Source organism: Micromonospora kangleipakensis (assembly GCF_004217615.1).
GTDB classification, from domain to species: Bacteria; Actinomycetota; Actinomycetes; order Mycobacteriales; family Micromonosporaceae; genus Micromonospora; species Micromonospora kangleipakensis.
In genome coordinates this window covers 7154264-7267142 of record NZ_SHLD01000001.1, presented here as the reverse complement: position 1 = coordinate 7267142, position 112879 = coordinate 7154264, and the positions used below count along the sequence as shown (strand labels likewise).

Annotated in this window: 105 protein-coding genes, 4 pseudogenes and 1 riboswitch (1 of these 110 only partly in view); of the genes and pseudogenes, 71 read left to right on the top strand and 38 right to left on the bottom strand. The window is 73.8% G+C overall.

The annotated features are described in order from the left end of the window. The 15 genes and pseudogenes from rpsE to truA form a co-directional block, all read left to right on the top strand. Positions 1–497, top strand: a pseudogene (rpsE, locus tag EV384_RS34575) (30S ribosomal protein S5); the annotation flags it as partial. Then, positions 497–679 carry a 50S ribosomal protein L30 gene (gene rpmD / locus EV384_RS34570; protein ID WP_130340101.1) on the top strand — a complete coding sequence of 61 codons (183 nt, stop codon included), beginning with the start codon at positions 497–499 and terminating at the stop codon, positions 677–679. The pseudogene rpsE and the gene rpmD, both read left to right, overlap by 1 nt. After that, positions 679–1123 (top strand): annotated as a pseudogene (rplO, locus tag EV384_RS34565) (50S ribosomal protein L15). Before rpmD ends, rplO begins: the two are co-directional and overlap by 1 nt. 235 nt (positions 1124–1358) lie before the next feature. Continuing rightward, positions 1359–2687 (top strand): preprotein translocase subunit SecY, encoded by a 1329-nt coding sequence (gene secY / locus EV384_RS34560; RefSeq protein ID WP_130328938.1) that lies wholly within the window; start codon positions 1359–1361, stop codon positions 2685–2687. Continuing rightward, the gene (locus tag EV384_RS34555; RefSeq protein ID WP_089012511.1) at positions 2688–3341 is read left to right on the top strand and encodes an adenylate kinase; all 654 of its coding nucleotides are present in this window, start codon (positions 2688–2690) and stop codon (positions 3339–3341) included. Between the two features lie 91 nt (positions 3342–3432). Further along, positions 3433–4284, top strand: a complete 852-nt coding sequence (map, locus tag EV384_RS34550; RefSeq protein WP_130328937.1) for a type I methionyl aminopeptidase — start codon at positions 3433–3435, stop codon at positions 4282–4284. Between the two features lie 141 nt (positions 4285–4425). Beyond that, on the top strand, positions 4426–4980 hold the full coding sequence (locus tag EV384_RS34545; protein WP_242624415.1) for a DUF1707 SHOCT-like domain-containing protein: 555 nt from the start codon (positions 4426–4428) through the stop codon (positions 4978–4980). Between the two features lie 260 nt (positions 4981–5240). Continuing rightward, a complete protein-coding gene (gene infA / locus EV384_RS34540) occupies positions 5241–5462 on the top strand; it encodes a translation initiation factor IF-1 (protein WP_007073013.1) in 222 nt (73 codons plus the stop codon). Between the two features lie 94 nt (positions 5463–5556). Then, a complete protein-coding gene (gene rpmJ, locus EV384_RS34535; RefSeq protein WP_109801286.1) occupies positions 5557–5673 on the top strand; it encodes a 50S ribosomal protein L36 in 117 nt (38 codons plus the stop codon). Between the two features lie 261 nt (positions 5674–5934). Beyond that, a complete protein-coding gene (gene rpsM, locus EV384_RS34530) occupies positions 5935–6315 on the top strand; it encodes a 30S ribosomal protein S13 (RefSeq protein ID WP_130340099.1) in 381 nt (126 codons plus the stop codon). Positions 6316–6333: 18 nt separating this feature from the next. Then, the gene (rpsK, locus tag EV384_RS34525) at positions 6334–6741 is read left to right on the top strand and encodes a 30S ribosomal protein S11 (RefSeq protein WP_007073011.1); all 408 of its coding nucleotides are present in this window, start codon (positions 6334–6336) and stop codon (positions 6739–6741) included. 13 nt (positions 6742–6754) lie between these two features. Next, entirely contained in the window at positions 6755–7381 is a 627-nt protein-coding gene (rpsD, locus tag EV384_RS34520) for a 30S ribosomal protein S4 (protein ID WP_089018952.1), read from the top strand. A 96-nt stretch (positions 7382–7477) separates the two neighbouring features. Continuing rightward, positions 7478–8500, top strand: coding sequence for a DNA-directed RNA polymerase subunit alpha (locus EV384_RS34515; RefSeq protein WP_007073009.1), 1023 nt, complete (start codon positions 7478–7480; stop codon positions 8498–8500). 34 nt (positions 8501–8534) lie between these two features. After that, positions 8535–9092 carry a 50S ribosomal protein L17 gene (rplQ, locus tag EV384_RS34510; RefSeq protein ID WP_130340097.1) on the top strand — a complete coding sequence of 186 codons (558 nt, stop codon included), beginning with the start codon at positions 8535–8537 and terminating at the stop codon, positions 9090–9092. A 74-nt stretch (positions 9093–9166) separates the two neighbouring features. Continuing rightward, complete coding sequence (gene truA / locus EV384_RS34505; RefSeq protein ID WP_130340095.1) at positions 9167–10000, top strand: tRNA pseudouridine(38-40) synthase TruA; 834 nt, start codon at positions 9167–9169, stop codon at positions 9998–10000. 156 nt (positions 10001–10156) lie between these two features. Here truA and EV384_RS34500 read toward each other — a convergent pair whose 3' ends face one another. Beyond that, on the bottom strand, positions 10157–11344 hold the full coding sequence (locus tag EV384_RS34500; RefSeq protein WP_130340093.1) for a hypothetical protein: 1188 nt from the start codon (positions 11342–11344) through the stop codon (positions 10157–10159). A gap of 127 nt (positions 11345–11471) precedes the next feature. Between EV384_RS34500 and EV384_RS34495 the strand changes: the two genes are divergently transcribed. The 4 genes from EV384_RS34495 to EV384_RS34480 all read left to right on the top strand — a co-directional run bounded on the left by EV384_RS34495 (position 11472) and on the right by EV384_RS34480 (position 15799). Then, positions 11472–12077 (top strand): class I SAM-dependent methyltransferase, encoded by a 606-nt coding sequence (locus EV384_RS34495; RefSeq protein ID WP_130340091.1) that lies wholly within the window; start codon positions 11472–11474, stop codon positions 12075–12077. A 41-nt stretch (positions 12078–12118) separates the two neighbouring features. Next, entirely contained in the window at positions 12119–13798 is a 1680-nt protein-coding gene (locus EV384_RS34490) for an ABC-F family ATP-binding cassette domain-containing protein (protein WP_130340089.1), read from the top strand. Beyond that, the gene (locus EV384_RS34485; protein ID WP_130340087.1) at positions 13795–14592 is read left to right on the top strand and encodes a nucleotidyltransferase domain-containing protein; all 798 of its coding nucleotides are present in this window, start codon (positions 13795–13797) and stop codon (positions 14590–14592) included. The genes EV384_RS34490 and EV384_RS34485 overlap by 4 nt, the downstream gene beginning before the upstream one ends. 244 nt (positions 14593–14836) lie before the next feature. Then, on the top strand, positions 14837–15799 hold the full coding sequence (locus tag EV384_RS34480; protein WP_207232541.1) for an aldo/keto reductase: 963 nt from the start codon (positions 14837–14839) through the stop codon (positions 15797–15799). 777 nt (positions 15800–16576) lie between these two features. Here the strand turns inward: EV384_RS34480 and EV384_RS36640 are convergent. After that, on the bottom strand, positions 16577–17146 hold the full coding sequence (locus EV384_RS36640; protein WP_242624414.1) for an endonuclease domain-containing protein: 570 nt from the start codon (positions 17144–17146) through the stop codon (positions 16577–16579). 473 nt (positions 17147–17619) lie between these two features. Next, positions 17620–17728: riboswitch (TPP riboswitch) on the top strand. On the opposite strand from EV384_RS36640, the gene thiE reads away from it, so the two are divergent. From thiE to thiC, 7 genes are all read left to right on the top strand, one after another. Further along, positions 17723–18349 (top strand): thiamine phosphate synthase, encoded by a 627-nt coding sequence (thiE, locus tag EV384_RS34470; protein ID WP_130340085.1) that lies wholly within the window; start codon positions 17723–17725, stop codon positions 18347–18349. (Overlaps the previous riboswitch by 6 nt.) Next, positions 18343–19539: a glycine oxidase ThiO gene (gene thiO, locus EV384_RS34465; protein WP_130340083.1), complete on the top strand. Its 1197-nt coding sequence runs from the start codon at positions 18343–18345 to the stop codon at positions 19537–19539. The genes thiE and thiO overlap by 7 nt, the downstream gene beginning before the upstream one ends. Beyond that, positions 19530–19730 (top strand): sulfur carrier protein ThiS, encoded by a 201-nt coding sequence (gene thiS, locus EV384_RS34460; RefSeq protein WP_130340081.1) that lies wholly within the window; start codon positions 19530–19532, stop codon positions 19728–19730. Before thiO ends, thiS begins: the two co-directional genes overlap by 10 nt. Further along, on the top strand, positions 19727–20506 hold the full coding sequence (locus EV384_RS34455; RefSeq protein ID WP_130340080.1) for a thiazole synthase: 780 nt from the start codon (positions 19727–19729) through the stop codon (positions 20504–20506). Before thiS ends, EV384_RS34455 begins: the two co-directional genes overlap by 4 nt. A gap of 68 nt (positions 20507–20574) precedes the next feature. Beyond that, a complete protein-coding gene (locus EV384_RS34450) occupies positions 20575–21174 on the top strand; it encodes a thiamine phosphate synthase (protein WP_130340978.1) in 600 nt (199 codons plus the stop codon). Positions 21175–21179: 5 nt separating this feature from the next. After that, complete coding sequence (thiD, locus tag EV384_RS34445) at positions 21180–21968, top strand: bifunctional hydroxymethylpyrimidine kinase/phosphomethylpyrimidine kinase (protein WP_130340078.1); 789 nt, start codon at positions 21180–21182, stop codon at positions 21966–21968. A gap of 17 nt (positions 21969–21985) precedes the next feature. Then, positions 21986–23578 (top strand): phosphomethylpyrimidine synthase ThiC, encoded by a 1593-nt coding sequence (gene thiC / locus EV384_RS34440; RefSeq protein ID WP_130340076.1) that lies wholly within the window; start codon positions 21986–21988, stop codon positions 23576–23578. 50 nt (positions 23579–23628) lie between these two features. On the opposite strand, the gene EV384_RS34435 is transcribed toward thiC, so the two are convergent. The 4 genes from EV384_RS34435 to EV384_RS34420 form a co-directional block, all read right to left on the bottom strand. Next, on the bottom strand, positions 23629–26772 hold the full coding sequence (locus tag EV384_RS34435) for a hypothetical protein (protein WP_130340074.1): 3144 nt from the start codon (positions 26770–26772) through the stop codon (positions 23629–23631). 75 nt (positions 26773–26847) lie between these two features. Then, on the bottom strand, positions 26848–27156 hold the full coding sequence (locus EV384_RS34430) for a cupin domain-containing protein (protein ID WP_130340072.1): 309 nt from the start codon (positions 27154–27156) through the stop codon (positions 26848–26850). Next, on the bottom strand, positions 27153–28103 hold the full coding sequence (locus EV384_RS34425; protein ID WP_130340977.1) for an LLM class F420-dependent oxidoreductase: 951 nt from the start codon (positions 28101–28103) through the stop codon (positions 27153–27155). Before EV384_RS34425 ends, EV384_RS34430 begins: the two co-directional genes overlap by 4 nt. A gap of 2 nt (positions 28104–28105) precedes the next feature. After that, on the bottom strand, positions 28106–28945 hold the full coding sequence (locus EV384_RS34420; RefSeq protein WP_242624413.1) for an ABC transporter ATP-binding protein: 840 nt from the start codon (positions 28943–28945) through the stop codon (positions 28106–28108). A gap of 284 nt (positions 28946–29229) precedes the next feature. On the opposite strand from EV384_RS34420, the gene EV384_RS34415 reads away from it, so the two are divergent. After that, entirely contained in the window at positions 29230–30261 is a 1032-nt protein-coding gene (locus EV384_RS34415; protein WP_130340070.1) for an ABC transporter substrate-binding protein, read from the top strand. A gap of 135 nt (positions 30262–30396) precedes the next feature. Beyond that, positions 30397–31212 (top strand): ABC transporter permease, encoded by an 816-nt coding sequence (locus EV384_RS34410; RefSeq protein ID WP_130340976.1) that lies wholly within the window; start codon positions 30397–30399, stop codon positions 31210–31212. A gap of 63 nt (positions 31213–31275) precedes the next feature. Here EV384_RS34410 and EV384_RS34405 read toward each other — a convergent pair whose 3' ends face one another. Then, complete coding sequence (locus tag EV384_RS34405; RefSeq protein WP_130340068.1) at positions 31276–32457, bottom strand: ABC transporter substrate-binding protein; 1182 nt, start codon at positions 32455–32457, stop codon at positions 31276–31278. 445 nt (positions 32458–32902) lie between these two features. Between EV384_RS34405 and EV384_RS34400 the strand changes: the two genes are divergently transcribed. The 4 genes from EV384_RS34400 to EV384_RS34385 all read left to right on the top strand — a co-directional run bounded on the left by EV384_RS34400 (position 32903) and on the right by EV384_RS34385 (position 37432). After that, complete coding sequence (locus EV384_RS34400) at positions 32903–35995, top strand: sensor histidine kinase (RefSeq protein ID WP_130340066.1); 3093 nt, start codon at positions 32903–32905, stop codon at positions 35993–35995. Continuing rightward, on the top strand, positions 35992–36399 hold the full coding sequence (locus EV384_RS34395) for a roadblock/LC7 domain-containing protein (RefSeq protein ID WP_007465177.1): 408 nt from the start codon (positions 35992–35994) through the stop codon (positions 36397–36399). Before EV384_RS34400 ends, EV384_RS34395 begins: the two co-directional genes overlap by 4 nt. A 66-nt stretch (positions 36400–36465) precedes the next feature. Then, positions 36466–36828 (top strand): DUF742 domain-containing protein, encoded by a 363-nt coding sequence (locus EV384_RS34390; RefSeq protein ID WP_130340064.1) that lies wholly within the window; start codon positions 36466–36468, stop codon positions 36826–36828. Continuing rightward, positions 36809–37432 carry a GTP-binding protein gene (locus EV384_RS34385; RefSeq protein WP_130340062.1) on the top strand — a complete coding sequence of 208 codons (624 nt, stop codon included), beginning with the start codon at positions 36809–36811 and terminating at the stop codon, positions 37430–37432. The genes EV384_RS34390 and EV384_RS34385 overlap by 20 nt, the downstream gene beginning before the upstream one ends. 90 nt (positions 37433–37522) lie before the next feature. Here the strand turns inward: EV384_RS34385 and EV384_RS34380 are convergent, their stop codons facing one another. The 5 genes from EV384_RS34380 to EV384_RS34360 all read right to left on the bottom strand — a co-directional run bounded on the left by EV384_RS34380 (position 37523) and on the right by EV384_RS34360 (position 45226). Beyond that, complete coding sequence (locus tag EV384_RS34380) at positions 37523–38611, bottom strand: uroporphyrinogen-III synthase (protein ID WP_130340060.1); 1089 nt, start codon at positions 38609–38611, stop codon at positions 37523–37525. Further along, positions 38611–38958 (bottom strand): nitrite reductase small subunit NirD, encoded by a 348-nt coding sequence (gene nirD / locus EV384_RS34375; protein ID WP_130340058.1) that lies wholly within the window; start codon positions 38956–38958, stop codon positions 38611–38613. The genes EV384_RS34380 and nirD overlap by 1 nt, the downstream gene beginning before the upstream one ends. Before the next feature lie 76 nt (positions 38959–39034). Next, positions 39035–41566: a nitrite reductase large subunit NirB gene (gene nirB, locus EV384_RS34370; protein WP_130340056.1), complete on the bottom strand. Its 2532-nt coding sequence runs from the start codon at positions 41564–41566 to the stop codon at positions 39035–39037. A gap of 106 nt (positions 41567–41672) precedes the next feature. Continuing rightward, complete coding sequence (locus EV384_RS34365; RefSeq protein WP_130340054.1) at positions 41673–43115, bottom strand: FAD-dependent oxidoreductase; 1443 nt, start codon at positions 43113–43115, stop codon at positions 41673–41675. After that, positions 43112–45226: a molybdopterin oxidoreductase family protein gene (locus EV384_RS34360; RefSeq protein ID WP_130340052.1), complete on the bottom strand. Its 2115-nt coding sequence runs from the start codon at positions 45224–45226 to the stop codon at positions 43112–43114. Before EV384_RS34360 ends, EV384_RS34365 begins: the two co-directional genes overlap by 4 nt. A gap of 147 nt (positions 45227–45373) precedes the next feature. Between EV384_RS34360 and EV384_RS34355 the strand changes: the two genes are divergently transcribed. The 8 genes from EV384_RS34355 (at position 45374) to glmM (ending at position 51750) form a co-directional block, all read left to right on the top strand. After that, positions 45374–46069 (top strand): class I SAM-dependent methyltransferase, encoded by a 696-nt coding sequence (locus EV384_RS34355; protein WP_130340050.1) that lies wholly within the window; start codon positions 45374–45376, stop codon positions 46067–46069. A gap of 147 nt (positions 46070–46216) precedes the next feature. Further along, entirely contained in the window at positions 46217–46981 is a 765-nt protein-coding gene (locus EV384_RS34350) for an SDR family NAD(P)-dependent oxidoreductase (protein WP_130340048.1), read from the top strand. A gap of 141 nt (positions 46982–47122) precedes the next feature. Next, positions 47123–47380 (top strand): DUF6364 family protein, encoded by a 258-nt coding sequence (locus tag EV384_RS34345; protein WP_130340046.1) that lies wholly within the window; start codon positions 47123–47125, stop codon positions 47378–47380. Further along, positions 47370–47663, top strand: coding sequence for a hypothetical protein (locus EV384_RS34340; RefSeq protein ID WP_130340044.1), 294 nt, complete (start codon positions 47370–47372; stop codon positions 47661–47663). The genes EV384_RS34345 and EV384_RS34340 overlap by 11 nt, the downstream gene beginning before the upstream one ends. A gap of 124 nt (positions 47664–47787) precedes the next feature. Continuing rightward, positions 47788–49161: an MFS transporter gene (locus tag EV384_RS34335; RefSeq protein WP_242624412.1), complete on the top strand. Its 1374-nt coding sequence runs from the start codon at positions 47788–47790 to the stop codon at positions 49159–49161. A 192-nt stretch (positions 49162–49353) separates the two neighbouring features. Then, complete coding sequence (gene rplM / locus EV384_RS34330) at positions 49354–49797, top strand: 50S ribosomal protein L13 (protein ID WP_130340042.1); 444 nt, start codon at positions 49354–49356, stop codon at positions 49795–49797. 20 nt (positions 49798–49817) lie between these two features. After that, positions 49818–50282 (top strand): 30S ribosomal protein S9, encoded by a 465-nt coding sequence (rpsI, locus tag EV384_RS34325; RefSeq protein WP_130340040.1) that lies wholly within the window; start codon positions 49818–49820, stop codon positions 50280–50282. Between the two features lie 112 nt (positions 50283–50394). Continuing rightward, positions 50395–51750 (top strand): phosphoglucosamine mutase, encoded by a 1356-nt coding sequence (glmM, locus tag EV384_RS34320; RefSeq protein WP_130340038.1) that lies wholly within the window; start codon positions 50395–50397, stop codon positions 51748–51750. Between the two features lie 273 nt (positions 51751–52023). Here glmM and EV384_RS34315 read toward each other — a convergent pair whose 3' ends face one another. Genes EV384_RS34315 through EV384_RS34305 form a run of 3 tightly spaced genes read right to left on the bottom strand, consistent with a single transcriptional unit; the run spans position 52024 to position 55110 of the window. Continuing rightward, on the bottom strand, positions 52024–53133 hold the full coding sequence (locus EV384_RS34315) for a threonine aldolase family protein (protein ID WP_130340036.1): 1110 nt from the start codon (positions 53131–53133) through the stop codon (positions 52024–52026). Continuing rightward, positions 53130–54317: a pyridoxal phosphate-dependent aminotransferase gene (locus tag EV384_RS34310; protein WP_130340034.1), complete on the bottom strand. Its 1188-nt coding sequence runs from the start codon at positions 54315–54317 to the stop codon at positions 53130–53132. The genes EV384_RS34315 and EV384_RS34310 overlap by 4 nt, the downstream gene beginning before the upstream one ends. Before the next feature lie 43 nt (positions 54318–54360). Then, entirely contained in the window at positions 54361–55110 is a 750-nt protein-coding gene (locus tag EV384_RS34305; protein ID WP_165440136.1) for an MmpS family transport accessory protein, read from the bottom strand. Between the two features lie 320 nt (positions 55111–55430). Between EV384_RS34305 and glmS the strand changes: the two genes are divergently transcribed. Continuing rightward, a complete protein-coding gene (glmS, locus tag EV384_RS34300; protein WP_130340030.1) occupies positions 55431–57344 on the top strand; it encodes a glutamine--fructose-6-phosphate transaminase (isomerizing) in 1914 nt (637 codons plus the stop codon). A gap of 72 nt (positions 57345–57416) precedes the next feature. Here glmS and EV384_RS36975 read toward each other — a convergent pair whose 3' ends face one another. Next, complete coding sequence (locus tag EV384_RS36975) at positions 57417–59123, bottom strand: alpha/beta hydrolase (protein ID WP_278045664.1); 1707 nt, start codon at positions 59121–59123, stop codon at positions 57417–57419. Beyond that, positions 59120–59509 carry a type VII secretion target gene (locus EV384_RS34290; protein WP_242624411.1) on the bottom strand — a complete coding sequence of 130 codons (390 nt, stop codon included), beginning with the start codon at positions 59507–59509 and terminating at the stop codon, positions 59120–59122. The genes EV384_RS36975 and EV384_RS34290 overlap by 4 nt, the downstream gene beginning before the upstream one ends. 146 nt (positions 59510–59655) lie before the next feature. Here EV384_RS34290 and EV384_RS34285 point away from each other — a divergent pair, with 146 nt between their 5' ends. The 6 genes from EV384_RS34285 (at position 59656) to ung (ending at position 65301) form a co-directional block, all read left to right on the top strand. Further along, entirely contained in the window at positions 59656–60024 is a 369-nt protein-coding gene (locus tag EV384_RS34285; RefSeq protein WP_130340028.1) for a holo-ACP synthase, read from the top strand. 47 nt (positions 60025–60071) lie between these two features. Continuing rightward, positions 60072–61541: an NAD(P)H-hydrate dehydratase gene (locus EV384_RS34280; protein WP_130340026.1), complete on the top strand. Its 1470-nt coding sequence runs from the start codon at positions 60072–60074 to the stop codon at positions 61539–61541. An 81-nt stretch (positions 61542–61622) separates the two neighbouring features. Next, positions 61623–62741 (top strand): alanine racemase, encoded by a 1119-nt coding sequence (gene alr / locus EV384_RS34275; protein WP_130340024.1) that lies wholly within the window; start codon positions 61623–61625, stop codon positions 62739–62741. Positions 62742–62973: 232 nt separating this feature from the next. Continuing rightward, positions 62974–64065 (top strand): alpha/beta fold hydrolase, encoded by a 1092-nt coding sequence (locus EV384_RS34265; protein WP_130340022.1) that lies wholly within the window; start codon positions 62974–62976, stop codon positions 64063–64065. After that, positions 64062–64544, top strand: coding sequence for a tRNA (adenosine(37)-N6)-threonylcarbamoyltransferase complex ATPase subunit type 1 TsaE (gene tsaE, locus EV384_RS34260; protein WP_130340020.1), 483 nt, complete (start codon positions 64062–64064; stop codon positions 64542–64544). Before EV384_RS34265 ends, tsaE begins: the two co-directional genes overlap by 4 nt. 55 nt (positions 64545–64599) lie before the next feature. Next, positions 64600–65301, top strand: coding sequence for a uracil-DNA glycosylase (gene ung, locus EV384_RS34255; RefSeq protein WP_130340018.1), 702 nt, complete (start codon positions 64600–64602; stop codon positions 65299–65301). 30 nt (positions 65302–65331) lie between these two features. Here the strand turns inward: ung and EV384_RS34250 are convergent, their stop codons facing one another. Both EV384_RS34250 and EV384_RS36630 read right to left on the bottom strand, forming a co-directional pair. After that, positions 65332–65817 (bottom strand): hypothetical protein, encoded by a 486-nt coding sequence (locus EV384_RS34250; protein ID WP_242624410.1) that lies wholly within the window; start codon positions 65815–65817, stop codon positions 65332–65334. After that, positions 65790–66056, bottom strand: coding sequence for a helix-turn-helix domain-containing protein (locus EV384_RS36630; protein WP_242624409.1), 267 nt, complete (start codon positions 66054–66056; stop codon positions 65790–65792). The genes EV384_RS34250 and EV384_RS36630 overlap by 28 nt, the downstream gene beginning before the upstream one ends. Before the next feature lie 182 nt (positions 66057–66238). On the opposite strand from EV384_RS36630, the gene tsaB reads away from it, so the two are divergent. From tsaB to EV384_RS34230, 4 genes are read left to right on the top strand one after another with little or no spacing between them, the layout of a single operon-like run. Next, on the top strand, positions 66239–66916 hold the full coding sequence (gene tsaB / locus EV384_RS34245) for a tRNA (adenosine(37)-N6)-threonylcarbamoyltransferase complex dimerization subunit type 1 TsaB (RefSeq protein ID WP_130340016.1): 678 nt from the start codon (positions 66239–66241) through the stop codon (positions 66914–66916). 55 nt (positions 66917–66971) lie between these two features. Then, positions 66972–67424 carry a ribosomal protein S18-alanine N-acetyltransferase gene (gene rimI / locus EV384_RS34240; RefSeq protein ID WP_130340014.1) on the top strand — a complete coding sequence of 151 codons (453 nt, stop codon included), beginning with the start codon at positions 66972–66974 and terminating at the stop codon, positions 67422–67424. Positions 67425–67429: 5 nt separating this feature from the next. Then, a complete protein-coding gene (tsaD, locus tag EV384_RS34235) occupies positions 67430–68476 on the top strand; it encodes a tRNA (adenosine(37)-N6)-threonylcarbamoyltransferase complex transferase subunit TsaD (protein WP_130340012.1) in 1047 nt (348 codons plus the stop codon). 31 nt (positions 68477–68507) lie between these two features. After that, complete coding sequence (locus EV384_RS34230) at positions 68508–68762, top strand: hypothetical protein (protein WP_130340010.1); 255 nt, start codon at positions 68508–68510, stop codon at positions 68760–68762. Between the two features lie 29 nt (positions 68763–68791). Here the strand turns inward: EV384_RS34230 and EV384_RS34225 are convergent, their stop codons facing one another. Genes EV384_RS34225 through EV384_RS34210 form a run of 4 tightly spaced genes read right to left on the bottom strand, consistent with a single transcriptional unit; the run spans position 68792 to position 70862 of the window. After that, a complete protein-coding gene (locus EV384_RS34225) occupies positions 68792–69088 on the bottom strand; it encodes a hypothetical protein (RefSeq protein WP_130340008.1) in 297 nt (98 codons plus the stop codon). Between the two features lie 11 nt (positions 69089–69099). After that, positions 69100–70149 (bottom strand): toxin glutamine deamidase domain-containing protein, encoded by a 1050-nt coding sequence (locus tag EV384_RS34220; protein WP_130340006.1) that lies wholly within the window; start codon positions 70147–70149, stop codon positions 69100–69102. Positions 70150–70152: 3 nt separating this feature from the next. Continuing rightward, on the bottom strand, positions 70153–70467 hold the full coding sequence (locus tag EV384_RS34215) for a hypothetical protein (RefSeq protein WP_130340004.1): 315 nt from the start codon (positions 70465–70467) through the stop codon (positions 70153–70155). 8 nt (positions 70468–70475) lie between these two features. After that, entirely contained in the window at positions 70476–70862 is a 387-nt protein-coding gene (locus EV384_RS34210; RefSeq protein WP_165440135.1) for a YbaB/EbfC family nucleoid-associated protein, read from the bottom strand. A 189-nt stretch (positions 70863–71051) separates the two neighbouring features. Between EV384_RS34210 and EV384_RS34205 the strand changes: the two genes are divergently transcribed. Both EV384_RS34205 and EV384_RS34200 read left to right on the top strand, forming a co-directional pair. Next, positions 71052–72758, top strand: coding sequence for an ABC transporter ATP-binding protein (locus tag EV384_RS34205; protein ID WP_130340000.1), 1707 nt, complete (start codon positions 71052–71054; stop codon positions 72756–72758). Further along, a complete protein-coding gene (locus EV384_RS34200; RefSeq protein ID WP_130339998.1) occupies positions 72755–74503 on the top strand; it encodes an ABC transporter ATP-binding protein in 1749 nt (582 codons plus the stop codon). The genes EV384_RS34205 and EV384_RS34200 overlap by 4 nt, the downstream gene beginning before the upstream one ends. A 91-nt stretch (positions 74504–74594) precedes the next feature. Here the strand turns inward: EV384_RS34200 and EV384_RS34195 are convergent, their stop codons facing one another. The 7 genes from EV384_RS34195 to EV384_RS34165 form a co-directional block, all read right to left on the bottom strand. Next, a complete protein-coding gene (locus EV384_RS34195; RefSeq protein WP_130339996.1) occupies positions 74595–75332 on the bottom strand; it encodes a DUF4142 domain-containing protein in 738 nt (245 codons plus the stop codon). A 130-nt stretch (positions 75333–75462) separates the two neighbouring features. Beyond that, positions 75463–76641: an ROK family protein gene (locus EV384_RS34190; RefSeq protein WP_130339994.1), complete on the bottom strand. Its 1179-nt coding sequence runs from the start codon at positions 76639–76641 to the stop codon at positions 75463–75465. An 8-nt stretch (positions 76642–76649) separates the two neighbouring features. Then, entirely contained in the window at positions 76650–77912 is a 1263-nt protein-coding gene (locus EV384_RS34185) for a sugar ABC transporter permease (RefSeq protein WP_130339992.1), read from the bottom strand. Continuing rightward, entirely contained in the window at positions 77909–78715 is an 807-nt protein-coding gene (locus EV384_RS34180) for an ATP-binding cassette domain-containing protein (protein WP_130339990.1), read from the bottom strand. Before EV384_RS34180 ends, EV384_RS34185 begins: the two co-directional genes overlap by 4 nt. Before the next feature lie 135 nt (positions 78716–78850). Next, positions 78851–79942 carry a sugar ABC transporter substrate-binding protein gene (locus EV384_RS34175; RefSeq protein WP_130339988.1) on the bottom strand — a complete coding sequence of 364 codons (1092 nt, stop codon included), beginning with the start codon at positions 79940–79942 and terminating at the stop codon, positions 78851–78853. Positions 79943–80286: 344 nt separating this feature from the next. Then, positions 80287–80766, bottom strand: coding sequence for a Cys-tRNA(Pro) deacylase (gene ybaK, locus EV384_RS34170; protein WP_130339986.1), 480 nt, complete (start codon positions 80764–80766; stop codon positions 80287–80289). Positions 80767–80810: 44 nt separating this feature from the next. Then, positions 80811–81995, bottom strand: coding sequence for a THUMP-like domain-containing protein (locus EV384_RS34165; protein WP_130339984.1), 1185 nt, complete (start codon positions 81993–81995; stop codon positions 80811–80813). Between the two features lie 336 nt (positions 81996–82331). Here EV384_RS34165 and groES point away from each other — a divergent pair, with 336 nt between their 5' ends. The 3 genes from groES (at position 82332) to EV384_RS34150 (ending at position 86121) form a co-directional block, all read left to right on the top strand. After that, a complete protein-coding gene (gene groES, locus EV384_RS34160; RefSeq protein ID WP_109802944.1) occupies positions 82332–82646 on the top strand; it encodes a co-chaperone GroES in 315 nt (104 codons plus the stop codon). Positions 82647–82716: 70 nt separating this feature from the next. Continuing rightward, positions 82717–84363, top strand: coding sequence for a chaperonin GroEL (gene groL, locus EV384_RS34155; protein WP_130339982.1), 1647 nt, complete (start codon positions 82717–82719; stop codon positions 84361–84363). A 123-nt stretch (positions 84364–84486) separates the two neighbouring features. Beyond that, on the top strand, positions 84487–86121 hold the full coding sequence (locus EV384_RS34150; RefSeq protein ID WP_130339972.1) for a molybdopterin-dependent oxidoreductase: 1635 nt from the start codon (positions 84487–84489) through the stop codon (positions 86119–86121). A gap of 193 nt (positions 86122–86314) precedes the next feature. On the opposite strand, the gene EV384_RS34145 is transcribed toward EV384_RS34150, so the two are convergent. Beyond that, positions 86315–86698 carry a WhiB family transcriptional regulator gene (locus EV384_RS34145; protein WP_130339970.1) on the bottom strand — a complete coding sequence of 128 codons (384 nt, stop codon included), beginning with the start codon at positions 86696–86698 and terminating at the stop codon, positions 86315–86317. A gap of 254 nt (positions 86699–86952) precedes the next feature. Here EV384_RS34145 and EV384_RS34140 point away from each other — a divergent pair, with 254 nt between their 5' ends. Further along, positions 86953–87753, top strand: coding sequence for a response regulator transcription factor (locus EV384_RS34140; protein ID WP_130339968.1), 801 nt, complete (start codon positions 86953–86955; stop codon positions 87751–87753). Between the two features lie 37 nt (positions 87754–87790). Here the strand turns inward: EV384_RS34140 and EV384_RS34135 are convergent, their stop codons facing one another. Further along, entirely contained in the window at positions 87791–88201 is a 411-nt protein-coding gene (locus EV384_RS34135) for a DUF5319 domain-containing protein (protein WP_130339966.1), read from the bottom strand. A gap of 195 nt (positions 88202–88396) precedes the next feature. Between EV384_RS34135 and guaB the strand changes: the two genes are divergently transcribed. The 4 genes from guaB (at position 88397) to EV384_RS34115 (ending at position 94127) form a co-directional block, all read left to right on the top strand. Next, positions 88397–89959: an IMP dehydrogenase gene (gene guaB / locus EV384_RS34130; protein ID WP_130339964.1), complete on the top strand. Its 1563-nt coding sequence runs from the start codon at positions 88397–88399 to the stop codon at positions 89957–89959. A gap of 28 nt (positions 89960–89987) precedes the next feature. Next, on the top strand, positions 89988–91106 hold the full coding sequence (locus EV384_RS34125; RefSeq protein WP_130339962.1) for a GuaB3 family IMP dehydrogenase-related protein: 1119 nt from the start codon (positions 89988–89990) through the stop codon (positions 91104–91106). Between the two features lie 119 nt (positions 91107–91225). Further along, positions 91226–92575: a M1 family metallopeptidase gene (locus tag EV384_RS34120; protein ID WP_130340972.1), complete on the top strand. Its 1350-nt coding sequence runs from the start codon at positions 91226–91228 to the stop codon at positions 92573–92575. Positions 92576–92669: 94 nt separating this feature from the next. Next, positions 92670–94127, top strand: a complete 1458-nt coding sequence (locus tag EV384_RS34115) for a M1 family metallopeptidase (protein ID WP_130340971.1) — start codon at positions 92670–92672, stop codon at positions 94125–94127. Between the two features lies 1 nt (position 94128). Here the strand turns inward: EV384_RS34115 and EV384_RS34110 are convergent, their stop codons facing one another. Continuing rightward, on the bottom strand, positions 94129–95256 hold the full coding sequence (locus tag EV384_RS34110; protein ID WP_130339960.1) for an LCP family protein: 1128 nt from the start codon (positions 95254–95256) through the stop codon (positions 94129–94131). Between the two features lie 143 nt (positions 95257–95399). On the opposite strand from EV384_RS34110, the gene EV384_RS34105 reads away from it, so the two are divergent. Together EV384_RS34105 and guaA are read left to right on the top strand one after the other, a co-directional pair. Next, complete coding sequence (locus tag EV384_RS34105; protein WP_130339958.1) at positions 95400–97097, top strand: FAD-dependent oxidoreductase; 1698 nt, start codon at positions 95400–95402, stop codon at positions 97095–97097. 86 nt (positions 97098–97183) lie between these two features. Beyond that, the gene (guaA, locus tag EV384_RS34100) at positions 97184–98740 is read left to right on the top strand and encodes a glutamine-hydrolyzing GMP synthase (protein WP_130339956.1); all 1557 of its coding nucleotides are present in this window, start codon (positions 97184–97186) and stop codon (positions 98738–98740) included. A 112-nt stretch (positions 98741–98852) separates the two neighbouring features. Here guaA and EV384_RS34095 read toward each other — a convergent pair. After that, positions 98853–99131 (bottom strand): annotated as a pseudogene (locus EV384_RS34095) (PspC domain-containing protein); the annotation flags it as partial. 144 nt (positions 99132–99275) lie between these two features. Here EV384_RS34095 and EV384_RS34090 point away from each other — a divergent pair. The 3 genes from EV384_RS34090 to EV384_RS34080 all read left to right on the top strand — a co-directional run bounded on the left by EV384_RS34090 (position 99276) and on the right by EV384_RS34080 (position 102554). Next, complete coding sequence (locus EV384_RS34090) at positions 99276–100223, top strand: NUDIX hydrolase (protein ID WP_130339952.1); 948 nt, start codon at positions 99276–99278, stop codon at positions 100221–100223. 167 nt (positions 100224–100390) lie between these two features. Next, entirely contained in the window at positions 100391–101290 is a 900-nt protein-coding gene (locus EV384_RS34085) for an NUDIX domain-containing protein (protein WP_130339950.1), read from the top strand. 346 nt (positions 101291–101636) lie between these two features. Further along, positions 101637–102554, top strand: coding sequence for a CDP-alcohol phosphatidyltransferase family protein (locus EV384_RS34080; RefSeq protein WP_130339948.1), 918 nt, complete (start codon positions 101637–101639; stop codon positions 102552–102554). Between the two features lie 57 nt (positions 102555–102611). On the opposite strand, the gene EV384_RS34075 is transcribed toward EV384_RS34080, so the two are convergent. The 3 genes and pseudogenes from EV384_RS34075 to EV384_RS34065 all read right to left on the bottom strand — a co-directional run bounded on the left by EV384_RS34075 (position 102612) and on the right by EV384_RS34065 (position 106483). Then, on the bottom strand, positions 102612–103859 hold the full coding sequence (locus EV384_RS34075; RefSeq protein ID WP_130339946.1) for a phosphatidylserine decarboxylase: 1248 nt from the start codon (positions 103857–103859) through the stop codon (positions 102612–102614). A 576-nt stretch (positions 103860–104435) separates the two neighbouring features. Next, positions 104436–104693, bottom strand: a pseudogene (locus tag EV384_RS34070) (hypothetical protein); the annotation flags it as partial. Continuing rightward, positions 104690–106483, bottom strand: coding sequence for a PspC domain-containing protein (locus tag EV384_RS34065; protein ID WP_130339944.1), 1794 nt, complete (start codon positions 106481–106483; stop codon positions 104690–104692). The pseudogene EV384_RS34070 and the gene EV384_RS34065, both read right to left, overlap by 4 nt. 150 nt (positions 106484–106633) lie before the next feature. Here EV384_RS34065 and EV384_RS34060 point away from each other — a divergent pair, with 150 nt between their 5' ends. Together EV384_RS34060 and EV384_RS34055 are read left to right on the top strand one after the other, a co-directional pair. Then, positions 106634–107914 carry an ATP-binding protein gene (locus EV384_RS34060; protein WP_130339942.1) on the top strand — a complete coding sequence of 427 codons (1281 nt, stop codon included), beginning with the start codon at positions 106634–106636 and terminating at the stop codon, positions 107912–107914. A gap of 2 nt (positions 107915–107916) precedes the next feature. Next, the gene (locus EV384_RS34055) at positions 107917–108597 is read left to right on the top strand and encodes a response regulator (protein WP_130339940.1); all 681 of its coding nucleotides are present in this window, start codon (positions 107917–107919) and stop codon (positions 108595–108597) included. Positions 108598–108621: 24 nt separating this feature from the next. Here the strand turns inward: EV384_RS34055 and EV384_RS34050 are convergent, their stop codons facing one another. Next, positions 108622–109356, bottom strand: a complete 735-nt coding sequence (locus tag EV384_RS34050) for a PIG-L deacetylase family protein (protein ID WP_207232539.1) — start codon at positions 109354–109356, stop codon at positions 108622–108624. Between the two features lie 432 nt (positions 109357–109788). On the opposite strand from EV384_RS34050, the gene EV384_RS34045 reads away from it, so the two are divergent. The 3 genes from EV384_RS34045 to EV384_RS34035 form a co-directional block, all read left to right on the top strand. Beyond that, the gene (locus EV384_RS34045; protein ID WP_130339938.1) at positions 109789–111429 is read left to right on the top strand and encodes a peptide ABC transporter substrate-binding protein; all 1641 of its coding nucleotides are present in this window, start codon (positions 109789–109791) and stop codon (positions 111427–111429) included. A 184-nt stretch (positions 111430–111613) separates the two neighbouring features. Beyond that, a complete protein-coding gene (locus EV384_RS34040) occupies positions 111614–112540 on the top strand; it encodes an ABC transporter permease (protein WP_130339936.1) in 927 nt (308 codons plus the stop codon). Beyond that, positions 112533–112879 carry the beginning of an ABC transporter permease gene (locus EV384_RS34035; protein ID WP_130339934.1) on the top strand. Its footprint extends 631 nt past the window's final position, so only the first 347 of its 978 coding nucleotides appear in the window; it begins with the start codon at positions 112533–112535; the stop codon falls past the right edge of the window. The genes EV384_RS34040 and EV384_RS34035 overlap by 8 nt, the downstream gene beginning before the upstream one ends.

Here is a 112879-nt window from a genome sequence, read left to right as displayed (position 1 = left end):
CGTCGCGATCAACCGCGTCGCCAAGGTCGTGAAGGGTGGTCGTCGCTTCAGCTTCACCGCCCTGGTGATCGTGGGCGACGGCGACGGCACCGTCGGTGTGGGCTACGGAAGGCCAAGGAGGTGCCCGCGGCGATCGCCAAGGGTGTCGAGGAGGCCAAGAAAGCACTTCTTCAATGGGCCGCGGATCGGCCAGTCGATCCCGCACCCGGTGCAGGGCGAGGACGCGGCCGGTGTGGTGCTGGCTCAAGACGGCCTCGGCCGGTACGGGCGTCATCGCCGTGGTCCGGTGCGTGCCGTGCTGGAGTGCGCGGGCATCCACGACGTGCTCTCCAAGAGGCCTCGGCTCGTCCAACCCGATCAACATCGTGCACGCCACGGTGGCGGCCCTGAAGGGGCTCGAGTCCCCGGAGCAGGTCCGCGGGGCCCGTCGTGGTCTGCCGGTCGAGGACGTCGCGCCGGCCGCCATGCTGGCGTCGCGGGCGGGGGTGGCGCGCTGATGGCACGTCTCAAGGTCACCCAGCTCCGGTCCGAGATCGGGACCAGCGGCAACCAGCGTGAGTCGCTGCGGTCGCTCGGTCTCAAGCGGATCAACGACGTGGTGGTCAAGGAGGACCGGCCCGAGATCCGCGGCATGATCTTCACGGTCAACCACCTCGTGAAGGTCGAGGAGGTCGAGTAATGACGATCAAGGTTCACCACCTGCGCCCGGCCCCGGGTGCCAAGACCGCGAAGACCCGCGTGGGTCGCGGTGAGGGCTCCAAGGGCAAGACCGCCGGTCGCGGTACCAAGGGTTCGAAGGCCCGGAAGAACATCTCGGCGGCGTTCGAGGGTGGGCAGATGCCTATCCACATGCGCCTGCCGAAGCTGAAGGGCTTCAAGAACAAGTTCAAGGTCGTCTTCCAGGTGGTCAACCTGGACCGGCTCGCCGAGCTCTTCCCGAACGGCGGCGAGATCGGCCCGGTCGAGCTGGTCGAGGCCGGCGCGGTCCGCAAGGGCCAGCCGGTCAAGGTCCTCGGCACCGGCGACCTCGGTGGGGTGGCCCTCCAGGTGTCGGCGCACGCGTTTCAGCGCGTCGGCCAAGGAGAAGATCACCGCCGCCGGTGGCTCGGTCACCGAGCTGTAAGGCAGAGGTACCCGTGGCGCCCGCTCAGTTGTCCAAGACTGGGCGGGCGCCATGGTCTACCCGGCCAGTGTGCGCCGGGTAACATCGGATTCGGTTTATGTAGCCGGGCACATCTGCCCGGACCGGGAGCGGGCTGTTAGAGTCCCATCCCAGCTATGGATATCGGGCGCTCGCCCGGCACCCACCCCGCCCCGCCAGGGATCACCGGCGGCCCGCCTCGCGCAGGAGGAAGAAGTTGCTGTCCGCCTTTCTCAGTGCGTTCCGTACGCCTGACCTGCGCAAGAAGCTGCTGTTCACAGTAGGCATCATCGCGGTCTACCGGCTCGGCGCAACGCTGCCCAGCCCAGGTGTCTCGTACGGCAACGTGCAGAAGTGTCTCGACACCATCCAGGGCAGTGGCACCGGCGTGCTGAACCTGCTGGACCTGTTCTCCGGTGGCGCGCTGCTGCAGCTCTCGGTCTTCGCGCTGGGCATCATGCCGTACATCACCGCGTCGATCATCCTGCAGCTGCTGACGGTGGTCATCCCGCGGCTGGAGCAGCTCCGCAAGGAGGGCCAGGCCGGCCAGGCGAAGATCACCCAGTACACCCGCTACCTGACGCTGGGCCTGGGCATCCTCCAGTCCTCGGCGTTCGTGGCGCTGGCGCGCTCCGGGCAGCTGTTCCAGAACCGCTGCGACCAGTTCCCGATCGTCCCCAAGGGCACCGGGATCCCGGACTGGCTGACCCTGACCATCCTGGTCATGACGATGACCGCCGGCACCGGCGTGGTGATGTGGCTCGGTGAGCTGATCACCGACCGGGGCGTCGGCAACGGCATGTCCGTCCTGATCTTCACCTCGATCGCGGCCCGGCTGCCCAGCGAGGGCTGGAAGATCAAGACCACCAAGGGCTGGGGGATGTTCGCCCTGGTGATCGTGCTGGTCCTGCTGGTCATCACCGCGGTCACCTTCATCGAGCAGGCGCAGCGCCGAATCCCGGTGCAGTACGCCAAGCGCATGATCGGCCGGCGGATGTACGGCGGCACCTCCACCTACATCCCGCTCAAGGTGAACCAGGCCGGTGTCATCCCGGTCATCTTCGCCTCGTCGCTGCTCTACCTGCCGCAGCTCGCGCTCCAGTTCTTCGACCAGACCAACCCGGGCAAGACCCAGGCCTGGTTCCAGAACCACATCGTGAAGGCGAGCGCGCCGGAGCACATCGCGATCTACTTCCTGCTGATCATCTTCTTCACGTACTTCTACGTGTCCATCACGTTCAACCCGACCGAGGTCGCGGACAACATGAAGAAGTACGGCGGCTTCGTGCCGGGCATCCGCCCCGGCAAGCCGACCGCCGAGTACCTCGACTTCATCCTCAGCCGGATCACCCTGCCGGGCGCGCTCTACCTGGGCGTCATCGCGATCCTGCCGAACTTCTTCTTCATCTGGCTGGACAGCCAGCAGTTCCAGAACTTCCCGTTCGGCGGCACCGCTGTGCTCATCATGGTCGGCGTCGGTCTGGAGACCGTGAAGCAGATCGAGAGCCAACTCATGCAGCGGAACTACGAAGGGTTCCTGCGGTAGATGCGACTCGTTCTGGTTGGCCCGCCGGGCGCGGGCAAGGGCACACAGGCGGAGTTCATCGCCGCCCACCTCTCGGTGCCGAAGATCTCGACCGGTGACATCTTCCGGGCCAACGTCTCGCAGGGCACGCCCCTGGGAGTCGAGGCCAAGCGGTACATGGATGCCGGCAAGCTGGTCCCGGACGAGGTCACCATCAACATGGTGCGGGACCGGCTCGCCGAGCCGGACGCCGCCGAGGGCTTCCTGCTCGACGGCTTCCCGCGGACCACGCCGCAGGCCGCCGCGCTGGACAAGCTCCTCGCCGACCTCGGCACCGCGCTGGACCTGGTGCTCGAGCTGGTCGTCGACGACGACGAGGTGATCCGGCGGCTCTCCGGCCGGCGGACCTGCCGGGGCTGCGGCAAGATCTGGCACGTCGAGTTCGATGCGACCACCCGCGAAGGCGTCTGCGACCGCTGCGGCGCCGAGCTGTTCCAGCGCGACGACGACAAGCCGGAGACGATCGCCGCCCGCCTCCGGGAGTACGCGGAGAAGACCGCGCCGCTGGTCGACTACTACGGCGCACAGGGCAAGCTCGTCGGCATCGACGCGACCGGGCCGGTGGAGGACGTCACCGTCCGCGCCATAGACGCCCTGCGCTCGTACGGCGGCTGACGTCCCGCCGGGTCTCCGGCGGATAGAGTGCGAACAGCGGGGTACGTCCGACGTGCCCCGCTGTTCCGCGCGACGAAAGGTAACGGCTCCGATGCGTCGTCCCCAGCTGGACATCCAGCTGAAGACTCCCGACCAGATCGAGAAGATGCGGGCCGCCGGTCTGGTGGTCGCCCGTGCGCTGCGTCTGATGCGGGAGGCGGTGGCGCCCGGGGTCAGCACCGCCGACCTCGACGCGATCGCCGAGTCGACCATCCGCGAGGCCGGTGCGATCCCGTCGTTCAAGGGCTACCACGGCTTCCCGGCGTCCATCTGCTCCTCGGTCAACGAGCAGGTCGTGCACGCGATCCCGTCGTCCCAGCAGGTGCTCCGCGAGGGGGACCTGATCTCGATCGACTGCGGCGCCGTGCTGAACGGCTGGCACGGGGACGCCGCCATCACCGTCGGGGTCGGCGAGGTCGACCCGGCCCTGCTGAAGATGGCCGCGGTCGCCGAGGACGCGATGTGGGCCGGGATCGCCGCCGCCGCCCGGGGTGCGGCGAGCGGCAAGGGGCGGCTCACCGACATCTCCCACGCGGTGGAGACCGCGGTCCGCAAGGGCGGCCGGTACGGCATCGTCGACGGGTACGGCGGGCACGGCATCGGCACCGAGATGCACCAGGATCCGCACGTGCTCAACCACGGGCGGCCGGGCAAGGGCCCGCGCCTGGTCCCCGGGCTGGCGCTGGCGATCGAGCCGATGATCACCATGGGCTCGCCGCGCACGGTGGAGCTGACCGACGGCTGGACCGTGGTGACCCGGGACCGGTCGATGGCGGCGCACGTCGAGCACTCGATGGCGCTGCTGGACGACGGCGTCTGGGTGCTGACCGCCGAGGACGGCGGTCGCGCTCGCCTCGGTGACCTGGTGACCGCCCGCCAGTCGGCCGACTCCCCGGCCCGCTGACGGCCGATCCCCTTCGGGCCCCTGCTGCTGCCGGCGGCTGGGGCGACAGGCTCCCGGCCGCTTCGTCCGCGCTGTCCGGATCCGGCTGCGGCCGCTGCGGCCCGCTGGGGTTGGTGGCGGAGCGGTGGCATGCTTGCCGGCATGGACGGGCGGGACGGCATGCGGGCGGCCGACGCGGACCGGCAGGAGGCGGCGGAGCGGCTCCGGGTCGCGCTCGAAGAGGGCCGGATCGACCTCTACGAGTACGACGAGCGGCTGCAACGGACCTACGGCGCGAAGACGTACGGGGAACTGGGCCAAGTCCTGGCCGACCTCCCCGGACCGGCGCCGCTGGAGCGCTCGGGGCTGGCTCCGCGCCAGCCGGGCCCGGCCGACGTCGCCGCGCCCGTGCCGCCGGCGGCCGCCCCGGCGCCGGCGTCCGGTCCGGTGCCGTCCGGCGTCCGGGGCAACTGGCTGCTCGAGGTGTGGATGCCCTGGCTGCGGGTCGCGGTGATCCTGAACGCGATCTGGCTGCTCTCCGCCGTCGGCGCCGGGGAGCTGATCTTCTACTGGCCGCTCTGGGTGCTCGGACCGTGGGGCGCGGTGCTGCTGATGCGGACTGCGGGCGGGCTGGCGGGTGGTGAGCCTCGCCACCGGGACGACCGGCGGGAGCGCCGCCGGGGCCGCCGACAGGCCCGGCGGGCGGGGGAGCGGTAGCGTCATCGCCCGTCCCGGCGCGGATGCGCCCGGGGTGTCCGTTTTCCCCGGGCGGGTGACGTGCGGGCCGGCCGGTTTGGCGACGGCCCGCAGGCGGGCGTACACTTTCAGATCGGCGCACAGCGTCCACTCCGGCATGCCCACCCTGCGCTTCGGTGGGAGTCGGAGCCGCGGCTGGCTCGGGCCCGGCGATTCTCGTCGGAGCCCGTGTAAGACGTTGTGGGCCGTCCGGAGTAACCGACGTCAGGACAGCGGAGGACATGCCGAAAAAAGACGGAGCCATTGAGATCGAGGGTCGGGTCATCGAGCCCCTGCCGAACGCCATGTTCCGGGTGGAGCTCGCGAACGGTCACAAGGTGCTGGCTCACATCAGCGGCAAGATGCGGCAGCACTACATCCGCATCCTGCCGGAGGACCGGGTCGTCGTCGAACTCTCGCCGTACGACCTGACCCGCGGGCGCATCGTCTACCGCTACAAGTAAAGCCTGACGGCGGCCGGGTCGTCCCCGTGTCCGTCTTCGACGTCCGGCGTCGCGCGTCGTCGCGCCTCCGGGCCAGATGGGAAGTAAGGCAACCGTGAAGGTCAAGCCGAGCGTCAAGAGGATCTGCAACAACTGCCGGATCATCCGGCGGCACGGCCGGGTCATGGTCATCTGCTCTTCTGACCCGCGCCACAAGCAGCGCCAGGGCTGAACCAGTCCCACCGGTCGTGACGGCCGGTCGGATCGGTCCGGACCGCAGATCCAGACAGCACATCACCAGCTCGTTCCAGCCGCGAGCGGTACGCAGCGCGTACTGAATCGTGGTTGACCCCCGGTCGGAGGCCGGGGCCCGCTCGGGCAGCGACCGATCCCGGTCGCCGGCGCTGATCGCGCCGGAAGGACAGGGACGGTCGGTAGCGGGATGGGACGGGTCCACACCTCCGCCACAACATCACGAGGAGTACGCCCGCACATGGCACGTCTAGTCGGCGTGGACCTCCCCCGCGAGAAGCGGATGGAGATCGCGCTCACCTACATCTTCGGGGTCGGTCGCACCCGCGCCCTGGAGACACTCGCTGCTACCGGCATCTCGCCGGACAAGCGCGCTCGGGACCTCACGGATGAGGAGCTGGTCCAGCTCCGCAACCACATCGAGGGCAACTACAAGGTAGAAGGCGACCTGCGCCGCGAGGTCGCCGCTGACATCCGCCGCAAGGTCGAGATCGGCTGCTACGCCGGCATCCGGCACCGCCGGGGCCTGCCCGTGCGTGGCCAGCGGACCAAGACCAACGCGCGGACCCGGAAGGGCCCGAAGCGGACCGTCGCCGGCAAGAAGAAGCCCGGCAAGAAGTAACTAGGAGCGCACAGACTTATGCCACCGAAGGCTCGTGCCGGAGCCGCTGTCAAGAAGGTCCGGCGCAAGGAACGCAAGAACGTCGCCCACGGGCAGGCGCACATCAAGAGCACCTTCAACAACACCATCGTGTCCATCACGGACCCGACCGGTGCGGTCATCTCCTGGGCCTCCGCGGGCCAGGTTGGCTTCAAGGGCTCGCGCAAGTCGACCCCGTTCGCCGCGCAGCTGGCCGCCGAGGCCGCCGCGCGTCGGGCGATGGAGCACGGCATGCGCAAGGTCGACGTGTTCGTCAAGGGCCCCGGCTCCGGCCGGGAGACCGCTATCCGTTCGCTGCAGGCCGTCGGGCTGGAGGTCGGGCAGATCTCCGACGTCACCCCGCAGCCGCACAACGGGTGCCGTCCGCCGAAGCGTCGTCGGGTCTGAGAGGTAGAGAGAGATGGCTCGTTACACCGGTGCTGACTGCCGCCGTTGCCGGCGGGAGAAGATGAAGCTGTTCCTCAAGGGCAGCAAGTGCGATGGCCCGAAGTGCCCGTTCGAGTCCCGGCCGTTCCCGCCCGGGCAGCACGGCCGCGGCCGCACCAAGGAGACGGAGTACCTGCTCCAGCTCCGTGAGAAGCAGAAGGCCCGCCGCGTCTACGGCGTGCTGGAGAAGCAGTTCCGCGGTTACTACGAGGAGGCCGTGGGCAAGCAGGCCAAGACCGGTGAGGTCCTCCTGCAGATCCTCGAGTCGCGGCTGGACAACGTCGTTTACCGGGCTGGCTACGCGCACTCGCGTGACATGGCCCGCCAGCTGGTCAAGCACGGCCACTTCACGGTGAACGGCAAGAAGGTCGACATCCCGTCGTACCGCGTCAAGGAGCACGACATCATCGAGGTCCGGGGGAAGAGCAAGGAGCTGACCCCGTTCATCGTTGCGCAGGCTCAGGCGGGTTCGCGGGCGGTGCCGGCCTGGCTCGAGGCCATCCCCAGCCAGATGAAGATCCTGGTGCACTCGCTCCCGGCCCGGCAGGTCATCGACACGCAGGTCCAGGAGCAGCTGATCGTCGAGCTCTACTCCAAGTAAGGGCTCGTTGCGGTGGCCCGCCCCCCGGGGCGGGCCACCGGAACAGTTTGTGTCGTGGGCGTCAAATAGCGGGCGTCCCGGAAGAGAAGAGAAGAAATGCTCATCAGCCAGCGACCGTCTCTCTCCGAAGAGTCGATCAACGAGACCCGCTCCCGGTTCACCATCGAGCCGCTGGAGCCGGGCTTCGGCTACACCCTGGGCAACTCGCTGCGTCGTACGCTGCTGTCGTCCATCCCGGGCGCGGCCGTCACCTCGATCAAGATCGACGGTGTGCTGCACGAGTTCACCACGATCCCCGGTGTCAAGGAGGACGTGGTCGAGCTCGTCATGAACATCAAGGAGCTCTGCGTCAGCTCCGAGCACGACGAGCCGGTCAGCATGTACCTGCGCAAGCAGGGCCCGGGCGACGTGACCGCCGGTGACATCCAGCCCCCGGCCGGTGTCTCGGTGCACAACCCGGACCTGAAGCTCGCCACCCTGAACGGCAAGGGCCGGCTCGACATGGAGCTGACCGTCGAGCGGGGCCGGGGCTACGTCACGGCCGCGCAGAACAAGCAGGCGGGCGCCGAGATCGGCCGGATCCCGGTCGACTCGATCTACTCGCCGGTGCTCAAGGTGACGTACCGCGTCGAGGCGACCCGCGTCGAGCAGCGGACCGACTTCGACCGGCTGATCATCGACGTCGAGACCAAGCCGTCGATGGGCCCGCGTACCGCGCTGGCCTCGGCCGGCTCGACGCTGGTGGAGCTCTTCGGCCTGGCCCGGGAGCTGGACGAGACCGCCGAGGGCATCGACATCGGGCCGTCCCCGCAGGACGCCCAGCTGGCGGCGGACCTGGCCCTGCCGATCGAGGAGCTGGACCTCACCGTCCGCTCCTACAACTGCCTCAAGCGCGAGGGCATCAACTCCGTTGGTGAGCTCATCGGGCGTACCGAGGCCGACCTCCTCGACATCCGGAATTTCGGTCAGAAGTCGATCGACGAGGTCAAGATGAAGCTCGCCGGGATGGGTCTCGGGCTGAAGGACTCGGCTCCGAACTTCGACCCGGCGCACGTCGTGGACGCCTTCGGCGAGGCCGACTACGACACCGACGACTACCGCGAGACCGAGCAGCTCTAGTCCGCGCTGCCGCCACACCTGAGGAGCACCAAGCATGCCCACGCCCACCAAGGGCCCCCGCCTCGGCGGCAGCCCCGCGCACGAGCGGCTGATGCTGGCCAACCTGGCCACCGCGCTGTTCCAGCACGGCAAGATCCAGACCACCGAGACGAAGGCCCGGCGGCTGCGTCCGCTGGCCGAGCAGCTCATCACCAAGGCCAAGCGTGGCGACCTCGCGTCCCGTCGGCGGGTGGCGGGTGTCGTCAAGGACAAGGACGTGGTCTACGCCCTGTTCGACCAGATCGCGCCCCGGTACGCCAACCGCAACGGTGGCTACACCCGGATCGTGAAGACCGGTCCGCGCAAGGGTGACGCCGCTCCGATGGCGATCATCGAGCTGGTCGAGGAGCTGCAGGTCGCCGAGCCGAAGGCGAACAAGAAGACCGCCGCTCGCAAGGCCGCCCAGCAGGACAAGGTCGAGGCGCTCGCCCCGGCCGAGGAGACCCCGGAGTCGACCCCGGTCGACCAGGACTCCGAGGCGCCGGTGTCGGCGTCCGGTGACACCGACGCCGCCCGCGAGGACAGCGACGAGGCCACCGAGAACAAGGCCTGAGCACAGGCAGCATCGTCGGGCCCGGCATCCCTTCCTGGGGTGCCGGGCCCGACGCCGTGAACGGGAGGTACGAGGTGGACGAGCGGACCCGGCTACGGCTGGACGTCTCGTACGACGGCACCGACTTCTCCGGCTGGGCCGCCCAGCCCGCCCGGCGTACGGTCGCCGGGGTGCTCGTCGAGGCGCTGGACCTGGTGCTCGGCGCGGGCACCGCGACCGGGCTGACCGTGGCAGGCCGGACCGACGCCGGCGTGCACGCCACCGGGCAGGTCTGCCACCTGGACCTGCCGACCGAGGTCTGGCTGGAGCACGAGGGGCGGCTGCTGCGCCGGCTGGCCCGGCTGCTCCCCGGCGACGTGCGGGTCCGGGCGATGACCGAGGTCCCCGCCGACTTCGACGCCCGCTTCTCGGCGACCTTCCGCCGCTACGAGTACCGGGTCACCGACGCCCCCTGGGGTGCCGAGCCGCTGCGCCGGCGCGACACCCTGGCCTGGCCCAAGCCGCTCGACCTGGCCGCGTTGAACACCGCCGCGGCCGGCCTCGTCGGGGAGCACGACTTCGCCGCGTACTGCCGGCGCAAGGAGAACGCCACCACACTGCGCGAGGTGACCCGGCTGGACTGGCGGCGCGACCCGGACGGCATCCTGGTCGCCACCGTCCAGGCCGACGCTTTCTGCCAGGCGATGGTGCGCAGCCTGGTCGGCGCGATGCTGGTGGCCGGGGACGGCCGCCGGCCGGTCGAGTGGCCGGCGAGCCTGCTCACCCGCCGGGAACGCTCCAGTGAGGTCACCGTCGCGGCGGCGCACGGGCTGACCCTGGTCGCGGTCGGCTATCCCGCCGACCCGGCCGAGTACGCCCGCCGCGCCGACCTGACCCGCCGGCTCCGGGTGCCGGTCGTCGAGGGCTGACGCCGCAGGCCACACCGGTGGTCGGGGTGGACCCCGACCGCACGCCGGTGCCCGGCAGCGGTTACGGGGGAGCGGCCCTGGCCCAGGGCGGCGAAAGGCCCGCCGTCCCGGGCGCCGGAGATCGCCGGCGGGGACGGCGGGCCGCCGTGTCGCTGGTCAGTTGCCGGACGGCCCGACCCGGTCGCCGCGGGTGCCCTCCTGGCCGGCGGTGCCGTCCGTCGGGGCGTCGGTGGGCTGGCTGGCCACGCCGGCGTTCGCCCGCCGCTCCAGCACCCCGCGGCTGAGGTACACCTCGATCAGGTCGTACAGGATGTCGCGGACCTTGGCGTCGTTGGCGTTGATCCGCTGTCCGTCGGCCCGGGTCACCACGCAGTACGCGAGGTAGTGGCCGCGTACCTGCCAGCCGACCCGGGCGGCGGCGGTCTCCACGGCCCCGGTGTCGCCGCCGGCGGACATGCCCCGGAGGCGGCCCTGCCGCTCGTCGAGCATCTGCCGGATCCGGTCCCGGGCCCGCTGGGCGCTGGCCAGGTCGGTCAGGTTGAACAGCCCGGCGGTGACCAGGTGGACGCCGTCCGGGGAGCGGAGGGTGGCCCGGACCACCTGGTTGCAGCCGAGCCGGACCAGCAGGTCGGCGATCTCGCCGGTCGCCGCGACCGCGCAGTTGCCGCTGGAGTCCGTCTTGAGCACCGGGTAGGCCGGCTGGCCGTTGGTGACCACCAGCGTCTTGCCGGGGAAGACCTCCTTGGTGGTCAACGCCAGCTGGTCGGTGTCCCGGGAGTTGAGGTCGGGCCCGTCGTTCGGCGCGCCCGACTGCTCCGCCACGGGCTGGTCGGTCGGCGCGGCGCCCTGCGGCGTGCTGGCCCGCTCCTGGAGCAGGGCGGCGGCGGCCAGCCCGCAGAGGGCGAGCAGCACCAGGACGGCGGCGCCGCCGATCAGCACCCGCCAGGTCCGGCCGCCCCCGCGGTTGCGGTCGCCGCGACGGGACCGGGGCAGCTCCGGCGGCTGGCTCGGGTCGAAGACCTCGGTCGGCGGCATCGCGGGTGGCGGCACCGGGACGGTGGCCCGGGGGGTGGCCGGGTCGACCACCGGTTGCGCCGGGGCGACCGGGTGTCGGGCCGGGGCGACCGGGTGTCGGGCCGGGGCGACCGGGGGTCCAGCCGGGCTCGGACCGGCGTCGGTCGCCGGCCGGGTCGTCCGGGCCGGTGGCGGCAGCGACGGGGCGGGGAAGCGGGACGGGGACGGCCCGGCGGGCGGAGGCGCACCGACGCCGAGCACCGACAGGTTGGACCCGGGCTCCGGGTACTCCAGGAAGGCGTCCTCATCGGACTCGTACCGATACACCATGTGGCCCACAGTAGGACCGATTGTCCCTTTAGGGGGTAATATTGGGAAATTCCGGCGGAGGTGGCGTGTCTTGCTGTCCGTCACGCCCGTCGACCGGCCCCCGTCGGCCGGTGCGACAATGCCGGACGTGACCGGCGACCACTACTTCACCGCTGAACCCACGACCGCCGCCCAGCCGCGCGAGGTCGAGTTTTCCGTCGCCGGGCGCGACTTCACCCTCACCTCGGCCGGGGGCGTCTTCTCCGCGGACCGCCTCGACCCCGGCACCGCCGTGCTGTTGCGCAAGGCGGAGCTGCCGTCGCCCGGCACCGCCGGGCCGCTGCTCGACCTGGGCTGCGGGTTCGGCCCGATCAGCTGCGTGCTCGCCACCTGCGCGCCGGACGCCACCGTCTGGGCGGTCGACGTCAACGAGCGGGCCCGCGCCCTCACCGCCGCCAACGCCGCCCGGGTCGGCGCGGCCGACCGGGTGCGGGTGGCGGCCCCGGACGACGTACCGGCGGACCTCACCTTCGCCGAGCTCTGGTCCAACCCGCCCATCCGGATCGGCAAGGCCGAGCTGCACGAGCTGCTGCGCCGCTGGCTGCCCCGGCTCGCCCCGGACGGGGTCGCCTGGCTGGTCGTCGCCCGGCACCTCGGCGGCGACTCGCTGCACCGTTGGCTCGTCGAGCAGGGCTGGCAGGTGGAACGGCACGCCAGCCAGAAGGGCTACCGGGTGCTGCGGGTCACCCGGTAATCGAGTGTCGCCCGCCCCGGTCGCTCGGGCAGGATGCCGGCGTGGGATACGTGGACGTGGCAGCGGTGGGGCACATCCTGCCCGACGGTCGGGAACTCTTCGCCGACGTGTCGTTCCGGGTCGGTGAGGGCGCCAAGGTGGCCCTGGTCGGGCCGAACGGCGCCGGCAAGACGACCCTGCTGCGGATGGTCGCCGGTGACCTGCCGGTGAAGACCGGCGTGGTCGCCCGCTCCGGCGGCCTCGGCGTGATGCGGCAGTTCATCGGCATGATCGGGGACGACACCACGCTCGCCGACCTGGCCCTCTCGCTCGCCCTGCCGGCGCTGCGCGACGCCGGCCGCCGGCTCGTCGCCACCGAGGCGGCCATGCGGGACGCCGAGGTCCGCGGCAAGTACAGCACCGCCGCCGGCAAGGCCCAGCTCGCGTACGCGGACGCGCTCGCGGCCTGGGGCGAGGCCGGCGGGTACGACGCCGAGGTGCTCTTCGACACCGTCGCGACCATCGTGCTCGACCTGCCCTGGGACGCCGCCCGGGAGCGGCCCGTCCGGACCCTCTCCGGCGGCCAGCAGAAGCGCTTCGCCCTGGAGCTGCTGCTCCGCGGCACCGACGAGGTGCTGCTCCTCGACGAGCCGGACAACTTCCTCGACGTGCCCGGCAAACGGTGGCTGGAGGCGCGGCTGCGCGAGTCCGGCAAGTCGGTGCTCTACGTGTCGCACGACCGGGAGCTCCTCGCGCAGACCGCCGACCGGGTGGTCGCCGTCGAGGGCGGCAGCGCCTGGGTGCACCCGGGCGGCTTCGCGAGCTGGCACGAGGCGCGGGTCGCCCGGCACGCCCGCCTCGACGAGCTGCGCCGCCGCTGGGACGAGGAGCACCAGAAGCTCCGCGAGCTGATGCTGATGTACAAGCAGAAGGCCGCGTACAACGACGGGATGGCCTCGCGGTACCAGGCCGCGCAGACCCGGTTGCGCAAGTTCGAGGAGGCCGGGCCGCCGCCCGTACCGCCGAAGGACCAGGACATTCGGATGCGCCTCACCGGCGGGCGGACCGGCAAGCGCGCGGTCGTCGCCGAGCAGGTTGAGCTCGACGGCCTGACCTACCCCTTCGACCTGGAGATCTGGTACGGCGACCGGGTCGCGGTGCTCGGCGCCAACGGGACGGGGAAGTCCCACTTCCTCCGGCTGCTCGCCCGGGGCGGCACCGACCCGGAGCCGGCCAACACCCCGGTCGACGGGGCGGGCGCGCTCGCCCCCGTCACCCACGACGGCGTGGTGCGGCTCGGCGCCCGGGTCCGGCCCGGGCACTTCTCGCAGACCCACGACCGGCCCGAGCTGATGGCGAAGACGCTGGTCGACATCCTGTGGCGGGGCGACGAACACCGCGCCGGGATGGACCGGCACGCGGCGATGGCCGCGCTCAGCCGGTACGAGCTGGCCGGCCAGGGTGACCAGCGGTTCGGCACCCTCTCCGGAGGGCAGCAGGCGAGGTTCCTGGTGCTGCTGTTGGAGCTGTCCGGGGCGACCCTGTTGCTGCTCGACGAGCCGACGGACAACCTCGACCTGGCCTCCGCCGAGGCGTTGGAGGCGGGGCTGACCGCGTTCGAGGGGACCGTTATCGCGGTGACCCACGACCGGTGGTTCACCCGTTCCTTCGACCGCTTCGTGCTGTTCCGCGGCGACGGCGAGGTGGTGGAGGCGACGGAGCCGGTCTGGGACGTGAAGTGATCGACGACGGGCTGGTCGACCGGCTCCACGCGGTGGACGGGGTGGTGGCCGTGGCGCTCGGCGGCAGCCGCGCCCGCGGCGAGCACCGGCCCGACTCGGACTGGGACCTCGGCCTCTACTACCGGGGCGCGCTCGATGTGGCCGCGTTGCGGGAGGTGGCCGCCGTGGTCGCCGACGACGAGGTGGAGCTCACCGCGCCCGGCGGCTGGGGACCCTGGGTCGACGGCGGCGGGTGGTTGCGGATCGGTGGCGTCGCCGTCGACTGGATCTACCGCGACCTCGACCGGGTGCACCGGAGCTGGGCCGACTGCCGCGCCGGCCGCTACCAGGTCGGCGTGCAGGCCGGGCATCCGCTCGGCTTCTACTCCCACACGTACGCCGGGGAGGTGGCGCTCTGCCAGGTGCTCGGCGACCCGACCGGTGAGCTGACGGCGCTGCGGCAGGAGACCTCGTCGTACCCGCCCGCGCTGGCCGCCGCCCTGGTGGCCGGCGGGTGGGAGGCCGGGTTCCTGCTCGACGGCGCGGCGAAGGGCGCCGCCGCCGGCGACGCCGGATACGTGGCCGGCTGCCTGTTCCGGGTGGTCGGCGTGCTGGCCCAGGCGATGCACGGCCGGGCCGGGCGGTGGCTGGTCAACGAGAAGGGCATGATCGCCTCGGCGGGCCGGCTGCCCGGCGCGCCGCCCGACTTCGCGGCCCGGGCGCAGCGACTGCTCGGCAGCGTCGGGCAGACCCCGGCCGAGTTGTCCGCCACCATCGAGGCGGCCCGCCGGCTGGTCGCGGAGGCGCTGCGCTGACCGGTGCCACCTGGTCGGCCTCGGGTGGCGGCAGGGGTCGCGGGGTGATCGGGCTCTGCCGGTGAATGCTTCGCGGTCGCTATGAAGCTGATGTCGTGAACGAATCACCGTCGAGCCGTGGCTGCGACGCGCGGGCCGCCGGGGGCCGCCGGGGGCCGGCGGTCCGCGGTGCGTGGGACGGTCGGTCCGGCCCGGGACGTCCGCCGGCCGGCTCGCCCCGTGACGACAACCTGGCGGGCATAGGGTGGATCTCGTGACTGAGATGACCTACCGCCGGCTGGGCGACTCCGGGCTCGTAATGTCCGTGGTCGGCATCGGCTGCAACAACTTCGGCCGCAAGCTCGACCTCGACGGCACCCGGGCGGTGGTGGACGCCGCCCTCGACGCCGGCATCAACTTCTTCGACACCGCCGACATCTACGGCGAGCCGCAGGGCGGCTCCGAGGAACTGCTCGGCCAGGCGCTCAAGGGCCGCCGGGACGACGTCGTGGTCGCCACCAAGTTCGGCATGGACATGCACGGCCTCAACGGCCCGGACTTCGGCGCCCGCGGCGCCCGCCGCTACATCGCCCGCGCGGTCGAGGCGTCGCTGCGCCGGCTCGGCACCGACCACATCGACCTGTACCAGATGCACGAGCCCGACCCCGGCACCCCGATCGACGAGACCCTCGCCGCGCTGGACGACCTGGTGCGGGCCGGCAAGGTCCGCTACCTCGGCAACTCGAACTTCGCCGGCTGGCAGATCGCCGACGCCGACTGGACCGCCTCCTCCCAGGGGCGGACCCGCTTCATCAGCGCGCAGAACCACTACTCACTGCTGGAGCGGTCCGTCGAGGCCGAGGTGATCCCCGCGTGCGAGCGGTTCGGCCTCGGCATGCTGCCGTTCTTCCCGCTCGCCAACGGGCTGCTCACCGGCAAGTACAAGCGCGGCGAGGCGCCGCCCGCCGGCAGCCGGCTCTCCGGTGGCGGCCGGTACGCCGAGCGCCTAGCCGCCGCGGACTGGGACACCATCGAGGCGATCGAGGCGTACGCCGCGGAGCGCGGGATCACCATGCTCCAGGTGGCCATCGGCGGGCTGGCCGCCCGTCCCGCCGTGACCTCGGTGATCGCCGGCGCCACCACGCCCGAGCAGGTGCGCGCCAACGCCGAGGCGGGCACCTGGCAGCCGACCGACGAGGACCTGGACGCCCTCGACGCCATCCTCTGACAGCACACCCGCCCGCCACCCTGCCCGGACCAGCGCCCGGCCGCCCCACCCGTGGGCGACCGGCGCGCCGCACGCCGCCCGGGCACTGCATTATGCCCGCACTGCAACTGCACTGCACTGCACCGCACTGCACTGCACTGCACCGCGCCGCACTGCACCGCGCCGCACTGCACTGCACCGCGCCGCACTGCACTGCACCGCGCCGGGCCGGGCCGTGCGTAAGCGCCGTGTCGGGCCGTGCTCGGGCACCTGCACCTGCACCGGCCTTGCCCTGGGGTGCTGCACGGTGCCGTGCCCCTTGGGCATCCCATCGGGGCGTGCTTGGGCACCGCACCGGGCGTGGGTAGCGGGTTGAGTCGTCCGCTGCCTGAGATCGCCGTGGTTTGAGCCGTGAGTGGAACGTCACGGGTGTCACCGAGCGGTTTTGACACCCATGGCGTTCCACTGACGGGATGAGGCGTGGCAGATGCCGCCCTGCCTGGCGCGCGGGAATGGGTAGCGGCTCCCGCCCGCCCAGCCATGGGACGGACGTTGGCTGCGGGCGGCGGCGGGCTCGGTGGAACGTCATGGGTGTCACCGGGGCGGTTTTGACACCCATGGTGTTCCACTGACGGGTGACGGGTGACGGGTGACGGGTGACGGGTGACGGGTGACGGGTGACGGGTGACCGGCGACCGGTGACCGGCGACGGGTGCGGGGGTGGCATCGGGCGGGGCGGGTCCTCGCTGGCGCAGGTGTGCGGAGGCTCGGCGTCGGTGGGTCGAGCTCCGCGGGGTGTCAGTGGGGGCGCGCGACGGCGGTGGCCTGGCGCTCGCGGAGGGCGGCGGCCACCGCGGCGACGGTGTGCGCGGGGTGGCGCAGGACGTCGTCGGCGGTGAAGCGGAGGACGAGCCAGCCGGCCGCCCGTAGCGCGTTCAGGCGGGCCACGTCCCGGCGGAAGTGGGCGCGCTCGCGGTGGTGGTCGCCGTCGTACTCGACGGCCAGCCGGAGGGCCGGCCAGGCCAGGTCGACCCGCCCGACGAACCGCCCGCGCGGATCCAGCACGTCGTGCTGCGCGGCGACCGGACCCAGCCCGGCGTCCAGCAGGGGCAGGCGCAGCCTCGTCTCCATCGGCGACTCGCTCAGCGGCTCCGCGAGCGTCAGTACCTCGCGCAGCAGCGGCAGGCCCGGCCAGCCGGGGTGCGCTGTGGCGTACCGCCGGAGGGCGGGCAGGTTCACCACCCGGCGGTGCAGCAGCGCGTCGACGGCGACCAGCGCGTCGATGCGGGGCGCCTGCCGGCCGAGGTCGAAGGCGGTACGCAGCGCGGTGGTGACCGGCAGGCCGCCGAAGCTCGTCCGGTCGGTCACCGGGACGATCGACCGGACGAGGTGGACGCGGGGGTGTGGTCGCATCCGCGCGGCGCTGCGGCAGCAGCACGGTGACCGGTGCGTCGCGGGCGAGGAGGTCGGCGCCCCAGAGGTACGCGGCGCTGCGTCCGGCGATCGCCGCGTCCGACGGCAGGCGCAGCGCGACGGCGTCGCACCACATCCGGTGGTCGTCCGCGCGGTAGCCGTCGCGGTGCACGTAGACGTCGGGGAGCAGCCGCCGCCACGCCGGGCCGCGCACCATTGTCCAGGTCAGCAGTCCGTCGGCGACGGCCCGACTGCCGCGGAACGGCAGGAACGACAGCCGTCGTGGAACACGCGGCGGCGAAGGCATCCGGACAGCATGGCGTGAGCGGATCGTCACCCGCTGCCCCCGGCGTCGACATCGGACGGCCAGTGGGAAAAGCCGACCGCAGCCCTTGGCGGATCCGCCCATCCGTCGTACGGTAGGGCCGCAAGTGACCCACGGGAGCCCGGTGCACCGGGCTGAGAGGGGGGCTGAAGCCCCCGACCGTCGAACCTGATCCGGGTAATGCCGGCGCAGGGAGGAGCGTTGCCGTGCCGTCCCTGGGACGACTGCATCTGATCACCGACACCCGGCCGGGGCGGGACCCGCTCGCCGTGCTGCGCGCCGCCCTGCCGGTGGCCCGCGCCGAGCTGGTCGTCCAGGTCCGCGTCGAGGACGACGCCACCGACCGCCAGGCGTACGAGCTGGCCCGCCGGGTGGTCGCGCTCTGCCGGCGGTACGGGGCGACGTGCCTGGTCAACGACCGGCTGCACGTGGCGCTCGCGGTCGACGCCGCGGGCGGGCACGTCGGCGCGGAGGACCTGCCGGTGCGGGCGGCCCGCCGGGTGCTCGGCTCCGCCGCCGTGCTCGGGGCGACCGCGCGGGAGCCGGGGAGCGCCGCCGAGGCGGTCGCCGCCGGGGCCAGCTACCTGGGCGTCGGCCCCTGCCACCCGACCGGCACCAAGACCGGGCTGCCCGCGCCGATCGGCCCCGCCGGGGTGCGCGCGGTCGCCGAGGCGGTGGACGTGCCGGTGATCGCCATCGGCGGAGTGACCGCCGCGAGCGTGCCGGCGCTGCGGGCCGCCGGGGCGTACGGGGTGGCGGTGGTCGGGGCGCTCTCCGGGGCCGCGGATCCCGCCCGGGCCACCGCCGAGCTGCTCGGGGCGCTGAGGTGCTGACCCGACCGGACGTCGCCGTGGTGGGGGCGGGACCGGTCGGGCTGGCGATCGCCTGGCGCTGCGCGTCGCGCGGGCTGCGGGTGGTCGCGCACGATCCGGCGCCGGGTTCCGGGGCGTCGCACGTCGCGGCCGGGATGCTCGCGCCGGTCGCCGAGGCGTACTTCGGGGAGCACGAGCTGACCGGGCTGCTCGCCGAGTCCGCCGCCCGCTGGCCGGGCTTCGCCGCCGAGCTGGCCGAGGCCGCCGGCGCCGGATTCGGGTACCGGACCGAGGGGACGCTGGTGGTCGGGCTCACCGGCGACGACCTGGCCGAGGCGCGGCGGCTGTGGTCGTACCAGCAGGGGTTGGGGCTGCCGATCACGCCGCTGCGCCCGTCGGAGCTGCGGGAGCGCGAACCGGCGCTCGCGCCGCGGCTGCGCGGCGGCGCGGTCGCCCCCGGCGACCACCAGGTCGACCCGCGCCGGCTGGTCGGCGCGCTGCGGGCGGCGGCCGAGCGGGCCGGGGCGACGCTGCTGCCGGGCCGGGTCGCCCGGCTGTCCGACGTGGATGCGGGCGTCACCGTGGTGGCGGCCGGTTGCGGGGCGGCGGCGCTCACCGGGCTGCCGGTCCGGCCGGTGAAGGGGCAGGTGCTCCGGCTCCGCGCGCCCGGTCGCGGCGCGCCGGGCTTCCGGCACGTGATCCGGGGGTACGCGGACGGCGAGTCGGTCTACCTGGTGCCCCGGGACAGCGGCGAGGTGGTGGTCGGGGCGACCGTCGAGGAGCGCGCCGACACCGAGGTGACCGCGGGCGCGGTGCTGCGGCTGCTCCGCGCCGCCGTCGACCTGGTGCCCGAGCTGGCCGAGTACGACCTGGTCGAGGCGTCCGCCGGGCTGCGCCCCGGCACGCCGGACAACGCGCCGATCGTCGGGCCGTTGCCCGGCCGGCCCGGCGTGCTCGCCGCCACCGGGCACCACCGGCACGGCATCGTGCTCACCCCGGTCACCGCCGACCTGGTCACCGAACTGATCGTCACCGGCGAGGCGGACCCGCTGCTCACCCCCTTTCTGCCGGACCGGTTCGCCGCCGCCGACGTGCCGGTCGGCGCCGGCCGGGCCGCGACGGCGGCCGGTGCGATCACGCCCTCGGCGGCCGGCCGGGGCGTCGACCGGGACCGGACCGCATCCGCCATGGAGGAGGCGACGTGGAACTGATCGTCAACGGCGCCGGGCGCGACCTGCCCGGCGGGTCGACCGTGGCGGACCTGGTCCGCGCGGTCACCGACCAGCGGCGCGGGCTCGCGGTCGCGGTGAACGGCGAGGTGGTGCCGCGCGGCGGCTGGCCGGCGACCGTGCTGCGGGACGGCGACCGGGTCGAGGTGCTCAGCGCCGCCCAGGGCGGGTGAGCGCGGTGTCCTTCACGATCGGCGGCGCGACCTTCGGCTCGCGGCTCATCCTGGGCACCGGCGGCGCGGCCAACCTGCACGTGCTGGAGCAGGCGATCCGCGCCTCCGGCACCGAGCTGGTCACCCTGGCGCTGCGTCGCGTCGACACCGCGCCCGGCACCGGCGGCGGGCTGCTCGACCTGCTCGACCGGTGCGGGGTGAGGCTGCTGCCGAACACCGCCGGCTGCCACACCGCCACGGAGGCGGTGAAGGTGGCCCACCTGGCCCGGGAGGCGTTCGACACCGACTGGGTGAAGCTGGAGGTGATCGGCGACGAGCGCACCCTGCTGCCCGACGGGGTGGAGCTGCTGCGCGCCGCCGAGGAGCTGGTCGCCGACGGGTTCACCGTGTTGCCGTACACCTCGGACGACCCGATCCTGGCCCGGCGGCTCGCCGACGTGGGCTGCGCCGCGGTGATGCCGGCCGGCGCGCCGATCGGCTCCGGGCTGGGCGTCACGAACCCGCACCACATCCGACTGATCCGGCAGAGCGTGGCCGTGCCGGTGATCCTGGACGCCGGCATCGGCACCGCCTCCGACGCGGCGCTCGCCATGGAGCTGGGCTGCGACGCGGTGCTGCTGGCCAGCGCGGTCACCCGGGCCGCCGACCCGGTGGCGATGGCCACCGCGATGCGGTACGCCGTCGAGGCCGGCCACCTCGCCCACGACGCCGGCCGCATCCCCCGCCGCTTCCACGCTCTCCCCTCCACGCCCGACGAGGGAAGGCCCGAGCTGTGACCGCCTTCCTCGCCGGTGCGGTCACCGCTCGGGCCGCGCGGAACGACGGGTGCGGCGGTGCCGGGCGGGTGCCGTCGGGGCTCGTCGTGCTCACCGACCGGTGGCAGGCGCGGCGACCGCTGGCCCAGGTGGTCGCGGCGGCAATGGCCGGGGGAGTGCGCTGGGTGGTGCTGCGGGAGAAGGACCTGCCCCGCGCCGAACGCGCCGCCCTCGCCGCCGACCTGCGCCCGATCCTCGCCGAGGTCGGCGGCACCCTGATCGTCGCCGGCCCCGACCCCCTCGACGGTGACGCCGTGCACCTACCGTCGGCCGGTCCCTACCCGCCCCCGCGCCACGGGCTGGTCGGCCGCTCCTGCCACGACCGGGCGGAACTGTCCCGACTCACCACAGAGGACTACGCCACCGTCTCGCCCGTCTTCCCCACCAGGACCAAACCCGGCTACGGCCCACCCCTGCACCCCGACGGACTCCGCGAGCTGATCCAGGCCAGCCCCGTGCCGATCCTCGCCCTCGGCGGAGTGGAAACCCCGGTACAGGTGCACGCCTGCCTCGACGCGGGAGCCGTGGGAGTGGCTGTCCTCGGCGCGATCATGCGAGCGCAAGACCCCACCGAGGTAGCCAGGGCTTTGACGACGCCCTCACGCGCAACCACCGAGAAGCCCAGGTGAGGGACATGACCCCGACGACGGTGCTCACCATCGCCGGCTCCGACTCCGGCGGCGGCGCCGGGATCCAGGCCGACCTCAAGGTCTTCGCCGCCCTCGGCGCGTACGGCACGTGCGTCATCACCGCCGTCACCGCGCAGAACACCCGGGGCGTGGACGCCGTCCTGCCGCTGCCACCCCGGACGGTCACCGAGCAGCTCGACAGCGTGCTCGGCGACTTCGGCGTACGGGCGGTGAAGACCGGCATGCTCGGCACCCCGGCGGTCGCCGAGGTGGTGGCCGACGCGGCGCGGGCGGGGCGACTGCCGCGCCTGGTCGTCGACCCGGTGCTGGCCGCCACCAGTGGACACCGGCTCGGCGTGGTGGAGGCGGTCGAGCGGCTGCTGCCGTACGCGGAGGTGGCGACGCCGAACTGCGCGGAGGCCGCGGCCCTCACCGGACGCCCGGTGACCACGGTCGAGGAGATGGTCGCCGCCGCCGAGGCGCTCGCGGCCGGCGGCCCGGCGCACGTGGTGGTCACCGGCGGCGACGTGGACGCGGCCGGCGAGTCGGTCGACGTGCTGGTCGGCGGCGGCACGACCACGCTGCTGCGGGCGCCCCGCGTGGCCACCCGGCACAACCACGGCACCGGCTGTTCGTTCTCGGCGGCGATCACCGTCCGGCTGGCGGCGGGCGACCCGGTGCCGGTCGCGGTCGCCGCCGCCAAGGAGTACGTCACCCGCGCGCTGACCGGCGCGCGGGACTGGGAGCTGGGCGCGGGACGCGGCCCGCTGGACCACTTCGGCTGGTCCCGTTGACCATCAGGGAGGCTGTCATGCAGGCACGTCGCAAGGTCTACGTCGAGGGATCACGGCCGGACGTCCAGGTGCCGTTCGCCGAGGTGGAGCTGACCGGGGAGAACCCGCCGCTGCGGCTCTACGACACGTCCGGGCCGGGCTCCGACCCGGCCGTCGGGCTGCCGCCGCTGCGCGGCCCATGGATCGCCGAGCGCGGCGACGTGGCGCCGGTGCGCGGCGCGGGGACGCCGCTCGCCGGCGCGGACGGGAAGCGCCCTACCCAGCTCGCGTACGCGCGGGCCGGCGTGGTGACGCCGGAGATGGAGTTCGTGGCGGTCCGGGAGGGCGTCGCGCCGGAGTTCGTCCGGGACGAGATCGCCGCCGGGCGGGCGGTGCTGCCGCTCAACGTCAACCACCCCGAGTGCGAGCCGGCGATCATCGGCAAGGCGTTCCTGGTCAAGGTGAACGCCAACATCGGCACCTCGGCGGTCACCTCCTCGGTCGCCGAGGAGGTGGAGAAGCTGACCTGGGCCACCCGTTGGGGCGCCGACACGGTGATGGACCTCTCCACCGGCAAGCGGATCCACGAGACCCGCGAGGCGATCGTGCGGAACTCGCCGGTGCCGATCGGCACCGTGCCGATCTACCAGGCCCTGGAGAAGGTCGGCGGCGACCCGGTGAAGCTGAGCTGGGAGGTGTTCCGGGAGACCGTCGTCGAGCAGGCCGAGCAGGGCGTCGACTACATGACGGTGCACGCCGGGATGCTGCTGCCGTACGTGCCCCTCGCGGTGGACCGGGTCACCGGGATCGTCTCCCGGGGCGGCTCGATCATGGCGGCCTGGTGCCTGGCGCACCACGAGGAGAACTTCCTCTACACCAACTTCCGCGAGCTGTGCGAGATCCTCGCGCGGTACGACGTGACCTTTTCGCTCGGCGACGGGCTGCGGCCCGGCTCCATCGCCGACGCCAACGACGCGGCACAGTTCGCCGAGCTGCGCACCCTCGGCGAGCTGACCAGGATCGCCTGGGAGTACGACGTGCAGGTGATGATCGAGGGCCCGGGTCACGTGCCGATGCACAAGATCAAGGAGAACGTGGACCTCCAACAGGAGTGGTGCCACGAGGCCCCGTTCTACACCCTCGGCCCGCTGACCACCGACATCGCGCCCGCGTACGACCACATCACCTCGGCGATCGGCGCCGCGATGATCGGCATGTTCGGCACCGCGATGCTCTGCTACGTCACCCCGAAGGAGCACCTGGGGCTGCCGGACCGGGACGACGTGAAGGCGGGCGTGATCGCGTACAAGATCGCGGCGCACGCGGCCGACCTGGCCAAGGGCCACCCCGGGGCGCAGGCCTGGGACGACGCGCTGTCGAAGGCCCGGTTCGAGTTCCGCTGGGAGGACCAGTTCAACCTCTCGCTCGACCCGGAGACCGCGCGGTCGTACCACGACGCGACGCTCCCCGCGGAACCGGCGAAGACCGCGCACTTCTGCTCGATGTGCGGGCCGAAGTTCTGCTCCATGAAGATCACCCAGGAGCTGAAGGAGTACGCCGCCCGGGGCATGAAGGACAAGTCGGAGGAGTTCCTCTCCTCCGGCGGTCGGGTCTACCTGCCGCTCGCCTGAGGTCACGCCGGTCGGGCCGTCCCGTGTGGTCGGCCCGACCGGCGTACCGGTCAGTCCCGGTGGTGCCGGCCGGTACGCAGCGAACCGGAGTCGCTCTCCGCGGCTGGCCGGCCCAGTCCGCTGACCCAGTCGACGTACTCCTCGTCGTGCGCCGGCACCGGCTCCGACTCGCGGGTGTTCCGCTCCGTCGTGCGCTCCTCGCCGCCCTTCGCGCGGTTCCGGCGGAACAGGCCACGGCGGGGCCGGGACTTCCCGGCGCCGGCCTCCTCGCCTCCGCCGCCCGCAGCCGGGGACTGGTCGTCCGGCTCCCGCTCCGGGTCGTCGGCCTGGTGCGCGGGGACGGGCGAATCGGCCGGCGCCGACTCGACCGCGTTCGGCCCGACCGCGCGCCGCGCGTTCGCCAGGGCATCCCAACTCGCCGCCCCGTCCAGGTCGGGCAGCGCGCGGTGCCGGGGGCGCGGCGCCGGCTCGACCGGGGTGCCGTTCGCCTCGTCGTCGGCGGCGTCCGTCGTGGACCCGGTCGGCGCGGCGGCCTGCCGGGGAGTGGCCGGCCACACCGGCGCGGGCGCGATCGGCCAGGCCGGCCGCACGTCGCCGCGCCGATCCGCGTCCTCGAAGATCGGGATGCGGGGCCGCGGCGAGAAGCCATGTTCGGCCTCCGCCGGAGCGTCGTCGGGCGTCGCCGGCGACAGGTGCGCCGGGCCGGCGGGCGGCGAGGTCGGCACGCTCCCGCCGGATCGGCCGGTGCCCGTCGCGGACCCCGGCGCGCCGCCGGCCCAGCCGGTGGCACCGGACGGACCGGCGGTCTCGGCCCGGTCCGCGGCAGTGGCCTCGTCGTCAACGGTGGACCGCCCGGCGGTACGGGACTGTGCGGCGGCGGTGGCCTCCTTGCCGGTGGTGGACCGGCCGGCGGTACGGGGCTCTCCGGCGGTGGTGGCCTCCTTGCCGGCGGTGGACCGGCCGGGGGTACGGGGCTCTCCGGCGGCGGCGGCCGGGGGGAGATCGGTGGCGGACGTGGGGGTCGGCTCGGCCGACCCGCTGGCGGCCGCCCGCGCCTTGCGGGCCCGCTTCGGCCGGCCCGTCGACGGCGCCGGGGAGGCCGACCCGGAGCCGGCGGCCGAGCCGGACCGGGACGCCGGGGCGTCGGCCGCCATACCGGCCAGCCCGGTCAGGGCGGCGCCGTCCGGCGTCTCGGCTCCGCGTCGGGGCGCGTCGGTCTCCGGCGTGCGAGCCGACACCTCGACGTCGGGCGTGGCCGCTCCGCCCCTTCGGGTGGCGGCCGGCGCCGGGACGCCCGGGCCGGGAGCCGCGACGTCTGCCGTGGGCGTCGCCGTCCCGGCCGAGGGTGCGGTCGTCGTCGTTTTGGCCGGGGGTGCGGTCGTCGCCGTCCTGGCCGAGGGTGCGGGTGCCGCTGCCTGGGTCGACGGGGCGTTGGCCGCATGCCCGAACGTGGGTGCCGCTGCCTCGGTCCAGGCGGCGGGCGTCGCTGTCCCGGGCGTAGGTGTCGCCGGGGCGGGCGGCACGATCCCGGCTGCGGGTCGCGTCGCCTGCGGGGCGGATGTCCGGCCGGCGGCGACCACGTCGATGGCCGAGATGCGCCTCGCCGACGAGAGCGGGGTGGGCGCCGGCAGGCTCTGGGCCGGGTCGTCGGCGTCCCGTTCGATCACCGGACCGGCCCCGCCCGCCCCGATCACGGCCGGCGGGCCGACGGTGCGGTCGCGGGCCACGGCGCCGGGAGCCGGAGCGCCGGCCAGGCGGCCCGGGTCATCCTCGGCGGCGGGGACGGGAACCGAGGCCGCGAGGCCAGGGTCGTCGGCGGACAGCACGGACGGGGTCGCGAGGTCGCGGTCGTCGGCGGCGGAAACGGTAACCGGGGTCGTGAGGCCGCGGTCGTCGGCGGGTACCACGGGCGGGGTCGCGGGGCCGCGGTCGTCGGCCGGTACCAGCGACGGGGTCGCGAGGTCGCGGTCCTTGGTGGTGGCCGGGACGGGGGTGGTGGCCGGGCCCCGATCGTCGTCGGAACGGGCGGCCCGGCCGGTGGCCGGTCGGGCGAGGCCGGCGGGTGCCGGCGTCGGCGTGCCGCTCGGCGCCACCGGCCAGTCCCAGTGCGCGGGGATGGGTCGACCGGCGCCGGCCGGGGCGGTGTCCCGGGCGGCCGGATAGCGGTCGAGGTCGACGGTGCTGCCGCCCGCGGCCGTGGTCGGCGCTCCGGCGTGGCTCCGGTCGGCCGTGGCCGGGCCGTCCTCCGCCCGGTCCAGCGGAGCCCCCGCATAAGCGGGGGCGGGCCCGGTCGGGAGGGGCTGGAGGATGTCGGTCGGCTCGATGGCGCCGGTCGCCGGCACCCCCGCCGGCCGGCGCAGCACGGTGGCGGCCGTCGAGCCGAGCGCGCCGGCGGCGACCGCGATGAGCGCCCCGTAGTAGGGCGCGAGCTGGTACCGGTCGGCCGCGTCGCCCGGGCCGGCGGTCAGGTAGGCGAACGCCACCAGGGCCGGGCCGGCCGCGCCCGCGGCGCCGCCGACCAGCGGCGGGTGGCCGCGACGGCGGGCCAGCGCGCCGACCGCCGCGCCCGCGAGCAGGGCCACCGTTGGCAGCAGCAGCATGGCCAGGCGCTGGGCCGTCGCGGTGTCCAGCCACGACGGTTCCAGGACCCCGAGGCGTGCGGTGGCCAGCGGCCCGGTCGAGGCCAGCGCCGGCGCTACCGAGACCAGCGCGAGCAGCCAGAGGAGGCCGCCCGTCATCGCGATGTTCCAGCCCAGCGGCGGGTTCGGCAGTACGGCGAGCGCCGCCCCGGCGCCGACCACCGCGCCGAGGATGGCGCAGATGCCGACCGCCCAGACCGGATCGACCGTGCCGCCGAACTCGGCCGCGCGGGCGGGCTGCATGCACAAAGGCGCGACGACGATCGCGCCGAGCGCGGCGGCCCCGGCGACCGAGAACTGTTCGGTGGTGCCGCCCGGGACGCCGTCCCGGCGGGCGAGACGTTCGGTGCCGACGGCGCCGGCCACCGCGGCGACCGCCGCGAACCAGGCCACCCAGACGAGCTGGGCGGGCCACCGGTTGACGGAGCCGTCGGTGAACGCGCCGTTGAGGCGCACGATGCCGAACCCGTACGCGATGCCGAGCTGGCCGGCCCCGGCCAGCGCGCTCACCCCGAGCGCCGTGAGCAGCAGCCTGCCCCACGTCCGAAAGGCCATGTCGGGCACGTTACGGCCCGGTGCGCCCGATCGCCACCTTGACGCAGCTCGGCGCGGCGCGTACCTCCGGCGTGGCTACTTCAGCTCGACCAGGCGGGCCAGATAGGTCGTGTCCCCGACGTTGGTGAGCATGTGCACGGCGCCCGGGTCGCGGTAGACCACCCCGCCGGTCGGCTCGTCGGCGTCGATCCGGGTGCCGTCGACGGTCTGCACCACGTTCTTCGCTCCCTGGATCGCCACCACCAGGTACGGGTGATCGTGCCGGTGCAGCGGCTGCCGCTCGCCCGGCTCCAGCCGGATGTGCCAGACCCGCACCCGGTCGTTCTCGTAGACGATCTCCTGGCCCACCGGGCCGAGTTCGACGTCGTGGGCGAGTTCGGTCATCGGACTCCGTCCAGCTGCGGGAGCACGTCGGCGGCGATGAGCTCCAGGTGGTCGAGGTCGGCGAAGTCGATCAGCCGCAGGTGCACCCGGGTGGCGCCGATCGCGGCGAACTCGCCGAGCCGGTCGACCAGCTGCGCCGGGGAGCCGACCACCGGGTCCTCCGGCGGCAGGGCGCTCTTGACGTGCAGCGGCGCGGCCCGCCGCTGCGCCTCCGCGTCGGTCCGGCCGATCGCCACCACGACGCCGGCGGAGAGCACCAGCGGCGCCCGCCCGGACTCCGTACGGCCGGTGCGCTGGCACGCCTCGGCCACCCGCTCGTACGCGGCAGCCGTCTCGGCGACGCTCTTGAACGGCATGTTGAACTCGTCGGCGTACCGGGCGGCCAGCTCCGGGGTGCGCTTGGGGCCGCGGCCGCCGACGATCACCGGCGGGCCGGGCCGCTGCACCGGCTTGGGCAGCGCGGGCGCGTCCACCAGCCGGTAGTGGTCACCGGTGAAGCTGTACGTCTCGCCGGGCGGGGTGCGCCACAGCCCGGTGATGATCTCGAGCTGTTCGGCCAGCCGGTCGAACCGCTCGGCCACCGGGGGGAAGGGGATGCCGTACGAGAGGTGTTCCCGCTCGTACCAGCCGGCGCCGATGCCCAGCTCGACCCGGCCCCCGCTCATCTGGTCGACCTGGGCGACCATCACCGCGAGGGGCCCGGGGAGCCGGAAGGTGGCCGAGCTGACCAGCGTGCCGAGCCGGATCCGGGAGGTCTCCCGGGCCAGCCCGGCCAGGGTCAGCCAGGCGTCCGTGGGTCCGGGCAGGCCGGGGTCGTCGCCCATCGACTGGTAGTGGTCGGCGCGGAGGAAGCCCTCGAACCCGGCCGCCTCGACCAGCCGGGCGAACCGGAGCTGGTCGTCGTAGCTGGCCCCGCGGTGCGGTTCGGTGAAGACCGACACCCGCATGGTCACCGTCCTCCCGTGCCGGACTCCGCCGGCGTCTGCTGCGCCGGGTCGGCCGCCGCGTCTCCGGCCTGCGCCGGGACGACCGGGGCGTCCCGTTCCATCAACAGCTCGTGCAGGTCGGCGCTGACCTGGGCCACCTCGGCCAGGTGGGCGTTGCGACCGAGGGTGCGGGGCCGGGGGATGTCCACCTCGAGGATCTTGCGGATCCGACCGGGGCGGGGGCTGAGCACGACGACCCGGTCGGCGAGCAGCACCGCCTCGTCGATCGAGTGGGTGACGAAGACGATGGTCGCCTTCGTCTCCATGTGCACCCGCTGGAGTTCGCCGGAGAGCTCTTCCCGGGTGAGCGCGTCGAGCGCCGAGAAGGGCTCGTCCATCAGCATCACCCGCGGTTCGCCGATCAGCGACCGGCACAGCGAGACGCGCTGCTGCATGCCGCCGGAGAGTTCGTGTGGCAGGCGCTTCTCGAAGCCGCCGAGGCCGGCCAGGTCCAGCAGCTCCCGGGCCCGCTCGCGGTGCTTCGCCCGGCTCCAGCCGAAGATCTCGACCGGGAGCAGGACGTTGTCCAGCACCGAGCGCCAGGGCAGCAGGGCGGGCCGCTGGAACAGCATGGCGATGTCGCGGCGGGGCCGGGTGATCGGCGTGCCGGCCACGCTGATCTCGCCCTCGGTGACCGGCAGCAGCCCGGCGATCATGCGGAGCAGGGTGGACTTGCCGCAGCCGGAGCGGCCGAGGACGGCGACGAACTCGCCCTCCGCGACGTCGAGGTCGATGCCGCGCAGCGCCTCGACGCGACCTGAGCGGCCGTCGAAGGTGCGGGACACCGCGGACAGCTTGATCATCTCCGGCCGGCTCCCTCCCGCTCGACGATCACGAGTCCGGCAAGGGTAACCGGCCGCCGTCCCCATAGCACCGTCCGGAGTGGACGTCTGTCGGTTTCCGTCACGCAACTTCGTTTCCGTTCCGCAACCGATACGCGCGGTCTGGCGAAGCTGGCCTTCTCGTACGCTGTGCCCGCGAATAGTCCCCTCACGACGGTCCCGTCGGCCGCCCCTCCTGCCGGCACCGTCGGACCCACGACCCGTCCGGGTGAAGACGACCTGGTCGGAAAGGACATGGTGCACTGATGAGAAGGCTGACCCGTACGGTCGCCGCGGCCGCGCTGGCCACCGCCCTCGCCCTGGTCTCCGCCTGCAGCAGCGGCTCGGACAAGTCCGACGACGCCAAGAACGCGGGTGCCGTCGGGATCGAGAAGGTGACCTATCTCACTTCGTTCGGCAACTTCGGCCGTGACTCCTACGCCTGGGTGGCGAAGGAGAAGGGCTTCTTCAAGGACGCCGGCTTCGACGTGGAGATCAAGCCCGGCCAGGGCACCGGCTCCGTCATCCAGACCATCGTCGGCGGCCAGGCGGACTTCGGCCCGATCGACCTCACCGGTGGCATCCTCCAGCTCGGCAACGGCCAGGCCAAGGACTTCGTCGCGGTGGCGGCGATCCAGCAGCGCACCATGGCCGCCATCGTCTCGGTCGAGGGCAAGAACATCGCCACGCCGAAGGACCTGGAGGGCAAGAAGCTCGCCGACACCCCCAGCTCCGTCGTGCGCAACCTCTTCCCCACGTACGCCAAGCTGGCCGGCGTCGACGCCAGCAAGGTGACCTGGGTCAACGGTGAGCCGCAGACGCTGATGGGCACGCTCGCCTCCGGCTCGGTCGACGGCATCGGCCAGTTCGTGGTCGGTCAGCCGACCGTCGAGGCGGTGACCAAGAAGAAGCCGGTCGTGCTCCCGTACAGCAACGTCATGCAGGACCTCTACGGCAACGCGCTGATCACCTCGACGAAGATCGCCAAGGAGAAGCCGGAGATGGTCAAGCGCTTCACCGAGGCGCTGCTCAAGGGCCTGGAGTACGCCCTGGCCAACCCGGAGGAGGCGGCGAACATCCTGAAGAAGAACGTGGACGCCACCAACCCGGCCGCGGCCGCCGCCGAGCTGCAGCTGATGGCCGCGTACGTCCGGTCCAGCAACTCCGGCACCGCGCTGGGCACCCTGGACAGCGGCCGGGTCGCCAAGAGCATCGCCCTGCTGCAGGGCGCGGGCGCGCTCAAGCAGAATCTGACCCCCGACCAGATCATCGACTTCAACCTCGCGCCGAAGGCCTGACCGGTCGACTCGGACAACGGGGGTGCGGCCCGCCGGGGTTCCGGCGGGGCGCACCCCCCTTCGTGTGCCGGTCGTGAGGCCGGCGGAGCAGAGGAGGACACGTTGACGGAGTTGACCGGGGCCCGGGCTGGGACGCTGGCGCCGGACCAGTCCGCGCCGGAGCCGACCGGGTCGCGTCGGGGCGGCGTACGCCCGGCGACGGTGGGGCTGCCGGCGCTCGGGCTGCTGATCGCGGTGACGGTCTGGTGGACGGTGACGTCGGGCCTGCACCTGGTCCATCCGGCGTCCCTGCCGCCGCCGCAGCTGGTCTGGAACGCGCTGACCGGGACGAGCGACGTGCTGCTGCCGGCGCTGGGGATCACCATCGCGATGACCGTCCTCGGCTTCCTGCTCTCCTCGGTGGCCGGCGTGCTGATCGGCATGGCGCTGGCCGCCTCCCGGCGGGTGGAGCGGATGTGCGCGCCGCTGCTGGTGGCGATCAACGCGGTGCCGAAGATCGCGCTCGGCCCGCTGCTGGTGGTCTCGGTGGGCTGGGGTCAGAAGCCGATCCTGACCATGGTGTTCCTGCTCTGCTTCTTCCCGATCGTGCTCTCCACCGCGACCGGGCTGACCACCACCCCGGCCGACCTGGCCGAGCTGGCCCGGTCGCTGAACGCCTCCTGGTGGCAGTCGTTCCGCAAGGTGCGCTTCCCGGCCGCCCTGCCGCAGATCTTCGTCGGGCTGAAGGTGGCGATGCCGCTCGCCGCGATCGGCGCGGTGATCGGGGAGTTCTACTCGGACAAGCCGGGGCTGGGCTACCAGATCCTCCAGTACAACGGGATCGGGGACACCGCGACGGCCTGGGCGGCGATCGTGCTGATCGCGGTGATGAGCATCCTGCTCTACTCCGCCCTCGGCCTCGTCGAGCGCCTCGCCCTTCCCTGGGTGCGCGCCACCACCTCGTCCCGCTGACCGGGGAGATCCTGGCGGGAGGTGGCCCTTCCGGGACCGCTTCCCGCCAGGATCTCGACGAGCTCAGCCGGCCAGGCGCCAGCGGCCGCCGCGGGCGACCAGGGTCGTCAGCGCCTGAGGCATCAGGCCGGAGTGGTTGTCCGGGGTCATCCGGATCGGGCCGGAGAGGCCGTCCAGCTGCGACGTCTCCAGGACGTCGCGGAGGCCGTCCCGGTCCACCCGGCCGGGCTCCCCGCCGGCGCGCAGCTCGGCGTTCGCGATGAGCTGGACCGCGTCCGCGGCGAAGGACGAGAAGCCGTTGTACCCGCCGAAGCGCGCGGTGTAGTCCTGGAACCACTGGCGGCGGGCCGCCTTGGCCGGGGTGGTGGCGATGACGTCGTCGATCACCATGGTCTGGGTGAAGATCAGGGTCGCCTTCTCGGTGGTCCGCGCCGCGCCGCCGAGGAAGAGCTCGCCCGCGGCCGACGCGTCGAAGAAGAGCGACCCGACGAACTTGGCCTGCCGGGCGCTGGCGGCGGCGAGCGACGCCTGCTCCGGCGGCGTCCAGACGATCAGCGCCTGCGGCTCCGGCTCCACCAGCGCCGCGACCTGGTTGGTCACGTCGGTGTCGGTGGTGCGTACGGCCTCGGCGCGGAGCAGCCGGATGCCGGCCTTGGTGAATTCGCCGCGCAGCGCGGTCAGCCCCTCCTGCCCGTAGTTGTCGGCGCTGTGCAGCACGGCCACCTTGCGGATGTTGCGGCGGGTCAACTCGGTGGTGAGCGCGCCGGCGCTGTCGGCCGCGTTGGGGGCCAGCTTGAAGACGTACCGGCGCTGGGCGACCGGCTCGGTGACGGCGCCGGCGGCGGCGAGTGCGATCGTCGGAATGCGCTTCTCGCCGATCGTGCGTACGGCACCTACCGCGCATTCGTTGCAGCCGCCCATGATGATGGCGCTGACGTTGGAGTCGTTGCTGAAATCGTTGATGTTGCGCAAGGATTCGGCGGCGTCCGAGCGGTTGTCCTTCACCTTGAACTCGATCTTCCGGCCACCCAGCGCGCCGGAGGAGTTCAACTGCTCGATCTTCAGTTCCAGCGCCCGTTGGTACACCTTGCCAACCGGTGCCGAGGCGCCGGAGAGTTCGAGGTCCGCGGCGATGACGATCGGGCTGGTGTCCCGCTGCTCCTCGCCGAACTGGCAGCCGGTGAGCGTGGTGGCCAGCACGGCCGATGCGAGCGCCGCGATGCTCGCGGAGCGGATGGGGCTCAACTCAGTCCTCCAGGTGCGGCGCGGGCTATGCCCGATCACCGCCGCTTGTCCGTCCTCAGTGGAGAACGGGATTGGTCTGCCGTACGGTGTGCGCGAAGCCTGCAAAACCTTGCCAACGCGGGGCCCTGGGGTCAAGCGCGGAAGCCGGGAGCTGTTTCGGGACACTCATCTCACATGGTGGGGACATCGAATGTTTACCGTCGCTCACTTTGCAGCGTCCGCCGACCACTCAGGATGTACATGCCCTGTTCAGAGGGCTGGGGAAATGAAGGTAATAGTTGACCGGAGACCGGCTTGAGTGCCCGCCGACCGTTTCCTGCCTCACTGCGGCTTCCCAAACGGGATCTTCTCTGATGAAATCGCGGCCGTGCCGCGCGTGGCGCTGGCCGCTGCACCAGGCACGGGTCGGCGGGTCAGGCGTGGAAGAAACGACGGAGGCGATGTCGTGAGCACCGGACCTACGACCCTGCCCGAGAGCCCCGGTGCCGACCTGCGGAACCGGCGACGGCGGCTGCCCCGGCTGCGGGACGCGCGGATCCGCTCCAAGCTCGCCCTCATCCTGGTCGTCCCGGTCGCCGCTGTCATCGCACTGGCGACTGTCCGACTCGTCTCGGTCGGTGAGGGTGCCTACGACGCCACCCGGATCCGCTCCCTCACCGCGCTCTCGATCGACATCTCGGCGCTCGGCCAGGACCTGCACAAGGAGCGGATGGCCGCCGCCGTCTACCTGGCCGCGCCCGACCAGAAGCCGGACGACTACAACCTGCGGGTCCGCCGCACCGACGAGCGGGTCACGGCGTACCGGGAGGAGCGCGGCCAGCTCGGCGAGCTGCCGGCCTCGGTCCGGGACCGGCTCAAGGTCATCGACGACCACCTGGCGACGTTGAACGGCACCCGGCAGGAGGTGCTGGACCGGCAGCAGATGCCGGTGGCCGAGGCGAGCCTGCGTTACGGCATCATCCTGACCGACCTCGTCTCGTACGGCGACACCCTCGCCCAGCAGTCCGGCGGGGAGAGTCTGGCCGACGCCCGCCGGGCGGTGGCCGCCTTCGCCCACGCCAAGGCGGCGGTCGCCGAGGAGCAGGCGGTGGCCTTCACCGCGCTGGCCTCCGGGCGGCTCGACGAGGAGCAGTTCTCCTCCTTCGTGGCGACCCTGACCAGCCAGCAGGAGGCGCTGCTCTCCTTCTCGCGCGCCGCCGAGCCGGAGCAGCGGAGCCTGGTCGACAGCATGGTGTCCGGCGACGCGGTGCAGCTCTCCGACCGGGTCGCGGCCGACCTGTCCCGGTCGGTCGGGCAGCGCCCACTGGTTACCCGGGACGACGCCTCCGCCGCCATCGGCGCGGTGAACGACCTGATGCGGTGGGCCGAGATCCAGCTCCAGGACCGGCTCTTGGCCGACGCCGACGCGGCGCGTACGGAGGTCCTCCGGCAGGCGGTCGTCGAGACGGCGCTCGTGCTGCTCACCCTGCTCATCGCGGTGACCCTCGCCGTGGTGCTCGCCCGCTCGCTCAACCACTCGCTGCGCCGGCTGCGGGAGGGTGCCCTGGCGGTGGCCAACCACGACCTGCCGGAGGCGGTCAGCCGCCTGCAGAACATCGGCGCCATCGGCGACGGCGGGGTGGAGGAGATCGTCCAGCAGGTCCGGGACCCGATCCAGCTCAGCAATCGCGACGAGGTCGGCCAGGTGGCGGTGGCCTTCAACGTGGTGCACCGGGAGGCCGTCCGGGTGGCGGCCGAGCAGGCCGCGCTACGTACCAGCGTCTCGGCCATGTTCCTCAACCTGGCCCGGCGCAGTCAGACCCTGGTCGACCGGATGATCGGCGAGCTGGACGCGATCGAGCGCGGCGAGGAGGACCCGAAGCGCCTCGCCCAGCTCTTCGAGCTCGACCACCTGGCCACCCGGATGCGCCGCAACGACGAGAACCTGCTGGTGCTGGCCGGGGCCGACTCGGCCGTGCCGCGCCGCGACGACGCGCTCCTGGTGGACGTGCTGCGGGCCGCCCAGTCCGAGGTGGAGCTCTACAACCGTATCGAGTTCGGCACGGTCGACACCGACGTCTCGGTCTCCGCGCACGCGGTCAACGACGTGGTCCGGCTGGTCGCCGAGCTGCTGGACAACGCCACCCGGTTCTCCCCGCCGAACACCACCGTGGTGGCCGACGGCCGGCGGATCCGGGACTACGTGCTGATCCAGGTGGAGGACCGCGGTCTGGGCCTCACCGACGAGCAGTTCGACTCGCTGAACCGGCGGCTGGCCGCCCCGCCGACGGTGGACGTGGCCGCGTTCCGGCTGATGGGCCTCGCCGTGGTGAGTCGGCTCGCCTCCCGCTACGGCATCCGCGTCGAGCTGCGGCGCAACGTGGAGGGCGGGACGGTCGCCCAGGTGACCCTGCCGAACTCCACGGTGGTGCTGCCGGCCAGCCGGGGCCACGACCCGGCGCCGCTGGCCCGGCCACGCCAGCCGCTGGCCGTCGAGCAGGCGCCGCTCTCCCCGGTCGGCCACGCCGACCCGCTGGCCGTCGCCGGGCGTACCGCCGCGGCCACCCTGACCGATCAGTGGCATACCGCGACGCCCGCGCCGGCGCGCTGGCAGGGGCCGACCGAGGCGCGGGACCCCGGCCCCGCGGTGCAGGTGGGCGGCTCCACCGGCGCGCTGCCGAGCCTGCCCACCATGCCGGCCACCACGCCGGCCGCGCCCCCGCCGCCGGCCCCCGTCTCCAGCGGCGGCCTCTCGGTCGGTACGCCCACCGTCGCCTACCCCGCCATCGACCCGCTGCCGAAGCGGACCTCGGGCGGGGAGATCGCCGGTCCGGGCACCTCGGGGCTGCCGGTGGGTCCGATCGCGGGGCTTGGCGGCGCCGCCGCGGCCGGCCCGGCCCCGTTGTCGCCCCTGACGCCGCCGGCGCCGGTGGCTCCGCCCCCGGCCGCCCCGGTGGTCGCCCGGCCGGAACAGCCGGCCGAGGCGCCGATCTTCCGGGAGATGGAGGCGGTCTGGTTCCGCTCCCACGGTGACGACGAGACGACGATCTTCACCCGGCCCCGGTTCGACGACGACCCGGCCCCGGGCGCGCAGCAGCCGGTCGCCGCAGCGTCGCGGCCGCCGCTGCCGACCCGTACCCCGGGCGCCCAGGCGTCGGGCCTGGCCTCGTCGCCGCCGCCGTACACCCCGCCGTCGGCGTCGTCCGCGCCGCCCGCCGCGGCCGCACCCCCGCCCGTGCCACCGGTCTCCGCGCCGGCGTCGGCGCCGCCTGCGGTGGACCCGGACGCCTGGCGGACGGCGGCCGACGACGGCTGGTCGCGGGCGACCCGGGCCGCCGAGCCGACCACCGGCGGGACCACCCGCTCCGGTCTGCCGAAGCGGGTGCCGCAGGCCCAGCTCGTCCCCGGCGGCATCGAGCCGAAGGGGGGCCGGCCCCAGAGCCGGCGCACGCCCGACGAAGTACGCGGCCTGCTGTCGGCCTACCACCGCGGTGTGCAGCGGGGTCGGACGGCCGGCGCGGACCTGAACAGCACCTCGATCAAGGAGACGAACCGATGAACAGGCCAGCGGCCATGCAGGACATGGGTTGGCTGCTCACCAACTTCGCTGACAGCGTGGCGGGCATCGCCCACGTGGTGGCGGTGTCCGCGGACGGGCTGTTGCTCGCCTCCTCCCGGGACCTGCCCGGGGACCGGGCGGACCAGCTCGCCGCGATCACGTCCGGCGTGGTGAGCCTGACCGAGGGTGCGGCGCGGATGTTCAGCGCGGGCGGAGTGCTCCAGACCGTGATCGAGATGGACAGCGGATACCTGTTCCTGATGTCGATCAGCGACGGCTCGTCGATGGCGGTGCTCGCCGCGCGCAGCTGCGACGTCGGCCAGGTGGGCTACGAGATGGCGCTGCTGGTGGAGCGGGTGGGTGCGGCCCTGGTGCCGCTGCCCCGGGACGCCGTCCGGTCCTGACCGGGGCCGGCGTGACTTGGTGATCCGGAGCCGGACCGGCTCCGTACGGAGGGAGGTGATCGCGAGATGGAACCACGGCGGGACCCGCGCGGCGCGCTGGTGCGACCGTACGCGGTCACCCGTGGCCGCACCGAGCCGCTGCAGAACATCGCCCTGGAGGCGGTGCTGTCGTGCACACCCACCCAGGTGGCCGAGGCGCGGTTCGCCGGGCACGACAAGCACCGCATCGCCACGGTCTGCGAGGGCCGGGCACAGTCACTCGCGGAGGTCGCCGCGTACACCCGGATGCCGCTGGGCGTCGCCCGGGTGCTGGTCGCCGACATGGTGGCCGAGGGCCTGCTGACGCTACACACCGCCGCTCCCGCCGAGGGATTCGAGGAGCGGATGAACCTGCTTGGAAGGGTGCTAAGTGGACTTCGCGAATTATGACCCCGCCGGGGCGCGCCGCAGCCGGGAGATCATCTCCGCGAAGATCGTGGTCGCGGGTGGCTTCGGCGTCGGCAAGACGACCCTGGTCGGAGCGATCTCCGAGATCACTCCGCTGACCACCGAGGCGTTGATGACGGCCGCCGGGGTGGGCATCGACGATCCGTCGAAGGTGCCCGGCAAGGAGACCACCACGGTCGCCATGGACTTCGGCCGGATCACCATGGCCCAGGACCTGATCCTCTACCTCTTCGGCACGCCGGGCCAGACCCGCTTCTGGTTCATGTGGGACGAGATCATCCGGGGCGCGGTGGGCGCCGCGGTGCTGGTCGACACCCGGCGGATCACCGACGCCTTCGCCCCGCTCGACTACTTCGAGAACCGCAACCTGCCGTACGTGGTGGCGCTGAACCGGTTCGACGACGCGCCGCACTACGAGCTGGAGGAGGTCCGCGAGGCGCTGGCGATCTCGCCGGACGTGCCGCTGGTGATGTGCGACGCGCGGCAGCGGGACTCGGTCAAGCAGGTGCTGGTGACGGTCGTCGAGCACGCCATGCTCCGCCTCCAGGCCGAGCACGGCCGCGGCTTCCCGACCCCGGTCGGCTGACGCAGTCTGCCCCGGTGCGGGGCGGTCCGGGTACGTGTCGACATGGCGCCGCCTCCGCCACCGGAGACGGCGCCGCAGGGCCCCTCCGGCTTATTCCACCCGGAGCCGGTAGCCGCGCTTGACGACGGTCTGCACCACGCGCGGGGCGCGCAGACCGGCCCGCAGCCGGGCCACGGCCATCTCCACCGCGTGCTCGTCGGCGCCCCGGGGGAGCGTCCGGAGCAGGGCGGTCCGCGACAGCACCCGGCCCGGGGTCCGGGCCAGCGCCCGCAGCACCGCCATCGGGGCCGGCGCCAGCGGGCGCAGCTCCCCGTCGACCACGGCCGCGTGCCCGCGCAGGGTGAGCAGGTGACCGGCGGCCTTGACGCTCACCGTCCGGCGCGGCAGCTCGTCGACGATCGTGCGGACCAGCGCGCCGAGCCGGGCCCGGCTCGGCGCGCTCACCGGCACCCCCCGCCGGACCAGCGGCTCCGCGGTGACCGCGCCGACGCAGCCGGCCAGCACGTCGCCGCGGAGCGCCTCCAGCACCGTCTCGGTGCGGTCCCCGGCCGCCCGCAGCAGGGCCTCCGCCGCCGGGGCGGAGGTGAACGTGACCGCGTCCACCAGCCGGCCGGCGACCAGGTCGATCAGCCGGTGCAGCGGCGCCGGGTCGGTCGGCGCGGCCCAGCGGTAGACCGGCACCTCGATCACCGTGGCCCCCGCGTCCTCCAGCGCGGCGGTGCACTCCGGCTGCCGGTCGCCGTGCAGCTGCATCGCGATGACCTGCCCGGCCACCCCGCGCCGGCGCAGGTGCTCCACCACCTCCTCGCAGCTCTCCGAGGCCGGCGACCACTGGTCGTGCAGGCCGGCGGCCCGGATCGCGCCGCGCGCCTTGGGCCCACGGGCCACCACGTACGACTGGCCGAGCACCGAGCGCAGCGATTCGGCCAGCCCCCAGCCCTCGGCCGCCTCCAGCCAGCCCCGCATCCCGATGCCGGTGTTCGCCATCAGGATGTCCGGCGGTCGGTCGAGGCAGGCCCGGGTGGCCTCGCGCAGGTCGGTGTCGTCGGCCAGCGGCACGATCCGCAGCGCCGGGGCGAGCACCACCCGGGCGCCGCGCCGCTGGAGCAGCGCGGCCAGCTCGTCCCGCCGCCGGTCCGCGGTGACCCCGATCGTGAAGCCGGCCAGTTCGTCGGCCATCACTCCTCCTGTCGCAGCCGCACCTCGACCACCCCGTCCCGGCAGCGCGCCTCGTGCCGCCGCAGCGTCACGTCCGGCAGGTCCAGGCAGCGCCCGGTCCGCAGGTCGTAGACCTGCTTGTGCAGCGGGGAGGCGAGCGTCGGCACGCCGCCGCGGCTGCCCACGATGCCCCGGGACATCACGTACGCGCCGCCGACCGGGTCGAGGTTGTCGACCGCGTACAGCTCTCCGCCGGTGACGAAGAGCGCCACCTGCACGCCGTCGACCAGCGCGGCGACGCCCCGGTCGGGGTCCAGCCGGTCGAGGGGGCAGACCGCCGTCCAGTCCAGCGTGCTCGTCGGGCTCATCGCGTCACCTCGCTCCGCTCGGCGCCGCGACGAGCCGCCACGGCGCTGACCTGGTTGATTCGCTCGCTGTGCTCGCTCATCGGCGTACCTCCGGGAGGCCGAGCGCGACCGGCTGGCGGCGGCGGTCCGCGCCGGCCGCCGGCGGGGCCCCGCGTGCCGGTACGGGTTGGCCGCGCTCCACCGCGAAGGTGATGGACGGGTCCGGCACGTGCGGGGCGTTGACGAAGGAGGTGAACCGGCGCAGCCGGTCCGGGTCGTCGAGGACGTCCCGCCACTCGTCGGAGTACGACGCCACGTGCCGGGCCATCGCCGCGTCGAGGTCGGCGCAGAGCCCGAGGGAGTCGTCCACGATGACCGCGCGCAGGTGGTCGAGGCCGCCCTCCAGCGCCTCGATCCAGCCGGCGGTGCGTTGCAACCGGTCGGCGGTGCGGATGTAGAACATCAGGAACCGGTCGATCAGGGTGACCAGCTCGTCGGTGCTCAGGTCGGTGGCGAACAGGTCGGCGTGCCGGGGCCGGAAGCCGCCGTTGCCGCCGAGGTAGAGGTTCCAGCCGGTCTCGGTGGCGATGATGCCGAAGTCCTTGCTGCGCGCCTCGGCGCATTCCCGGGCGCAGCCGGAGACCGCCGACTTGATCTTGTGCGGGGCGCGCAGGCCCCGGTAGCGCAGCTCCAGCGCGACGGCCAGCCCGACCGAGTCCTGCACCCCGTACCGGCACCAGGTCTCGCCGACGCAGGACTTCACCGTGCGCAGCGCCTTGCCGTACGCGTGGCCGGACTCGAAGCCGGCGTCGACCAGCCGGCGCCAGATCTGCGGCAGCTGCTCGACCCGGGCCCCGAACAGGTCGATCCGCTGCCCGCCGGTGATCTTGGTGTAGAGCCGGAAGTCCCGGGCCACCTCACCGATCACGATCAGCTTCTCCGGGGTGATCTCCCCGCCGGGGATCCGGGGCACCACCGAGTAGCTGCCGTCGCGTTGCAGGTTGGCCAGGAAGTGGTCGTTGGTGTCCTGCAACGACGCCTGCTCGCCGTCGAGGACGTGCCCGGTGCCGAGCGAGGCGAGGATCGAGGCCACCACCGGCTTGCAGATGTCGCAGCCCCGCCCGCGCCCGTGCTCGGCGATGAGCTGGGAGAAGGTGCGGATGCCGCGCACCTGGACGATCTCGAACAGCTCCTGCCGGCTGGCGTCGAAGTGCTCGCAGAGCGCGGTGGACTGCTGCACCCCGGCCGCGTCGAGGAGCTGCTTCAGCATCGGCACGCAGGAGCCGCAGCTCGTGCCGGCCCGGGTGCACGCCTTCAGCGCCGGCACGTCCGCGCAGCCACCGGCGATCGCCGCATCGATGTCGTCCCTGGTCACCGCGTTGCAGGAGCAGACCTGCGCCGCGCCGGGCAGCGCGGCCACCCCGCCGCCGCTCTCGCCGGACGGGGCCAGCAGGGCCAGCGGGGGAGCGGGCAGCGGCCCACCGACGCTGGCCCGCAGCGTCGGGTAGGCGCTCGCGTCCCCGACCAGCACGCCGCCGAGCAGCGTCCGCGCGTCGTCGGAGAGGACCAGCTTCGCGTACGACCGGGTGGCCGGGTCGGTGAAGGTGACGTCGAGGCAGCCCGGGGTGGCGCCGTGCGCGTCGCCGAACGACGCCACGTCCACGCCGAGCAGCTTGAGCTTGGTGGCGGTGTCCGCGCCGGGGAAGGTGGCCGCCCCGTCGAGCAGCCGGTCGGCGACCACCTCGGCCGTCGCGTACCCGGGAGCGACCAGGCCGTGGCAGGTGCCGTCCACGGCCGCGCACTCGCCGACCGCCCAGATCCGCTCGTCCTCCGTCCGGCACGTCGCGTCCACCAGCACGCCGCCGCGTGGGCCGACCGCCAGCCCGGCGGCCCGGGCCAGCTCGTCGCGGGGCCGGATGCCGGCGGCGACGACGACCAGGTCGGCGTCGACCGTGCTGCCGTCGGAGAGCTCCAGACCCGCCACCGCGCCGTCCGGGCCGGGGCGGAGCGCGGTGGTGGCCACGCCGAGGTGCGTGGTGACGCCCAGCTCCTCGACGTAGCGTCGGAGCATCGCGCCGCCCGCCTCATCCACCTGTACCGGCATCAGCCGGGGCGCGAACTCGACGACGCTGGTCGCCAGGCCGAGCAGCCGCAGCGCGTTCGCCGCCTCCAGGCCGAGCAGGCCGCCGCCGATCACCGCGCCGGTCCGCCGGCCCGCGCCGTGCGCCCGGATCCCCGCCAGGTCGTCCAGCGTCCGGTAGACGAACACTCCCGGCAGGTCCGTGCCGTCGACCGGCGGCACGAAGGCGTACGAGCCGGTGGCGAGCACCAGCGCGTCGTACGGATGCTCGCCGGTCGCCGTGGTCACCACCCGCCGCGCCCGGTCGATCCCGGTGGCCGGCTCGCCCAGGCGCAGCGCCACTCCGTCGTCGGGGGTGTGCAGGTTCAGCTCCTCGGCGCTGACCCCGTCGAAAAAGGCCGAGAGCCGCACCCGGTCGTACGCCGGCCGGCCCTCCTCGGCGAGCACCGTGACCCGCCAGCGCCGGCCGTGGTCCCGGGCGCGCAGCGCCTCGACGAAGCGCTGCCCGACCATGCCGTTGCCGATGACGACCAGATCGCCGCCGCTCATCCCGTCACCTCCACCGCGTCGCCGTCCATCCCGTCACCTCCACCGGTCCGCCCGGCGGTCCCGCACCCGCCGCACCGCCGGTTCGTCGCTCCGTCCGCCCGCCCGGTCATCGCGTCGCCACCGGTTCGGCCTCGCCGAGCCAGTCGACGATGCCGGCGAGGGCGTCCCGGCAGCCGCCGCAGCCGGTGCCGGCCCGGGTCGCCCCGGAGAGCGCGTCGACCGTCCGGGCGCCGGAGCGCCAGCAGGCCACCAGCGCCCCCTTGCTGACGTCGTTGCACTGGCAGACCGTGGCCGCGTCCGGCATCAGCGCCGGGGACGCGGCGGGCGCGGCCGGGACCGCGCCGAAGGCCCGGCCGAGCAGCAACGACCGCCGGTCCGCCGGCACCGGCGCGCCCCGGTCGAAGAGCTGCACCACGGTGCCGATCGCCGGGTTGTCGCCGAGCAGGATCGCCCCGGTCAGCCGCTCGTCGCGGATCCGCAGCCGGGCGTACGTCCCCCGGGCCGGGTCGGCGAAGGTCAGCTCCTCCACCGGCTCGCCGGCCCTCGGGCCGTCGATGGCGTCCCCCATCGCGGCCAGGTCGATGCCGGCCGCCTTGAGCCGGGTCACCACCGGCCGGGGCCGGTAGCGGGCCAGCGGCTCGTCGCCGGCCAGCACCTGCGCCACCACCCGGGCCTGGGCCCAGGCCGGGGCGACCAGGCCGGTCAGCGCGCCGTCGTGCTGGGCGCAGTCGCCGATCGCCGAGATCCGCCGGTCGCTGGTTCGCATCCGGTCGTCCACCACCACGCCGCGCTCGACGGTCAGTCCGGCCGCGGCGGCGAGGGCGGTGTCGGGGCGTACCCCGCAGGAGATCACCAGCAGGTCGGCGGTGAGGGACCGGCCGTCGGAGAGGTCGAGGCGGACCCCGTCGGCGGCCGCGGTCACCCCGGTCGCCGAAACCGCCAGCACGGTACGCACGCCGAGCTCGGCGAGGGTGCCGACGAGCACCGCGCCGGCGGTCGGGTCGAGCTGCCGCTCCATCAGGTGGCCCATGGGGTGCACCACCGTCACGTCCAGCCCCCGGGCGGCGAGGCCGCGGGCCGCCTCCAGCCCGAGCAGGCCGCCGCCGAGCACCAGGGCGCTCCGGGCGCCCTCGGCGGCGGCGAGGATCCGCCGGCAGTCGTCCAGCGTGCGGAACGGCACCACCCGCTCGGGCAGCGGGTCGAGGCCGGGCAGCGGCGGCACCAGGGCCCGGCTGCCGGTGGCGAGGACCAGGTGGTCGTAGCCGTGCTGGTCGCCGTCGTCGGTGTGCACCTCGCCGGCGGCCCGGTCGATCGCGGTGACCGCCACCCCGGTCCGCACGTCCACGCCCTGCCCGGCGACCTCGGCCAGCTCCACGTCCGGCTCGGCGATCTTCCCGGCGAGCAGGGTGGAGAGCATGATCCGGTTGTACGCCCGGTGCGGCTCCGCCCCGAGCACGGTGACCTTGTGGTCCCCGCCCCGGGCGTGCAGCTCGGCGGCGAGCCGGGACCCGGCCATCCCGTACCCGACGATGATCACCCGTTCGCTCACGGCTCGACCCTCTCCACCCGTACCGCGCAGATCTTGAATTCGGGCATCCCGGAGACCGGGTCGACCGCGTCGTTGGTGACCGAGTTGGCGCGGCCGGCGCCGGCCCAGTGGAACGGCGCGAAGACGGTGTCCGGCCGGATCGTGGGGCTGACCCGGGCGGGCGCCCGCAGCTCGCCCCGGCGGGAGACGACCCGCACCTCCTCGCCCTCGGCGACGCCGAGCCGGGCGGCCAGGTCCGGGTGCAGCTCGACGAAGGCGCCGGGCGCGGCCCGGCGCAGCGCGGTGACCCGCCGGGTCTGGGTGCCGGACTGGTACTGGGCCAGCACCCGCCCGGTGGTGAAGTGCAGCGGGTACTCGGCGCAGACCTCCTCGGCGGCCGGCCGGTGGGTCACCGGGTGGAACCGGGCCCGCCCGCTCGGGGTGGGGAACCGGTCGGCGAAGAGCCGGGGGGTGTCCGGGCCGTCCGGGTCGGGGCAGGGCCAGAAGACGCCCGTGGCGGCGTCGATCCGGTCCCAGGTCACGCCGGCGTAGTCCGCCGGCCCGCCGGCCGAGGCCCGCCGCAGCTCGGTGAAGACCGCCCGCGGGTCGGTCGGGAAGCCCACCGGCGTGTCGAGCCGGGCGGCGAGGTCGGCGAGGACCGCCAGGTCGGTGCGGACGCCGGGTGGCGGCTCGCGCAGCGCCCGCCGGCGCAGCACCCGACCCTCCAGGTTGGTCATCGTGCCGTCCTCCTCGGCCCACTGGGCGACCGGCAGCACCACGTCGGCCAGCGCGGCCGTCTCCGAGCGCAGGAAGTCGGCGACGACCAGCAGGTCCAGGTCGCGCAGCCGGGACTCGATCCGGGCCGCCCGGGGCGCCGAGACCACCGGGTTGGAGCCGAACACCAGCAGCGCCCGCGGGCCGTCCGGCGTGCCGAGCGAGTCCAGCAGCTGGTACGCCGGCACCCCCGGCCCGGGCAGGTCGTCGGCCGGTACGCCCCAGACCCGCGCCACGTGCTCCCGTGCCGCCGGGTCGTCGATCTTCCGGTAGCCGGGGAGCTGGTCGGCCTTCTGCCCGTGCTCCCGGCCGCCCTGGCCGTTGCCCTGCCCGGTGAGGCAGCCGTACCCGGATCCGGGACGGCCGGGCAGGCCGAGGGCGAGCGCCAGGTTGACGAAGGCGGTGACCGTGTCGACGCCCTTGGCGTGCTGCTCCGCGCCGCGGGCGGTGAGGATGATCGCTCTGCCGGCGGAGGCGAGCGCCCGGGCGGTCGCCTCCAGGTCGGCCACCGGCACCCCGGAGAGCCGTTCCACCTCGGCCGGCCAGTAGCCGGCCACCGTGCGGCGGACCGCGTCGAAGCCCTCGGTCCGGGCGGCGACATAGTCCCGGTCGAGCCAGCCCTCGGTGAGCGCGATGTGCAGCAGCGCGTTGGCCACCGCGAGGTCGGTGCCGGGGAGCGGTTGCAGGTGCAGGTCGGCCTGGCGGGCGGTCGCCGTGACCCGGGGGTCGATCACGATCAGCCGTCCGCCGCGTTCCCGCTGGTCGGCGAGGTGGCGCAGCAGCGGCGGCATGGTCTCCGCCGGGTTGGCGCCGACCAGCAGCAGGGTCTCCGCCCGGCCGAGGTCGGCCAGCGGGAAGGGCAGCCCCCGGTCGACGCCGAAGGCCCGGATGCCGGCGGCCGCCGCCGAGGACATGCACCAGCGTCCGTTGTAGTCGATGTGCCGGGTCCGCAGCGCCACCCGGGCGAACTTGCCGAGCGCGTACGCCTTCTCGTTCGTGAGCCCGCCGCCGCCGAAGACCGCCACGGCGTCCCGGCCGTGTCCGGTCTGAACGGCACGGATGCTGGCGGCGATCCGGTCCAGCGCCTCGTCCCAGCTCGCCGGGCGCTGCTCGCCGGTGACCGGGTCGCGCAGCAGGGGCGTGGTCAGCCGCTCGGGGTGGTCCAGCAGTTCGGCGGCGGTCCAGCCCTTCTGGCAGAGCCCGCCGCGGTTGGTGGGGAACTCCCGGGGGAGCACCTCGACCCGCCCGTCGGTCTCGCGCAGGGTCATCCCGCACTGGAGGGCGCAGTACGGGCAGTGGGTCGCCGCCTCCCGGGATCCCAGCCCCGGTCGCGTCGCCACCCGTGCACCGTCTGTCATGTCGGCAAAGCGTGCCGCCGGGCGGTTTCCGGTCCGGGTCCCTTCTGTTTCGGTCCTGTCAAGAGCGCCTCACACCGCACGGGGTCACCGGGCCGGACCATCCGGCTTAGAATATGAGACACGATTCCTATTATTTGGGAGGCCGGGATGACCGTGGCGGACGCGTTCGACGCCGTGGCTGGGACGTACGACGAGGCCCGGCGACGGCTGGTGCCCTGCTTCGACGCCTTCTACGGCACCGCCGTCGAGGTCGCCGCCCCGCCGCTGCGGGCGGCGCTGGCGGCGGGGCGTACCCCGGAGGTGCTGGACCTGGGCGCGGGCACCGGCCTGCTCTCCCTGCTCCTCTCCGCCGCCGTGCCCGGGGTCCGGCTGACCCTGGTCGACGCCGCGCCCGCGATGCTCGCCGTCGCCACCGACCAGCTCCGCGCCCGGGGCGTGCCGCACCGGGTGATCCGGGCGGACCTGGCCGACCCGCTGCCGCCCGGCCGGTACGACGCGGTGGTCTCCGCGCTCGCCGTCCACCACCTGACCGACGCCGGCAAGCGGGCCCTCTACCGCCGGGCCGCGGCGGCGCTCGTCCCCGGCGGGGTGTTCGTCAACGCCGAGCAGGTGGCCGGCCCGACGCCCGCCCTGGACCGCCGGTATGACGAGGTCTGGACCGCGCGGATCACCGAGCTGGGCTCGGACGCCGGGGAGATCGCCGCCGCCCGGGAGCGGATGCGGCACGACCGGCCGGCGGGGGTGGCCGACCAGTGCGGCTGGCTCGCCGAGGCGGGGCTGGTCGACGTGGACTGCTTCTTCAAGGAGTGGCGCTTCGCGGTCTTCGGCGGCCGGGCGGCCTGACCGCGCCGTTGCTATCCGGAGCAACCTCCGGTTACGCTGATAAGCGGAGGCTGCTCCGGTTATTCGTGTGGGGTGGCCGGCGCCGGACGGGCGCCAATCCTGAGGTGGGCGCACCTGGCGGGCGGGCACGGAACGAGGAGGACGGGCATGAGCGGACGGCTGGCCGGGACGGTGGCGCTGGTGACCGGCGCCAGCAGCGGCATCGGCGCGGCGACGGCGGGCAGCCTCGCCGCCGAGGGCGCGGCGGTGGCGGTGCTGGCCCGGCGCCGCGAGCGGCTCGAGGACCTGGCGGGCTCGATCCGCGCGACGGGCGGGACGGTCCTGGTGGTGGAGGCCGACATCACCGACCAGCCGGCGGCGGCCGCCGCCGTCGAGCAGGTGGTGGCCGAGCTCGGGCGGCTGGACACCGTGGTCAACAACGCCGGGATCATGCTCGTCGGGCCGGTGGCCGACGCCCCCACGGAGGAGTGGGAGCAGATGCTCGCGGTCAACGTCCAGGGCATGCTGTACGTGACCCGGGCCGCGCTGCCGCACCTGCTGCGCGCCGTCGAGGATTCCCCGCGCCGGGTGGCGGACCTGGTCAACATCAGCTCCACCGCCGGCCGGGTGGCCCGACCCGGCACGGCCGTCTACAACCTCACCAAGTTCGGCCTCAACGCGTTCTCCGAGGCGCTCCGGCAGGAGGTGGGGCCGAAGCGGCTCCGGGTGAGCGTGGTCGAGCCGGGCACCGTCGACACGGAGCTCTCCTCGCACGTGCGGGACGGGGTGCGGGAGGCGATCGTCCGGCAGGTCGAGGGGATGGAGCTGCTGCGGCCGGAGGACATCGCGGACGCGGTGACCTACATCGTCACCCGGGACCGTCGGGTGGCGGTCAACGAGATGCTCGTCCGGGCCGCCGAGCAGACCTGGTGACCGGGCCCCGGGGCCGGTGGGGGCTGCCACGTGCGGGTGGCGGTTCGCCGGGAATGTCGGCGGTGGGCGTTCTGGCTCCCCGGGCCGAGTGGGCGACGACCGGGATGACCAGCGGTCATACCCAGCGGTAATCTCTCCGGCATGACTGCCAAGGTGACCCTCTCGTTCTCGGACGAGACGATCGAGGAGGCGCGCCGGTTCGCCAAGCGGGAGGGGCTGTCGCTCTCCGCCTGGATGGACCAGGCCGCCCGGGAGAAGGCGCTGCGCGAGGTCTTCACCGCGCACGCCGCCGCCGTCGGTCGCGCCGGCCTGGATCTGGAGTCCGCCGCCCTCGCCGACGCCCACGAGGTCGCCATGGTCGACGACGTGCTCTTCGGCGGACGCCCGCGTGCTGCGTAGGGGCGAGGTCTGGCGCATCGAGGGCGCCCGGGAACGGCTCGGCCTGGTGATCAGCTCCGACGTCTACAACTCCACCGACGTGCCCATCGTGATCGTGGCCGAGGTGGTCGACGAGTCGCTGTTGCGCGACTCGCCCCTCGCGGTCGCGATGGGCCGCTGGGTGGTGATGCCGGACCGGCTCTCCGCACCGATGAAGAAGTGGTTCACCGAGTGCGTGGACGTGGCCGACACGGAGACCATGCAGCGGGTCGGCCGGGCGCTGCGCATCCTCCAGGAGATCTGACCGCCTCACCACCGGTCCGGGGCGGACGTGCGATCCCCGTTTCCGGAACGACCCCCGACGGGCACGGGGGGGAAACCGCCCGTTCCTAGCGTCCTCCTAGTCGCATCGACGAGGAGGAGTCGCCGTGAGCACACTGGCCCCCACCGCCACCCTGGAACCGGCCGCCGCCGGGCGCCGGCAGCCGATCACCGACTGGCGCCCGGAGGACCCGGAATTCTGGCGTACGACCGGCGCCCCGATCGCCAGGCGCAACCTGTACGTCTCGATCTTCGCCGAGCACGTCGGCTTCTCGGTGTGGAGCCTCTGGTCCGTGACCGTGCTCTTCCTCGGCCCGGCCTACGGCATCGACCCGGCCGGGAAGTTCCTGCTCACCGCCGTACCGGCCGCGCTGGGCGCGGTGCTGCGGCTGCCGTACACCCTGGCGGTGGCCCGCTTCGGCGGCCGGAACTGGACCATCGTCAGCGCGCTGCTGCTGCTGGTGCCGGCGATACCGATGGCGGTGCTGCTCGAACCCGGGGTGTCGTACACCACGCTGATGGTGCTGGCCTGCCTGACCGGGGTCGGCGGGGGCAACTTCGCCTCCTCGATGGCGAACATCAACCTCTTCTACCCGGACCGGCTCAAGGGGCGGGCGCTCGGGCTCAACGCCGGTGGCGGCAACCTCGGCGTGCCGGCGGTGCAGCTGGTCGGGCTGGCCGTGCTGGCCACCGCCGGGGCCGCGTACCCCCGGCTGGTGCCCGCGGTCTACCTGCCGCTGATCGTGCTGGCCGCGCTGGCCGCGGCGCGCTGGCTGGACAACCTCCCCGGGGCGCGCAACGAGCCCGGCGCGCTGCGCGAGGCCGCCCGGGACCCGCACACCTGGGTGATGTCCCTGCTCTACATCGGCACCTTCGGCTCGTTCATCGGGTTCGGCTTCGCCTTCGGGCAGGTGCTCCAGCTCCAGTTCCACGACCGCTTCCCCACCCCGGTCGACGCGGCCTGGCTGACCTTCCTCGGGCCCCTGGTCGGCTCGCTGATCCGGCCCCTCGGCGGGCAGCTCGCCGACCGGCTCGGCGGGGCCCGGGTGACCTTCTGGAACTTCGTCGCCATGGCGGCCGGCGCCGGGCTGGTGCTGTACGCGGCCCGGGACCGGTCGCTGCCGCTCTACCTGGCCGGGTTCCTGTCCCTCTTCGTCTTCTCCGGGATCGGCAACGGCTCGACGTACAAGATGATCCCGGCGATCTTCCGGGCCCGGGCGGCGGCCGAGGTCGACCGCGGGGCCGACCCGGTGGCGGCCGAGCGTCGCGGCCGGCGGCTCTCCGGGGCGCTGATCGGCATCGCCGGCGCGGTCGGCGCCTCCGGCGGGGTGCTGGTCAACGTCGCCTTCCGGCAGTCTTTCCTGACCTCCGGGAACGCGGACGCCGCCTACCTGGCCTTCATCGGCTGGTACGCGCTCTGCTTCGTGGTGACCTGGGCGGTCTACCTGCGGCCGGGGTCGCGCCGGCTGGCCGGCGTGTGACCTGTACCATCGCCATGTCGCGAGCCGCGCTGGGGTGACCCCCCGTTTTGACCTGCCGACCGGGCGGCGGGTATCGTTGCCTGCTGTTGTACGACATCCAGAGGCGTGCCGCATCAGGTACGCTTGGTCGTTCGTGCGCGCCTGGTCACCTCGGCGCGCGACCCCAGACCGACGACGAGACAAGGTAGACCTGTGCGTACGTACAGCCCGAAGCCGGGTGAGATCGAGCGTCAGTGGCACGTTATCGACGCCTCTGATGTCGTGCTGGGCCGCCTGGCCACCCACGCCGCCACGCTGCTGCGCGGCAAGCACAAGCCGACTTTCGCGCCGCACGTCGACACGGGCGACTTCGTCGTCATCGTGAACGCGGGCAAGGTTGCGCTGACCGGCAACAAGCGTCAGACCAAGATTGCCTACCGCCACTCGGGTTACCCGGGTGGTCTGAAGCAGGTCGGCTACGACGAGCTGCTGACCAAGCGTCCCGACCGGGCCGTCGAGCTTGCCGTGAAGGGCATGCTCCCGCACAACAAGCTCGGCCGTCAGCTGATCAAGAAGCTGAAGGTCTACGCCGGTGCGGAGCACCCGCACGGCGCGCAGCAGCCGGTGCCGTTCGAGATCAAGCAGATCGCGCAGTGAGCGCGGGCGAAGGAAGCAGCATGACCGACATCACCGAGACCGAGGTTGCCCCCGAGGCCGCCGAGGCGCCGGCGCCCGTCGCCCGCGCGCCTCGCGGTGACCGCCCGATCCAGACCGTGGGTCGGCGCAAGGAGGCCATCGTCCGGGTTCGCATCGTCCCCGGCACCGGCAAGATCACCTGCAACGGCCGGGACCTCGAGGCCTACTTCCCGAGCAAGGTGCACCAGCAGCTCATCAAGGACCCGCTGGTGACCGCCGAGAAGCCCGAGGCGTTCGACGTCATCGCCAACCTGCGTGGCGGCGGCACCACCGGCCAGGCCGGTGCGCTGCGGCTGGCCATCGCCCGGGCGCTGATCGTGAACGAGCCCGACGACCGTCCGGCCCTGAAGAAGGCCGGCTTCCTGACCCGTGACGCCCGGGTCAAGGAGAGCAAGAAGTACGGCCTCAAGAAGGCTCGTAAGGCTCCTCAGTACTCGAAGCGCTGATCTTCAGCAGCGCGTTGTACTTCTGACGGACGGCCGGGTCCGCCTCCCTCGAACGGGAGGTGGCCCGGCCGTCCGCCTTTCCCTGGGACCGTTTCATCGGAGGTTGGCGGGTATGGGCCGGTTGTTCGGCACGGACGGGGTACGCGGGCGGGCGAACGCGGATCTCACCCCGGAATTGGCGCTCGCGGTGGCGGTGGCCGCCGCCCACACGCTGGCCGAGACGGACAAGAGTCATCCGCCGCTCGCCGTCGTCGGGCGGGACACCCGGGCCAGCGGCGAGATGCTGGAGGCGGCCGTGGTGGCCGGCCTGACCAGCGCGGGCGCCAACGTGGTGCGGGTCGGCGTGCTGCCCACCCCCGCGGTGGCGTTCCTCACCGCGGAGGCCAAGGCCGACCTGGGCGTGATGCTCTCCGCCTCGCACAACCCGATGCCGGACAACGGGATCAAGCTCTTCGCCGCCGGTGGGCACAAGCTGCCGGACGAGATCGAGATGCGGATCGAGGCGGCTGTCGAGGCGAACGCCACCACCGCCTGGGACCGCCCGATCGGGGCCGGCGTCGGGCGGGTGCACGACCTGCTGGACGGCGCCGACCACTACGTCCAGCACCTCGTCGGCACGGTGCCGCACCGGCTGGACGGGATCAAGGTCGTCGTGGACTGCGCGAACGGCGCCGCCGCCGAGGTCGCCCCGGTGGCGTACCGGGAGGCGGGTGCCGAGGTCATCGCGATTTACGCCCAGCCGGACGGGCTCAACATCAACGACGACTGCGGCTCCAACCACATCGACGCGCTGCGCGCCGCCGTGGTCGAGCACGGCGCGCACCTCGGCATCGCCCACGACGGCGACGCCGACCGGTGCGTCGCGGTGACCGCCGACGGCGACGAGGTCGACGGCGACCAGCTGATGGCCATCCTGGCGCTGGCCATGCGGGAGGCCGGCGAGCTGACCCAGGACACCCTGGTCGCGACGGTGATGAGCAACCTCGGCCTGCGGCTGGCGATGTCCGCGCAGGGCATCCGCCTGGTCGAGACCAAGGTCGGCGACCGGTACGTCCTGGAGGAGCTGCGCGCCTCCGGCCTCGCCCTCGGCGGCGAGCAGAGCGGCCACATCGTCATGCCGGCGTACGCCACCACCGGCGACGGGGTGCTGACCGGGCTGCACCTGATGTCCCGGATGGCCGCCACCGGCAAGTCCCTCGCCGAGCTGGGCTCGGTCGTCACCAAGCTGCCTCAGGTGCTGATCAACGTGCCGGTCGGCGACCGGACCGTGGGCGCCGCCGCGCCGGCCGTCCGCGCCGAGGTGGAGCGGGCCGAGGCCGAGCTGGGCGAGACCGGCCGGGTGCTGCTGCGCCCGTCCGGCACCGAGCCGCTGGTCCGGGTCATGGTCGAGGCGGCCACCGAGGCGACGGCCCGCGAGGTCGCCGAGCGGATCGCCGCCCACGTCCGCACCGCCAGCCCCACCGCCTGACCGCTTCACCGGCTGACCGGGCGCGGCGGGGAGACCCGCCGCGCCCGGCTCCGTCCTGGTGTCGTCCCGGTCCGCGCGCAGCCGCAGCGCCTCATTGCTGGCGCGCTACGAACCTGATGACGTGAACGGATCACCCGCGCGACGTCGGCGCGGACCGAAGCGTGTCGTCGAAGGTGATTCACCGACGTCATCAGCCTCGTAGCGTCACTCCACCAGGTCCCAGCAGCGGACGCGAGTCCCGGTGGCGGCGGGTTGTGGTCGACCGCGGGGCCGTCAGGCGGGCGGGACTCGGCGGAGGAAGCGGTCGGCCAGGTCGGTGACCTGGTCGGGGGAGAGCTCCAGGGCCGGGCCGGCCACCGTCACCTCGGCCAGCGCCACGCCGGGCACCTCGGTATCCCGCCAGCCGCCCACGAACCAGGCCTTCTCCTCCTCGGCGAGGGCGAGGTTGGCGTCGTTCAGGGCGTCCGCCGGGTGCGGCAGCCAGAGCCGGAACTGGTGGGTGTGCGGCGGCGTCGGGTGGACCCGGGCGCCCGGCAGCCCGGCCAACGCCTCCGCGACGCGCTTCGCGTGGGCGACGTAGGCGGGCAGCCGGGGCAGCTCGCGGTCCAGGCCGGCCACGGCGGCCAGCGCCGCCGGCCACTGCTGGAACAGGTTGCCGCCGTAGCGGTGCCGCCAGGCCCGGGCGTAGCGGACCAACTCGGCCGTGCCGGCGAGGGCGGCACCCGAGTGGCCGCCGAGGGACTTGTAGAACGAGACGTAGGTGCTGTCCGCCAGCCCGGCGACCTCGGCCGCCGAGCGCCCCAGGTGGACGGTGGACTCCCAGAGCCGGGCGCCGTCCAGGTGCACCAGGAAGCCACGGTCCCGGGCCGCCCCGACCACCGCGACCAGCTCGTCCCAGGTGGGCAGGACGAAACCCGCGTCCCGCAGCGGCAGCTCCAGCAGCAGGGTGCCGACCGGCTCGTCCAGCCCGGCGATCTCCTCCGCGGTCGGATTGCGCGGCGCGCCCGTGGTCCGGACCGCGCGCAGGCCACCGAGCACGGCGTACGCGTCCCGCTCGTGCATCAGCGGGTGGCTCAGCGGGTGCAGGCCGACGGCGTCCCGGCCGGTCAGCTCGGCGCCGTACCGCATGGCGACCTGCTGGGCCATCGTGCCGGTGGGGAAGAAGGCCACCGCCTCCGTGCCCAGCAGCTCGGCGACCCGGCGCTCGACCGCCTCGACCGCCCCGCCCTCGCCGTAGAAGTCGGGCAGCAGCTCGTCGGTCGCGGTCGCCCGGATCGCGTCGAGCTGCTCGGCCACCGACGTCGGCCGGATCCCGGAGAGCACGGTGTCGCAGCCGCGCAGCGCCGCCACCCGGCGGACCCGATCGGCGTACGCGTCGGTCATCGATCCTCCTTCAGTCGGCCCAGCCGGGCCACCGCCTCGGTCAGCACCTCGGGCCGCTTGCAGAAGGCGAAGCGGACCAGCCGTCGGCCCGCCTCGGCGTCGTCGTAGAAGACCTGCGTCGGCACCGCCACCACGCCGCACCGCTCGGGCAGCGAGCGGCAGAACTCCACCCCGTCCCGGCCGCCGAGCGCGGTGACGTCGGCGGTGACGAAGTACGTCCCCTCCGGGGCGTACACCTCGAATCCGGCGTCGGTGAGCCCGTCGACGAGCTGGTCCCGCCGCCGCCGCATGCCGTCGGCGAACTCCGCGAAGTACGTGTCCGGCAGGGCCAGCGCCACGGCGACCGCCGGTTGCAGCGGGCCGGCGTTGACGAAGGTGAGGAACTGCTTGACCCGCAGCACCGCGGAGACCAGCGGCGCCGGCCCACTCACCCAGCCGACCTTCCAGCCGGTGCAGGAGAACGTCTTGCCGGCCGAGGAGATCCGCAGCGTCCGCTCCCGCATCCCGGGCAGCGTGGCCAGCGGCACGTGCGGCGCGGCGGCGTCGGGGAAGACCAGGTGCTCGTAAACCTCGTCGGTGACCGCGTACGCGTCGTGCTCCCGGCAGAGCTCGGCGACCAGCGCCAGCTCGTCCGGGGTGAACACCTTGCCGGTGGGGTTGTGCGGGGAGTTGAGCAGCACCAGCCGGGTCCGCGGGCCGAACGCCGCGCGCAGCTCCGCCGGGTCGAAGGCGTACCGGCCGTCGGCGCCGGGACGCAGCGTGACCCGGCGGCGGACCGCGCCGGCCAGCGCGATCGAGGCGGCGTACGAGTCGTAGTACGGCTCGAAGCAGACCACCTCGTCGCCCGGCTCGCAGAGGGCGAGGACGCTGGCGGCGATCGCCTCGGTGGCGCCCGCGGTCACCACGATCTCGCCGTCCGGGTCGTACTCCAGCCCCCAGAACCGGCGCTGGTGGGCGGCGACGGCCGCGCGCAGCGCCGGGATGCCCGGGCCCGGCGGGTACTGGTTGTGGCCGGAGTGCAGCGCCTCGGCGGCCGCGGCCAGCATCTCCGGCGGGCCGTCGGTGTCGGGGAAACCCTGGCCGAGGTTGACCGCGCCGGTACGCACGGCGAGCGCGGACATCTCGGCGAAGATGGTGGTGCCGAACGGCCGCATCCGGGCCACCAGGGGATCGGTCGTCGTCACGCGGGCCAGCCTACGGCCCGGGGCTGACACCTCGAGCCCGCCGTCAGCCGCCGCAGCTGACCCGCCAGCCGCGGTCGTCGACGGACTCGGTGACGGGCACGCCACCGTTCACCGTCATCGCGCAGGCGATGGTGCGCCCGCCCTTGTCGTCGCCCTTGTTCGCCATCACGGACGCTCGGCTCGGATCGTCGGTGCTGATCTTCGTGTGCCACGGCAGCCGCACCTCGTCGAGCTCGACGAGATAGCCGTCCGCGTCGTAGTACTGGATGTTGGCCGGCCCCTGGCCGGTCACCTCGTACGCGACGGCGAACCGGCCCGGTCCGCCGGACGGGGTGGCGGCGGGCTTCCTGGTGGGCGTCGGGTCCGGTGCCGGCTGCCCGCCCGCGGCAGCCTCCGCACCCTGGTCCTCGTCCTCGTCCGGGGTGGTCGGCGTGTCCTGCCGCGGCCCGGCGACCTTCGGCGCGCCGAACGGGTCGGCCGGCAGGTTGACGAGGAGCCCGGCGACGCCGAGGAGACCGCAGACCGCCAGCACCACGACGGCGAAGACCGAGAGGACGACGGTGGTCGTCCTGCCGTCCCGGCCGCGTGGACGTTCGACGGCGGGCTCGGCGACGGGCGCGGGAGACCCGGGCGCTGCCGGGGCCGCCCCGGTCGAGGGCGGCAGCCAGGGGTCGGGCTCCGGTCCGGACGACGGCTTGTCCGGCGGCACCCACCGGTGGGGCGCGGCCGTCGGGCCGGTCGGGACCGCGCCGGTCGCCGGCTGCGGGTCGGGGGGTGGCGTCGCCTGGGACATCAGCTCCGCTCGCAGGGGTCGGGCCGCGGAGGCCTCCGCGGCCGGGGGAGGAGGTGCCCCGGGGGGTGTTCGTCGCCCCGCTGGGCGAGCCCGAATGTACGCCGCCCGCGTCGTCCGCCGGTGAGCCGCACCGCCCCGGCCACCCGGGCTGGCGCGCGGTTGTGTTTCCGGCCGCTGGACGGGCGGAACCAGCGGTGCCCACCCGTGCCGGGTGATATGTCCGATCCTTCGCCGGTGTTCACCTGATCGCTCAAATTCACTGATCATTTACCGGACTTCCGCGCACGCACGATGAGCGAAACTGCGTTAGGCTCGGGGCCATGTGTGGAATCGTGGGTTACGCCGGTTCGCGCCCGGCGCTCGGCATCGTGCTCGACGGACTGCGGCGGCTTGAGTACCGCGGCTACGACTCGGCCGGCGTCGCCATCGTGTGCGACGACGAGCTGCTGACCGAGAAGAAGGCCGGCAAGCTGGCCAACCTGGAGAAGGTGCTCGCCGAGCGGGCCGCCGTCGACCCGGAGTCCTGCGCCGCCAGCCCGATCGGCATCGGCGACGGCACCACCGGCATCGGGCACACCCGCTGGGCCACCCACGGCGGCCCCACCGACCGCAACGCCCACCCGCACGTCGCCCCCGACGGCCGGGTCGCGGTGATCCACAACGGCATCATCGAGAACTTCGCCAAGCTCCGCGCCGAGCTGGAGGCCGACGGCGTCGAGTTCGCCAGCGACACCGACACCGAGTGCGCCGCGCACCTGCTCTCCGCCGCGCTGGCCGACCTGCGCTCGGCCGGCGAGGTGGACAGCCCGCAGCTGCTCGCCTCCGCCATGCGGGTGGTCTGCCAGCGGCTGGAGGGCGCGTTCACCCTGCTCGCCGTTGACGCCGGCATCCCCGGCGCGGTGGTCGGCGCCCGGCGCAACTCGCCGCTGGTGGTCGGCCGCGGCGACGGCGAGAACTTCCTGGCCAGCGACGTGGCCGCGTTCATCGAGCACACCCGCGACGCGGTCGAGCTGGGCCAGGACCAGATCGTCCTGATCACCACGGACAGCATCGAGATCACCGACTTCGCCGGTCAGCCCGCCACCGGCAAGGACTTCCACATCGACTGGGACGCCTCGGCCGCCGAGAAGGGCGGTTACGACTGGTTCATGCTCAAGGAGATCGAGGAGCAGCCGCAGGCGATCGCCGACACGCTGCTCGGCCGGCTCACCGACACCGGTGAGATCGCCCTCGACGAGGTCCGCCTCAGCGAGCAGGACCTGCGCGACGTCGACAAGATCTTCATTGTCGCCTGCGGCACCGCGTACCACGCCGGGCTGGTCGCCAAGTACGCCATCGAGCACTGGACCCGCATCCCCTGCGAGGTCGAGCTGGCCAGCGAGTTCCGCTACCGCGACCCGGTCCTGGACCGGTCCACCCTGATCGTGGTGATCTCGCAGTCCGGCGAGACCATGGACACCCTGATGGCGCTGCGCCACGCCAAGGAGCAGAAGGCCCGGGTGCTGGCCATCTGCAACACCAACGGCTCCACGATCCCCCGCGAGTCGGACGCCGTGCTCTACACCCACGGCGGCCCGGAGATCGCCGTCGCCTCCACCAAGGCGTTCCTCACCCAGCTCGTCGCCTGCTACCTGATCGGCCTGCACCTGGCCCAGGTACGCGGGATCAAGTTCGCCGACGAGGTGGGCGCGGTGGTCGCCCAGCTCCAGGAGATGCCGGGCAAGCTGCGCGAGCTGCTCGACCGGATCGAGCCGGTCCGCGAGCTGGCCCGCGAGCTGAAGTCCGAGCCGACGGTGCTCTTCATCGGCCGGCACGTGGGCTACCCGGTGGCCCTGGAGGGCGCGCTCAAGCTCAAGGAGCTGGCGTACATGCACGCCGAGGGCTTCGCCGCCGGCGAGCTGAAGCACGGCCCGATCGCGCTGATCGACAAGGGCACCCCGGTGATCTGCGTGGTCCCCTCGCCGGTCGGCCGGGGCATGCTGCACGACAAGGTCGTCTCCAACATCCAGGAGGTCCGCGCCCGTGGCGCCCGGACCATCGTGATCGCGGAGGAGGGCGACGAGGCCGTCGTCCGCTACGCCGACCACCTGATCTACGTGCCGCGTACGCCGACCCTGCTGGCCCCGCTGGTCACCACGGTGCCGCTCCAGGTGCTCGCCGCCGAGATCGCCGCCGCCCGCGGGCACGACGTCGACCAGCCGCGCAACCTGGCCAAGTCGGTCACCGTCGAGTAACCGGCTGCGATTTCGCTCCGGGGCCCCTCCACCGCGCGGTGGAGGGGCCCCGCGCATTGGTGGGGCCCGCGCTCACCGGCCGAGCACGATCCGGGCCATCCCGTCCAGGGCGGGATTGCCGGGGTCCCAGTAGCCGGTGTGGCCGTACCGGCCGCTGGGGAAGCGCCGGCCGCCGAAGCCCGGGTCGCTCGGGTCGTGCCCGAACCACAGCTCGTGCTCGACCGGGTGGAGCAGCGCCACCGCCGGGCCGAGCGGCGTCCCGCCGAGCGCCGCCCGGCGGACCAGTTCGTCCGGCGGCCGGGCCAGCCGGATCACGTCGTCCGGCGCGGTGCTCGCCCACACCTGACCGGCCGGCATCCGCAGCTCCGCGGCGTGCGCCACGCCCACCCCGGGCGAGCCCACGAAGACCAGCGCGTCGGCGCTCAACCCCTGGTCGCGGGCGGCCGCGCCCACCACCACCGACCCGTAGCTGTGCCCGAGCACGGTGTGCCGCGCCGGCGGCCCCTCGTGGGAGGCGCGCAGCCCCTCCTGGAACCGGTGCAGCGCCGGCCCCGCGTCCCGGGCCTGCCCGCCCCGCGCCGCCTCGTGGAGAAAGTCCGGGGCGTCGTAGTCCAGCCAGAGCACCGCCGCCGTCTCCTCGGCCGGGGCGAGCGCCGCGCAGCGGTCCAGCACCCGGGCCGCCCGGCCCAGCTCGCCCGGGGCGTCGGCCAGGTCCGCGGTCATCCCCGGCACGTACGTCAGCACCGCGCCGGCCCGGTCCGGGTTGCCCAGCGCCACGATCGTCCGCCCGTCGCCGGCCGGGTCGAGCCCGAGCAGGTACGCCCGGGGTGGCCCCGGCGCGGCCAACCGCTCGGCGAGCGCGTCCAGGCCGCGCAGCGCCGCCGCGACCCGAGCCAGCCCGGCCACCTCCAGCGGACCGCGGGGCGGCCGACTCAGCAGCTCGCGCTCGCGGGCCAGCAGCGCCGCTCGCCGCGCGGCCAGCAGCAGCCGGTTGGCCTGGTCCCGGGCGGTCACCGGTACCCCGTCCAGGCGACCCACCAGGGTCGGCTCGCGCGCCACCAGCCACCGGCGCTCGGCCGGCGTCAGGCCCGCCCACCAGCGGCCCACCTCGGCCGGACCGGCGCCGGCCGGTGGTCGCCGGCCGGGCGGGACGCTCACCCGGCCCGCGGTGGCCGCCGCCGACAGCTCGGCCAACCGGGCGGTCGCCTCCCGGTCCGCCGCCCCGGCCAGCTCCACCGCCGCGCGCACCGCCGCCGCCACCTGGGCCACCCCGGGGCCGACCCGCTCGGCGGGGCGCGGCACGGCCGGATCCGCCCGGACCCGGCCCGACCGGTCGACCATCAGCCGGCCCTGCTCGGCGAGGGTGACGGCGGCGGCGAGCCGGGCCTTCGCCCCGCGCAACCGCCCGGCGAACTCGGCGAGCACCTGGTCGACCTCGATCAGCGCGGGCAGCACGTCGGTCAGCTCGGTGCGCAGCGTGGTGAGCCGCGCCCGGGCCGCGTCGCCGGCCGCGCCGGACCACGCCGGACGCAGGGCGGCCACCCGGGCGTCCAGGGCGTCGGCCCGCCGGCCCACCGGATCGGTCAGTCCGCGCCAGGCCGCCCCGGCGCCGGCCCAGGCAGCCGGGTCGGCGGACCAGAGCTGGGCGTACCCGACCGCCGCCGGCGCGGCGACCGGGCCCATGGACGACGCGCGTGGCGTTTCCACCGACGGCGCGCCGGCCGCGGGCACCGGGGACGCGAGGTGCCGGGCCGCCGGGGAGCCGGGGCGGCGGTTCACCGGGGCTCCCCGGCCAGGCGCCGGGCGGCCCGGTCGTCGACCGCCTCGTAGCCCTCCACCGCCACGCGGACCGCGTCGGCGGTGCCCGCCACCCGGGCCGCCAGCGCCCCGCACCAGCGGTGCACCGCCGACTCCAGCTCGGCCAGCGCCACCCCGGTCGACCAGCCCTCGGCCGGCGGCACCAGCCCCGGCGCCCCGGCCGGTCCGTGCGCCAGCGCGTGAGCGTCGTCGCCCAGCGCCCGGGCGACCTCGCGCAGCAGCTCGGGCTCGACGGTCAACGGCACCTCGGTCATCGGCGGACTCCCCGGCTCGGCCGCCGCCGACGGGGGGACGTCGGGCGGCGGAGCGACGCCCACCCCGGCGACGAGCCGGGGCCGGGCGGACAACGGGGACGACGGTAGGAGGCGTCCGCACCCGGGCGCCGGCCCTGTGGATGACGGGCGGTGGTCGTACCCCCGGGTTGTCCACAGGCGTTGCCCACCGCGGACCCGGTGGCTAATCTGCGACCCCGCCCGCCGGTAGGGTGAGTGCCGTGATCGTGGCGGTCGGCATCGACGTCGTGCTGGTGGACCGGTTCGCCCGGGCCCTGGCCCGGACGCCGCTGCTCGCCGACCGGCTCTTCACCGAGGCCGAGCGGTACACCCGCTCCGGCAACCCGCGTTCACCGGAGTCGATGGCGGCCCGCTTCGCGGCCAAGGAGGCGGTGGCCAAGGCGCTCGGCGCCCCCGGCGGGTTGAGCTGGCACGACTGCGAGATCGTGCCGGACCCGGACGGCCGGCCCTGGCTGACCGTCTCCGGCACGGTCGCCGACGCCGCGGCCGAACGCGGGATCAACCGCTGGCATCTGTCGTTGTCGCACGACGGCGGGATCGCGTCGGCCATGGTGGTGGCGGAGCGGTGAGCTGACCGGCGGGCCGGCCGGCCCGCCCGGGGATGGGACGGGGTGGCATGAAACCGGTGTGGCGGGTCGCGGACGTACGCGCGGCGGAGGCGGGGCTGATGGCGACGCTCCCGCCGGGGACGCTGATGCAGCGGGCCGCCGCCGGGCTGGCCCGCCGCTGCGCGCTGCTCCTCGAGGACCGGGGCGGGGTCTACGGCGCCCGGGTGCTGCTGCTGGTCGGCTCCGGTGACAACGGCGGCGACACCCTCTGGGCGGGCGAGCGGCTGGCCCGGCGCGGGGCGGCCGTCTCCGTCCTGCTGCTCACCCCCGGCCGGGCGCACGCCGAGGGGCTGGCGGCGCTCCGGGCCGCCGGCGGGCGGCTCGTCGACCGGCCGCCGGCCGTGGTCGACCTGGTGCTGGACGGCATCGTCGGGATCGGCGGCAGCGGCGGGCTGCGGGAGACCGCCGACCAGCTGGCGGCGAGCCTGATCCGGCACTGCGGGCGCGACGGTGACCGGGCCACGGTGGTGGCGGTGGACGTGCCGAGCGGGGTCGCCGTGGACACCGGGCACGTGCCGCTGACCGCGTCCGGCCGGCCGAGCGCGGTGCGCGCCGACGTGACGGTGGCCTTCGGCGCGCTGAAGCCGGCGCTGGTGGTCGGCCCGGCCGCCGACCTGGCCGGGCACGTGGACCTGGTCGACATCGGGCTGGCGCCGTGGCTGCGCGGCTCGCCGGCGCTGCGGGTGACCGAGTGGTCGGACCTGGTCGACTGGTGGCCGCGGCTCGGCCCGGCGTCGGAGAAGTACACCCGGGGCGTGGTCGGGGTGGCGACCGGCTCGGCGACGTACCCGGGGGCGGCCGTGCTCTCGGTCGGTGGCGCGCTGGCCGGGCCGACCGGCATGGTCCGCTACGCCGGTGGGGCGCGCGCGGAGGTGCTGCACCAGCACCCGTCGGTGATCGCCACCGGCCGGGTCGCGGACGCCGGCCGGGTGCAGGCCTGGGTCTGCGGCTCCGGGCTGGGCATCGGCGAGGAGTCCGCGGCCGAGCTGCGCGCGGTGCTCGCCGCGCCGGTGCCGGTGGTGCTCGACGCCGACGCGCTCACCCTGCTGGTGGACGGCAAGCTGGCGGACCGGCTGCGCGACCGGGACGCCCCGATCGTGGTGACCCCGCACGACCGGGAGTACGCCCGGCTCTGCGGCGAGACCCCGGGCGCGGACCGGGTGGGGGCGGCGCTGCGGCTGGCCGCCTGGATGAACGCGGTGGTGCTGCTCAAGGGGGAGCGCACGATCATCGGCATGCCGGACGGCCGGGCGTATGTCAACCCGACCGGCACCCCGGCGCTGGCCACCGGGGGCACCGGGGACGTGCTCGCCGGGCTGCTCGGCTCGCTGCTCGCCGCCGGGGTGCCGGCGGACCGGGCGGCCGCCGCGGCGGCGTACCTGCACGGGCTGGCCGGCCGGGAGGCGGCCCGGGGCGGCCCGGTGACCGCGCCCGACGTGGCCACCGCCCTGCGCCCGGTGCTGGCCCGGCTGCCCTGACCGGTCCGGCCGGGCCGCGCCCGGCGGGTCCGACCACGCGGCTGCGACCGCCGTGATCACCGACGGAAGTAGGCTGGGGGCATGTGGCAGTCGGAGGTGCGCGTCGACCTGGACGCGATCCGGGAGAACGTGACCCGGCTGAGGTCGGGCACCAGCGCCGAGCTGATGGCGGTGGTCAAGGCCGACGGGTACGGCCACGGCATGGTCCCGGCCGCCCGCGCCGCGCTCGACGCCGGGGCGGACTGGCTCGGCGTCTGCACCCTCGACGAGGCGTTGACCCTGCGCCGGGAGGGCGTCACCGCCCCGGTGCTGGCCTGGCTGCTGAGCCCGGGGCTGCCGCTGCACGACGGGGTCGCCGTCGGCGTGGACCTGGGCTGCGCCAGCCTGCCGCAGCTGGACGAGATGATCGAGGCGAGCCGCCGGGCGGACCGCCCGGCCCGGCTGCACCTGAAGATCGACACCGGGTTGTCCCGGGGCGGGGCCACCGTCGCGGACTGGCCCACCCTGCTGGAGGCCGCCGCGAAGGCCCAGGCCGACGGCCTGGTCGAGGTGGTCGGGGTGTGGAGCCATTTCGTGTACGCGGACCTGCCCGGCCACCCCACCACGGACCGGCAGCTCGCCGTCTTCCACGAGGGGCTGGCCATGGTCGAGCGGGCCGGGCTGCGTCCGCGCTACCGGCACCTGGCCAACTCCGCCGCCACGCTGACCCGCCCGGACACCCACTTCGACCTGGTCCGCCCGGGTCTGGCGATCTACGGCCTCTCCCCGGTGGCCGGCGAGCGGTACGGGCTGCGTCCGGCGATGACCGCCCGGGCCCGGGTGATGCTGACCAAGCGGGTGCCGGCCGGCACCGGCGTCTCGTACGGCCACACCTACCTCACCGAGCGGGAGGCCAACCTGGCCGTGGTGCCGCTCGGCTACGCCGACGGGGTGCCCCGGCACGCCTCCAACACCGGCCCGGTGCAGCTCGGCGGCAAGCGGCGGACCATCTCCGGCCGGGTCTGCATGGATCAGATCGTGCTGGACTGCGGCGACGACGAGATCGCCCCCGGTGACGTGGCGACCCTCTTCGGCAGCGGCGCGGACGGCGAGCCCACCGCCGACGACTGGGCCGAGGCGGTCGGCACCATCAACTACGAGATCGTGACCCGGTTCGGCGGGGTCCGGGTGCCCCGCGTCTACGACGGCGAGCGCCCGTGAGCGCGAGGAGCGAGCCGGGGTTGCGAGCCCCGCAGTCGCGAGCCGAGGTAGCACCGTGAGCGCGAGGAGCGAGCCGGGGTTGCGAGCCCCGCAGTCGCGAGCCGAGGTAGCACCGTGAGCGCGAGGAGCGAGCCGGGGTTGCGAGCCCCGCAGTCGCGAGCCGAGGTAGCACCGTGAGCGCGAGGAGCGAGCCGGGGTTGCGAGCCCCGCAGTCGCGAGCCGAGGTAGCACCGTGAGTCAGCGCTTCCGCATTCCCCGGCCCCGGACCGCGGCCGGCAAGGTCGCCGGCGTGGTCGGCGCCGCCGTCGGCGTGGCCGCCGCCGGGCTCGCCGCGGGCGTGGTGAGCGAGCGGGTCCTGGTCCGCCGGCTCAAGGGCGACCCCGCCGATCCGTACGCGCACGAGGTCTTCGGCGAGCAGCGGTACGACGAGTCGTACCGGTTCGAGATGCCGGACGGCACGGACATCCACGTCGAGGTGGTCGAGCCGACCCGCCCGGTCGCCGGGCACCCCACCGTGGTGCTGGTGCACGGCTTCTGCCTGGACATGGGGACCTTCCACTTCCAGCGGAAGATGCTCGCCGCGCAGGGCGACCACCGGATCGTCGCGTACGACCAGCCGGGGCACGGCCGGTCGGGCCGGCTGGAGAGCGGGGAGTACGACCTGGCCGCGCTGGGCCGGACGCTGCGCCGGGTGATCGACGAGACCACGCCGGAGGGGCCGCTGGTGCTGGTCGGCCACTCGATGGGCGGGATGACCATCATGGCGCTGGCCGAGCTGTACCCGGAGATGTTCGGCGACCGGGTGGTCGGCACGGTGCTGATGGCCACCTCGGGCGGCCTGCTCGCGGAGACGAAGCTGGTGGCGCCCGCGCTGCTCGGCCGGGTCGGTGCTCCGGTGCTCTACATGATGAGCAACGCCACCCGGTACGGCGGTTCGGTGATCGACAAGGCCCGGAAGTCCACCACCAACGTCGCCTGGCTGCTGACCCGCCGGTACGGCTTCGGCACCCCGAAGCCCAGCCCGGCCCTGGTCTCGTACGTGGAGACGATGAACTCGCGGACCTCGGCCGAGACGGTGACTCGCTACCTGCGGACCCTGGCCACCCACTCCCGGTTCCCGGCGCTGGCCGCGCTGGCCGGCACGCCGGTGCTGGTGATCGTCGGGGACAAGGACATGATCACTCCGGTGAACCACTCGGAGGAGATCGTCCGGCGGCTGCCGCACGCGGAGTTCGTGAAGATCCACGACAGCGGGCACGTGGTGATGCTGGAGCACGCCGACGAGGTCAACGCCGCCCTGGCAGGCTTTCTGGAGGGGTTGTGACGGTCGTCGTCACGCTGCCGACGGTGGCCGACACCCACGAGTTCGGCCGGAGGCTGGCCGGCGTGCTGCGCGCCGGTGACCTGCTGCTGCTCAGCGGGCCGCTCGGCGCGGGCAAGACCGCGCTCACCCAGGGCATCGGCGTCGGCCTCGGAGTGCGCGGCGACATCACCTCGCCGACCTTCGTGATCGCCCGGGTGCACCGGCCGGACCCGGCCCGGGGCGGCACGGTGACCCTCGTGCACGCCGACGCGTACCGGCTGGGGGAGTCGGCGGACCCGCGCGCCGAGATCGACGACCTCGACCTGGACGCCTCGGTGGACGAGGCGGTGACCGTGGTCGAGTGGGGCGAGGGGATGGTCGAGCAGTTGGTCGACGCCCACCTGCGGGTCCGCATCGACCGGCGCGAGGACGACACCCGGGTGGTGACCCTGGAACCGCTCGGCGGCGACTGGGCAAAGCGCCTTGCCACCCTCGACTGACGGGCTGTCGTACCCGCTGCCTACAGTGCCCGGGACCGACTGCGAAAGGTTGCCGATGCTCGACGACACCCCCACCCTCGACCTGCTGGCGCTCCTCCCCGACGAGTGGCGGGCCGCGCTCGCCGCGCACCTCGACCCGGCCCGCACCGCGGCGCTGGCCGGGTTCGTCGCCCGGGAGTACGCCACCCGGACCGTCTTCCCCCCGGTCGAGGACCTCTTCTCCGCCTACCGGCTGTGCGGGCCGGCGGAGTGTCGGGTGCTGATCCTCGGGCAGGACCCGTACCACAAGGCGGGTCAGGCGCACGGGCTCAGCTTCAGCGTCCGCGAGGGGGTGACGGTGCCGCCGTCGCTGCGCAACGTCTTCAAGGAGCTGGGCGAGGACCTGGGCGTGCCGAAGCCGCGCAGCGGCAACCTGAACGGCTGGGCCGCGCAGGGTGTGCTGCTGCTCAACTCGGTGCTCACCGTCCGGCAGGCCACCCCCGGCTCGCACGCCAGCTCCGGGTGGGAGGAGTTCACCGACGCCACCATCCGCGCCCTGGACGCCCTCGACCAGCGGGTGGTCTTCCTGCTCTGGGGCGGGTACGCCCGCAAGAAGGCGGCCCTGGTCACCAACCCGCGGCACGTGGTGCTGGAGGCCGGCCACCCGAGCCCGATGAACCCGCGCGGCTTCCTCGGCAGCCGCCCGTTCAGCGCGGCCAACAAGGCGCTCGCCGACGCCGGCCTGCCCACCATCGACTGGGAGCGCTCAGCCGGCTGACCCCGTCCGGTCCACCTCGGCGGCCCGCGGTCAACGCGGTGGCGGGTCGCCGACCCGGTCGTCGGCCTGCCGCTGCCGGTGGCGGCGTAGCAGGTCGGCGGCGCGCGGATCGGTCAGCTCCACCTGGAGCAGCGGCACCACGCGGTAGCCGCGGTCGCCGTGGCGCACCTCGACCGACTCGGGCAGCTCGTCGCACAGCTGCGCCCGGATCTCGCCGTACCGGGTCCGCCAGCGGTGCTCGCCCGGCTCCTCCGGCTCCAGATGGAGACCGCCGAACTCCTCCCACCGGGCGTTCCAGCGCTGTCCGTACGCCGCCCTCAGCCAGGCGGTGAACCGGGTCGAGTCGCGCCACCGCAGCGCGATCTCCACCGCGGCCACCGGGACCGGGGCGCCCTGGAGCAGGGCGGCGGTGCTTCCGGTCAGCAGGTGGGGCAGGTCGCCGAGCCGGTCGATCATCCGGTCCAGTCCGAGGCCCTCGATCCGCTCGGTCAGCGGCCGGGCGGCCAGCTCCGCCATCCGGGCGTCGAGGTGGCGCTGTCCAACGGCTCGACGCCGACGGTGAGCTGACGGTCGAGCGCGGCGAAGAGGCGCTCGACGAGCGGGATGCTGGGAACGCGGTCGCCGCGTTCGACGCGGGCCACCGCGGCCTGGCTCGTTCCGGCCAGGTCGGCCAGCGTCTGCTGGGTCAGGAGTCGGGCACCGCGCTCCCGGCGGAGGGCAGCGGCGATCTGGCTGGCGAGGCGACTTTCGGGCACCAACGGATGATGACTTACCGCAGAGAGCGATATACCTGTCAGTCATATTTATGCCTGACAGGTATATCGCTCACCGGGGTGATGCCGGGCGCGCGGGTGACCGTACGTGATGGCGCTGCTGGTGGCGGCCCGGGACGGGGTGTGACCGGGCGTGAGCGGGGAGCCGACTAGGCTGGCATACCGTGCTCGTACTGGTGGTGGACTCCTCGACGCCCGCGGTGACCGCGGCGCTGGTCGAGGTCTCGGCGGACGGCGTCGCGGCCCGCGCGCAGCGGTGCACGGTCGACGCCCGGGCGCACGGTGAGCTGCTCGCCCCGCAGGTCGACGCGGTGCTGGCCGACGCCGGCGCCCGTCCCGCCGACCTGACCGCGATCGTCGCCGGGCTCGGCCCGGGGCCGTTCACCGGGCTGCGGGTCGGCCTGGTCACCGCCGCCACCATGGGCCAGGTGCTCGGCATCCCCACGTACGGCGTCTGCTCGCTGGACGGCATCGGCCACCCGGTGGCGGCCGGCGAGCCGGTCCTGGCCGCCAGCGACGCCCGCCGCCGGGAGGTCTACTGGGCCGTCTACGACGGCGCCGGTCAGCGGATCGCCGGGCCGAACGTCGACGCCCCCGCGGTCGCCGCCGAGCGCGCGCGCGACCTGGCCGTCACCGTGGCCGTCGGCGACGGCGCGCACCGGTACGCGGACGTCCTCGGCCTGCCGCTGCGGTCCGAGCCGCGCTACCCGGACGCGACCGTGCTCGCCACGCTGGCCGCCGAGCGGATCCGGGCCGGCGCCCCCGGGGAACCGCTCACCCCGCTCTACCTGCGCCGCCCGGACGCCGTGGCGGCGACCGGGCACAAGCCGGTCCTCCCGTGAGCGCGAGGAGTGAGCCGGGTCTGCGAGCCCCGCAGTCGCGAACCGAGGTGACACCGTGAGCGCGGTACGGCTGAGCCGGTTCCGCTGGTGGCACATCGACCAGGTGCTGCCGATCGAGGCGGACCTCTTCGGCGCCGAGCAGTGGTCCCCGGCGATGTTCTGGAACGAGCTGGCCAACGGGCACCACTACCTGGTCGCCACCGACGACGCCGGTGAGCTGTTGGGCTACGCCGGGCTCATTGTGGCGCCGCCCGACGAGGCCTGGGTGCAGAACATCGCGGTCCGCCGGGACGCCCAGCGCCGGGGCATCGGCCGGCTCCTGCTGGAGGCGCTGCTCGCCGAGGCGGCCCGGCGCGGTGCCCGCAGCACCCTGCTGGAGGTCGCCGCCGACAACGGCCCGGCCCAGCGGCTCTACGCCACCTACGGCTTCGAGCCGATCGGGGTGCGGCGCGGCTACTACCAACCGAGCAACACCGACGCGCTGGTCATGCGGCGCAACGAGGACTGATGAGCATGGCTGACGAACCCCTGATCCTCGGCATCGAGACCTCCTGCGACGAGACCGGCGTGGGCATCGTGCGTGGGCACACCCTGCTCGCCGACGCGCTGGCCTCCAGCGTCGAGGAGCACGCCCGGTTCGGCGGCGTGGTGCCCGAGGTGGCCAGCCGGGCCCACCTGGAGGCGATCGTGCCGACCATGGACCGGGCCCTCGCCGAGGCCGGGGTGACCATCGCCGACATCGACGCGATCGCGGTCACCTCCGGTCCCGGCCTGGCCGGCGCGCTGCTGGTCGGCGTGGCCGCGGCCAAGGGCTACGCCGTCGCCGCCGAGAAGCCGGTGTACGGGGTGAACCACCTCGCCGCGCACGTCGCCGTGGACACCCTGGAACACGGGCCGTTGCCCGAGCCGGCGATCGCCCTGCTGGTCTCCGGTGGGCACTCCTCGCTGCTGCTCATCGACGACCTGGCCCGCGGGGTGACCCCGCTCGGCTCGACCATCGACGACGCCGCCGGTGAGGCCTTCGACAAGGTGGCCCGGCTGCTCGGGCTGCCCTTCCCCGGCGGGCCGTGGATCGACCGGGAGGCGCGGGCCGGCGACGCCGGGGCCATCGGCTTCCCGCGCGGCCTCACCGCCGCCAAGGACCTCGCCGCCCACCGGTACGACTTCTCCTTCTCCGGCCTGAAGACCGCGGTGGCCCGCTGGGTGGAGGCGCGGCAGCGGGCCGGCGAGCCGGTGCCGGTGGCCGACGTGGCCGCGTCCTTCCAGGAGGCGGTCTGCGACGTGCTGGTCGGCAAGGCGCTGGACGCCTGCCGGACGAACGGCGTCGAGACGCTGGTGATCGGTGGGGGAGTGGCCGCCAACTCCCGGCTGCGGGCGATGGCCGAGCACCGCGCGGCGAAGCACGGCATCCGGGTCCGGGTGCCCCGCCCGAAGCTCTGCACGGACAACGGCGCGATGGTTGCCGCGCTCGGCTCGCACCTGGTCGCCTCGGGCGTCGCGCCGAGCCGCCTCGACCTGCCCGCCGACTCCGCCATGCCGCTGACCGTGGTCAGCGTCTGACGTGCCGCCCACCGCTGACGAGAGGGACGACGTGATCGTACGGATGTGGGAGGCACGCGCCGAGCCGTACGGCTTCGCCGACCTGATCACCTGGGTCTGCGACACCGCCCTGCCCGAGTTCGAGCACGACCCGCTGCACCTGTCCAGCGAGGTCTTCTCCTCCACCGACCACCGGCTGGTGGTGATCTCCAAGTGGCGGAGCAACCCCCGCGACCTGCCGGAGCCGCCGATGCGGCTGGTGGCCCGCCCCCCGCACGCCTGGGACTTCACCCAGGTCGACCGCTGACCGACGGCCGGAGGTCGACCTGCGGCGGGTCAGACCCGCAGGGTGGCCGCCGGGTTGGGCCGGTTGCGGATCGAGGGGTCGGTGCCGATCTGGAACGACGGCACGAACTCCAGCCGACCGTCCGCCTTGTACACCACCGGCACCGAGCCGGCCATCATGTACGACATGTCGCCGTCCACCAGGAACTCCCGGGCACCCACCTCGAAAACGTAGCACGCGTCGTTCTCGACGATCTTCCGGTCGTCCAGGCAGTAGGTGCCGACCGGCCAGTCCGGCTCGGTCGCCCGGCGGACGATGTCCCGGGCCTGCTCGTAGGTGACAGCCATGACGCGTGATCCTATCCGGGTGGTCGGACGAACTGGGTGAGGCCGCCGGGCATGGGGATGTCGTCCAGCCGGACGAACGAGGTGTTGTGCCCCTGGGCGAAGTAGTCGGCGACGTCCCGGCCGGCGTTCTGCCCGTCGATGAAGCGGACCTTGCCGCCGATGTTCTCCACGTTGAAGACGTGGCCACCGCCGTTCTTCCACTGGATGGCGACCACGCCGCGGGAGCCCGGGCCGAAGTTGTCGAAGGCCTTCTCGATGTCGGCCTGGCCGCCGGAGGTGAACCGGCGCCCCCACGTGTTCTCGATGTCGGCGAGCGGACGCCCGCCCCACGGGTGGTACGCCTTCGGCAGCGCGGTCGCCTCGACGTCGATGCCCCGCCGGCGCAGCTCGTACGTCTGCACGCAGTGGGTGCAGTTCGCCGAGTAGTCCGGGTGGGGCGGGTTGAACTTCGGGTTGACCCGCTTGAGGTCGTGCGCGATCTGCCGCTCGACCTTGCGGGCGGCCCGCTTGGCACCCACCCTGCGGGCCAGCTTGAGCATCCGCTTGGCCTGCTCCAGGATGTGTTTGAGGACTGTGCGGACCTGTTGCACGATCATTTTGATCAGGCGTTGGCAGGCCATCCGGGTGACCGCGATGAAGCCGGGCACGGTGGCGGTGGAGGCGCCGAAGGTGGCGACCGCCGCCGCGATCGCGGTGGTCACCTGCACCAGCAGGATGATGAGCTGGACGATGAAGGCGATCTTCATGGCCAGCGTCATCGCCGCGAAGACCATCAGCACGCTGCCGATGAGCTGCGCCGCGATCGCGTCCTCCAGCAGCCGCGGCTGCGGGCCGTCGTCCCGCCGCCACCACGCCTCGAACGCGTCGACGGTGTCGCCGGTGTTGTACCGGCCGACCGCCTCGGCGGCCCCGTTGGCCCGTTCCGCGGCGGCCTGCAACGTCATCCCGAACGACAGCCAGTGCTGCCCGGCGGCGAAGAGCAGCTCCTCGTCGGCCTGCGGCCACTCCAGACCGATCCAGCTCAGCGGCTCGGTCAGCTCGGCCGGGAGTTCGAGACCCACCGGTCAGGCTCCCAGCCGTCCGTGCAGCGAGGTGAAGAGCGCGTCGGACTGCTGGTCGGCCTCGACCACCTGCTGCGCCCAGTCGGCCAGCCCCTCGGCGGCGGTGATCAGCAGCTGCACGTGCGAGCCGTACGTCTCCAGCGCGTGCGACAGCACCTCGGTGTACGCCGCCCCGAAGACCGTCCCCGGCTCGTCGGCGCCCCACGGGTTCTGCGTGGTCACCGTGGCCTCCAGGGCGCCGAGGCCGGTCTCCAGCTCCACCGCCACCCCGGCGATCTGCTGGGCCGCCCCGGCCAGCACCTCCGGCTCGGTGTGCATCGGCTTCATCATCGCGGCGCCGCCCCGCCCATCCGGTCCAGCCGGTCCGCGATCTGCTGCGCGGTGGCGGTCAGGTCGTCGAGCCGGCGCTGCGCGCCGAAGCCGAGGTCGTTGAGGAGCGGGCCGAGCCCCTGCGGCAGCGTCACCGGCTGCGCGGCGAGCTGCTCCTGCAGGGCGGCCTGGAGCGCGGCGCGGGCGGTGCCGAACGCCTCGCGGATCGCGGCCGCCAGGTCCTCGGAGGGCAGCCGCATGACCCGCGGGTCGAGGTCGAGGGCGATCAGGTCGCCGGTGCCGTCCAGCTCGACGTGCACCAGGCCACCGGCCGCGTCACCGGAGCCCCGGGCGGCGGTGAGGCGGCCCAGCGGGCCGTCCGGTCGGTCGTACTGGTCGGTCACGCGGCCACCCCGTTCCCGGTCGACTGTGGAGGGACCCGGACCCGCCGCGCCCCGCCGGAAGCCTAGCGACCACGGGCGAGCGGGGTCGTCCCGCCGTCCTCGTCGTCGGTGCGACCTGCGTCGCAATGGCGCTGACCGGCGGGAATTCGGATGCGGGGGGCTGTCCCGGCCGCCTAGCGTCGGGGCGTCATGCGCTTCTCACCGGCCGGCGATCCCGGCGTCCCCGACGACCGGTCCGCCACCCGTTACCTGGTGTGGCTGGCCGGTCGGCACCCGTTCCTCTTGGGCTCCGGCATCGCGCTCGGCATCGTCTGGATGGTCGCCCAGGCGCTGATGCCGGCCGCCGTGGGCCGGGCGGTCGACGCCGGCCTCGCCCACCGCGATCCGGACGCCCTGCTGACCTGGGGCGCCGTGCTGCTGGGGCTGGGCGTGCTCCAGGCGGCCGCCGGGATCCTGCGGCACCGCTGCGCGGTGCACAACTGGCTGGCCGCCGCCTACCGCACCGTGCAGGTCACCGTCGGGGCCACCAACCGGCTGGGCGCCGCGCTGCCCCGCCGGGTCGCCGCCGGCGAGGTGGTCAGCATCGGTACGGCCGACATCGAGCACATCGGCAGCGCCATCGACATCACCGCGCGGGGCACCGGTTCGATCGTCGCCATCGGCACCGTAACGGTGATCCTGCTGGACGCCTCGGTGCCGCTCGGGCTGGTGGTGGTGCTCGGCGTGCCGCTGCTGATGGGCCTGGTCGGGCTGCTGATCCGGCCGCTGCACCGGCAGCAGCAGGCGTACCGGGACTCGGAGGGGCGGCTGACCGCCCGGGCCGGCGACATCGTCTCCGGGCTGCGGGTCCTGCGCGGCGTGGGCGGCGAGCCGATGCTCTCCGCGCGGTACCGGACGCAGTCCCAGGCGCTGCGCGCCGACGGTCTCCGGGTGGCCCGGGTCGAGTCGCTGCTGGAGGCGGCGCAGGTGCTGCTCCCCGGCGCGTTCGTGGTGCTGGTGACCTGGCTCGGCGCCCGGTTCGCGCTGCGCGGCGAGATCAGCGCCGGCCAGCTCGTCGCCTTCTACGGCTACACCGCCTTCCTGGTCAGCCCGCTGCGCAACCTGACCGAGGCGGCCGACAAGCTGACCCGGGGGCATGTCGCCGCCCGGCGGGTGATCCGGCTGCTCCGGCTCACCCCTGAGCTGGTCGACCCGGCCCGCCCGGCGGTGCTGCCCGCGGGCCCCGGTGAGCTGGTCGACGTGCAGTCCGGGCTGGTGCTGCGCCCGGGCGGGTTCACCGCGCTGGCCGCCGCCGACCCGGAGGACGCGGCCGCGATCGCCGACCGGCTCGGCCGGTACGTCGACGGGGACGTGACGCTGCACGGCGTACCGCTGCGGGACCTGGCGGTGGCGACGGTGCGCGAGCGGATCCTGGTGGCCGACAACGACGCGCATCTCTTCACCGGCCCGCTCCTGTCGGAGCTGGACCCGCACGACGTGGTCGACCACCACGCCGTCGAGGCGGCGCTGGTCGCGGCGAGCGCGACGGACATCGTGGCCGCCCTGCCCGACGGGCTGGACGGCCGGGTGGCCGAGCGGGGCCGGGAGTTCTCCGGCGGGCAGCGGCAGCGGCTGCGGCTGGCCCGGGCGCTGGTCGCCGACCCGCAGACGCTGGTGCTGGTGGAGCCGACCAGCGCGGTGGACGCGCACACCGAGGCGCGGATCGCCGACCGGCTCGGCGCGGCCCGGCGCGGCCGGACCACCCTGGTCTGCACCACCAGCCCGCTGATGCTGGGCCGGGCCGAGCACGTGGTCTTCGTGGAGGACGGCAAGGTGGTGGCCGGGGGCCGGCACGACGAGCTGCTCGCCGCCGAGCCGCGGTACGCGGCCACGGTCAGCCGGGAGGAGGAGCGATGAGCAACGCGCTGCCCGTCGCCGACGCCGACCAGGTGCGCCGGTACGCGCGCACGCTGGTCCGCCGGCACCCGCGCGGCCTGGCCGGGGCGCTCGGCCTGCACGCCGTCGCCGCGGCGGCCGGCCTGGTGGCGCCGCGGCTGCTCGGCGACCTGGTGGAGGGGATCTCGCACGGCGTGTCGGCGGTCACCGTCGACCGGGTCGCGCTGGCCATCGCGGCTTTCGTGGTCGTCCAGTCGGTGCTGGTCCGGTTCGCGCACCTCGCCTCGGCCCGGCTCGGCGAGCGGGTCCTGGCCGAGCTGCGGGAGGACTTCGTCGACCGGGTGCTCGCCCTGCCGCTGTCCACGGTGGAGCGGGCTGGCACCGGTGACCTGCTCACCCGGACCTCGCGGGACGTCTCGGCGCTGTCCCGGACGGTCCGGTTCGCGGTGCCGGAGACGCTGATCGCGGTGGTGACCGTCGCGCTGGTCCTCGGCGCGCTGCTGCTGACCGGCCCGCTGCTGGCGCTGCCCTGCCTGCTCGCGGTCCCGGTGCTCTGGGCCGGCACCCGCTGGTACCTGCGCCGGGCGCCGGCGGGTTACCTGCGGGAGAACGCCGCCTACTCGGACATCACCGACGGGATCAGCGAGACGGTGGAGGGGGCGCGGACCACCGAGGCGCTGCGGCAGCAGGCCCGCCGGCGGGCCCGCAGCGACGCCGACATCCGCCGGTCGTACGCCGCCGAGCGCTACACCCTCAAGCTGCGTACGGTCTTCTTCCCGGTCGCCGAGATCGGGTACGTGGTGCCGGTGGTCGCCACCCTGGTGATCGGCGGCTGGTTCCACCTGAAGGGCTGGGCCAGCCTCGGTCAGGTCACCGCGGCCACCCTCTACGTGCAGCAGCTGGTCGACCCGATCGACCGCCTGCTCTCCTGGCTGGATGAGCTCCAGGTCGGGGGTGCCTCGATGGCCCGCCTGCTCGGGGTGGCCGTCGACGGGCCGTCGGCGCCGGCGACGCCCGCCGGGTCCGCGCCGGCGGACGGGGAGCGGCGGCTCGCCGCCCGGGACGTCCGGTACGCCTACCGGGAGGGCCACGACGTGCTGCACGGGGTGACCCTGGTACCGCGGCCGGGGGAGAAGCTGGCCATGGTCGGCCCGTCCGGCGCGGGGAAGTCCACCCTGGGTCGGCTGTTGGCCGGGGTGCACGCGCCGCGCTCGGGTTCGGTGACGGTGGACGGCCGGCCCCTGGCCGAGCTGCCCCTGGCCGAGCTGCGCACCCACGTCGCGCTGGTCAGCCAGGAGCATCACGTCTTCATCGGCACCCTGGCGGAGAACGTGGCGATGGTCCGACCGGAGGCGGGCGACGCCGAGGTCCGGGCCGCGCTGGCGGCCGTCGACGCGCTCGGCTGGGCGGAGGCGCTGCCGGAGGGGCTGGCGACGCCGGTCGGCTCGGGTGGGCAGCCGCTCTCGCCGGCGCAGGCGCAGCAGCTCGCGCTGGCCCGGCTGGTCCTCGCCGACCCGCACACCCTGGTGCTGGACGAGGCGACCTCGCTGATCGACCCGCACGCCGCCCGGGAGCTGGAACGCTCCCTCGCCGCCGTGCTCGAGGGGCGGACGGTGATCGCGATCGCGCACCGGCTCTTCTCGGCGCACGACGCGGACCGGGTGGCGGTGGTCGAGGACGGCCGGATCACCGAGCTGGGCTCGCACGACGAGCTGGTCGCGGCGGGCGGCTCGTACGCGGCCCTGTGGCGGTCCTGGCACGGCTGACGGACTGACGGACGCCGCAGGCCCCCGCCCGGTGAGGCGGGGGCCTGCGGTGACAGCGCTCCGGGGCGGGCTGCGCCGCCCGTGCCGGGGGTCAGCTGCGGCGCAGGATGCGGTACGTCGCGATGCCGCCGGTGCCGAGGGCGGCGAGGAAGACCAACCAGACCACGGTGGTGCTGACCTCGGGGCCGCCACCACCGACGTTGGCGGCGGCCGCGGCGACCAGCGAGTCGCTCTGCGCCGGGGGCAGCGCGGCGGGCGGCAGCTGCTGCCAGCGGACCAGCCCGGTGCTCTCCAGCATCGCCATGTGGTCGGAGACGAACTTGTTGGCCTCGTCGGCGAGCTTTCGCACCGTGGCGTCCCGGGTGCTGGCCCGGACCGCCCCGATCACCGGGAAGATCTTGCCGTGGGCGACCCGGAGCCGGGTGACGAAGATCTGGTCGAAGCGGGCACCGGTCGCGTTCTGCATCTCGCCCAGCCACCCCTTCTGTTCGGCGGTCGGGTCGGTCGGCAGGGTGGCGCCCAGCTTGTTGGCGGCGTCCACCACGAGCTGGTCGAGGACGCCGTGCTGCCGGGAAATCTCCGCCCCGATCTGGCGTACCCGCGCCGACTGGCCCTTCTCGGCGGCCATCTGCCCGGCCGGCATCTCCCAGAGCCCGGCCAGCCGTACGCCGTTGAGCAGGGTCATGTCGGCGGCGTTCAGCTGCGAGCCGGGCGCGGCCACGGCCACCCCGGGGAGGACGCCGAGCCCCGCGACGAGCGCGATGAGCAGCAGCGCCACCCGGTGGGTCCGGTGCGCTGGCCGGCGGCGTGCGGATTCCAGCGGTGCCATCGTTGCGGTGCCTCCTCGGTCCGGACCGAACGCGTGTGTCGCGGACGGCCGCACCCACCGGCCGCCCGTCCGGACACTGGTACGGATCACCGACCCGATCAGTTCACCGGCCGGGCCGTGGCCCGCCCCGTCAGGCCTCCAGCGGGTCCGCGAGCAGCCGCTCGAAGGCCAGTTCGGCCGCTCCGACCAGGGCGGCGTCGCGCCCCAGCTGCGGGGTGCGCAGCCGGACGTGCTCCAGGCACGCCGACAGACCCACCGAGTTGAGCCGGCTGCGCACCTGCGCCGCCGCCGCGAGGTAGAGGTCCCGCATCGTCCCCCCGAAGATCACCATCTCCGGGTTGAAGATGTTGACCAGGTTCCCCACGCCGAAGCCCAGCCAGTCGCCGACCTGCCGCACCGCCGCCTGGGCCCGCGCGTCCCCCCGGTCGGCGGCGTCGATGACCGCGAGCACCGCCTCCCGGCCGGAGGCCGCCGGCCGGCCGGCGGCGTGCAGCAGCGCGTACTCGCCGACCTCGGTCTCCCAGCAGCCGCGCGACCCGCACTCGCAGCGGGACCCGTTCCGGTTGACCACCATGTGGCCCACCTCGCCGCCGTAGCCGCCGTGCCCGGTCAACCGGCGCCCGCCGGCGATGATGCCGGCGCCCACGCCGACGTCCCCGTACAGGTAGATGACGTTGTCGCGGCCGGCCGCGGCGCCGCGGGCGTGTTCGGCGAAGGCGCAGACGTCGGCGACGTTGGCCACCACCACGGGCGTCTCCGTGCCGAGCTCGGCGGCCAGGGTGGCGCCGATCGGCTCGTTCACCCAGCCGGTGTGGGGGCTGAGCCGGACCAGGCCGTCGTCGCGGCGCACCATGCCGCAGACCGCGATCCCGGCCCCGACGCAGTTCGTCCCCGGCGGCACCGCCGGTTGCATCTCCCTGAGCGCCCCGGCCAGCAGCGGCGCGGTCTCCGCCGCGACCAGACCGCGCGGCCGGCCCAGCTCACGCCGATCGAGTACGACGCCCCCGAGCCCGACCCGGGCGGCCTGCAACCGGTCCACCTCGATGCTGAACGCCCACGCGTGGACCCGGGCGGACTCGGGCCGAACGACCAGCGACGGTCGCCCGGCCCGCCCCCGCTGCTTCGGGGTCGCCTCGCTGACCAGGCCGGCGCTGGCCAGGTCCGCGGTCAGCGCGCCGATGGTGCTGCGGTTGAGCCCGAGGGCGGTGGTGAGTTCGGCCCGCGACATCGCTCCGTGGACGTGGACGTGGCGCAGCAACGCACCGAGATTCTGCCGCCGAATCTCCTCCTGGCTCGGACCCGCGCGCATGACCGGGCTCAGCGGTTTCCGGTGGCGAGGGCCCGGCGCCGGGACAGCGCGTCGACCCCGGCGGCGAGCAGCAGCACCAGCCCGGTGAAGAGGTACTTGACCCCGGAGCTCGCATCCATCAGGCCCATGCCGTTGTCGATGACCGCCACCACGGCACCGCCGAGCACCGCGTCGCCCACCCGGCCCTTGCCGCCGAAGAGGCTGGTGCCGCCGATCACCGCCGCGCCGACCGCGTAGAGCAGCACGTCGCTGCCGCCGGTCCGGGCGTCCACCGAGCTGAACCGGCTGGCCGCCACGATGCCGCCGACCGCGGCCATCGAGGAGCAGACCACGAAGACCGAGATCCGGATCCGGTCGACGCTGATGCCGGCCCGGTGGGCGGCCTCCCGGTTGCCGCCCACCGCGTAGATGTGCCGCCCGTACGCGGTGCGGGACAGGACGAAGCTCAGCGCGACGAGCAGCACCCCGACCAGCGGCACGACGACCGGCATGCCGCGGTTCGAGCTGATCAGGCTGTTCAGGCTGCGTTCCATGTTGAGCACGTACACCCCGACGCCGACGACGACGGCGAGGCTGCCGATCCGGATCAACACCATCGACATCGGATCGGTCGCCAGGTCACGGGCCCGGCGGTTGCGGTACCGGAGCAGCTGGGTGGCGCCGTACCCGCCGACGGCGGCGGCGGCCAGCAGCCAGCCGACCAGCGGCGGCAGGTTCCGGTTCTCGATGGCGACGATGGGGGCGGCCTGGACGGAGACGTTGGTGCCGCCCTTGATCAGCATCAGCATGATGCCCTGGAAGGCCAGGAACGCGGCGAGCGTGACCACGAAGGACGGTATGCCGACCTTCGCCACCAGGAAGCCGAGCACCAGCCCGATGACCGCGCCGGTGGCGAGGGCGGCGAGGGTGGCCACGTACCACGGGTACCCCTGCAGGGTCAGCAGGTTCGCCAGCACGGCCGCGCAGACCCCGCTCGCGAAGCCGGCGGAGAGGTCGATCTCGCCCACCAGCAGGACGAAGACCAGCCCCATCGCGATCAGCACGACGGCCGCTCCCTGGGTGAACAGGTTCGCGAAGTTGCCGGCGGTGAGGAAGTTGGGCCGCAGGGCCGAGAAGAACACGCAGAGCACGACCAGGCCGAGGATCGCCGGCAGGGCGCCCATCTCGCCGCCCCGGAGGCGGGCGACGTAGCCGCGTACGTGGGCGCCGAGGCCGGCCCGCGGGACGGTCGTCCCCGTCTCGAGGTGAGCCAGTTCAGCTTGGGTGATCATTTCTCGGCCCCCATCGTCCCGGTGCTCCGGTAACCGCTGTCGTTGGTGCTGGCCGTCCCGAGCGAGCCGCTGCGCCCCGACGTGATCAGCTCGACCACCTGGGCGTGCGTGACGTCGGTGGTCCGGACCTGGGCGACCATCTGACCGAGGTAGAGCGTCGCGATCCGGTCTGAGACGGCGAAGACGTCGTTCATGTTGTGCGAGATGAGGACGACGGCCAGCCCGTTGTCGGCGAGCCGCCGGACCAGTTCGAGGACCTGGGCGGTCTGGGCCAGGCCGAGGGCCGCCATCGGCTCGTCGAGGATGACCAGCCGGCTGTTCCAGAGCACCGCCTTGGCGATCGCCACCGTCTGGCGTTGGCCGCCGGAGAGGCTGGACACGTGCTGCCGCAGCGAACTGATCGTCCGGATCGAGAGCCCGGCGAGCGTCTTGGCCGCCAGCTCCTCCATCGCCGGCTCGTCGAGGACGAGGCCCGAGCGCCGTTCCCGGCCGAGGAACATGTTCTGCACGATGTCGAGGTTGTCGCAGAGCGCGAGATCCTGGTAGACCACGTCGATGCCGAGGCCGGCGGCGTCCCGGGGACCGTTGACGGTCACCGGCCGGCCCTCGAAGAAGAACTCGCCGGCGTCGGTGCCGTAGATGCCGCTGATGCACTTGACCAGCGTCGACTTTCCGGCTCCGTTGTCGCCGACGAGCGCGGTCACCTGGCCCGGATACACCGAGAAGGCGACGTCGCGGAGCACCTGCACGGGGCCGAAGCTCTTGTCGACGCCACGCAGTTCCAACAGGGGTGTCTCGGACACGGGGTGTCTCCTTCGGTGGGTGTCCGAATGGCGGGTGCCCGCCGGCCGGGCCGTGCGGTAGGAAATCCTGCCGTACGCCCCGGCGCGACGGTTGCGGTGTCCGGCCGTCCGGCCGTCCGCCCGGTCCGGGTCGGCTCAGCCGATGCCGGCCTGGGCGCACAGTGCGGCGTACTCCGGGGTGCACACGTCGGCCTTGTCGACGTAGCCGTCCGCGATGACGTTCTTCACGGTCTCCTTGGTGATGGCCTGGGCGCCCAGCAGCACGGCGGGAACGTTCCGGCTGCCCTTGGGGTCGCGGAAGCTCTGCTCGGTCTTCTTCTTCTCGCCCCTGGCCAGCGCGATCGCCAGGTCCGCCGCCGCCTCGGCCTCCGTCTTGACCGGCTTGTACACGGTCATGCACTGGTCGCCGGAGAGGATGTGCTGCAGCGCCTGGGCGTCGGCGTCCTGGCCGGTGACCGGGACCTTGCCGTTGAGCTTGTTCTTCGCCAGCACGGAGATGACCGCGTTGGCCAGCCCGTCGTTGGCGGCGACGACGGCGTCGATCCGGCCGTTCGTCTGGGTCAGCATCTGCTCGAAGATCGTGCCGCCGGTGGTGTTGTTCCACTCGGGCACCGACTGGTCGGGGCCCTTGAGGTACTCCTTCGCGTCGTACCTCGGCTGGAGGACCGAGTCGTAGCCCTCTTTGAACTGGGCCGCGTTGTTGTCGGTGGGCGAGCCGTTGAGCTCGGCGACCACCGGGTTCCGCACGCCCTTGTCGGTGAGGCACTCGACCAGGCCCTCGCCCTGGAGCTTTCCGACCGCCACGTTGTCGAAGCTGACGTAGTACTGCGCGGAACCGCCCAGGGTGGGCCGGTCGTAGTCGATGGTCGCGACGCCCTTCTGGGTCGCCTTGTCCAGAACCGCCTTCCCCGTGCCCGAGTCGAGATTGGTGATCATCAACGCGGTCACCCCATTCGTGATCATCTGTTCCGCGATGGTCACGAATCGCGCCTTGTCGTTCTGGGCGTTCTGGATGTCGTAGTCCACCCCGGCCGCCTTGAACGCGGCCTCCAGGTATCTGCGGTCCGCGGTCTCCCACCGGTTCGACGAGGCGCTGTCGGGCAGGATGACGCCGATCTTCGGCTTGGGGCGGCTCGCGGTGCCGTCAGCGGAGTCGTTGCCGCAGGCGGTGAGGTTTCCCGCGGTGAGCAGGCCGACCGCGGCGACGGTGAGGATCCCTCTGCGCATTCTGCACGGTTCCTTTCAAGGGGGACGGAACTCGAGGGGAACGTGGTGGGCGGGGAGTGCGCCGGTGAGCCGCGGTGCCACGCCGCCAGCGATTTGTTGTTCCGGGCAACGTATTGTTCGGTGCTCGGGCGCACAAGACCGTAAAGGTCAGCGGTTTGTTGTTGCCAGTAACAATTCGGCAACGCGGTCGACATTCAGTTCGCTCACCCGTCCCCGCAGGTGCGGCGCGCTGACCGCGGAATTGATCAGAGTCGGGAAATGTCACGGCGCGGACATCGCCGACGAGAGATCAGGTCGGCGCCGGACTGCGGAACGTGACCACTGGCCGGTCGTCGCGCTGCCGGTCAGCGGGCGGCAAGCGGGGCGGTCACCGCGGCGGCCAGGGCGATCAGGTCCGTGGGGCTCAGCTGGAGCTGGAGCCCGCGGCGCCCCGCGGAGACGTACACGGTCGGGTGGTCCAGCGCCGAGGCGTCGACCACGGTCGGGAGCCGCTTGCGCTGGCCGAGCGGGCTGATGCCGCCGCGGACGTACCCGGTGGCCCGCTCCGCCACCGTGCGGTCGGCCATGGTGGCCCGCTTGCCGCCGACCGCGGCGGCCAGGGCCTTGAGGTCCAGCTCTCCGGTGACCGGCACGACCGCCACGGTGAGCCGGCCGTCCACCTCGGTGACCAGCGACTTGAACACCCGCTCCGCCGGCACCCCGAGCGCCGCCGCCACCAGGGCCCCGTAGTTCGGCGCCTCGGGGGAGACGTCGTACGGGTGGGTGCTGTGGGTGATCTTCCGCTTCGCGAGCAGCGCGGTCGCCGGAGTGCCCTGTCCCGCCATGCCGACAAGCTAACCCGGACCCGGCCGGGCGGGCGAGCCGGAATTCAGGCGGGCACCGGCTGGCCGACGAGCACGGTGGGCGCGCCGGCCACCCGGGTCAGCACCAGGCTCGCCGCCGCGTCGCCGGCGAGCCTCAGGTCCCGGCGCAGCTTCTCCGGCTCCAGCGCCGAGCCGCGCTTGAGGATCTCCACCCGGCCGACCCGGCGTTCCCGGAGCAGGGCGCGCAGCCGCTTGAGCGAGAACGGCAGCACGTCGGTCACCTCCAGGCAGCGGCCGTACGGGGTGCGGATGGGGGAGTCGGCGTACAGGTAGGCGATGCTCGGGTCGGCCAGGGTGGCGTCCAGCTCCCCGGCCAGCTCGGCGACCAGGTGCGCGCGGACCACCGCCGGGTCCGGGTCGTACAGGAACCGGCGGGCCGGTCCGACCGGGGCCTCCGCCGCGCCGGAGCCGGTCAGCACGTGCGGGGTGTCGCCGCGCAGCAGGGTGGCCCGGCGGGGGACCTCGGCGAGCCGGCCGCACCAGAGCGCGGCCTCCACCAGGTCGCCGTCCACGCTGACCCACTCCGCCTCGGCGCCGGGCGGGATCAGTGCGTGGTCCAGCCCGGGGGCCACCTTGACCACGGTGTGCGGCACCCGCTCGGCGAGCCCGGTGACGAAGTCCCACGGCGGCGAGTAGGAGTTCGGGTCGAAGATCCGCCGCCCGGTGGCACTCCGCCGGGCCGGGTCGCAGAAGACCCCGTCCACCCGGCTGACGTCGAAGGCGGTCGCGTCGCCGCACTCCACCGTGAACGCGTCGGCCAGCCCCGCGGCCTCGGCGTTGGCGGCGGCCATCGCGGCGGTCACCAGATCGGCCTCCACGCCGTACACCCGGATCCCGGCTCGGGCGGCGGCGAGCGCGTCCGCGCCGAGGCCGCAGCCCAGGTCGGCCAGAGTGCGCACCCCGGCGGCGCGCAGCCGCGCGGCCCGCCGGTCGGCGACCACCCGGCGGGTGGCCTGTTCCAGCCCGGCCCGGGTGAGGAACATCCCCGCGGCGGCCGGCCCGAACTTGCCGGCGGCGCGGCGGCGCAGCTCGGCCTGGGTGAGCGCGGCGGCGGCCAGCCCGGGCGGCACCCCGGCCGAGCGGAGCGCGGCGGCCGCGGCCAGCGGGTCGCCGCCGGCCACCTCGGTGGCCGCGGCGAGCGCGGCCGACCCCTCGGGGGTACGCAGCGCGGCCAACTGGTCGAGATCCACCGCGCCATTCTCCCCGCCCACCCGCGCGGATCGGCCGGGCGGGGCCCGGTGCGGCACGGCGGGGTGCCCCGCGGTCGGGACGCCGCGGCCTGCCGCACCCGAGGTCGATCATGCTCATCGGGGCGACGCGCTGGCACTCTCCTTGACGGAGTGCTAGCCGAGGAATAACCTGCGATTAGCACTCTCCCATCGAGGGTGCCAGCTTCCGGGCCTCGGCCCGGGCGCTGAACGCCAGGCGGACCGGCACCCGCGACGACGGCCCCGCCCGGTGGCATGTGGCAGATTGACGCCGTTCGGCTAGCCGTCCGGCAACGAAACCAAGTACCCCAGGAGGGTATGCCCGTGACTACCGCGACCAAGGTTGCGATCAAGCCGCTCGAGGACCGGATCCTGGTCCAGGCGAACGAGGCTGAGACCACCACGGCGTCGGGCATCGTGATCCCCGACACCGCCAAGGAGAAGCCGCAGGAGGGCACCGTCCTCGCTGTCGGCCCGGGCCGCATCGACGACAAGGGCAACCGGATCCCGGTTGACGTGAAGGTCGGCGACACCGTCATCTACTCGAAGTACGGCGGCACCGAGGTCAAGTACGCCGGCGAGGAGTACCTGGTGCTCTCCGCCCGCGACGTCCTCGCGGTCATCGAGAAGTAAGCAACCGATCAGTGTCGTTGCCCCGGTCCGGCTCGCCGGGCCGGGGCAACGTCGCTTCGAAGGGACATTCATGGCGAAGATCCTGAGCTTCTCGGACGACGCCCGACACCTGCTCGAGCACGGTGTCAACGCCCTCGCGGACACGGTCAAGGTCACCCTCGGCCCGCGCGGGCGCAACGTCGTCCTGGACAAGAAATTCGGTGCGCCGACGATCACCAACGATGGCGTGACCATCGCCAAGGAGATCGAGCTCACCAACCCGTACGAGAACCTCGGCGCGCAGCTGGTCAAGGAGGTGGCGACCAAGACCAACGACATCGCCGGCGACGGGACCACCACCGCGACCGTGCTGGCCCAGGCGATGGTCCGCGAGGGCCTGCGCAACGTGACCGCCGGCGCCAACCCGGCCGGCCTCAAGCGGGGCATCGACGCGGCGGCCGCCAAGGTCTCCGAGGCGCTGCTCGGCCGGGCCGTCGAGGTCTCCGACCGGGAGTCGATCGCCCACGTCGCGACGATCTCCGCGCAGGACGCCACCATCGGCGAGCTGATCGCCGAGGCGATGGAGAAGGTCGGCCGCGACGGTGTCATCACCGTCGAGGAGGGCTCCGCGCTCACCACGGAGCTGGAGGTGACCGAGGGTCTCCAGTTCGACAAGGGCTTCATCTCGCCGAACTTCGTCACCGACGTGGAGGGGCAGGAGTCGGTCCTGGAGGACCCGTACATCCTGATCACCACGCAGAAGATCTCGGCGATCGAGGAGCTGCTGCCGCTGCTGGAGAAGGTCCTCCAGAACAACAAGCCGCTCCTGATCATCGCCGAGGACGTCGAGGGTCAGGCCCTGTCGACGCTGGTGGTCAACGCCATCCGCAAGACCCTCAAGGTCTGCGCGGTGAAGGCCCCCGGCTTCGGTGACCGTCGCAAGGCGATGCTCCAGGACATGGCGATCCTGACCGGTGCCGAGCTGGTCGCGCCCGAGCTGGGCTACAAGCTCGACCAGGTCGGCCTCGAGGTGCTCGGCACCGCCCGGCGCGTGGTGGTCGACAAGGAGAACACCACCGTCGTCGACGGTGGCGGCCAGGCCTCCGAGGTCGCCGACCGGGTCGCCCAGATTCGCAAGGAGATCGAGGCCTCGGACTCCGAGTGGGACCGGGAGAAGCTGGCCGAGCGGCTGGCGAAGCTCTCCGGCGGCATCGCGGTCATCAAGGTGGGCGCGGCGACCGAGGTCGAGATGAAGGAGCGCAAGCACCGCATCGAGGACGCCATCGCCGCGACCAAGGCCGCGGTCGAGGAGGGTACGGTCCCGGGCGGCGGCGCCGCCCTGGCCCAGATCCTCCCGGTGCTCGACGACGACCTCGGCTTCACCGGTGACGAGAAGACCGGCGTCTCGATCGTGCGCAAGGCGCTGGTCGAGCCGCTGCGCTGGATCGCCCAGAACGCCGGCCACGACGGCTACGTGGTGGTGCAGAAGGTCGCCGGCAAGGAGTGGGGCAACGGCCTCGACGCCGCCGCCGGCCAGTACGTCGACCTGGTCAAGTCCGGCATCATCGACCCGGTGAAGGTGACCCGCAACGCGGTCACCAACGCCGCGTCGATCGCCGGCCTGCTGCTCACCACCGAGAGCCTCGTGGTGGAGAAGCCGGAGAGGGCCGAGCCGGCCGCCGCCGGCGGGCACGGCCACGGCCACGGTCACGGCCACCAGCACGGCCCGGGCTTCTGACCCGACGCCGTACGGACGACGTCAGGGCACACCGTCACGCCGACGGTGTGCCCTGACCCGTATCTGGTTACGGAACGCTGACGCCGCTACCGGTCCGGTCCGGTGATCGACAAGACTGGTCCGATGACCACCACGTCCCGCGGGCACGCCGCGCTGGCCGGGATCACCGCCGCCGCGGTGGCGATCGGCGCCGCCGAACCGGTGGCCGTCCTCACCGGAGCCCGCTCCGCACCGCTGATCGCGGTCGGGGGGCTGGTCGTCGACGTCGTCCCCGAGTCGCTGAAGCAGTTCGCCATCGCGCTCTTCGGCACGTACGACAAGATCGCCCTGCTGGTTGGGACGGCCCTGCTGCTCGCGGCGTTCGCCGCGGTGCTCGGCGTGCTGGCCGCCCGCCGGCTCTGGATCGGGCTGGCCGGCATCGTCGCCTTCGCCGCCCTCGGGGTGGCCGCCGCGCTGACCCGGGCCGGCGCGAACGGCTTCGACGCGCTCCCCTCGCTGGTCGGCGCTGCGCTCGGCGCGCTGGCCCTCTGGCTGCTCCTGGCCGGACCGCTGCAACCGGAGCTCTGGTCGTGGTCGCCGCCGCGGGCTGAGCCGGCGTCCACCGAGGCCGGGCCGGGGGCGCCAGCCACCGGGCCGCGCGGGCCGGACGGACAACCGCGGGCGCGACCCGCCGCCGGGGAAGAGATCGATCCGGAGGGACGGCGGCGCTTCCTGACCGGCGTCGGCGCGATGATGGGTGCGGCGGCCGTGGCCGGCCTCGGCGGGCACTGGCTGGCCGGCCGGCGGGGCGTCTCGGCGGCCCGGCAGGCCGTCGCGCTGCCCACCCCGTCGGCCGCCGCGCCGGCGGTGCCGGCCGGCGCCGACCTCTCGCTGGCCCAGCTCGCCCCCTACGTGACCCCCAACGCCGGCTTCTACCGGATCGACACCGCGCTGGTGGTGCCGCAGGTGGACCCGGCGACCTGGCGGCTGCGCATCCACGGCCGGGTCCGCAACCCGATCGAGCTGAGCTTCGCCGACCTGCTCGCCCGGCCCATGGTGGAGCGGTACGTCACCCTGGCCTGCGTCTCCAACGACGTCGGCGGGGACCTGATCGGCAACGCGCGCTGGCTGGGCGTACCGATCAAGGAACTGCTCGACGAGGCCGAGCCGGAGGAGGGCGCCGACCAGGTGGTCGGCCGTTCGGTCGACGGCTGGACCTGCGGCACCCCGACGGCGGTGCTGCGGGACGGGCGGGACGCGCTGCTCGCGGTCGGGATGAACGGGGAGCCGCTGCCGGTCGAGCACGGCTTCCCCGTGCGGATGGTGGTGCCCGGGCTCTACGGCTACGTCTCGGCCTGCAAGTGGGTCACCGAGCTGGAGCTGACCAGCTTCGCCGACTTCGACGCGTACTGGGTGCCGCGCGGGTGGTCGGCGCAGGGGCCGATCAAGACGCAGTCGCGGATCGACGCGCCCCGGTCGCGCAACCGGCTCACCGCCGGTCCGGTCATGGTCGCCGGCGTGGCCTGGGCCCAGCACCGGGGCATCCGCAAGGTCGAGGTACGCGTCGACGACGGCCCCTGGCGGGAGGCGACGGTCGCCCCGACGGTCTCGGTGGACACCTGGGTGCAGTGGTCCTGGCGCTGGGAGGCCACCCCGGGTGAGCACAGCCTCCAGGTGCGGGCCACGGACGCCGACGGCGTCAGCCAGACGGCGGAGCGGCGGCCGGTCGAGCCGGACGGCGCCACCGGCTGGCACACCGTCAAGGTCACCGTCCGCTGAGGCGCGGTGCCAGCGTGCCGGCGGTTGCGCCGGCCGGGGGCGGCGTTGGCGGGGCGCGTAGCTGGTTGGACGCTACGAAGCTGATGTCGCCAATGACTCGACCGAGCGCTCGCCCGGGCTGATAACGAGGCGAACGCGACGACGCCGCGCCCCGGGCGTGGGGCGCGGCGTCGGTGTGGTCTGTCGGACGGGGTCAGGCGATCTTGCGCTGGTCCGGGACGGTCGACTTGTGCGGCTGGCCGAGGCGGGCCTCCAGCCGGGCGACGTCGACCCGGCTCTGCCGGCGGTCGGCCAGGTCCTCCCAGCCCAGGGCGAGCAGCCGGAGTCGCTCGGACTCGCTGAACCCGCCCCACACGCCGTACGGCTCGCGGACCGCGAGAGCGTGCGCGGCGCACTCGGCGCGCACCGGGCAGGCGCGGCAGACGGCCTTGGCGCCGGACTCGCGGCGCAGCCGCGACGAGCCGCGCTCGCCGTCCGGGTGGAAGAACTGGGCGCTGTCCCGGCCCCGGCAGGCACCGAGCCGCTGCCAGTCCCAGAGATCGACGATGGGTCCGGGCAGTCTACGTACATTCGACATCAGCACCCCTCCTCCCGCGCGGCACCGCGGAGAATCCTTCATGGCCAGCTACCGGGCGGCGGTCCGCGCAGGCGCACCGTTTCCGGCCTGGCGTCTCGGTACCCGGGCTTTCCCGCGCTCACACATCTGTGATCGAAAACCTCGGGCAACTAGCGGCATATGCCCCATCTGCCGGAAAAGTTCGGATGATTGCCTCGAACCTCCTCGCGACGCGACCCGGCCATGGTCTGCTCTGAGGCGGAGAGGAGACCACTGTGCGTACCGTTCTCGTGTGCGTTCGGACACCGACCGCGGCCCAGCAGCTGACCTCCGCGGCGGCCCGACTCGGGCTGTCCGCGATCGTCCGAACCGCCGTCTCCGATCCCGAGGTGATGCTGCGGCTCGCCGAGCGCCCGGTGGACGTCGTGCTCGCCGACACCGCGCTCACCCGGCCGGACAGCGCCGGCTTCGTGCGCCGGGTGCTCGCCCGGGCGCCCCAGGCCGCGGTGCTGCTGCTCGGCGCCGAGGAGTCGGAGGCGGCCGCGGCCACCATCAGCGCGGGGGCCCGGGGGTTGATCCAGGGCGTCGACCACGACCTGACCAGCGCGGTCGCGAAGGCGCTGCTGCTGCTCGCCGCGCCCGGACGGCCCTCCCGGAACCGGGTCACCGACCCGGCCCGGGACGCCGCGGCCGTCGGCGGGCCGGTACGGTCCGCGCCGGCGCGGCCGACGCCCGGCTGGACGACGACCCCGGGGGAGGGGGCCGGCGGTGTGCCGACCGTGGTGCCGGTGCAGCGCGGCGACGACGAGGCGGAGCCGGAACCCGCGCCGCCGAGCGGTCAGCAGCGCTCCGGGGCCGGGACGCGCACCGGCCGGACCCCCGTCGGGCTCACCGAACGGGAGCTCCAGGTGCTGCTCGGCATGGCCGAGGGGAAGAGCAACGCGGAGATCGGCCGGGAGCTGTTCGTCTCCGAGGACACCGTCAAGACCCACGCCCGGCGGCTCTTCCGCAAGCTCGGCGCCCGGGACCGGGCGCACGCCGTGGCCGCCGGCTTCCGCGCCGGACTGGTCGCCTGAGCCGCCTCACCGCCGGTGGACGCGCCGGGCGCGCCGCTCAGGCGTCCGGGGACTCGTCCTCCTCGGTGCCCTCGGTCAGCGTGTCGTGCACCCCGTCGGCGTAGCCGCGGGCGTAGTCCCAGGTGACGTAGTGGTCCGGGTCCGGGTCGTAGGCCGGCTCGTGCACCCGGGGCCGGCCGGAGCTGAGCAGGTGGCGCAGGTTGCCCCGGAGCAGGTCCCAGTCGAAGTAGTGCGGCTCGCGGCAGTCCTCGCACTCGATCACCAGCCCGCGCACCCCGATCGGCGCCAGCAGGGCCTGGTAGATCTCCAGGTCGGCGAGATCTTCCAGGACGTCCTGACGCTCGACCTCGGTCAGCGGGTCCAGCGGGTCGTCCTCGCGCGGATCCTGCAGGCCGGCGGTCGGATCGGCCGGGTCGCCGTTGAACGGGTCGATGGGCTCGTCGTGCACCCCCTCACCGTAGTCCCAACCGGCGGGGGAAGTCCGCCCCCGGCGCTCACGGCGGCGCCGCTCATCCGCGCCGCCACTACCGGGGCCGGCCCAGCTCAATGGGTACGATGAAGCGACGCGCCGTCACTCCGGCGTGCGTCGGTGCCCCGCGCGCCGCCTCGCTGAAGCCCGTCCGACCAGCTCAGGAGAGCAATCGTGGAAAATTCGCCCAGCACCGATCTTCCGGCCGGCGCCGACAGCGGCGAGCTGGGCGGTCACCTGCCGGAGCTGCCCGCCGGCTCGGCGCGGGTGGTGCCGCTCGGGCTGACCTTCGACGACGTGCTGCTCCAGCCGGGCGAGTCGGACGTCGTGCCCAGCCGGGTCAACACCCGGACACGGCTCACCCGCAACGTCGAGCTGACCGTGCCACTGCTCTCCAGCGCGATGGACACCGTCACCGAGGCGCGGATGGCGATCGCCATGGCCCGGCAGGGCGGCATCGGCGTGCTGCACCGCAACCTCTCCCTCGAGGACCAGGCGCTCCAGGTCGACCTGGTGAAGCGCTCCGAGTCCGGCATGATCACCAATCCGGTCACCGCCAGCCCCGACGACACCCTCCGTGAGGTCGACGAGCTCTGCGGGCGGTACCGCATCTCCGGCGTGCCGGTGGTCGACGCCGACGGCGGGCTGGTCGGCATCGTCACCAACCGCGACATGCGCTTCGTCTCCGACCCGGCCACCCCGGTCCACGAGATCATGACCCGGCCGCCGCTGATCACCGCCCCGGTCGGGGTGAGCAAGGACGACGCGCTCGACCTGCTCCGCCGGCACAAGGTGGAGAAGCTGCCGATCGTCGACGGCTCGGGCCGGCTGCGCGGCCTGATCACCGTCAAGGACTTCACCAAGAGCGAGCAGTACCCGAACGCCACCAAGGACTCCGCCGGCCGCCTCCGGGTCGCCGCCGCGGTCGGGGTCGGCGAGGACGCGTACAAGCGGGCCCGCACCCTGGTCGACGCGGGCGTGGACGTGCTCATCGTGGACACCGCGCACGGGCACCAGCGGGCCGTGCTGGACATGGTCCGCCAGCTCAAGAAGGACGTCGCCATCGACATCGTCGGCGGCAACGTCGCCACCTACGCCGGGGCGAAGGCGCTGGTCGACGCGGGCGCCGACGGCGTCAAGGTCGGTGTCGGGCCGGGCGCGATCTGCACCACCCGGATCGTCGCGGGCGTGGGCGTACCGCAGATCACCGCGATCATGGAGGCGGCCCGGGCGGCCCGGCCGGCCGGCGTGCCGGTCATCGGCGACGGCGGCATCCAGTATTCGGGCGACATCGCCAAGGCCCTGGTGGCCGGCGCCGACACGGTGATGCTCGGCAGCCTGCTGGCCGGCTGCGAGGAGAGCCCCGGCGAGCTGATCTTCATCAACGGCAAGCAGTACAAGGCGTACCGGGGGATGGGCTCGCTCGGTGCGATGCAGTCCCGCGGCCAGGGCAAGTCCTACTCCAAGGACCGCTACTTCCAGCAGGACGTGCTCGCCGAGGACAAGCTGGTCCCCGAGGGCGTCGAGGGCCAGGTGCCCTACCGGGGCCCGCTCTCCGCGGTCGCCCACCAGCTCATCGGCGGGCTGCGGGCCGCGATGGGCTACGTCGGCGCGGAGAGCATCCCCGAGCTGCACCGGCGTGGCCAGCTCATCCGGATCACCGCGGCCGGGCTCAAGGAGAGCCACCCGCACGACATCCAGATGACGGTCGAGGCGCCCAACTACCACTCCCGCTGACCATCACCCCCAAACACCTGGAGTCCCCATGCGTGACGTGGTCGAGATCGGGCTGGGCAAGACCGCGCAGCGCGGCTACCACCTGGACGACATCGCCATCGTGCCGAGCCGCCGCACCCGGGACGTCGACGACGTCTCCACCGCCTGGCAGCTCGACGCGTACCAGTTCGGCATCCCCTGCGTCGGGCACCCCTCCGACGCGACGATGAGCCCCTCGTCCGCGGTCCGGCTCGGCCAGCTCGGCGGGCTCGGCGTGCTCAACGTCGAGGGCCTCTGGACCCGGTACGAGAACCCAGCCAAGGTGCTGGAGGAGCTGGCCGGCCTCGACGAGGACGCCCGCGCCACCAAGCGGCTCCAGGAGGTGTACGCCGAGCCGATCCGCCCCGACCTGATCGCCGAGCGGGTCCGTGAGCTGCGGGCCGGCGGCGGCACGGTGGCCGTCCGGGTCTCCCCGCAGCACACCCTGGCGCTCGCCCCTGTGATCCTCGACGCCGGCGTGGACATCCTGGTCATCCAGGGCACCATCGTCTCCGCCGAGCACGTCTCCACCACCGACGAGCCGCTCAACCTCAAGGAGTTCATCGCCGACCTCGACCTGCCGGTCATCGTCGGCGGCTGCACCGACTACAAGACGGCGCTGCACCTGATGCGGACCGGCGCGGCCGGCGTGATCGTCGGCATCGGCGGCGACGACTGGTCCACCACCGAGTCGGTGCTCGGCATCCGGGTGCCGATGGCCACCGCGATCGCCGACGCGGCGGCGGCCCGCCGCGACTACCTCGACGAGACCGGTGGCCGGTACGTGCACCTGATCGCCGACGGCGACATCCAGACCTCCGGCGACATCGCCAAGGCGCTCGGCTGCGGCGCGGACGCGGTGACGCTCGGCGAGGCGCTCTCGCTGTGCGAGGAGGCCCCCGCCGGCGGCGCCTGGTGGCACTCGGCGGCCAGCCACCCGTCGCTGCCCCGTGGCGCTTTCGAGGTGGCCGGCGAGCCGCTCGGCTCGATGGAGCGGCTCCTCTTCGGCCCGGCCGACGAGCCGGACGGCCAGCTCAACCTCTTCGGCGGCCTGCGCCGCGCGATGGCCAAGTGCGGCTACCGCGACCTCAAGGAGTTCCAGAAGGTCGGTCTCGTCCTCGACCGCTGACCCCACCCCGCCCGGTTCCTCCCGTTCGTCATCCGGCACAACTCCATGATCGGCGCGGGCCGTCGGCTTAGGCTCGGCTGGTGAGGTGGTGGCGGGGTGGGTTGGCGGCCGTGCTGGGAATGGGGCTGCTGGTCGGGGGATGTACCGAGAACGGGCGGTTCCGCGCCGGGGCGGCGGAGGTGGGGGATCCGTACGTGCCGGGGGCGGGCAACGGCGGGTACGACGTCGCGCACTACCGGCTGAAGATCCGCTACGACCCGGGCAGCGACCGGCTGACCGGCGAGGCGACGGTCACCGCCACCGCGACCGCCGGGCTCTCCCGGTTCAACCTCGACCTCGCCGGCCTCACCGTCGACCGGGTACGCGTCGACGGCGCGCCCGCGCGACACCGCCGCGACGGCAACGAACTCGTCGTCACCCCCGCCCACGGTCTGCCGTCCGGGAAGTCGTTCACCACCGAGGTGGCCTACGCCGGCGTGCCGCAGCCGCTCTCCATCGGCGAGCTGGGCAGCGGTGGCTTCCAGGCCACCGGGGACGGCGCTGTCGCCCTCGGCCAGCCGGAGTCCGCGAGCACCTGGTTCCCGGTCGACGACCACCCCTCCGACAAGGCCACCTACGACCTTGAGGTGACCGTCCCCGACGGGCTCGCCGCGCTGAGCAACGGGGTGCTGCGGTCCCGGGCGAGCCGGGACGGCTGGACCACCTGGAGCTGGTCAGAGGGCTCGCCGATGGCCAGCTACCTGACCACGCTGGTGATCGGAAACTACCGGGTGTCGACCGGTACCCACGCCGGGAAGCCGATGGTCACCGCGGTGGCGGCCGGGCTGCCGGCGGACGGGCCCGCCGCCGCCTCGCTCGCCCGCACCGGCGAGATCGCCGACTTCCTGGCCAGCCGCTTCGGCCCGTACCCGTTCGACGCGTACGGCGGCATCGCGGTCGCCGACGAGCGCATCCGGTACGCCCTGGAGACCCAGTCCCGGCCGGTCTACGGGCCGGGCTTCTTCCGCGGCGGCCGGCCCGACACCGAGGTGGTCGCGCACGAACTGGCCCACCAGTGGTTCGGCGACAGCGTCTCGGTGGCCCGGTGGAGCGACATCTGGCTCAACGAGGGCTTCGCCACGTACGCCGAATGGCTCTGGGCCGAGCACGACGGCGGCCGCACCGTGGCGCGGGCCTTCGCCACCGAGTACGCGGTCACCGACTGGACCCGGCAGTCGCTCGACCCGGGCCGGCCGGCGATGTTCGGCGACGCCGTCTACCAGCGGGGGGCGCTGGCCGTGCACGCGCTGCGCCGCGCGGTCGGCGACGACGCCTTCTTCAGCATCCTGCGCGGCTGGACGACCGAGCGTCGGGACGGCACCGCCACCACCGCCGACTTCGTCGCGTACGCCGAACGGGTCGCCGGCCGGCCGCTGCGCGCGCTCCTCGACGCCTGGCTCGTGGGCGGCACCGCGCCGGCCCTGCCGTGACACCGACCCGCGCGCCGCTCGGTAGGCTGCCGCGGGCGGAGCGGCCGGGCCGGACCGCCGGCGGTCGTTCCCGGGGAGGGTCGAGAGGATGACGCTGAGGCGGCGAGGCGCGCGACGGGGCCTCGGGTTGCTGGTCGTGGGGGCGCTGGCGCTCGCCGGCTGCGACTCGACCGGCCAGGAGCGAACGGCGCCGACGGCGGCGCAGGCCGCACCGACGGCCCCCCGGACGTTCGCGCCCGGAGCGGCCGGCGCCGGTGATCCCTACTTCCCCGGCTACGGCAACGGCGGCTACGACGTCACCCACTACACCGTGCGGGTCCGCTACGACCCGGCGAAGGACCGGCTGACCGGCACGACCACGGTGCGGGCCACCGCCACCACGAACCTCTCCGCGTTCCACCTGGACCTGGCCGGGCTGACCGTGCGTTCGGTGACGGTGGACGGCGTCGCGGCCACCCACGCCCGCGCCGACAACGAGCTGATCGTCACCCCGGCGACCGGCCTCAGCTCCGGCAACGGCTTCGTCGCGGAGATCCGGTACGACGGCGTGCCGGCCGCGTTGGACAACGACGTGCTCGGCGAGGGCGGCTGGCTGCACACCTCGGACGGCGCGATCGCGCTCGGCCAGCCGGAGTCGGCGAGCACCTGGTTCCCGGTCAACGACCACCCGTCGGACAAGGCCACCTACGACTTCGAGATCACCGTGCCGAAGGGGCTCACCGCGGTCAGCAACGGCGTGCCGAAGGGGCGGACCACCCAGGGCGGCTGGACCACCTGGACGTGGTCCGAGGGTGCGCCGATGGCCAGCTACCTCAGCACGGTGGTGATCGGGAGGTTCCGGGTCACCACCGGCGAGCACAAGGGACGGCCGGTGTTCAGCGCGGTCAGCACCAAGGTGGCGAAGGGCGCGCCGGACCGGTCGATCGGGCGGACCGTCGAGGTGGCCGACTACCTGGAGAGCGTCTTCGGGCCGTACCCGTTCGACGCGTACGGCGGGGTGGTGGTCGCCGACGACCGGATCCGGTACGCGCTGGAGACGCAGACCCGGCCGGTCTACTCCGCCGGGTTCTTCAAACAGGGCGACGACACCGGCGTGGTCGCGCACGAGCTGGCCCACCAGTGGTTCGGCAACAGCGTCGCGCTTCAGCGGTGGCAGGACATCTGGCTCAACGAGGGGCTGGCCACGTACGCCGAGTGGCTCTGGGCCGAGCACACCGGCGAGTCGACCGTGCAGCGCGCCTTCGACCTGAAGTACGCGGCGGCGTCCGGGCAGGTCTGGCGTACCCCGCCGGGGAAGCCGGGGGCGGCGAACCTGTTCGGCCAGTCGGTCTACCAGCGGGGCGGGATGACCGTGCACGCGCTGCGGGTGGCGGTCGGCGACACCGCCTTCTTCACCATCCTCCGCACCTGGGCGGAGGAGAGGAAGAACGGCAACGCCACCACCGCCGACTTCCAGGCGCTCGCCGAGCGCGTCTCCAACAAGAAGCTGGGCAAGCTCTTCGACGCCTGGCTCTACGGCACCGAACGCCCCGCCGAGCCCAAGTCGCTCTGAGTCAGCTCCGCACCCGCAGGGTGGGGTGGGCCTTGAGGAACTCCTCGGCGCGGCCGGCGCGGAGCTCGGCGAGGAACTGCCGGCCGACCGGGCGGAGCTGCTCGCCCCGGTAGGCGCCTCCCTTGCCGACCGCGTCGCCGGGGAGGCCGACCAGAACCAGGCCGTCGGCGGGCATCCCGCCGAGGGCGTACGCGAAGTCGACCAGCCGCCGCCCGCCGCCGGTGTACACCATGGTTTTGCCGAGGGTGCGGACCACCTGCTCGACGCGGTCCGGGTCCCGGGCCAGCCCCTGGTCGAGGATCTTGCGGATCAGCGCCCGGATCAGCTGCTGCTGGTGGCGCTGCCGGGCGTAGTCGCCACCGGCGATGTAGCGCTGTCGGGCGTAGTCCCGCGCCTGCCAGCCGTTGAGGTGCTGGTTGCCCTTCTCGTAGACCATCTGCGGCCCGATGTACCCGCCAGCGGTGTGTGGCCGGTACTGCCCGTCCGGGCGCCGGTGGATCGAGGCGACCCGCTGGTCGACGTAGAGGTCCACCCCGCCGAGGGCGTCGACCAGCCGGTCGAAGCCGAAGAAGGTGAGCACCGCGCCCGCGTCGATGCGCAGCCCGGTGTACCGGCTGACGGTGGTGCGGAGCAGCTCGTACCCCTGGGCGGTGCTCGGGTGGGCCTTGTCGCCCGGGACCCGACTGCCGTAGCTCATCGCGTGGGTGAGCTTGGTCCGGCCGCCCGGGTAGCCGGCCTTCGGGTAGGCCGGGATGTCCACCACCAGGTCGCGGGGGAGCGAGAAGAGGTATGCCCGCTTCAACCCCGCCTCCACGTGCATGACCAACACCGCGTCGGCGTGCGGCTCCCAGCCGGGCACGGTGACGCGGGTGTCCACCCCGACGATGAGGAAGTTCAGCGGGCCGGTCAGGTCGGCGCCGGGCGGCGGGGTGGGGCTCGCCGTGGCCGGGGCGGGGGCGCTCGCGGACGGCGTGGGCGTGGCCGGGCCGGCCACCGGGCCGGGCGCGGGGGTGGACCGGGAGAGCAGGCGGCCGGCCACCACCGCGCCGGCGGCGACCAGGAGCACGGCCACCAGGGCGACCACCCCCAGCATCCAGCGCCGTCGTGGTCGTGCGGTCTCCTGCGTCATCAGGTGTCCCTCTCCCCGTACGGAACGACGCTCGAACGGGGGCCCGGGGTTGTCGCCGGTTGGGCCCGGGTCGATCGAGCGCTCTGCATGATCCCGAAAATCTGGCGCTGGCGCGATGACTACCCGTCGGTAATGATGCGTCCATGCGGTACGACGTGGTCGTCATCGGGTCCGGCTTCGGCGGCAGCGTCACCGCGCTCCGGCTGGCGGAGAAGGGCTACACGGTCGGCGTGCTGGAGGCCGGGCGGCGCTTCGCCGACGACGAGTTCCCGCAGACCTCCTGGCGGGCCCGGCGCTTCCTCTGGGCCCCGAAGCTCGGCTGCTACGGCCTCCAGCGGATCACCCTGCTCCGCTCGGCGGACCGGAAGGCCGGGGGCGGGGTCATGGTGCTCTCCGGGGCCGGGGTGGGCGGCGGGTCGCTGGTCTACGCCAACACCCTCTACGAGCCCCTCGACGCGTTCTACGCCGACCCGCAGTGGCGGGACATCACCGACTGGCGCGACGAACTGGCCCGCCACTACGACCAGGCCAAGCGGATGCTCGGGGTGACCACGTACCCGGTCCGGACCGGCGCGGACCGGGCGATGCGGGCGGTGGCCGAGCGGATGGGGGTCGGGCACACCTTCCACGCCACCCCGGTCGGGGTGCACATCGGCCGGCCCGGCGAGCGGGTGCCCGACCCGTACTTCGGTGGGGCCGGGCCGGAGCGGACCGGCTGCACGCACTGCGGCTCGTGCATGACCGGCTGCCGGCACGGCGCCAAGAACACCCTGGTCAAGAACTACCTCTGGCTGGCCGAGCGGCTCGGCGCCCAGGTCCACCCGCTGACCACCGTCACCGCGGTCCGCCCCGCCGCCGGCGGGGGCTACCAGGTGCACACCGAGCGCACCGGGGCGTGGCTGCGCAAGCGGCGGCAGGTGATCCACGCCGGCCAGGTGGTCTTCGCCGCCGGCGCGCTGGGCACCCAGCGGCTGCTGCACGAGATGAAGGCGACCGCGGCGCTGCCCGCGCTCTCGTCCCGCCTCGGCGAGCTGACCCGGACCAACTCGGAGGCGATCCTCGGCGCCTCGGTGCCCCGCCAGCGGGCCCGCGAGCGGCGGCTCGACTTCACCGAGGGGGTGGCGATCACCAGCTCGTTCCACCCCGACCCGCAGACCCACATCGAGCCGGTCCGCTACGGGCGGGGCTCGAACGCGATGGGTCTGCTCCAGTCGCTGCTGGTCGACGGCGGGCCGCACCGGGTCCGGCGCTGGCTGGGCAGCATCGTCCGGCAGCCCGGCCTGGCCGCCCGGATGCTCTCGGTCCGCGGCTGGTCCGAGCGCACGGTGATCGCCCTGGTGATGCAGTCGGCGGACAACTCCCTGACCACCCGGTGGCGGCGGGGGCTCCTCGGCCGCCGGCTGGTCTCCGGACCGGGGCACGGCGCGCCGAACCCGACCTGGATCCCGGCCGGCAACAACGCGGTCCGGCTGCTCGCCGAGGAGATCGACGGGACGCCCGGCGGCGCGCTGACCGAGCCGTTCAACATCCCGATGACCGCGCACATCCTCGGCGGGGCGGTGATCGGGGCCACCCCGGCGGACGGGGTGATCGACCCGTACCACCGGGTGCACGGGCACCCGGGGCTGCACGTGGTGGACGGGGCGGCGGTCTCGGCGAACCTCGGGGTGAACCCGTCGCTGACCATCACCGCCCAGGCGGAACGGGCGATGTCGTTCTGGCCCAACAAGGGCGAGGAGGATCCGCGACCGCCGCTCGGGGAGCCGTACCGCCGGCTGGCGCCGGTCCCGCCGCGGCATCCGGCGGTCCCGGCGCACGCCCCCGCCGCCCTGCGTGGGTGACCCGCGCGACATCCCGGCGGGACGCGCCGCGCGGAGCGACCGGCCCGCGCCCGGCGCGGGGCTGACGGTGGGTAGGCTTTCTGCACATGAGCACGCCTCGCCCCGTCCTCGTGGTGGACTTCGGAGCCCAGTACGCCCAGCTCATCGCGCGTCGGGTGCGTGAGGCGAAGGTCTACTCGGAGATCGTCCCGCACACCATGCCGGTCGCCGAGATGCTGGCGAAGGACCCGGCCGCGATCATCCTGTCCGGCGGCCCGTCCAGCGTCTACGCCCCCGGCGCCCCGCAGATCGACGCCGGCATGTTCACCGCCGACGTCCCGGTCTTCGGCATCTGCTACGGCTTCCAGGCGATGGCCCAGGCGCTCGGCGGCACGGTCGCGAAGACCGGCAACCGCGAGTACGGCGGCACCGCGCTGCGCCCCCGGCTCCTCGAGCCCGGCGTGCTGCTCCGCGACCTGCCGGCGGACCTGCCGGTGTGGATGAGCCACGGCGACTGCGTGACCGAGGCCCCCGAGGGCTTCACGGTAACCGCCGAGTCGGCGGGCGCGCCGGTCGCCGCGTTCGAGGACGTGGCCGGGCGCCGGGCCGGGGTGCAGTTCCACCCCGAGGTCGGGCACACCGCGCACGGCCAGGAGATGCTCACCCGCTTCCTGTACGACATCGCTGGCGTCGAGCCGACCTGGACCCCGTCGAACATCATCGACGAGCAGGTCGCCCGGATCCGCGAGCAGGTGGGCGACAAGGAGGTCATCTGCGGGCTGTCCGGCGGCGTGGACTCCGCGGTCGCCGCCGCCCTGGTGCACAAGGCGGTCGGTGACCAGCTCACCTGCGTCTTCGTCGACCACGGCCTGCTGCGCGCGGGTGAGGCCGAGCAGGTCGAGAAGGACTACGTGGCCGCCACCGGCATCAAGCTCAAGGTGGTCGACGCGCAGGAGCGCTTCCTCGGGGCGCTCGCCGGGGTGACGGACCCGGAGCAGAAGCGCAAGATCATCGGCCGGGAGTTCATCCGGGTCTTCGAGGCCGCCGCCCGGGAGATCGCCTCGCACGGCGACGTCGAGTTCCTGGTGCAGGGCACCCTCTACCCGGACGTGGTGGAGTCCGGCGGCGGCACCGGCACCGCCAACATCAAGAGCCACCACAACGTCGGTGGCCTGCCGGAGGATCTGAAGTTCGCCCTGGTCGAGCCGCTGCGCACGCTCTTCAAGGACGAGGTCCGGGCGCTCGGCCTGGAGCTGGGCCTGCCCGAGGCGATGGTCTGGCGGCACCCGTTCCCCGGCCCCGGCCTGGCCATCCGGATCATCGGCGCGGTCGACCGGGAGCGGCTGGACCTGCTCCGCAAGGCCGACCTGATCGCCCGGGAGGAGCTGACCGCCGCCGGCCTGGACCGGGGCGTCTGGCAGTTCCCGGTGGTGCTCCTGGCCGACGTGCGCAGCGTCGGCGTGCAGGGTGACGGGCGCACTTACGGTCATCCCGTGGTGCTGCGCCCGGTCTCCAGCGAGGACGCGATGACCGCCGACTGGTCCCGGCTGCCCTACGAGGTGGTCGCCCGGATCTCCACCCGGATCACCAACGAGGTGGCCGAGGTGAACCGGGTGGTCCTGGACGTCACCAGCAAGCCGCCGGGCACCATCGAGTGGGAGTGACGCCGGCTCAGCCGGCGGTCGGCGGCTGAGGCTGCGGCCGGGGCGTCGGCTCCGGGGTGCCCGCCGGCTGCGTCGCCGGCCCGCCGGTCGTGGTCGGCCAGGCGCCCGGGCCGGGCGCCGGCTGCGGCCAGCCCTGCGGCGCGGCGCCCGCCGGGTGCGGCCAGGCGGGCGCGCCGGCCGGCTCCTCCGGCATCAGGAACCACATGATCGGGTACGCCAGCGCGGCGAAGCCGCCGGTGAGCAGGGTGGCGACGGCGAAGACCACCCGGACGAGGGTGGGGTCGACGGTGAAGTAGCGGCCGACGCCGCTGGCGACGCCGGCCACCATGCGGTCGGTCGTGGGTCGGCGGAGCTGCTTGTACGGGGCCTGAGGGGTGCTCGTGGAGGTCATGTCCCCACGGTCCCGCGCCGGGAGGCGGGCGACCTCGGTGACCGCCCCGACTCCTACCCTGATCGATCCCTGAGGCGCCAGCGATGAGTCAGGAATCCGACTCTTTTCGATGGAGGTAACGAGGCAGGGGGAGAATTTCCTCCCGTGACCACCTCGCTGGAGCCGCTCCGCAGGATCGCGGCATACGCAGTTTGTGCTGATCAAGCCGGTCGAGTGTTGCTGGTCCGCGCATCGGAGCGCTCCGGCACCCCCGGCACCTGGTCGCTGCCCGGAGGGGCGGTCGACCACGGTGAGGACCCCAAGCACACCGTCGTCCGCGAGACCGCGGCGGAGACCGGGCTCTCGGTCGCCGTCTCCGGGCTGGCGGACGTGCTCGCCGACATGCGGGCCCTGCCCGAGCGCGGCATCACCCTGCACACCGACCGCCTGCTCTACACGGTCTCGCTGCGGGGTGGGACGCTGACCGACCGGGTGGACCGCCCGACCGACCTGGCCCGCTGGGTCACCCCGGACGAGGCCCGGGCGCTGCCGCTGCGGTCGTTCACCGCGCGCGCCCTGGGGCTCCCCGCCTCCTCGGCCGACGTGGTGCCCGAGGAGGTCCCCGAGTTCCCCTCCTTCTACGCGGTGCCCGGCCCGGACGGGCTGCACCGGGCGCAGCGCTTCGCCGCGTACGCCGTGGTCACCGACCCGGAGGAGCGGGTGCTGCTCACCCGGGTCTCCGACGGGTACCCGGGCGCCGGCTGCTGGCACCTGCCCGGCGGCGGCACCGACTACGGCGAGCAGCCGGGCGCGGCGCTGATCCGGGAGCTGGTCGAGGAGACCGGGCAGACCGGTCGCCTGGTCGAGCTGCTCGGCGTGGCCAGCCACCGGGACGCCGCCTCGCTCGGCCCGGAGGGCTACCCGATCGACTGGCACGGGGTGCGCGCCTTCTACCGGGTGGTCGTCGACCAGCCCGCCCCGCCCACCGTGGCCGACGTCGGCGGCTCCACCTGCGAGGCCCGCTGGTTCCGCCGCGAGGAGCTGACCGCCCTCCCCACCGACCGCCTCACCGAGGTGACCGCCGAGGCCGTCCACGCCGCCCAACTCCTCTAACCCCACCCACCCCACCCCACCCACCCACCCCACCCCACCCCCTCCCCGCGCTCCACCCCACCGGCCGTTCCGGTGATCATGAAGTTGTTGCCGCGACACGCCGTGCCCGCGGGCAATAGGTTCATGATCGACGGGACGGCCGGTCGGGTTGTGGGAGCGGGGGGCTGATGGAACAGCGGCGGCGGATCGGGGCGTACGGGGTGTGCCGGGACGGGGAGCGGGTGCTGCTCGTGCGGGGGTCGGCCGTCGCGGACTTCCCCGGGGCGTGGCAGCTGCCCGGCGGTGGGCTCGACCACGCCGAGCATCCCGAGGTCGCGGTGGTACGCGAGTTCGCCGATGAGACCGGGCTGACCGTGGCGGTGACCGGGCTGCGGGACGCGGTGGCGGACGTGACCCGGTACCCCGACCTCGGGGTCGCCCTGCACACCGACCGGATCATCTTCGACGTCACACCCACCGGCGGCGCCCTCCGGGACGAGGTCGACCAGACCACCGACCTGGCCCGCTGGTGCACCCCCGCCGAGGCGGCCGGCCTGCCGCTGCTGCCGTTCACCGCCGAGCTGCTCGGCCTGCCCGTCGACCCGCTGCCCGCGCGGACCGCCCGGGCGCGGTTCGGGCCGGCGCCCACCGACCGGCGGCAGCGCTTCGCCGCGTACGGGCTGGTCACCGACCCGGCGGGGCGGGTGCTGCTCACGATGATCGCCGACGGGTACCCGGGCGCCGGCAAGTGGCACCTGCCCGGTGGTGGCACGGACCACGGCGAGCAGCCCGCCGCCGGGCTGCTCCGCGAGCTGGTCGAGGAGGCCGGCCAGCTCGGTCGGGTGCTCGACCTGCTGGCCGTGGACAACCTGCACAACCCCGCCGCGCTCGGTCCCGAGGGGCGGCCGTTGGACTGGCACGCGGTCCGGGTGATCTACCGGGTGCGGGTGGACGACCCGACCGAGGCGGTGGTGACGGAGCTCGCGGGCGGGTCCACCGCCCGCGCCGCCTGGTTCACTCCGGTGCAGGTCAGCAGGCTGCGGCTGACCGACGTGGCGGCCCTGGCAACCGGACGTCGGGGGAGGTAGCACCCACTCGCCGAGCCACCCCTGGCCTGCTCCGGTACAGTCGGGAGTTGGGTTGGTGCGAGAAACGGGCGATGACGCCCGAGATGGGAATAAGAGAGCGGTTCGCGCGGCTTAAGGGAGATATAAGTACCGCCGGCAGCTATCGCCAAGCCCCTTTCCCTTGTGCAATGGTGTACTCCGCAAAACGGGCTGCCGGACCAGCAAGGTCCGGCACGAGACAGCCGGACAGCCGCCCTGACGGGCGGTCAGCCGATCCGGTGATGGAGGAAACGTGCCGAGAGCCCCATGGCGCCGGCGTCGTACGACTGACAGTCCGCGCCCCGCAGGGCGTCGCTGGGCGGGCCGGTTGCGCCGCAGCAGCACGTTCGCCCGCCAGGTGCTGCTGGTGCGGGTGGGCCGCCGGGACGATGCCGTCACCGGCACCGACCTGGTCGTTCCCGACCACCGCTACGCCGACCGGCAGCGTCGCCGCTATGGCCGGTTCGACCGCGCCGCCGAGGTCGAGGCGATCATGCCGGTCAGCCCGGCACTCGCCCCCACGTCGCCGGTCGACGACGACGCGACGGCGATGTCGATCCCGCTCCTGCCGGGTGCGCGCACCGCCGCCCGCCGGATGAAGTTCGCCCTGGTCAACGCCTGCACCCTGAGCAGCCTGATGCTCGGCATGCTGGCCATCTTCCTGGCCATGCAGGGCGAGGTCCGGGTCGCGGCGCTCTGCCTGATCGCCTGCGTCGTGTTCGACGGTCTCGACGGTGCGCTGGCCCGCAAGCTCGGCGTGGCCAGCCCGTTCGGCGCCCAGATGGACTCGCTGGCCGACATGTGCTCCTTCGGCCTCGCCGCCCCGGTGGTGGTCTACGCCTCGCTGGCCGGCTCGGTGCCGCCGGCCGCCGCCGCGGTGGCCTGCGCCCTCGTCGCGGCCTGCGCCGCGATCCGGCTCGCCCGGTTCAACGTCTCGCCGAAGGACGGCCGGTTCTTCTGCGGCGTACCGACCACCATGGCGGCGGCCGTGCTGGCCCTCACCGTGGCGATCGGGCTGCCGGTCTCCGGGCTGGTGCTGGTCGGCGGGGTCGCCCTGCTCGCCTTCGCGATGGTCTCCAGCTTCCCGTACGCCAAGCTCGCCCGGCTGGTGAAGCTGCCGCCGTGGCTCTGGCTGGCCCCGGTGGTCGGCGCACTGGTCGACATCCGCCTGACCTTCGCCCTGGTGGTGGTGGGTTACCTGGTCAGCGGTCCGCTGCTCTGGCTGCACCAGCGCCGTACCGCCTGATCCCGCCGTACGAAAAGGGGCGCCGCGTTCGCGGCGCCCCTTTTCGCGTCTCCGCGGTCAGACCCAGCGGGCGATCACGGTCGAGCCGCCGACCACCTTGTCGCCGGGGCCGACCAGCGGCTCGGCGGCCTCCGCCGGCAGGTAGACGTCGGTCCGCGAGCCGAACCGGATCAGCCCGAAGCGCTCGCCCTTCGCCAGCAGCGCGCCGACCGGCGCCCGCTGCACGATCCGCCGGGCGATCAGGCCGGTACGCTGCGCGACCACCACCGGGCCGTGCTCGGTCTCCAGCATTGTGTACGCCGCCACGTTGTGCTCGGCGTCCGGCTTCATCGCGTTGACGAAGCCGCCGTCGGCGACGAAGTAGTCGACCACCTTCCCGGCGACCGGGGCGCGGTTGACGTGCACGTCCAGCACGGAGAGGAAGACCGCGACGCGCAGCCACTCGCCCTCGCCGAAGCGCTCGTCGTGCAGCCGCTGCACCGAGAGGACCTGACCGTCCGCGGCGGCGACCACGGCCGACGGGTCCTCCGGCACGTCCCGCTCCGGGTCCCGGAAGAAGGCGGCCACCGGGGCGGCGGCCAGCGCCGGCAGCAGCCAGAGCTTCGACTTCGGCCGGGTCACCCGGGCCAGCGCGGCCAGCCCGAGGCTGATTCCGGCCGCGGCGACGCCGTTCGAGTCGATGTGCATGCTCCGGGTCAGCGGCACGCTGGACGGCCGGTACGCCGGGGCCAGCCGGGCGGCCACCGCGGCGCTGGCCGGGGTGAAGCGGAGGTGGTGCACCCGGACCGGCGGGGAGTTGCGCAGCACCAGGTCGGTGCGGACGCCGTGCAGCATGCCCTGCCGGTCCAGCTCGGTGCCGGCGCCCTCGGTCCGGAACAGCGGCGCGGCCACGCTCAGCACCGCGCCGTCGGAGAGGTACTTCGACAGTCCGTCGACGGCCACCCGGGCCTCGTCGGCGGTGCCGGTGAACGGCTCGGCGGCGATGACCACCTCGGCGGCGTCCGCCTCGGCGAGGGTGTCGACCACGCGTACCCGGTCGGCGACCCAACGGCCCTGGGCTGACACGTGCTCGCGGAGCGCCGCAGCGGAGGAGCCCTCCGCCGGCACGACGGTGAGCCGGTCGCCGGGGAGCAGCCCCTCGATCGCTGCGGCCAGGACCGGGGACTCCGGAGCCGCGCCGACCAGCAGGGCGGCCTTCGGGTCGTTGCGCCGGGCGAGCTCGGTGACGAGGGTACGGGCGGCGCGCTCGCCGATGCGGACCGGACCGGACGCGCCGGAGGTGCGCACGGCGGGGGACTGGGTCATGTCGGACGGGCTCCTGACGGGTAGAGACGGGAAAGCGGCGGGACCGCCACGGCGACCTGGTCGGCTGGGCCGGGGACGAGGCTCGGCGACCGGACCACCGGACCGGGCGGAACCCGGCGAGGTGGCGGCCCGGCCGCAGCCGCGGCCCCACGGCGTGGGCCGGTCGGCGGAGGCGAGATCTCCATCAGCCAGCATATGCGCCGCCGGCGGAGCCCCGCACCGCCGCGCTCAGCCCGGTGACCGCTCCTCACCCTCCGGCCCCGGCGCCGGGCCGTCTCCGGCGGCCCGCCGCCCGGGCGTGCCCGGTGTGTCGCCGACGGTGGACCGCCCGGGGATCGTCGGTCCGAGGTCGACGGTGGGCTGTTCCCGGGTCACCGGTGCCACGTCGACGGTGGGCTGCTCGCGGGTCGCCGCGTCCGCGGGCGGCCCGAGGTCGGTCGTCGGCGCGGACGGCGACCAGCGCGGTCCGCCCGACCCGCCGCTGACCGGCCGGTCCTCCACCGCCTCGACCGCGTCGTCGCCGACCGCGTCGGTGCTCCACTCGTCGGCCTCCGGCGCCGCCGGTGGGGTCCACTCCGGGCCCCCGCCCTCGTAGGGGGCGGACACGGTCGCCTCGGCGCCCGGCGTGGCGGCGGCGTCCCGGTCGGCGTGCCGGCCGGAGCGCAGCGCGCCGACCAGGCCCAGCACCCCGACCAGGATGAGCCCGCCGGCCAGGAACCACCCCACCGGCGGCAGCGTCAGCCCGAGGATCCGGGCCAGCAGCCACCAGATGGAGAGGGCCAGGAAGACCAGCCCGAACGCGAGCGAGACGAGGTCGGTGCGGTGGGCCTTCACCGGGTCACCTCCAGGTTGCCGGCGTTGACGTGGATGAGCAGCCGCAGCTTGCCACCGCCGGGGCCGTCCGGGCCGACGTCGGTGCTCTCCCGGAGGTTGCCGTCCAGCCCGCCGGAGCGCCGGCCGAAGACGGTGGCGTCTCCGGCGTTCACGTCGGCCACCGTGGTGACGTCGACGTTCGGCGGCACCACCACGGTCGCCTCGCCGAAGTTGATCGCCACCACGATCTGCGTCTCCTTCTTGTCGAAGTCGACCCCGCGCAGGTCGAGCACGGCGTCGCCGAAGTTGTTCTCGTACCGGGTCGCCAGGTCGCGGTAGTCCGTCGGGGCCCAGGTCACGTCGCCGTCGATGCCGCGTACCCGGTCGTAGGACTCGGCGACGGTGGCGACGCCGAGCGCCGCCGCGGTCACCAGGCCGAGCGCGATCAGCCAGCGCGCCCGGCCGAACCAGGTGCCGACCAGCAGCCCGAGCCCGATCGTGGCCAGCGCCGCGGCGAAGTACCCGGCCGCGCCCACCGGAAAGACGTCCAGCAGGTCGAGCACGGCGACCACGCCCAGCGAGAGGAAGATCAGCGAGAACGTCACCGTGCCGAGCGGGGAGCGTTCCTTCGGCCGCTTGGGCGGCTTGGGGGCCCGGGCCGGCGGCTGCGGCGGCATCGGCGGGTACGGCCCGGCGTACGGGCCGCGGGGGGCGAACGGCGCCCGGTACCCGGTCGGCGGCAGCGGCGCGGTGGGCGGTGCGGGGACCGGCTCGCCGACCGTCGGCGCGGCGGGCCAGACCGGCGCCTCCGCGCCGGCTCCCGTGGTGGGCCGGGCGGCCGGCTCGCCGCCCGGCGTCGTCCCGGGCCGGGCCGGCACCTCGGGCTGCGCCGCTCCGGACCACTCCGGCAGCGTGTCGGCCCGCTCCGGGCCGCCCCAGGCGGGCGGCTCGACGGTGCCGGGGCCGGCGGCCGGAGCCGGCGCGGGCTGTGGCCGGACGGCCTCCCACGGCCCCGCCGGGGCGGGACCGGCGGCCGGGACCGACCAGGCCGGCAGGCCCGAGGTCGGGGCGGGGGCGGGCGGGGCGTACATCCCCGGGGCCGGCCAGCTCACCGGCGGCACGGGCCCGGGAGGCGTCGCGGGCGGGCCGGACGCGGCCGCCGGGCCCGCCGGCCCCCGGCGTTCCCGGTTGAGCAGCAGCGCGCCGCCGATCAGGATGGCCGCGCCGAGCAGGACGGCCCGGAACGCGTCGGTGACGATGTAGCCGAAGCTGACCGCGACCAGGATGCTGAGCACGATGACGGTGACCGGCGACATGCTGGACCGGCCCCGGCCGAGCATCGACTCCACCGGGGAGGCGGTGTCCCCCTCGCCGGGGATGATCAGCCAGGCGGCGACGTAGATCAGGATGCCGATGCCGCCGAAGAAGCCCAGCACGGCGAGCAGCACCCGCCAGAGCACCGGGTCGGTGTTGGTGGCCCGGCCGATCGCCGCGCAGACGCCGGCCAGGTAGCGGCCTTCGCGGGGGCGGACCAGCCCGTACCGGGAGGTGAAGCCGACGCCGCCGGGCGGCGGAGCGTACCCGGGTGGCGGGTTGCCGAGCGGCTCGGCGCCGGCGGCCGACGCGCCCGGCGGTGGGGTGGCGCGTCCGGCGGCCGACCACGACGGGTCGGCGGCGGCGTCCCCGGCCGGCGGGGCGCCCTGCTCCGAACCGGCCTGGGTGGTGGGCGCCGGTGTCGGCGCCGGGGGTGGCGGTGGCCCGTCCGGCGGTGCCGCCCCGGGCAGGGGCGGACGGGCAGCGTCCTCGGTCATGCTCCGATCCTGCTGCCCCGGGCGCCCGAGCGTCCTCCGGACCCGACCCTGACGCCACCCTGAGATCCGCGGCGGCCGAATGTCGGGGGCGTCCCCGTGGTCCGGGGCGGTCCGCCCGTGTGACGATCGGGGCGGCGCCGGAATCGGCCCGTGCCTCGTCCCACCACCGGGGAGTTTCCGATCAGCAGCACCGTGACCCCACCCCCGCCGCGGCTCTACCGTGCCCCCGAGCACCGGCTGGCCGCGGGGGTGGCTGCCGGCATCGCCGACCACCTCGGCATCTCCGTGGTTCGCGTCCGGGTGGCCTTCATGGTGCTGCTCGGGCTGAGCGGCCTCGGCCTGCTGCTCTACGCGGCCTTCTGGGCGGTGGTCCCGCTGCGCCCGGGCGACGCCGTACCGCCCCGCCGGGACCTCGCCCAGCTCCTGCCCTTCGTCGCGATCGGGCTGGGCGTGCTGCTGACGCAGGTGATGGTCTTCGATTCGGTGGGCGCGGCCGGCACCGCCGGCTGGCTGGTTGCGATCATCGCGGTCGGCGCCGGGGTGATCTGGCACCAGTCCGCCCCGGAGCGCCGCCGGCAGTGGGGCGAGTCGATGCCGGTGCCGTGGCTCGGCGCGGTGGTGGAGGAGAGCGACCGGCGGGCCTTCGTGCTCCGCTTCATCGGCGGCGGCGTGCTGGTCGCGGTCGGCATCATCGGCGTGGCGGCGGTCTACTCGCCGGCGCAGAACTTCGACGCCGTGATCAATGGCGTGATCTTCGCGCTGGTCGGGCTGGCCGGCGTCGGCGTGGTGGCCGCGCCCGTGCTCTGGCGGACCTGGAACCAGCTCCGCTCGGAGCGGGAGGGGCGCATCCGCGAGCAGGAGCGTGCCGAGCTGGCCGCGATGGTGCACGACCAGGTGCTGCACACCCTGGCCCTGATCCAGCGCAACGCCAGCGACGTCAAGACGGTCCAGCGGCTGGCCCGGGGCCAGGAACGGTCGCTGCGGAACTGGCTCTACAAGCCGACCGGCTCGCCGACCGAGCGCTTCGCCGCGGCCCTCGAGCAGGCCGCCGCCGAGGTGGAGGACACCTTCGCCATCACGGTGGAGGCGGTGGTGGTCGGCGACCGGGAGACCGACGAGCGGGTCGGCGCGCTGGTCGCCGCGGCCCGGGAGGCGCTGGTGAACGCCGCCCGGCACGCCGCGGTCCAGACGGTCTCGCTCTACGCCGAGGTGGAGCCGGACCAGGTCAGCGTCTTCGTGCGGGACCGGGGCAAGGGCTTCGACCCGGATACGGTGGAGGATCACCGGCACGGCGTCCGAGGGTCGATCATCGGACGGATGAAGCGGCACGGTGGCCGGGCGGAGATCCGGTCCGAGCCGGGGGAGGGGACCGAGGTCCGGCTGATCCTGCCGATCACCGGCGCCGGCTCCGCGACGGAAAGGGACAGATGACCATGGCCGAGCACGGACCGGTCGAGGGGGCGCAGCCCCGGGACGGGCGGCTGCGGGTGTTCCTCGTCGACGACCACGCGATGTTCCGGGCGGGCGTACGCGCCGAGCTGGGCGGCCACGTGGAGGTGGTGGGCGAGGCGAGCACGGTGACCGAGGCGGTCAACCGGATCGCCGCCACCCAGCCCGACGTGGTGCTGCTCGACGTGCACATGCCGGACGGCGGTGGCCGGGCGGTGCTGGACGCGATGCGGCGTACCCATCCGCAGGTGAAGTTCCTCGCGCTGAGCGTGTCGGACGCGGCCGAGGACGTGATAGGGCTGATCCGGGCCGGCGCCCGGGGGTACGTCACGAAGACCATCTCGCCGGACGAGCTGACCGACGCCATCCGGCGGGTGGCGGACGGCGACGCGGTGTTCAGCCCGCGGCTGGCCGGGTTCGTGCTGGACGCGTTCGCGGCCCGGCCGGACGCGCCGGTCGCCGATCCGGAGCTGGACCAGCTCACCAACCGGGAGCGCGAGGTGCTCCGGCTGCTGGCCCGGGGGTACGCGTACAAGGAGATCGCCAAGGAGCTGTTCATCTCGATCAAGACGGTCGAGACGCACGTGTCGAACGTGCTCCGCAAGCTCCAGATGTCCAACCGTTACGAGCTGTCCCGCTGGGCGGCGGACCGCCGCCTGGTCTGACCCGCGGTGGGTGGCCGGCGCCGGTCACTCGGTGCGGAGCACGGTGAACGCCTCGGCCAGCCGGCCGGCGGGCAGGCCGGCGTTCTCGGCCACGGTGGTGAGCCGGTCGCGTATCCAGGTCTCCACGTCGAAGTGCGCGGTCTGCGAACGGTGGGCCCGCATCGCGGCGACCTTCCGGTCGACGTACGCGGTGACGTCCACGGCGTGGTCCGGAGCGGGGCCGCCGGCGTACCAGATCTCCCGGACCACCCACGGCTCCAGCCCCTCGGCCAGCAGCTCCGGGAAGGCGAAGCAGTTGCGCGCGTCCGGGTAGACCGCGCAGGTGGTGGCCTCGCCGACCGCCAGGTGGTCCGGGTGGCTCGGCCCGGCGAGGTGCTCCCAGCGGCGCAGCGGCGAGCTGGTGAGCACCCGGTCCGGCCGGAAGCGCCGGATCGCCGCGGCGACCTGCCGGCGCAGGGCGAGGCTGGGGGTGAGCGTCCCGTCGGCGTGGCCGTCGAGGAAGTCGACCCGGTGTACGCCGACCACGGCGGCGGCGGCTCGCTGCTCCCGTTCGCGCAGCCGGGGCATCTCCTCGCGCGGCGTGTCGTCGAAGCCACCGGAGTCACCCCGGGTGGCGATGAGGTACGCGACCTCGACGCCCTCGTCCACCCAGCCGGCAATGGTGCCCGCACAGGCGAAGTCGACATCGTCCGGATGGGCAAATACGGCCAGTGCCCGATGGACGTCGGGGAGCGCCGGAGCGGAGGCAGGGAAGCTCACGGGGACCGAGCCTACGTGCCGTTCTCGCCCAAGGTGTCCGTGTCTTTCCTGTTCAGGGCAGCGCGATTCGCGTCTTTCATGATCTTTTCTCAAGTATCGGCAACGTGGCAACCAACTAACGGCTTGATAACGGCACCTTCACGTAATGGGCCGGTGGGTGTCACAGTGGCAGCACCTCACCCCCGTTGTGGGGGCACCCCAGTCGGGCCCGCCGACCACGTGACGCTGTCTTTTCGTCGCGGAACGTGGCCGTCGACCCTGCGCGGTGCCGCTCGGCGAGGGTGTGGTGCCCGGCGGATCGGTACCCCTGGGGTGTCCCGATTTCCCCTGCGGTAAACCGTCGACCTGCGGTTCGGGTCGGCGGCGGCGTCACCCCCCAGACGTGCGTGAAACCCACGACGGAACCAGGTCAGAAAGAGGAGGCCCCTCGGTATGAGAGTCTCGAAGCGGGCGACCGGCGCCCTCGCGGTCGGCATGGCCGCCGCGCTGGTCGCTACCGGTTGCTCGAGCAGCGAGGGTGGCGACGGCGACGCCGGCGCCACCAAGGACGGCGCGATCACCATCCACGGCGTCCAGCCGGAGAACCCGCTGGTTCCGGCGAACACCACCGAGACCGGTGGCGGCAAGATCATCGACGACATGTGGACGGGTCTGGTCGAGTACCCGAACGATGGTGGCGCTCCGCGCAACGCGCTGGCTGACACCATCGAGACCAAGGACTCGAAGGTCTTCACCATCAAGATCAAGAAGGGTACCAAGTTCCACGACGGTACCGAGGTGAAGGCGAAGAACTTCGTCGACGCCTGGAACTGGGCCGCCTACACGCCGAACGGCGCCGCGAACGGCAGCTTCTTCTCCGACATCGCCGGCTACGACCAGGTCACCTCGGTCGACCCGGACGACGACGGCCCGCAGAAGGCCCCGAAGCCGGCCGCCGACAAGATGTCGGGCCTGAAGGTCGTCGACGAGCAGACCTTCGAGGTCACCCTGTCGGCGCCGACCGCGGTCTTCCCGACCAAGCTCGGCTACAGCGCCTTCATGCCGCTGCCGGACGTGTTCTTCACCCAGAAGCCCGAGGTGTTCGGCAAGAACCCGATCGGCAACGGCCCGGTGAAGTTCGTGTCGTGGGAGGACAACGTCGCGATCAAGCTGACGCGCTTCGACGACTACAACCTGCGCGACAAGGTGAAGGTCAAGGACGTCACCGTCAAGCTCTACCAGAGCGAGGATGCTGCCTACGCTGACCTGCTGGGCAACAACCTCGACTTCATGGAGACCATCCCGACCTCCGCGCTGGCTGGCGAGAAGTACAAGACCGACCTGGGTGACCGGGCGATGTCGACGGTCACCCCGACGACCGCGTTCATCGCGTTCCCGATCTACGACAAGCGCTTCGCCAACCCGAAGCTGCGCAGGGCCGTCTCGATGTCGATCGACCGGCAGGCCATCTCCGACAAGATCTTCTTCGGCACCCGCAAGCCGGCCGACAGCTGGGCCAACCCGCTCACCCCGGGCGCCCCGGCCGGTAACTGCACCGCCTGCAAGTTCGACGCGACGCAGGCCAAGCAGCTCCTCCAGGAGGCCGGTGGCTTCCAGGGCGAGATGGTCTTCTACTACAACGCCGACTCCAGCCACAAGGACTGGATGGAGGCCGTTGCCCAGCAGGTCAAGACCAACCTCGGCATCAACGCTCGCGCCGAGGGCATCCCGACCTTCGCGGTGTTCCGCCAGAACATCAACGCCCACAAGATGACCGGCCCGTACCGTGCCGCCTGGCAGCAGGACTACCCGGACGTCGAGAACTGGGTGAACCCGCTCTACGTCAAGGGTGGCTCCTCCAACGACGGCCTCTACAGCAACCCCGAGGTCGACGCCCTGGCCAAGGCCGCCAGCGGTGCCGAGAACCTGGAGGCTTCGCACCAGAAGTTCGGCGAGGCGCTCCAGAAGGTCGACGCTGACGTGCCGACCATCCCGGTCTACTTCTATGGCCAGCAGTCCGGCCACTCGGAGAAGATCAAGAAGCTCGAGCTGAACAACGTCGGCGAGCTGGACCTCTCTTCGGTCGAACTCTGATCCGATCGGTCTGATCCCGGGTCGGGCCCGCCACATCCGGTGGGCCCGACCCGGGGCCGTTCCGCGAGCGGGTGTTACAACATCTCCTCGCACGCTGTCGCGAGCGGGTGTCACAACATCCTTCCTCGCACGCTGTCACCATCGTGTCGGCCGCCGACGCACCCCTTGTCTGGAGGACCACCCCATGGGCCGCTATCTCGTGAGACGGCTGCTCCAACTTGTGCCGGTCTTCATCGGCACGACGTTCCTGATCTACTGGCTCGTCTGGGCCGTGCCCGGAGATCCATTCGCCGGCAAGTGCGGTGAGCGTCGCTGCCCGCCGGAGTACGTCGCCGCCCTCACCGAGAAGTACCACCTCAACGAGAACGTCTTCGTTCAGTACGCGATCTACATGAAGAGCCTCCTCCAAGGAGACTTCGGTACGACCTACAGCGGCCGGTCGATCAACGACATCATCGCCACCGCGTACCCGAACACGCTCAAGCTGGCCGTTGTCGCCCTGGCGATCGAGGCGCTCATCGGCCTCACCGCCGGCGTGCTGACCGGTCTGCGCCGCAACGGCTTCCTGGACAACCTGGTCCTGGTCTCCAGCCTGTTCCTGATCGCGCTGCCGGTCTTCGTCGTCGGCTTCGTGCTCCAGTGGACCTTCGGGGTGCAGTGGAAGATCGTCACGCCGACCGTCTCCAGCGAGATGCCGTTCTCCGAACTGCTTATCCCGGGCTTCGTGCTGGGCAGCGCCTCGATGGCGTACATCGCCCGGGTGTCGCGGACGAGCATCGCCGAGAACCGGCGGGCCGACTACGTGCGCACCGCGATCGCCAAGGGCCTGCCGATGCGCCGGGTGGTCGGTGTCCATCTGCTGCGCAACTCGCTGATCCCGGTGGTCACCCTGCTCGGCACCGACCTGGGCGCCCTGATGGGCGGCGCGATCGTCACCGAGGGAATCTTCGGTATCAACGGCATCGGTCGACAGGTCTACCGGTCGATCGTCACCAAGGAGAGCGCTACCGTTGTCTCCATCGTGGTGGTGCTGGTGCTGGTCTACCTGCTGATGAACCTGCTGGTCGACCTGCTCTACGCCGCCCTGGACCCGAGGATCCGTTATGAGTGACCCCTCCGCCGCGTCGATCGTCAGCACTCCCCGCCCGGAGCAGCCGACCGAGTTCGGTGCCCCCACCAACGCCGGCCTGCCGGAGAGCGCCCGCAAGGAGAAGCCGCGTGGCCTCCTCGGCGACGCCTGGCGCGACCTGCGCCGCAAGCCGCTCTTCTGGATCTCCTCGGCGTTGATCCTGCTGTTCGTGGTGATGGCGGCCTTCCCGTCGCTGTTCACCTCCGGCGACGCCGTGAACGGTTCGCTGGACAACAGCCTCGGCAAGCCCTCCGCCCACGCCTGGTTCGGCAACGACGTGCAGGGCCGTGACGTCTTTGCCCGGACCATCTACGGCGCTCG

Excerpts from the sequence above, each read along its gene's own strand:
- tsaD (WP_130340012.1), top strand. The coding sequence starts at position 67,430 with ATGGCTGACGAACCCCTGATCCTCGGCATCGAGACCTCCTGCGACGAG.
- groES (WP_109802944.1), top strand. The coding sequence starts at position 82,332 with ATGCCCGTGACTACCGCGACCAAGGTTGCGATCAAGCCGCTCGAGGAC.
- ybaK (WP_130339986.1), bottom strand. The coding sequence starts at position 80,766 with ATGGCGGGACAGGGCACTCCGGCGACCGCGCTGCTCGCGAAGCGGAAG.
- EV384_RS34420 (WP_242624413.1), bottom strand. The coding sequence starts at position 28,945 with ATGATCAAGCTGTCCGCGGTGTCCCGCACCTTCGACGGCCGCTCAGGT.
- rpmD (WP_130340101.1), top strand. The coding sequence starts at position 497 with ATGGCACGTCTCAAGGTCACCCAGCTCCGGTCCGAGATCGGGACCAGC.
- EV384_RS34345 (WP_130340046.1), top strand. The coding sequence starts at position 47,123 with ATGACTGCCAAGGTGACCCTCTCGTTCTCGGACGAGACGATCGAGGAG.
- EV384_RS34205 (WP_130340000.1), top strand. The coding sequence starts at position 71,052 with ATGCGCTTCTCACCGGCCGGCGATCCCGGCGTCCCCGACGACCGGTCC.
- glmM (WP_130340038.1), top strand. The coding sequence starts at position 50,395 with ATGGGCCGGTTGTTCGGCACGGACGGGGTACGCGGGCGGGCGAACGCG.
- nirB (WP_130340056.1), bottom strand. The coding sequence starts at position 41,566 with ATGAGCGGCGGCGATCTGGTCGTCATCGGCAACGGCATGGTCGGGCAG.
- EV384_RS34305 (WP_165440136.1), bottom strand. The coding sequence starts at position 55,110 with ATGTCCCAGGCGACGCCACCCCCCGACCCGCAGCCGGCGACCGGCGCG.
- EV384_RS34215 (WP_130340004.1), bottom strand. The coding sequence starts at position 70,467 with ATGCACACCGAGCCGGAGGTGCTGGCCGGGGCGGCCCAGCAGATCGCC.
- rpsI (WP_130340040.1), top strand. The coding sequence starts at position 49,818 with ATGACCGACATCACCGAGACCGAGGTTGCCCCCGAGGCCGCCGAGGCG.
- EV384_RS34125 (WP_130339962.1), top strand. The coding sequence starts at position 89,988 with ATGCGTGACGTGGTCGAGATCGGGCTGGGCAAGACCGCGCAGCGCGGC.
- rpsK (WP_007073011.1), top strand. The coding sequence starts at position 6,334 with ATGCCACCGAAGGCTCGTGCCGGAGCCGCTGTCAAGAAGGTCCGGCGC.
- alr (WP_130340024.1), top strand. The coding sequence starts at position 61,623 with ATGTGGCAGTCGGAGGTGCGCGTCGACCTGGACGCGATCCGGGAGAAC.
- EV384_RS34380 (WP_130340060.1), bottom strand. The coding sequence starts at position 38,611 with ATGGCCGACGAACTGGCCGGCTTCACGATCGGGGTCACCGCGGACCGG.
- nirD (WP_130340058.1), bottom strand. The coding sequence starts at position 38,958 with ATGAGCCCGACGAGCACGCTGGACTGGACGGCGGTCTGCCCCCTCGAC.
- EV384_RS34430 (WP_130340072.1), bottom strand. The coding sequence starts at position 27,156 with ATGACCGAACTCGCCCACGACGTCGAACTCGGCCCGGTGGGCCAGGAG.
- EV384_RS34315 (WP_130340036.1), bottom strand. The coding sequence starts at position 53,133 with ATGACCGACGCGTACGCCGATCGGGTCCGCCGGGTGGCGGCGCTGCGC.
- infA (WP_007073013.1), top strand. The coding sequence starts at position 5,241 with ATGCCGAAAAAAGACGGAGCCATTGAGATCGAGGGTCGGGTCATCGAG.
- glmS (WP_130340030.1), top strand. The coding sequence starts at position 55,431 with ATGTGTGGAATCGTGGGTTACGCCGGTTCGCGCCCGGCGCTCGGCATC.
- guaA (WP_130339956.1), top strand. The coding sequence starts at position 97,184 with ATGAGCACGCCTCGCCCCGTCCTCGTGGTGGACTTCGGAGCCCAGTAC.
- EV384_RS34075 (WP_130339946.1), bottom strand. The coding sequence starts at position 103,859 with ATGACCCAGTCCCCCGCCGTGCGCACCTCCGGCGCGTCCGGTCCGGTC.
- thiC (WP_130340076.1), top strand. The coding sequence starts at position 21,986 with ATGCAGGCACGTCGCAAGGTCTACGTCGAGGGATCACGGCCGGACGTC.
- EV384_RS34145 (WP_130339970.1), bottom strand. The coding sequence starts at position 86,698 with ATGTCGAATGTACGTAGACTGCCCGGACCCATCGTCGATCTCTGGGAC.
- EV384_RS34185 (WP_130339992.1), bottom strand. The coding sequence starts at position 77,912 with ATGATCACCCAAGCTGAACTGGCTCACCTCGAGACGGGGACGACCGTC.
- EV384_RS34085 (WP_130339950.1), top strand. The coding sequence starts at position 100,391 with ATGGAACAGCGGCGGCGGATCGGGGCGTACGGGGTGTGCCGGGACGGG.
- EV384_RS34415 (WP_130340070.1), top strand. The coding sequence starts at position 29,230 with ATGAGAAGGCTGACCCGTACGGTCGCCGCGGCCGCGCTGGCCACCGCC.
- map (WP_130328937.1), top strand. The coding sequence starts at position 3,433 with ATGCGTCGTCCCCAGCTGGACATCCAGCTGAAGACTCCCGACCAGATC.
- EV384_RS34110 (WP_130339960.1), bottom strand. The coding sequence starts at position 95,256 with ATGACGCAGGAGACCGCACGACCACGACGGCGCTGGATGCTGGGGGTG.
- EV384_RS34555 (WP_089012511.1), top strand. The coding sequence starts at position 2,688 with ATGCGACTCGTTCTGGTTGGCCCGCCGGGCGCGGGCAAGGGCACACAG.
- EV384_RS34225 (WP_130340008.1), bottom strand. The coding sequence starts at position 69,088 with ATGGCTGTCACCTACGAGCAGGCCCGGGACATCGTCCGCCGGGCGACC.
- EV384_RS34280 (WP_130340026.1), top strand. The coding sequence starts at position 60,072 with ATGAAACCGGTGTGGCGGGTCGCGGACGTACGCGCGGCGGAGGCGGGG.
- EV384_RS34500 (WP_130340093.1), bottom strand. The coding sequence starts at position 11,344 with ATGGTGTATCGGTACGAGTCCGATGAGGACGCCTTCCTGGAGTACCCG.
- EV384_RS34355 (WP_130340050.1), top strand. The coding sequence starts at position 45,374 with ATGACCGTGGCGGACGCGTTCGACGCCGTGGCTGGGACGTACGACGAG.
- EV384_RS34105 (WP_130339958.1), top strand. The coding sequence starts at position 95,400 with ATGCGGTACGACGTGGTCGTCATCGGGTCCGGCTTCGGCGGCAGCGTC.
- thiD (WP_130340078.1), top strand. The coding sequence starts at position 21,180 with ATGACCCCGACGACGGTGCTCACCATCGCCGGCTCCGACTCCGGCGGC.
- EV384_RS34190 (WP_130339994.1), bottom strand. The coding sequence starts at position 76,641 with ATGCGCGCGGGTCCGAGCCAGGAGGAGATTCGGCGGCAGAATCTCGGT.
- rpsM (WP_130340099.1), top strand. The coding sequence starts at position 5,935 with ATGGCACGTCTAGTCGGCGTGGACCTCCCCCGCGAGAAGCGGATGGAG.
- EV384_RS34515 (WP_007073009.1), top strand. The coding sequence starts at position 7,478 with ATGCTCATCAGCCAGCGACCGTCTCTCTCCGAAGAGTCGATCAACGAG.
- EV384_RS34425 (WP_130340977.1), bottom strand. The coding sequence starts at position 28,103 with ATGCGGGTGTCGGTCTTCACCGAACCGCACCGCGGGGCCAGCTACGAC.
- EV384_RS34395 (WP_007465177.1), top strand. The coding sequence starts at position 35,992 with ATGAACAGGCCAGCGGCCATGCAGGACATGGGTTGGCTGCTCACCAAC.
- EV384_RS34055 (WP_130339940.1), top strand. The coding sequence starts at position 107,917 with ATGGCCGAGCACGGACCGGTCGAGGGGGCGCAGCCCCGGGACGGGCGG.
- EV384_RS34150 (WP_130339972.1), top strand. The coding sequence starts at position 84,487 with ATGACCACCACGTCCCGCGGGCACGCCGCGCTGGCCGGGATCACCGCC.
- EV384_RS34120 (WP_130340972.1), top strand. The coding sequence starts at position 91,226 with ATGGGGCTGCTGGTCGGGGGATGTACCGAGAACGGGCGGTTCCGCGCC.
- rplQ (WP_130340097.1), top strand. The coding sequence starts at position 8,535 with ATGCCCACGCCCACCAAGGGCCCCCGCCTCGGCGGCAGCCCCGCGCAC.
- rpsD (WP_089018952.1), top strand. The coding sequence starts at position 6,755 with ATGGCTCGTTACACCGGTGCTGACTGCCGCCGTTGCCGGCGGGAGAAG.
- EV384_RS34360 (WP_130340052.1), bottom strand. The coding sequence starts at position 45,226 with ATGACAGACGGTGCACGGGTGGCGACGCGACCGGGGCTGGGATCCCGG.
- EV384_RS34390 (WP_130340064.1), top strand. The coding sequence starts at position 36,466 with ATGGAACCACGGCGGGACCCGCGCGGCGCGCTGGTGCGACCGTACGCG.
- EV384_RS34175 (WP_130339988.1), bottom strand. The coding sequence starts at position 79,942 with ATGCGCAGAGGGATCCTCACCGTCGCCGCGGTCGGCCTGCTCACCGCG.
- EV384_RS34435 (WP_130340074.1), bottom strand. The coding sequence starts at position 26,772 with ATGGCCTTTCGGACGTGGGGCAGGCTGCTGCTCACGGCGCTCGGGGTG.
- EV384_RS34545 (WP_242624415.1), top strand. The coding sequence starts at position 4,426 with ATGGACGGGCGGGACGGCATGCGGGCGGCCGACGCGGACCGGCAGGAG.
- EV384_RS34250 (WP_242624410.1), bottom strand. The coding sequence starts at position 65,817 with ATGGCGGAGCTGGCCGCCCGGCCGCTGACCGAGCGGATCGAGGGCCTC.
- EV384_RS34200 (WP_130339998.1), top strand. The coding sequence starts at position 72,755 with ATGAGCAACGCGCTGCCCGTCGCCGACGCCGACCAGGTGCGCCGGTAC.
- EV384_RS34040 (WP_130339936.1), top strand. The coding sequence starts at position 111,614 with ATGGGCCGCTATCTCGTGAGACGGCTGCTCCAACTTGTGCCGGTCTTC.
- EV384_RS34065 (WP_130339944.1), bottom strand. The coding sequence starts at position 106,483 with ATGACCGAGGACGCTGCCCGTCCGCCCCTGCCCGGGGCGGCACCGCCG.
- ung (WP_130340018.1), top strand. The coding sequence starts at position 64,600 with ATGCTCGACGACACCCCCACCCTCGACCTGCTGGCGCTCCTCCCCGAC.
- groL (WP_130339982.1), top strand. The coding sequence starts at position 82,717 with ATGGCGAAGATCCTGAGCTTCTCGGACGACGCCCGACACCTGCTCGAG.
- EV384_RS34350 (WP_130340048.1), top strand. The coding sequence starts at position 46,217 with ATGAGCGGACGGCTGGCCGGGACGGTGGCGCTGGTGACCGGCGCCAGC.
- EV384_RS34045 (WP_130339938.1), top strand. The coding sequence starts at position 109,789 with ATGAGAGTCTCGAAGCGGGCGACCGGCGCCCTCGCGGTCGGCATGGCC.
- EV384_RS34195 (WP_130339996.1), bottom strand. The coding sequence starts at position 75,332 with ATGGCACCGCTGGAATCCGCACGCCGCCGGCCAGCGCACCGGACCCAC.